This is a genomic window from Citrobacter sp. wls619, from assembly GCF_005281345.1.
In the GTDB taxonomy this organism is placed as follows: Bacteria; Pseudomonadota; Gammaproteobacteria; order Enterobacterales; family Enterobacteriaceae; genus Citrobacter.
On sequence record NZ_SZXJ01000044.1, the window covers coordinates 58008 to 173350 of the forward strand.

At 52.4% G+C, this 115343-nt stretch carries 108 protein-coding genes, 1 tRNA gene, 1 pseudogene and 1 riboswitch (2 of these 111 cut by a window edge); of the genes and pseudogenes, 62 read left to right on the forward strand and 48 right to left on the reverse strand.

Translation table 11 applies throughout. The annotated features are described in order from the left end of the window. On the forward strand, nt 1–965 hold the 3' portion of the coding sequence (locus FDX19_RS09550; RefSeq protein WP_048213331.1) for a PAS domain-containing methyl-accepting chemotaxis protein. The gene continues 556 nt to the left of window position 1, outside the view; 965 of the gene's 1521 nt are visible here — the last part of the coding sequence; its start codon lies beyond the left edge, outside the window; its stop codon occupies nt 963–965. A gap of 317 nt (nt 966–1282) precedes the next feature. After that, nucleotides 1283–2848 carry a methyl-accepting chemotaxis protein gene (locus FDX19_RS09555; RefSeq protein ID WP_137382519.1) on the forward strand — a complete coding sequence of 522 codons (1566 nt, stop codon included), beginning with the start codon at nt 1283–1285 and terminating at the stop codon, nt 2846–2848. Here FDX19_RS09555 and FDX19_RS09560 read toward each other — a convergent pair. Then, entirely contained in the window at nt 2845–3522 is a 678-nt protein-coding gene (locus tag FDX19_RS09560) for a PadR family transcriptional regulator (RefSeq protein ID WP_005131432.1), read from the reverse strand. The two genes, FDX19_RS09555 and FDX19_RS09560, sit on opposite strands and share 4 nt — an antisense overlap. A gap of 239 nt (nt 3523–3761) precedes the next feature. Here FDX19_RS09560 and FDX19_RS09565 point away from each other — a divergent pair, with 239 nt between their 5' ends. Continuing rightward, nucleotides 3762–4544 (forward strand): siderophore-interacting protein, encoded by a 783-nt coding sequence (locus FDX19_RS09565; protein WP_137382520.1) that lies wholly within the window; start codon nt 3762–3764, stop codon nt 4542–4544. Here FDX19_RS09565 and FDX19_RS09570 read toward each other — a convergent pair. Further along, a complete protein-coding gene (locus FDX19_RS09570) occupies nt 4541–5389 on the reverse strand; it encodes an AraC family transcriptional regulator (RefSeq protein WP_137382799.1) in 849 nt (282 codons plus the stop codon). The genes FDX19_RS09565 and FDX19_RS09570 overlap by 4 nt on opposite strands. Before the next feature lie 67 nt (nt 5390–5456). Between FDX19_RS09570 and cfa the strand changes: the two genes are divergently transcribed. Further along, the gene (cfa, locus tag FDX19_RS09575) at nt 5457–6611 is read left to right on the forward strand and encodes a cyclopropane fatty acyl phospholipid synthase (RefSeq protein ID WP_137382521.1); all 1155 of its coding nucleotides are present in this window, start codon (nt 5457–5459) and stop codon (nt 6609–6611) included. A 93-nt stretch (nt 6612–6704) separates the two neighbouring features. Here the strand turns inward: cfa and FDX19_RS09580 are convergent, their stop codons facing one another. Further along, nucleotides 6705–8363: a glycerone kinase gene (locus FDX19_RS09580; RefSeq protein WP_137382522.1), complete on the reverse strand. Its 1659-nt coding sequence runs from the start codon at nt 8361–8363 to the stop codon at nt 6705–6707. A gap of 562 nt (nt 8364–8925) precedes the next feature. Between FDX19_RS09580 and FDX19_RS09590 the strand changes: the two genes are divergently transcribed. Both FDX19_RS09590 and dhaR read left to right on the forward strand, forming a co-directional pair. Further along, nucleotides 8926–10023 carry a glycerol dehydrogenase gene (locus FDX19_RS09590; RefSeq protein ID WP_005131422.1) on the forward strand — a complete coding sequence of 366 codons (1098 nt, stop codon included), beginning with the start codon at nt 8926–8928 and terminating at the stop codon, nt 10021–10023. A 92-nt stretch (nt 10024–10115) separates the two neighbouring features. After that, entirely contained in the window at nt 10116–12041 is a 1926-nt protein-coding gene (gene dhaR, locus FDX19_RS09595) for a dihydroxyacetone kinase operon transcriptional regulator DhaR (protein WP_137382523.1), read from the forward strand. On the opposite strand, the gene FDX19_RS09600 is transcribed toward dhaR, so the two are convergent. From FDX19_RS09600 to FDX19_RS09615, 4 genes are read right to left on the reverse strand one after another with little or no spacing between them, the layout of a single operon-like run. Next, nucleotides 12019–12549 (reverse strand): cob(I)yrinic acid a,c-diamide adenosyltransferase, encoded by a 531-nt coding sequence (locus FDX19_RS09600; protein WP_137382524.1) that lies wholly within the window; start codon nt 12547–12549, stop codon nt 12019–12021. The two genes, dhaR and FDX19_RS09600, sit on opposite strands and share 23 nt — an antisense overlap. Next, the gene (locus FDX19_RS09605) at nt 12550–12903 is read right to left on the reverse strand and encodes a glycerol dehydratase reactivase beta/small subunit family protein (RefSeq protein WP_137382525.1); all 354 of its coding nucleotides are present in this window, start codon (nt 12901–12903) and stop codon (nt 12550–12552) included. Nucleotides 12904–12918: 15 nt separating this feature from the next. Next, on the reverse strand, nt 12919–14082 hold the full coding sequence (gene dhaT / locus FDX19_RS09610) for a 1,3-propanediol dehydrogenase (RefSeq protein WP_116360753.1): 1164 nt from the start codon (nt 14080–14082) through the stop codon (nt 12919–12921). A gap of 22 nt (nt 14083–14104) precedes the next feature. Then, on the reverse strand, nt 14105–14533 hold the full coding sequence (locus tag FDX19_RS09615) for a heme-binding protein (protein WP_137382526.1): 429 nt from the start codon (nt 14531–14533) through the stop codon (nt 14105–14107). A gap of 392 nt (nt 14534–14925) precedes the next feature. Here FDX19_RS09615 and FDX19_RS09620 point away from each other — a divergent pair, with 392 nt between their 5' ends. From FDX19_RS09620 to FDX19_RS09660, 9 genes are all read left to right on the forward strand, one after another. Next, complete coding sequence (locus tag FDX19_RS09620; protein WP_040230554.1) at nt 14926–16593, forward strand: propanediol/glycerol family dehydratase large subunit; 1668 nt, start codon at nt 14926–14928, stop codon at nt 16591–16593. Nucleotides 16594–16604: 11 nt separating this feature from the next. After that, nucleotides 16605–17189, forward strand: a complete 585-nt coding sequence (locus tag FDX19_RS09625) for a propanediol/glycerol family dehydratase medium subunit (protein ID WP_040230555.1) — start codon at nt 16605–16607, stop codon at nt 17187–17189. A gap of 2 nt (nt 17190–17191) precedes the next feature. Next, entirely contained in the window at nt 17192–17620 is a 429-nt protein-coding gene (locus tag FDX19_RS09630) for a glycerol dehydratase small subunit DhaB3 (RefSeq protein WP_005131409.1), read from the forward strand. A 10-nt stretch (nt 17621–17630) separates the two neighbouring features. Beyond that, on the forward strand, nt 17631–19445 hold the full coding sequence (locus tag FDX19_RS09635) for a diol dehydratase reactivase subunit alpha (RefSeq protein ID WP_137382527.1): 1815 nt from the start codon (nt 17631–17633) through the stop codon (nt 19443–19445). Between the two features lie 110 nt (nt 19446–19555). Further along, nucleotides 19556–19879 carry a DUF1889 family protein gene (locus FDX19_RS09640; RefSeq protein WP_071887391.1) on the forward strand — a complete coding sequence of 108 codons (324 nt, stop codon included), beginning with the start codon at nt 19556–19558 and terminating at the stop codon, nt 19877–19879. A 436-nt stretch (nt 19880–20315) separates the two neighbouring features. After that, on the forward strand, nt 20316–21737 hold the full coding sequence (leuC, locus tag FDX19_RS09645; RefSeq protein WP_137382528.1) for a 3-isopropylmalate dehydratase large subunit: 1422 nt from the start codon (nt 20316–20318) through the stop codon (nt 21735–21737). A gap of 1 nt (nt 21738) precedes the next feature. Next, nucleotides 21739–22365 (forward strand): 3-isopropylmalate dehydratase small subunit, encoded by a 627-nt coding sequence (leuD, locus tag FDX19_RS09650; protein WP_137382529.1) that lies wholly within the window; start codon nt 21739–21741, stop codon nt 22363–22365. A gap of 61 nt (nt 22366–22426) precedes the next feature. Then, complete coding sequence (locus FDX19_RS09655; RefSeq protein ID WP_137382801.1) at nt 22427–23341, forward strand: alpha/beta fold hydrolase; 915 nt, start codon at nt 22427–22429, stop codon at nt 23339–23341. Between the two features lie 33 nt (nt 23342–23374). After that, nucleotides 23375–24340 (forward strand): LysR family transcriptional regulator, encoded by a 966-nt coding sequence (locus tag FDX19_RS09660; RefSeq protein ID WP_137382530.1) that lies wholly within the window; start codon nt 23375–23377, stop codon nt 24338–24340. 568 nt (nt 24341–24908) lie between these two features. Here the strand turns inward: FDX19_RS09660 and FDX19_RS09665 are convergent. From FDX19_RS09665 to FDX19_RS09675, 3 genes and pseudogenes are all read right to left on the reverse strand, one after another. Next, entirely contained in the window at nt 24909–25385 is a 477-nt protein-coding gene (locus FDX19_RS09665) for a DUF2778 domain-containing protein (protein WP_137382531.1), read from the reverse strand. A 59-nt stretch (nt 25386–25444) separates the two neighbouring features. Beyond that, nucleotides 25445–25851 (reverse strand): annotated as a pseudogene (locus tag FDX19_RS09670) (Hcp family type VI secretion system effector); the annotation flags it as partial. Nucleotides 25852–26615: 764 nt separating this feature from the next. After that, nucleotides 26616–26691, reverse strand: a tRNA-Ile gene (locus tag FDX19_RS09675). Between the two features lie 124 nt (nt 26692–26815). On the opposite strand from FDX19_RS09675, the gene mug reads away from it, so the two are divergent. Continuing rightward, the gene (gene mug / locus FDX19_RS09680) at nt 26816–27322 is read left to right on the forward strand and encodes a G/U mismatch-specific DNA glycosylase (RefSeq protein WP_137382532.1); all 507 of its coding nucleotides are present in this window, start codon (nt 26816–26818) and stop codon (nt 27320–27322) included. A gap of 190 nt (nt 27323–27512) precedes the next feature. Here mug and rpoD read toward each other — a convergent pair whose 3' ends face one another. From rpoD to rpsU, 3 genes are all read right to left on the reverse strand, one after another. Further along, nucleotides 27513–29360 carry an RNA polymerase sigma factor RpoD gene (gene rpoD / locus FDX19_RS09685; protein ID WP_003024699.1) on the reverse strand — a complete coding sequence of 616 codons (1848 nt, stop codon included), beginning with the start codon at nt 29358–29360 and terminating at the stop codon, nt 27513–27515. A gap of 359 nt (nt 29361–29719) precedes the next feature. Then, entirely contained in the window at nt 29720–31465 is a 1746-nt protein-coding gene (gene dnaG, locus FDX19_RS09690) for a DNA primase (RefSeq protein ID WP_137382533.1), read from the reverse strand. Between the two features lie 237 nt (nt 31466–31702). After that, entirely contained in the window at nt 31703–31918 is a 216-nt protein-coding gene (gene rpsU / locus FDX19_RS09695; protein WP_001144069.1) for a 30S ribosomal protein S21, read from the reverse strand. Nucleotides 31919–32154: 236 nt separating this feature from the next. Between rpsU and tsaD the strand changes: the two genes are divergently transcribed. Next, nucleotides 32155–33168, forward strand: coding sequence for a tRNA (adenosine(37)-N6)-threonylcarbamoyltransferase complex transferase subunit TsaD (gene tsaD, locus FDX19_RS09700; protein ID WP_038633989.1), 1014 nt, complete (start codon nt 32155–32157; stop codon nt 33166–33168). Nucleotides 33169–33216: 48 nt separating this feature from the next. Here tsaD and ureG read toward each other — a convergent pair whose 3' ends face one another. The 10 genes from ureG to ttdA all read right to left on the reverse strand — a co-directional run bounded on the left by ureG (nt 33217) and on the right by ttdA (nt 41292). After that, on the reverse strand, nt 33217–33834 hold the full coding sequence (ureG, locus tag FDX19_RS09705) for an urease accessory protein UreG (protein ID WP_137382534.1): 618 nt from the start codon (nt 33832–33834) through the stop codon (nt 33217–33219). A 9-nt stretch (nt 33835–33843) separates the two neighbouring features. Further along, nucleotides 33844–34515, reverse strand: coding sequence for an urease accessory protein UreF (locus FDX19_RS09710; RefSeq protein WP_137382535.1), 672 nt, complete (start codon nt 34513–34515; stop codon nt 33844–33846). Then, nucleotides 34515–34973 (reverse strand): urease accessory protein UreE, encoded by a 459-nt coding sequence (gene ureE, locus FDX19_RS09715; RefSeq protein WP_137382802.1) that lies wholly within the window; start codon nt 34971–34973, stop codon nt 34515–34517. The genes FDX19_RS09710 and ureE overlap by 1 nt, the downstream gene beginning before the upstream one ends. Before the next feature lie 9 nt (nt 34974–34982). Next, nucleotides 34983–36686 (reverse strand): urease subunit alpha, encoded by a 1704-nt coding sequence (ureC, locus tag FDX19_RS09720; RefSeq protein ID WP_137382536.1) that lies wholly within the window; start codon nt 36684–36686, stop codon nt 34983–34985. Beyond that, the gene (locus FDX19_RS09725; RefSeq protein WP_137382537.1) at nt 36679–36999 is read right to left on the reverse strand and encodes an urease subunit beta; all 321 of its coding nucleotides are present in this window, start codon (nt 36997–36999) and stop codon (nt 36679–36681) included. The genes ureC and FDX19_RS09725 overlap by 8 nt, the downstream gene beginning before the upstream one ends. A gap of 9 nt (nt 37000–37008) precedes the next feature. Further along, a complete protein-coding gene (locus tag FDX19_RS09730; protein ID WP_137382538.1) occupies nt 37009–37311 on the reverse strand; it encodes an urease subunit gamma in 303 nt (100 codons plus the stop codon). A 10-nt stretch (nt 37312–37321) separates the two neighbouring features. Next, nucleotides 37322–38146, reverse strand: coding sequence for an urease accessory protein UreD (locus FDX19_RS09735; protein WP_212734709.1), 825 nt, complete (start codon nt 38144–38146; stop codon nt 37322–37324). 122 nt (nt 38147–38268) lie between these two features. Continuing rightward, nucleotides 38269–39732, reverse strand: a complete 1464-nt coding sequence (locus tag FDX19_RS09740) for an anion permease (protein ID WP_137382540.1) — start codon at nt 39730–39732, stop codon at nt 38269–38271. A 49-nt stretch (nt 39733–39781) separates the two neighbouring features. Next, nucleotides 39782–40387 (reverse strand): L(+)-tartrate dehydratase subunit beta, encoded by a 606-nt coding sequence (gene ttdB / locus FDX19_RS09745; protein WP_137382541.1) that lies wholly within the window; start codon nt 40385–40387, stop codon nt 39782–39784. Next, nucleotides 40384–41292: a L(+)-tartrate dehydratase subunit alpha gene (gene ttdA, locus FDX19_RS09750; RefSeq protein ID WP_005120899.1), complete on the reverse strand. Its 909-nt coding sequence runs from the start codon at nt 41290–41292 to the stop codon at nt 40384–40386. The genes ttdB and ttdA overlap by 4 nt, the downstream gene beginning before the upstream one ends. Before the next feature lie 213 nt (nt 41293–41505). Between ttdA and FDX19_RS09755 the strand changes: the two genes are divergently transcribed. After that, nucleotides 41506–42447 (forward strand): LysR family transcriptional regulator, encoded by a 942-nt coding sequence (locus tag FDX19_RS09755; protein ID WP_137382542.1) that lies wholly within the window; start codon nt 41506–41508, stop codon nt 42445–42447. Between the two features lie 31 nt (nt 42448–42478). Here the strand turns inward: FDX19_RS09755 and plsY are convergent, their stop codons facing one another. Next, complete coding sequence (gene plsY, locus FDX19_RS09760) at nt 42479–43096, reverse strand: glycerol-3-phosphate 1-O-acyltransferase PlsY (protein WP_137382543.1); 618 nt, start codon at nt 43094–43096, stop codon at nt 42479–42481. A gap of 106 nt (nt 43097–43202) precedes the next feature. Between plsY and folB the strand changes: the two genes are divergently transcribed. Further along, nucleotides 43203–43571, forward strand: coding sequence for a bifunctional dihydroneopterin aldolase/7,8-dihydroneopterin epimerase (gene folB, locus FDX19_RS09765; RefSeq protein WP_137382544.1), 369 nt, complete (start codon nt 43203–43205; stop codon nt 43569–43571). A 90-nt stretch (nt 43572–43661) separates the two neighbouring features. Further along, a complete protein-coding gene (gene bacA, locus FDX19_RS09770; RefSeq protein WP_137382545.1) occupies nt 43662–44480 on the forward strand; it encodes an undecaprenyl-diphosphate phosphatase in 819 nt (272 codons plus the stop codon). 109 nt (nt 44481–44589) lie between these two features. Here bacA and FDX19_RS09775 read toward each other — a convergent pair whose 3' ends face one another. Further along, nucleotides 44590–45825, reverse strand: a complete 1236-nt coding sequence (locus FDX19_RS09775) for a multifunctional CCA addition/repair protein (protein WP_137382546.1) — start codon at nt 45823–45825, stop codon at nt 44590–44592. A 62-nt stretch (nt 45826–45887) separates the two neighbouring features. Further along, nucleotides 45888–46508 carry a TIGR04211 family SH3 domain-containing protein gene (locus tag FDX19_RS09780; protein WP_137382547.1) on the reverse strand — a complete coding sequence of 207 codons (621 nt, stop codon included), beginning with the start codon at nt 46506–46508 and terminating at the stop codon, nt 45888–45890. 241 nt (nt 46509–46749) lie between these two features. Here FDX19_RS09780 and FDX19_RS09785 point away from each other — a divergent pair, with 241 nt between their 5' ends. The 3 genes from FDX19_RS09785 to hldE all read left to right on the forward strand — a co-directional run bounded on the left by FDX19_RS09785 (nt 46750) and on the right by hldE (nt 52511). Then, nucleotides 46750–48051, forward strand: a complete 1302-nt coding sequence (locus FDX19_RS09785) for an inorganic triphosphatase (protein ID WP_137382548.1) — start codon at nt 46750–46752, stop codon at nt 48049–48051. Nucleotides 48052–48177: 126 nt separating this feature from the next. Further along, a complete protein-coding gene (glnE, locus tag FDX19_RS09790) occupies nt 48178–51018 on the forward strand; it encodes a bifunctional [glutamate--ammonia ligase]-adenylyl-L-tyrosine phosphorylase/[glutamate--ammonia-ligase] adenylyltransferase (protein WP_137382549.1) in 2841 nt (946 codons plus the stop codon). Between the two features lie 59 nt (nt 51019–51077). Next, a complete protein-coding gene (hldE, locus tag FDX19_RS09795; RefSeq protein ID WP_137382550.1) occupies nt 51078–52511 on the forward strand; it encodes a bifunctional D-glycero-beta-D-manno-heptose-7-phosphate kinase/D-glycero-beta-D-manno-heptose 1-phosphate adenylyltransferase HldE in 1434 nt (477 codons plus the stop codon). A gap of 50 nt (nt 52512–52561) precedes the next feature. Here the strand turns inward: hldE and FDX19_RS09800 are convergent, their stop codons facing one another. Then, the gene (locus tag FDX19_RS09800; protein ID WP_137382551.1) at nt 52562–54223 is read right to left on the reverse strand and encodes a flotillin family protein; all 1662 of its coding nucleotides are present in this window, start codon (nt 54221–54223) and stop codon (nt 52562–52564) included. A gap of 23 nt (nt 54224–54246) precedes the next feature. After that, nucleotides 54247–54876, reverse strand: coding sequence for an OB-fold-containig protein (locus tag FDX19_RS09805; RefSeq protein WP_137382552.1), 630 nt, complete (start codon nt 54874–54876; stop codon nt 54247–54249). 260 nt (nt 54877–55136) lie between these two features. Between FDX19_RS09805 and glgS the strand changes: the two genes are divergently transcribed. Beyond that, entirely contained in the window at nt 55137–55343 is a 207-nt protein-coding gene (gene glgS / locus FDX19_RS09810) for a cell surface composition regulator GlgS (protein WP_137382553.1), read from the forward strand. A gap of 33 nt (nt 55344–55376) precedes the next feature. Here the strand turns inward: glgS and ubiK are convergent, their stop codons facing one another. Then, nucleotides 55377–55673, reverse strand: a complete 297-nt coding sequence (gene ubiK, locus FDX19_RS09815) for a ubiquinone biosynthesis accessory factor UbiK (RefSeq protein WP_003024618.1) — start codon at nt 55671–55673, stop codon at nt 55377–55379. A gap of 132 nt (nt 55674–55805) precedes the next feature. Further along, nucleotides 55806–55955, forward strand: a riboswitch (FMN riboswitch). A gap of 106 nt (nt 55956–56061) precedes the next feature. Here ubiK and ribB point away from each other — a divergent pair. Then, nucleotides 56062–56715: a 3,4-dihydroxy-2-butanone-4-phosphate synthase gene (gene ribB, locus FDX19_RS09820; RefSeq protein ID WP_137382554.1), complete on the forward strand. Its 654-nt coding sequence runs from the start codon at nt 56062–56064 to the stop codon at nt 56713–56715. 505 nt (nt 56716–57220) lie between these two features. Then, a complete protein-coding gene (locus FDX19_RS25635; protein WP_305764230.1) occupies nt 57221–57397 on the forward strand; it encodes a hypothetical protein in 177 nt (58 codons plus the stop codon). Between the two features lie 62 nt (nt 57398–57459). Here the strand turns inward: FDX19_RS25635 and zupT are convergent, their stop codons facing one another. Next, nucleotides 57460–58233 carry a zinc transporter ZupT gene (gene zupT, locus FDX19_RS09825; protein WP_003024600.1) on the reverse strand — a complete coding sequence of 258 codons (774 nt, stop codon included), beginning with the start codon at nt 58231–58233 and terminating at the stop codon, nt 57460–57462. Between the two features lie 147 nt (nt 58234–58380). Here zupT and ygiD point away from each other — a divergent pair, with 147 nt between their 5' ends. Next, nucleotides 58381–59169 (forward strand): 4,5-DOPA dioxygenase extradiol, encoded by a 789-nt coding sequence (gene ygiD / locus FDX19_RS09830; RefSeq protein WP_137382555.1) that lies wholly within the window; start codon nt 58381–58383, stop codon nt 59167–59169. 85 nt (nt 59170–59254) lie between these two features. Here ygiD and FDX19_RS09835 read toward each other — a convergent pair whose 3' ends face one another. The 3 genes from FDX19_RS09835 to tolC all read right to left on the reverse strand — a co-directional run bounded on the left by FDX19_RS09835 (nt 59255) and on the right by tolC (nt 62728). Next, on the reverse strand, nt 59255–60415 hold the full coding sequence (locus FDX19_RS09835) for a glutathionylspermidine synthase family protein (protein WP_137382556.1): 1161 nt from the start codon (nt 60413–60415) through the stop codon (nt 59255–59257). A gap of 5 nt (nt 60416–60420) precedes the next feature. After that, nucleotides 60421–61098, reverse strand: coding sequence for a DUF1190 family protein (locus tag FDX19_RS09840; RefSeq protein WP_016154521.1), 678 nt, complete (start codon nt 61096–61098; stop codon nt 60421–60423). Between the two features lie 148 nt (nt 61099–61246). After that, complete coding sequence (gene tolC / locus FDX19_RS09845; protein ID WP_137382557.1) at nt 61247–62728, reverse strand: outer membrane channel protein TolC; 1482 nt, start codon at nt 62726–62728, stop codon at nt 61247–61249. A gap of 199 nt (nt 62729–62927) precedes the next feature. On the opposite strand from tolC, the gene nudF reads away from it, so the two are divergent. From nudF to parE, 5 genes are read left to right on the forward strand one after another with little or no spacing between them, the layout of a single operon-like run. Next, a complete protein-coding gene (nudF, locus tag FDX19_RS09850; RefSeq protein WP_040233966.1) occupies nt 62928–63560 on the forward strand; it encodes an ADP-ribose diphosphatase in 633 nt (210 codons plus the stop codon). Then, entirely contained in the window at nt 63557–63979 is a 423-nt protein-coding gene (locus FDX19_RS09855; RefSeq protein WP_137382558.1) for a DUF1249 family protein, read from the forward strand. The genes nudF and FDX19_RS09855 overlap by 4 nt, the downstream gene beginning before the upstream one ends. Before the next feature lie 24 nt (nt 63980–64003). Continuing rightward, nucleotides 64004–64831 carry a 3',5'-cyclic-AMP phosphodiesterase gene (cpdA, locus tag FDX19_RS09860; protein WP_137382559.1) on the forward strand — a complete coding sequence of 276 codons (828 nt, stop codon included), beginning with the start codon at nt 64004–64006 and terminating at the stop codon, nt 64829–64831. Then, entirely contained in the window at nt 64831–65412 is a 582-nt protein-coding gene (yqiA, locus tag FDX19_RS09865; RefSeq protein ID WP_003024575.1) for an esterase YqiA, read from the forward strand. The genes cpdA and yqiA overlap by 1 nt, the downstream gene beginning before the upstream one ends. A gap of 28 nt (nt 65413–65440) precedes the next feature. Continuing rightward, nucleotides 65441–67333: a DNA topoisomerase IV subunit B gene (parE, locus tag FDX19_RS09870; RefSeq protein WP_137360701.1), complete on the forward strand. Its 1893-nt coding sequence runs from the start codon at nt 65441–65443 to the stop codon at nt 67331–67333. A 106-nt stretch (nt 67334–67439) separates the two neighbouring features. On the opposite strand, the gene FDX19_RS09875 is transcribed toward parE, so the two are convergent. The 4 genes from FDX19_RS09875 to qseB form a co-directional block, all read right to left on the reverse strand. Next, entirely contained in the window at nt 67440–67754 is a 315-nt protein-coding gene (locus tag FDX19_RS09875; RefSeq protein ID WP_003024557.1) for a putative quinol monooxygenase, read from the reverse strand. A 30-nt stretch (nt 67755–67784) separates the two neighbouring features. Next, the gene (locus tag FDX19_RS09880) at nt 67785–68366 is read right to left on the reverse strand and encodes an NAD(P)H-dependent oxidoreductase (RefSeq protein WP_137382560.1); all 582 of its coding nucleotides are present in this window, start codon (nt 68364–68366) and stop codon (nt 67785–67787) included. A 109-nt stretch (nt 68367–68475) separates the two neighbouring features. Then, nucleotides 68476–69825: a quorum sensing histidine kinase QseC gene (gene qseC, locus FDX19_RS09885; RefSeq protein ID WP_137382561.1), complete on the reverse strand. Its 1350-nt coding sequence runs from the start codon at nt 69823–69825 to the stop codon at nt 68476–68478. After that, nucleotides 69822–70481 carry a quorum sensing response regulator transcription factor QseB gene (gene qseB / locus FDX19_RS09890; protein WP_137382562.1) on the reverse strand — a complete coding sequence of 220 codons (660 nt, stop codon included), beginning with the start codon at nt 70479–70481 and terminating at the stop codon, nt 69822–69824. The genes qseC and qseB overlap by 4 nt, the downstream gene beginning before the upstream one ends. Before the next feature lie 152 nt (nt 70482–70633). Here qseB and FDX19_RS09895 point away from each other — a divergent pair, with 152 nt between their 5' ends. From FDX19_RS09895 to ftsP, 5 genes are all read left to right on the forward strand, one after another. Continuing rightward, nucleotides 70634–71029, forward strand: a complete 396-nt coding sequence (locus FDX19_RS09895; RefSeq protein WP_137382563.1) for a YgiW/YdeI family stress tolerance OB fold protein — start codon at nt 70634–70636, stop codon at nt 71027–71029. A 75-nt stretch (nt 71030–71104) separates the two neighbouring features. Further along, the gene (locus FDX19_RS09900; protein ID WP_137382564.1) at nt 71105–71971 is read left to right on the forward strand and encodes a GyrI-like domain-containing protein; all 867 of its coding nucleotides are present in this window, start codon (nt 71105–71107) and stop codon (nt 71969–71971) included. Nucleotides 71972–72118: 147 nt separating this feature from the next. Further along, nucleotides 72119–74377: a DNA topoisomerase IV subunit A gene (gene parC / locus FDX19_RS09905; RefSeq protein ID WP_137382565.1), complete on the forward strand. Its 2259-nt coding sequence runs from the start codon at nt 72119–72121 to the stop codon at nt 74375–74377. Nucleotides 74378–74573: 196 nt separating this feature from the next. Then, complete coding sequence (gene plsC, locus FDX19_RS09910) at nt 74574–75311, forward strand: 1-acylglycerol-3-phosphate O-acyltransferase (protein WP_040233973.1); 738 nt, start codon at nt 74574–74576, stop codon at nt 75309–75311. Between the two features lie 71 nt (nt 75312–75382). Further along, nucleotides 75383–76795: a cell division protein FtsP gene (ftsP, locus tag FDX19_RS09915; protein WP_005123112.1), complete on the forward strand. Its 1413-nt coding sequence runs from the start codon at nt 75383–75385 to the stop codon at nt 76793–76795. Nucleotides 76796–76811: 16 nt separating this feature from the next. Here the strand turns inward: ftsP and FDX19_RS09920 are convergent, their stop codons facing one another. After that, a complete protein-coding gene (locus tag FDX19_RS09920; protein WP_137382566.1) occupies nt 76812–78287 on the reverse strand; it encodes a TrkH family potassium uptake protein in 1476 nt (491 codons plus the stop codon). 201 nt (nt 78288–78488) lie between these two features. Here FDX19_RS09920 and FDX19_RS09925 point away from each other — a divergent pair, with 201 nt between their 5' ends. Further along, nucleotides 78489–80660 (forward strand): YgiQ family radical SAM protein, encoded by a 2172-nt coding sequence (locus tag FDX19_RS09925; protein WP_040233974.1) that lies wholly within the window; start codon nt 78489–78491, stop codon nt 80658–80660. A gap of 121 nt (nt 80661–80781) precedes the next feature. Here the strand turns inward: FDX19_RS09925 and FDX19_RS09930 are convergent, their stop codons facing one another. The 4 genes from FDX19_RS09930 to yqhD all read right to left on the reverse strand — a co-directional run bounded on the left by FDX19_RS09930 (nt 80782) and on the right by yqhD (nt 85138). Next, a complete protein-coding gene (locus FDX19_RS09930; protein ID WP_137382567.1) occupies nt 80782–81237 on the reverse strand; it encodes an HIT family protein in 456 nt (151 codons plus the stop codon). 44 nt (nt 81238–81281) lie between these two features. Further along, the gene (locus FDX19_RS09935) at nt 81282–82736 is read right to left on the reverse strand and encodes a DASS family sodium-coupled anion symporter (RefSeq protein WP_137382568.1); all 1455 of its coding nucleotides are present in this window, start codon (nt 82734–82736) and stop codon (nt 81282–81284) included. A 188-nt stretch (nt 82737–82924) separates the two neighbouring features. Continuing rightward, entirely contained in the window at nt 82925–83752 is an 828-nt protein-coding gene (gene dkgA, locus FDX19_RS09940) for a 2,5-didehydrogluconate reductase DkgA (RefSeq protein ID WP_137382569.1), read from the reverse strand. 222 nt (nt 83753–83974) lie between these two features. Further along, a complete protein-coding gene (yqhD, locus tag FDX19_RS09945; RefSeq protein ID WP_137382570.1) occupies nt 83975–85138 on the reverse strand; it encodes an alcohol dehydrogenase in 1164 nt (387 codons plus the stop codon). A gap of 193 nt (nt 85139–85331) precedes the next feature. Between yqhD and FDX19_RS09950 the strand changes: the two genes are divergently transcribed. Continuing rightward, a complete protein-coding gene (locus FDX19_RS09950) occupies nt 85332–86231 on the forward strand; it encodes an AraC family transcriptional regulator (RefSeq protein ID WP_137382571.1) in 900 nt (299 codons plus the stop codon). Between the two features lie 82 nt (nt 86232–86313). Here the strand turns inward: FDX19_RS09950 and yghB are convergent, their stop codons facing one another. Continuing rightward, the gene (gene yghB / locus FDX19_RS09955) at nt 86314–86973 is read right to left on the reverse strand and encodes a DedA family general envelope maintenance protein YghB (protein WP_137382572.1); all 660 of its coding nucleotides are present in this window, start codon (nt 86971–86973) and stop codon (nt 86314–86316) included. 131 nt (nt 86974–87104) lie between these two features. Beyond that, nucleotides 87105–88292 (reverse strand): cystathionine beta-lyase, encoded by a 1188-nt coding sequence (metC, locus tag FDX19_RS09960; protein WP_137382573.1) that lies wholly within the window; start codon nt 88290–88292, stop codon nt 87105–87107. A gap of 251 nt (nt 88293–88543) precedes the next feature. Between metC and exbB the strand changes: the two genes are divergently transcribed. Both exbB and exbD read left to right on the forward strand, forming a co-directional pair. Beyond that, the gene (gene exbB, locus FDX19_RS09965; RefSeq protein WP_137382574.1) at nt 88544–89278 is read left to right on the forward strand and encodes a tol-pal system-associated acyl-CoA thioesterase; all 735 of its coding nucleotides are present in this window, start codon (nt 88544–88546) and stop codon (nt 89276–89278) included. A 6-nt stretch (nt 89279–89284) separates the two neighbouring features. Beyond that, a complete protein-coding gene (gene exbD, locus FDX19_RS09970; RefSeq protein ID WP_048213224.1) occupies nt 89285–89710 on the forward strand; it encodes a TonB system transport protein ExbD in 426 nt (141 codons plus the stop codon). Between the two features lie 75 nt (nt 89711–89785). On the opposite strand, the gene FDX19_RS09975 is transcribed toward exbD, so the two are convergent. Continuing rightward, nucleotides 89786–90193: a hypothetical protein gene (locus FDX19_RS09975; protein ID WP_005123132.1), complete on the reverse strand. Its 408-nt coding sequence runs from the start codon at nt 90191–90193 to the stop codon at nt 89786–89788. A 1-nt stretch (nt 90194) separates the two neighbouring features. Beyond that, complete coding sequence (locus FDX19_RS09980) at nt 90195–90599, reverse strand: hypothetical protein (RefSeq protein ID WP_137382575.1); 405 nt, start codon at nt 90597–90599, stop codon at nt 90195–90197. Nucleotides 90600–90702: 103 nt separating this feature from the next. Between FDX19_RS09980 and FDX19_RS09985 the strand changes: the two genes are divergently transcribed. Continuing rightward, complete coding sequence (locus FDX19_RS09985) at nt 90703–91206, forward strand: ESA_00282 family adhesion-associated protein (protein ID WP_368666074.1); 504 nt, start codon at nt 90703–90705, stop codon at nt 91204–91206. A 77-nt stretch (nt 91207–91283) separates the two neighbouring features. Here the strand turns inward: FDX19_RS09985 and FDX19_RS09990 are convergent, their stop codons facing one another. Beyond that, nucleotides 91284–92324, reverse strand: a complete 1041-nt coding sequence (locus FDX19_RS09990; RefSeq protein WP_137382577.1) for an aldo/keto reductase — start codon at nt 92322–92324, stop codon at nt 91284–91286. A gap of 155 nt (nt 92325–92479) precedes the next feature. Here FDX19_RS09990 and yghX point away from each other — a divergent pair, with 155 nt between their 5' ends. The 11 genes from yghX (at nt 92480) to hybG (ending at nt 102348) form a co-directional block, all read left to right on the forward strand. After that, nucleotides 92480–93367, forward strand: a complete 888-nt coding sequence (yghX, locus tag FDX19_RS09995; protein WP_137382578.1) for a YghX family hydrolase — start codon at nt 92480–92482, stop codon at nt 93365–93367. Nucleotides 93368–93582: 215 nt separating this feature from the next. Continuing rightward, nucleotides 93583–95223 carry a methyl-accepting chemotaxis protein gene (locus tag FDX19_RS10000; protein ID WP_137382579.1) on the forward strand — a complete coding sequence of 547 codons (1641 nt, stop codon included), beginning with the start codon at nt 93583–93585 and terminating at the stop codon, nt 95221–95223. A gap of 85 nt (nt 95224–95308) precedes the next feature. Then, nucleotides 95309–95596: a DUF2623 family protein gene (locus FDX19_RS10005; RefSeq protein WP_048213218.1), complete on the forward strand. Its 288-nt coding sequence runs from the start codon at nt 95309–95311 to the stop codon at nt 95594–95596. Between the two features lie 188 nt (nt 95597–95784). Next, a complete protein-coding gene (hybO, locus tag FDX19_RS10010; protein WP_016154493.1) occupies nt 95785–96903 on the forward strand; it encodes a hydrogenase 2 small subunit in 1119 nt (372 codons plus the stop codon). A 2-nt stretch (nt 96904–96905) separates the two neighbouring features. Beyond that, the gene (gene hybA, locus FDX19_RS10015; protein ID WP_005123143.1) at nt 96906–97892 is read left to right on the forward strand and encodes a hydrogenase 2 operon protein HybA; all 987 of its coding nucleotides are present in this window, start codon (nt 96906–96908) and stop codon (nt 97890–97892) included. After that, on the forward strand, nt 97882–99060 hold the full coding sequence (gene hybB, locus FDX19_RS10020) for a Ni/Fe-hydrogenase cytochrome b subunit (protein WP_137382580.1): 1179 nt from the start codon (nt 97882–97884) through the stop codon (nt 99058–99060). The genes hybA and hybB overlap by 11 nt, the downstream gene beginning before the upstream one ends. Then, the gene (gene hybC, locus FDX19_RS10025; protein ID WP_137382581.1) at nt 99057–100760 is read left to right on the forward strand and encodes a hydrogenase 2 large subunit; all 1704 of its coding nucleotides are present in this window, start codon (nt 99057–99059) and stop codon (nt 100758–100760) included. Before hybB ends, hybC begins: the two co-directional genes overlap by 4 nt. Beyond that, the gene (locus tag FDX19_RS10030; protein WP_061068591.1) at nt 100760–101254 is read left to right on the forward strand and encodes a HyaD/HybD family hydrogenase maturation endopeptidase; all 495 of its coding nucleotides are present in this window, start codon (nt 100760–100762) and stop codon (nt 101252–101254) included. The genes hybC and FDX19_RS10030 overlap by 1 nt, the downstream gene beginning before the upstream one ends. Beyond that, nucleotides 101247–101735, forward strand: a complete 489-nt coding sequence (gene hybE, locus FDX19_RS10035) for a hydrogenase-2 assembly chaperone (protein WP_137382582.1) — start codon at nt 101247–101249, stop codon at nt 101733–101735. Before FDX19_RS10030 ends, hybE begins: the two co-directional genes overlap by 8 nt. Beyond that, nucleotides 101728–102069 (forward strand): hydrogenase maturation nickel metallochaperone HypA, encoded by a 342-nt coding sequence (hypA, locus tag FDX19_RS10040; protein WP_003828349.1) that lies wholly within the window; start codon nt 101728–101730, stop codon nt 102067–102069. Before hybE ends, hypA begins: the two co-directional genes overlap by 8 nt. Nucleotides 102070–102099: 30 nt before the next feature. Continuing rightward, complete coding sequence (gene hybG, locus FDX19_RS10045; RefSeq protein ID WP_048213216.1) at nt 102100–102348, forward strand: hydrogenase maturation factor HybG; 249 nt, start codon at nt 102100–102102, stop codon at nt 102346–102348. A 37-nt stretch (nt 102349–102385) separates the two neighbouring features. On the opposite strand, the gene yghU is transcribed toward hybG, so the two are convergent. Beyond that, entirely contained in the window at nt 102386–103252 is an 867-nt protein-coding gene (yghU, locus tag FDX19_RS10050) for a glutathione-dependent disulfide-bond oxidoreductase (RefSeq protein WP_137382583.1), read from the reverse strand. Nucleotides 103253–103470: 218 nt separating this feature from the next. Between yghU and FDX19_RS10055 the strand changes: the two genes are divergently transcribed. From FDX19_RS10055 to tssH, 9 genes are all read left to right on the forward strand, one after another. Next, nucleotides 103471–105759, forward strand: coding sequence for an FdhF/YdeP family oxidoreductase (locus FDX19_RS10055; protein WP_137382584.1), 2289 nt, complete (start codon nt 103471–103473; stop codon nt 105757–105759). Nucleotides 105760–105912: 153 nt separating this feature from the next. Continuing rightward, complete coding sequence (gene gss / locus FDX19_RS10060; protein WP_137382585.1) at nt 105913–107775, forward strand: bifunctional glutathionylspermidine amidase/synthase; 1863 nt, start codon at nt 105913–105915, stop codon at nt 107773–107775. A 468-nt stretch (nt 107776–108243) separates the two neighbouring features. Further along, nucleotides 108244–108741 carry a type VI secretion system contractile sheath small subunit gene (gene tssB, locus FDX19_RS10065; RefSeq protein ID WP_137382586.1) on the forward strand — a complete coding sequence of 166 codons (498 nt, stop codon included), beginning with the start codon at nt 108244–108246 and terminating at the stop codon, nt 108739–108741. 66 nt (nt 108742–108807) lie between these two features. Beyond that, the gene (gene tssC / locus FDX19_RS10070; protein WP_137382587.1) at nt 108808–110337 is read left to right on the forward strand and encodes a type VI secretion system contractile sheath large subunit; all 1530 of its coding nucleotides are present in this window, start codon (nt 108808–108810) and stop codon (nt 110335–110337) included. A 23-nt stretch (nt 110338–110360) separates the two neighbouring features. Next, nucleotides 110361–111698, forward strand: coding sequence for a type VI secretion system baseplate subunit TssK (gene tssK / locus FDX19_RS10075; RefSeq protein ID WP_137382588.1), 1338 nt, complete (start codon nt 110361–110363; stop codon nt 111696–111698). A 5-nt stretch (nt 111699–111703) separates the two neighbouring features. Beyond that, nucleotides 111704–112345 (forward strand): type VI secretion system protein TssL, short form, encoded by a 642-nt coding sequence (gene tssL / locus FDX19_RS10080; protein WP_137382589.1) that lies wholly within the window; start codon nt 111704–111706, stop codon nt 112343–112345. A 3-nt stretch (nt 112346–112348) separates the two neighbouring features. Beyond that, entirely contained in the window at nt 112349–114013 is a 1665-nt protein-coding gene (locus FDX19_RS10085; RefSeq protein ID WP_137382590.1) for an OmpA family protein, read from the forward strand. Between the two features lie 16 nt (nt 114014–114029). Then, nucleotides 114030–114521 (forward strand): type VI secretion system tube protein TssD, encoded by a 492-nt coding sequence (tssD, locus tag FDX19_RS10090; RefSeq protein WP_137382591.1) that lies wholly within the window; start codon nt 114030–114032, stop codon nt 114519–114521. Between the two features lie 162 nt (nt 114522–114683). Next, nucleotides 114684–115343: the 5' portion of a type VI secretion system ATPase TssH gene (gene tssH, locus FDX19_RS10095; protein WP_137382592.1), read on the forward strand. It continues 1965 nt past the right edge of the window; the window shows 660 of its 2625 coding nt (coding positions 1–660); the start codon lies at nt 114684–114686; its stop codon lies beyond the right edge, outside the window.

The following is a 115343-nucleotide window of genomic DNA, read 5'->3' on the forward strand; positions in this document are numbered from 1 at the left end:
AATGGCCGCAACTGTTGGTGAGCGCACTGGTGATGATGCTGGCGACGGTTATTTTCGAATGGCAGATTGTGCGTCCAATCGAGAATGTTGCTCAGCAGGCACTGAAAGTAGCGACTGGCGAGCGCAACAGCGTGACCCATCTTAACCGTAGCGATGAACTGGGTCTGATGCTACGGGCGGTGGGGCAGTTAGGGCTAATGTGCCGCTGGCTTATTCATGACGTGTCGAGTCAGGTCAGCTGTGTGCGTAACGACAGTGAAACGCTGGCGAAAGGCAGTGATGATTTAAACAAGCATACACAGCAGACGGTAGAGAATGTGCAGGAAACGGTCACCACCATGAATCAGATGGCGGCATCGGTGAAGCAAAACTCCGCGACAGCAGCGGCAGCTGACAAGCTGTCTATTGCCGCCAGCAGCGCGGCGACACAGGGCGGTGAGGCGATGGATACCGTCATTAAAACAATGGACGATATTGCCAACAGCACCCAACGGATCGGCACTATCACGACCCTGATTAACGATATCGCCTTCCAGACAAATATTCTGGCGCTGAATGCGGCGGTTGAAGCAGCCAGGGCCGGTGAACAAGGGAAAGGATTTGCGGTGGTGGCCGGAGAGGTACGCCATCTTGCCAGTCGTAGCGCAAGCGCAGCAAATGACATCCGTAAACTGATTGATGCCAGCGCCGACAAGGTGCAGTCCGGCTCCGATCAGGTTCATGCCGCAGGGCGGACAATGGATGATATTGTGGCGCAGGTCCAGAATGTGACGCAGTTGATTGCTCAAATCAGCCATTCAACGCTGGAGCAGTCAGATGGGCTTTCCAGCCTGACCCGTGCCGTAAATGAGTTGAGCAATATTACGCAGAAAAATGCCGAACTGGTCGAAGAGAGCGCGCAGATTTCAGCAATGGTAAAACATCGTGCCGGTCGCCTGGAAGATGCGGTGACCGTGCTGCATTAATTCTCACCCCATCCCATTTTCCCGCCAAACGCTTATCGTCCCCGGTAGGCGTTTTTGTAATAATTTTGTTAATTATATATTAAATAATACCACTTTGGTATTACGATTCTATTTTCATTATTCCGTTTTGACGGCGATCGCCCTGTTTTTAAATATTGTTAATTATCGCTTATATAACGATCGGTCTTGCTTGATTCATCGTTAAAAACTATTTAGTAACATCGGTGTAAATTAAAAAACGATCAATATCATAAAGTTAGGTGAGTACTGACCGATAAGGATATCTGTCTGAAGAAAACTGTCTCCAGGGAGAAAATATGTTCTTGCATAACGTAAAGATTCGCTCGAAATTATTTATCGCGTTTGGTTTGTTTATTGTACTGATGATGGTGAGTTCGGGCCTTTCGCTGTTGAGTCTGGATCGTAGTAACAGTGGGATGCAGAACATCATTACCAATGACTATCCGATTACGGTAAAAGCCAATCTGCTCATTGATAATTTTCAGGAGTTTGTCAGTACTCAACAATTGATGTTATTGGATGAGGAAGGTAAATGGACCCAGGCGTCCCAGAAAAAGCTCGATACCATCAGCCAGCAAATTTCTGCTCTGCTGGATGCGCTGAGTGCTGCGCCTCTGAATGATGCTTCCAAAAAAATTGTTGCGGATATCCGCGATGTGCGTGAGCAGTATCTGGCTTCCCGATTCCGCATTCTGCAGGCGCTGCAGAATCACGATCGCTCCGGCGCGATGCACGAGATGATGACCCGCACGGTGAATGTGCAGCAGGCGTATAAAGCAAAAGTGCAGGAATTGATCGCCATTGAAGATGCCCAGATGCAGAAGGCGGGCGCTCAGGTGGAATATGATTTCCACACCAATCGTGCGCTGTTGATTACTCTGGCGCTGAGCAGCATTGCCGCTGGTTGTGTGATGGGTTGGTATATTGTGCGCTCAATTACCCGACCCCTTAATGAAGCCGTGCAGTTTGCCGAGGCGATTGCGCAGGGCGACCTTACCCGCAACATCAGTATGGAACAGAAGGATGAGACCGGTGTGCTACTGCAAGCGCTGATGGCAATGAAAACCCGACTGCTAGAGATTGTCGAGGAAGTGCAAAACGGCTCCGAGAATATCTCTGCGGCGGCGGCGCAGATTGTCGCGGGTAATCAGGATTTGGCTGCGCGTACCGAAGAACAGGCAAGCTCGGTAGAACAGACCGCGGCGTCGATGGAACAAATTACCGCGACGGTCAAAACGACGGCAGACCATACCCATGAAGCGACGAAGCTGTCTACGGGAGCGGCGACGGTCGTGAAAAACAACGGTGAGATGATGAATCAGGTGACGCAGAAAATACGCGTGATTAATGAAACCTCTAACCGTATGTCAGAAATTATCAACCTGATCGATTCGATTGCTTTTCAAACCAATATTTTGGCGCTGAATGCGGCTGTCGAAGCGGCGCGCGCCGGTGAGCACGGGCGTGGTTTCGCGGTAGTTGCCGGAGAAGTGCGTCAACTGGCGCAAAAAAGCGCATCGTCTGCCAGTGAGATCCGTAATCTGATTGAAGACTCCACCAGTCAAACCCGGGAAGGACTGGCGCTGGTTGAAAAAGCCAACGCGTTGATCACTGGAATGGTCACTAACGTTGAAGAAATGGATGTGATATTGCGGGAAATCGGTCAGGCCAGCCGCGAGCAGACGGACGGTATTTCGCAGATTAACAGTGCGATTGGCCTGATCGACACCACCACGCAACAGAACTCCTGTCTGGTAGAGGAGTCCGTTGCGGCAGCGGCGTCATTAAACGAACAGGCATTACACTTAAAAGAGATGATTAAGGTGTTCCGCGTGCGTAAAGAGGACGCGCAGCCTGCTTAATCAAGCTGGGTGATATCCAGCGATGCGCGATCGATAATACCGATGATCTTCTTGATTTGCGCTTCGCTGGTGTCACCGTGATTGACCCGCAGATCCAGCACGGCTTTAAAATTCTCCAGTGCTCTTTTCATCTGTGGATTTTTGCGTAATTCAAAACCGACACAGCGTGCTTTAATACGTTCGTGGATATGTTCCAGGTGTTCCTGGTTCTCTTCCAGCCATTGCAGGCCTTGCTCCGTGATTGTGATTTGCTTACGTCCTCCTTCCTCGTCACGGATGGCGATAAGCGACTGATCCTGCAAGAAATCCAGTGTCGGGTAAATCACGCCCGGGCTTGGGGTGTAATTACCCTGAGTCAATGTTTCAATGGCTTTGATTAGTTCATAACCGTGACTGGCATCGCGGGTCAAAATATCCAGAATCACCAGACGTAATTCGCCGTGGCCGAAGAAACGCTGACGTCGACCGCCACCACCGCCGCGACCGTGGCGGTGTCCGCAGCCATGCTCATGGTGGTGTTCTTTGTTACAGCCTTCGTGATGACGCTCTTCACCTTTACAGCAACCTTCGTGGTGTTCACTGTGATGACCTTCGTGGCGATGTCCTTCACCCTTACAGCAGCCTTCGTGCTGGTGTTCTGCATGTTTGCAGCACCCTTCATGATGATCTTGCATCATTCATCTCCTGATGTTGTTTAGATATATCTAATTTATATCTAAACTTTTTCTATTTGCAAGTCCACGCAGAAATATTAATTTAATTTATTGATTTATATATACTTATTATTCATTGTAACGCTTGTGATGCGCTATCCGTACTCTATCAAAAAAGTTCTTGCAATCTTCTCAATTAGCAATCATTATCATTTAAAATCTATTTAGATATATCTAATCTCTGTCACGAAGGCGAAAAAATGACAAATAACACTTCACGCTATCCACAGCGCGTTCGCAATGAGCTGCGCTTCCGTGAACTGACCGTCCTGCGGGTTGAACGTATCAGCGCGGGTTTCCAGCGCATTGTACTGGGCGGTGACGCTCTGGATGGTTTTAGCTCACAGGGTTTTGACGACCACACCAAGGTCTTTTTCCCTGAGCCGGGCAGTCACTTTGTGCCACCCGTGGTGACGGATGAGGGGATTGTCTGGCCAGAGGGTGTACGCCCGGTATCCCGTGATTACACGCCGTTGTATGACCCGGCACGCCATGAACTGGCGCTGGATTTTTATATCCACGATGGCGGGGTGGCGAGTACGTGGGCGATGAATGCGCGTGAAGGTGACAAATTGACGATTGGCGGACCGCGTGGCTCGCTGGTGGTACCAGAAGACTATGCGTACCAGGTTTACGTGTGTGATGAATCTGGAATGCCAGCGCTACGTCGTCGGCTGGAGGCGATCGGTCGTTTAGCGGTACGTCCAAACGTGACGGCGCTGGTCAGCGTACACGATGCAGCGTATCAGGATTATTTCGCTCATCTCGACGGTTTTACGATTCAGTGGTTTGTCGGCCATGACGAACAGGCGGTGAATGAGCAGCTTTCACAGCTGACCGTGCCTGCACAGGATTATTTCATCTGGATAACTGGCGAAGGAAAAGTAGTGAAAAACCTGAGCGCCCGCTTTACTACTGAGGCTTTCGATCAGCAGTTGGTGCGTGCCGCGGCTTACTGGCATCAACGTCGGAACGTTAATTAATAATGTGACGGTGAAACGCCAAACGCCTGGCGGAATGCATAACTAAACGCTGCGGTGCTTGAATATCCTACATCGAGCGCCACGGCGGTTACGCTTTTATTTTTCTTCAGCATGAGTACAGACTCCAGAATTCGCATTTTTTGCTTCCAGACGCTGAAGGGTAATCCGGTTTCTTTTTTGAAATGACGCGAAAAGGTACGGGCAGACATACCCAAATGTTGTGCCCAATACTCTACTGAATGTTCCAGCGCCGGAGACGCTTGTATTGTTCGGCATACATTGGTTAATTCGCGATCCTGCGGCCAGGGTAATACAAAGGCGACCTCTGGTAATTGCAGAATAATGTCCACCAGCACACTGACCAGTTTGCCTTCTTTTGACTGGCTATCATAATGGCCTGAAATTGAATTCGTGGCGTAATGAATAAACTCTCTGGCGAAATCACTGATCGCCACGACTTTACACTCATGGATACTTTCTTCGAGAAAGCCCGGTTTAATATCCAGATTCTCTAAATGCACATCATCCAGCGCCCAAACGGCATGCTCAGTATTATTGGGGATCCAGATGCCGTAATGCGCGGGGATTATCCAGCACTTGCCGGCGACATCAATACGCATACTGCCTTTGCGGGCAAAATGAAACTGCATAAAAGCGTGCGAGTGCTGCGGAACATGGTGGTTGGCTTCAAGGACATAAGAGCGAAAGTAAACGTCCTGCGGCAGTTCTGCCATGGAATCGTCCGGGAAGGAATTCCAATGTTTATGTATGAGAGTTTCCATATTGAATTCGATTCTGCTTCCGGTGAGGTGGCCGCTGCTCGATAGATCTTGTCCGCAAATCATAATACATACATTCTTTTTTCCATAATAATCTTGCGTAATAATTAATAGCCCACTTTTGGTAAATACCATGAACACGCTTTGTTCAGACGCTGTCATCGTCAATGAAACAAATGATAACTGGACCCGAATGGGAAAAGAGCTGCTCCAGCAAGCAGATATTCAGATCAATGGTTCCCGCCCCTGGGACATTCAACTTCATCATGCCGGTTTCTTTAAACGGGTGCTGCAACAAGGTTCCCTGGGGCTTGGCGAAAGCTATATGGAAGGCTGGTGGGACTGTGAACGCCTCGATGTTCTGTTCTGCAAAATCCTGAAAGCAAAACTCGACCAGCAAATGCCGGGAAATCTGAAGGATATATTGCGTATTGCCAGCGCCCGCCTGTTTAATTTGCAGTCTCGCAGTCGTGCGTGGATTGTCGGTAAAGAACACTACGATATTGGCAACGATCTCTTTGCGCTCATGCTGGATCCCCACATGCAATATTCCTGTGGCTACTGGAAAGAGGCTACCACCTTAGAAGACGCGCAAAACGCCAAATTAAAAATGATTTGCGAGAAGCTGCAACTGAAACCGGGTATGCGTTTACTGGATATTGGTTGCGGTTGGGGTGGACTGGCCGAATATGCGGCGCGCCATTATGGCGTGGCGGTAGAAGGCGTCACTATCTCGAAAGAGCAGCAAAAAATGGCGCAGCAGCGCTGTGAAGGCCTGGATGTGACCATCCTGCTTCAGGATTATCGTGACCTCGACAAGCACTACGATCGTATTGTCTCCGTGGGGATGTTCGAGCATGTGGGGCCAAAAAATTACGATACCTATTTCAGTATTGCTGACCGCTGTTTGAAATCGGACGGATTGTTCCTGCTGCATACCATTGGTAGCAATAAAAAAGGGATGAGCGTTGATCCGTGGATCAATAAATATATTTTCCCGAATGGCTGCTTACCGGCGATTTCTCATATTGCTGAAGCGAGCGAGTCGCGATTCGTGATGGAAGACTGGCATAACTTTGGCAGTGACTATGATAAAACGCTGATGGCCTGGCATGCGCGGTTTAATCAGGCGTGGCCGGAGCTGTCATCGCGTTATTCCGCGACCTTCAGAAGGATGTTCAATTATTACCTGTGCGCTTGTGCCGGTGCGTTCCGCGCCAGAGATATTGAGCTGTGGCAAGTATTGTTTAGCCGGGGCGTAGAAGGCGGTATTCGCGTCTATCGCTAATATGCAGCCGGATGGCGGTGTAAACGCCTTATCCGGCCTACAAAGGTTTGCACTCGTAGGCCTGATAAGCGAAGCGCATCAGGCACTTATGGCTTAACCCAACTCACACTCTGCCAGTGCTTTAAATACCATGGCGACGGCGTGTGCGCCGGGGTCCATATTGCCCAGCAGGCTTTCACCGCTGAGATACGACGCACGACCCGCGTTGGCTTTGCTCGACAGACAGGTACGTTCTGCACCTGCCTGTGCGGCGTCAAAAGCGGCTTGCAGGTTTTGCGGTTGTGCCAGCAGAGACGTCAGCGCGGGTTGCAGCGCATCAATCATCGTACGGTCACCCTCGTCTGCACCACCGTAGAATTTCATCTGCGCCAGCCCAGTGTTCAGGGCTTCGGCAACATCAGCCCCTTGCTCCAGCTTCTGCCCGGCGGCGGTAAAGAAGATTGACATCAGTACGCCGCTGGACCCGCCCATCACCACGGTCAGGCGTTCGCCGATCAGGGCGAACAGCGTGGCGAGGTTATCCAGTGGAAGCTGCTGGCGATGCAGCAGGTCAGCGATTTCACGTGCACCAGCGGCAAAAGTTGAACCTGTATCACCATCGCCGACTTTGGCATCCAGCGCGTTGAGGTGTGTTTCCAGATCGGAAAGCGTTCCGGTGACCTGCTCAATAATCCCGGCGACCAGCGTGTTGGCTGAAGGCTGGAATTCGACGCGCGCGCTGCGCTGCGATGATGGCACACAGTTGATTTCGCGTGGTGGGACAGGCGTCGGCCAGCTGCTGGTTTCGACTTCGGTTAACAGTGCTTTTTCGATGCTCTCTTCCAGTACGATGGCGGTCAGCGAGAAACCTTTCATATCCAGGGCGGTGACCAGCGAGGCCGGGCCAATCAGCCAGTCGATACGCGGATGCAGTGGGCTGTTTGCCAGTTCACGAGTGATAATAGCCATTTCAGCAACGGACACGCCGCCCAGATTATTAATCATCACCGCCAGACGGCCGGTTTCCGGCAGTGCCGCCATCAGTTTATCGACCATCAGAGTCACCACCTGCGCACTGTTTTGGGTAGCGATAACCGAGGCGCCAGGCTCGCCGTGAATGCCCATGCCCAGTTCGGCATGGCCCGCATGATGGCGCGGTGCGGCGTCGGTTTCCTGCGGCAGGTGGCAACTGGAAATGGCGACGCCCAGGCTGAAGGTGTTACTTGCCGCATACTGCGCTTCACGCAGGACGGTCGCGAGGTTGTAACCGCGTTCAGCGAAATAGCCTGCCACTTTATGAACCAGGATAGTGCCCGCAATCCCGCGAGGGTGCTTGTTATCCGGCAGGGAGATATCGTCGCCGACAATCAGCATTTCGACGTTATAGCCAAGGCGGCGTGCTTTTTCGGCGGCGAGGCCGAAGTTAAGACGATCGCCGGTGTAATTTTTAACGATCAACAGACAGCCTGCCTCGCCAGTTACCGCCTGGATTGCGGTCAGCACTGCATCTACGCTCGGGGACGCAAACACGTCGCCACAGACTGCCGCGGTCAACATCCCTTTGCCGATAAAGCCAACGTGGGCGGGTTCGTGTCCTGAGCCGCCACCGGAGATCACCGCCACGTTATCTTTGTTGAGATCGCGACGAACCACGATGCGAATAGCCGGATCGCTTTCCAGACGCGCCAGATTGTTCCACGGACTGGTGATAATCGTACCGTCGATGACGTCGTTAACGAGTTGGGTACGCTGATTAAAAAAGAATTGAGACATAACGGCTCCTCGAGGTTGAGTGTAAGACAAACCCCCGAATGCATTGTCATGGTGCGGAGGCGATGGGGAGATTCTGGCGGAGTCAGCGTGGAAAAAAACAGCGGCAAAATGAGTTTCATTACGGAACGTAATTGTTATTTTTTGTTCCGTAATGGAACGTATTTGTGCGAGGAACGATCACAATGCGAGCCCGCTCGACTTTTTTATCGCCTTTTCAGTGTTGGCCACACTGCACAGTAAACGTTTTGTTACTGCTTTTAACGGCGTCAGAGAGGGGCAAAGGGAATTTGATTTTCGCGTTCTGTAAGGATTTGTCGGTAAATGAACGGATCGGGATCGCAAACCCCAGTATTTTTATGGTTAATCGTTTCAATATGGAACGCATGTTATTTTTATCTGTTTCATATCAGAACAAAAAGACGAATGATTTTTTTGTTCCCGCTTCGCCATACAGTTATTGCATCGCTCCGGTACCTCCCGTTTTCGCCGTTCGCAACAGGCTAAACAGGTTAACGCCAGGGCTCACCATGTAAAAACATGTACTTATTTGAGGATGAAAGGAATGCTAAAAGTTATTCAATCTCCAGCCAAATATCTCCAGGGTCCTGACGCTTCTACCTTATTTGGTCAATACGCTAAAAATCTGGCAGACAGCTTTTTCGTGATTGCAGATGACTTCGTCATGAAACTGGCGGGAGACAAAGTACTCAATGGCCTGCACAGCCACGGTATTAGCTGCCACGCGGAACGCTTCAATGGCGAATGCAGCCATGTTGAAATTAATCGCCTGATTGCCATTCTGAAGCAGCACGGTTGCCGTGGTGTGGTTGGGATTGGCGGTGGGAAAACGCTGGATACCGCCAAAGCGATTGGCTACTACCAGAAACTGCCGGTGGTGGTGATTCCAACTATCGCCTCAACGGATGCGCCAACCAGTGCGCTGTCTGTTATCTATACCGAAGCCGGTGAGTTCGAAGAATATCTGATCTACCCGAAAAACCCGGATATGGTTGTCATGGATACGGCAATTATCGCTAAAGCGCCGGTACGTCTGCTGGTGGCCGGAATGGGCGATGCGCTCTCGACCTGGTTTGAAGCAAAAGCGTGTTTTGATGCCAGAGCGACCAGCATGGCGGGGGGACAGTCCACGGCGGCAGCCCTGAGCCTGGCGCGCTTGTGCTATGATACGCTGCTGGCAGAAGGTGAAAAGGCGCGTCTGGCGGCGCAAGCTGGCGTGGTGACCGATGCCCTGGAACGTATCGTGGAAGCGAACACCTATCTCAGCGGCATTGGCTTTGAAAGCAGTGGTCTTGCGGGGGCACACGCCATCCATAATGGCTTCACCATTCTGGAAGAGTGCCACCATTTGTATCACGGTGAAAAAGTGGCGTTTGGTACGCTGGCGCAACTGGTACTGCAGAACAGCCCGATGGAAGAGATCGAAACGGTGCTGAATTTCTGCCAGAAAGTGGATCTGCCGGTAACGCTGGCGCAAATGGGCGTGAAAGACGGCATCGACGCTAAGATTATGGCCGTTGCGAAAGCCACCTGCGCGGAAGGTGAAACCATTCACAATATGCCGTTCCCGGTGACGCCTGAAAGCGTCCATGCCGCTATTCTGACGGCAGACCTGCTGGGACAGCAGTGGCTGGCGCGTTAATCAGACGTCGGTAAGTCCTTTATTCGGCATCTTCTCCCCCTCTGACAGTCTCTGCCGGAGGGGTTGTCTATGGTAAAACAGCGGAAATGGATATGACGGCGCACACTCATGGCATCGGGAAGGAAGTCTCTTCGGTCATTGCTCAGTCATGGCATCGTTGCAGCAAGTTTATGCAACGGGAAACCTGGCAGGCACCGCATCAGGCGCAGGGACTGACTTTTGCGTCGATTTGTCGTCGTAAGACTGCGCTGCTGACGATTGGACAGGCCGCGCTGGAAGATGCCTGGGAGTTTATGGATGGACGTTCGTGCGCGCTGCTGATTCTGGATGAATCGGCTTGTATTCTCAGCCGGTGCGGCGATCCGCAGACGGTGGAACAGCTGGCGGAACTTGGCTTTCGTGACGGTAGCTACTGTGCGGAAAGCATTATCGGCAGTTGTGCGCTATCGCTGGCAACGATGCCAGGGCAGCCGACAAAAACCTCTGGCGATCAGCATTTTAAGCAGGCGCTGCATCCGTGGTCGTTCTGCTCTACCCCGGTCTTTGATAACCATGGGCGGCTGTTTGGCTCCATTTCCCTGTGCTGCCTGGTGGAGCATGAGTGCGTTTCCGATCTCTCCCTGACGCTGGCGATTGCCAGAGAAGTCGGCAACTCTTTGCTGACCGACAGCCTGTTGGCCGAATCTAACCGCCATCTGAATCAGATGTATGGGCTGTTAGAGAGCATGGATGATGGCGTAATGGCGTGGAACGAGCAGGGCGTTCTGCAGTTTCTTAATGCCCGTGCCGCTTTGCTTTTACATCTGGACGCGCAGGCCAGCCAGGGTAAAAACATTAATGACCTGGTTAATCTGCCCACCTTGCTGCGCAGGGCGATCAAACATGCTCGCGGCCTGAATCACGTCGAAGTGACTTTCGAAAGCCAGCACCAGTTTGTTGATGCTGTTATTACTCTGAAACCCATCGTTGAAGAACAGGGCAACAGCTTTATTCTGCTGCTTCATCCCGTTGAACAAATGCGCCAGTTGATGACCAGCCAGCTCGGGAAAGTCAGCCACACCTTTGAACAGATGTCGACGGATGACCCGGAAACCCGTCGGCTGATCCATTTTGGTCGCCAGGCGGCGCGAGGGAGTTTCCCTATTCTGTTGTGTGGTGAAGAGGGGGTGGGTAAAGAGCTATTGAGCCAGGCTATTCACAATGAAAGTGAACGCGCCAGCGGGCCATATATCGCCGTTAACTGCCAACTGTATGCCAACAGCGTGCTGGGGCAGGATTTTATGGGCAGTGCGCCAACCGATGATGAAAACGGTCGGCTGAGCCGCCTTGAGCTGGCGAACGGCGGTACGCTGTTTCTGGAAAAAATTGAGTATCTGGCACCCGAGTTGCAATCCGCGTTGTTGCAGGTTATCAAGCAGGGCGTACTGACCCGGCTTGATGCCCGCCGCCTGATCCCGGTCGATGTGAAAGTGATTGCCACTACCACGGTTGATCTCGCCAACCTGGTGGAGCAAAACCGCTTTAGCCGCCAACTGTATTACGCGTTACACTCCTTTGAAATTGTTATTCCACCGCTGCGGGCACGGCGTAACAGCATTCCAGCGCTGATTCATACCCGCTTAAATAGCCTGAAAAAACGCTTTTCATCCAGTCTGAAGCTGGACGATGACGCGCTGGCACAATTGGTTGCCTACTCGTGGCCAGGCAATGATTTTGAGCTCAACAGCATTATCGAAAATATCGCCATCAGTAGCGACAATGGCCATATTCGCCTGAGCAATCTGCCGGATTATCTGTTTGCCGAACGTCCGGGCCTGGAGACTGCATCATCGCTGCTGCCAGCCAGCCTGACGTTTACCGCCATCGAAAAAGAGGCGATTATCCATGCCGCCCGCGTCACCAGCGGACGTGTGCAGGAAATGTCGCAACTGTTGAATATTGGCCGCACCACCTTGTGGCGCAAGATGAAACAGTACGACATCGATGCCAGCCAGTTTAAGCGCAAACATCTGGAGTAGTTTCTTCGATCCTCGCCATCGAGAAGAGGGCATCTGACAGACGATTGATGTAGCGCTTAAGCTCATCACGCAGCGTCAACGTTCTGTCCATGGCGATGAGGAGTCGCTCCAGCCGACGTGCCAGCGTGCGCGCAACATGCAACTGTGCCGATGCGAGGTTTTTCCCCGGAACAACAAACTCTTTTAGCGGACCGCTTTGCGCCATATTGCGGTCAATACGCTGCTCCAGCGCCTGAATATCCTCTTCGCCAATACGCTGTTTTAAGCGAGTAAGTCCTTTCTCATCGCTGGCAAGTTCCGCGCCGAGCACAAACAGCGTTTTCTGGATGGTATGTAAATCCTGGCGAAGCGCTGTCAGGCGCGTGCTGGCGTAGCAGACGCCAAGCTGGGAAATCAGTTCGTCCACGGTGCCATAGGCATTCACGCGGATATCGTCTTTGTCGATACGGCTGCCGCCAAACAGCGCGGTCGTGCCCTTATCGCCAGTGCGGGTATAGATACGGTACATTTATTTTATCTCGCTGAAAGGAAGCACTTTGACCAGTTGACCAGCATTGGCGCCAAGCGTGCGGATCTGCGCCATTCCGGCGGTGATATGACCACGGACCAGCGCCCGATCCTCGGGCAACTGGGCGTGGGTTAAAGCAATATCACCCGTGGCGTTGAGACCAAGACCGACACGTAGCGTTGAGCTTTTGGCCGCAAGTTTGCTCAACGCCAGCGCACAGTCATTCTCGTCGCAACAGACAGTCCGGCACGGGACGCCTTGCTCTTCCAGTCCCCAGCACAGTTCATCAAGCGCGCGGGTATCCTGCCAGCGTGGGTGATAAAACAGATGTACGCCCGGTGATGAAAGTGACATTGCGCCCCCTTTGGATTAGAAAGCCTGACGGAAGATTTCAGCGATCTCTTTCTCGTTCCCTTTACGCGGGTTCGAGAACGCGTTGCCGTCTTTCAGCGCCATTTCCGCCATGTAAGGGAAATCGGCTTCTTTGACGCCCAGCTCCTGCAAATGCTGTGGAATACCAATATCGGCGGAAAGACGGGCGATGGCGTGAATGGCCAGCTCTGCGGCATCCATGGTTGACAGCCCGTCGGTGTTCTCGCCCATAAACTCAGCGATATCGGCAAATTTCTCCGGGTTGGCGATCAGGTTATAACGGGCTACGTGTGGCAGCAGTACCGCATTGGCCACGCCGTGCGGCATGTCGTACAGACCACCGAGCTGGTGTGCCATCGCATGAACATAGCCGAGGTTGGCGTTGTTGAAAGCCATACCGGCCAGCAAAGAGGCATAGGCCATATTTTCACGGGCTTTCAGGTTGCTGCCCAGCGCGACGGCCTGGCGCAAGTTACGGGCGATCAGACGGATCGCTTGGATCGCGGCGGCATCGGTGACCGGGTTAGCATCTTTGGAAATGTAAGCTTCCACGGCGTGGGTCAGCGCGTCCATCCCGGTTGCGGCGGTAAGTGGTGCTGGTTTGCCGAGCATCAGCAGCGGGTCGTTAATGGAAACCGACGGCAGGTTACGCCAGCTGACAATCACAAACTTCACTTTGGTTTTGGTATTGGTCAGCACGCAGTGGCGGGTGACTTCGCTGGCGGTACCCGCGGTGGTATTGACCGCCACGATTGGCGGCAGCGGATTGGTCAGCGTTTCAATCCCGGCGTAGCTGTAGAGATCGCCTTCGTGCGTGGCTGCGATACCGATACCTTTACCGCAGTCATGCGGGCTACCGCCGCCGACGGTAACGATGATATCGCACTGCTCTTTACGAAATACCTCCAGACCGTCGCGCACGTTGGTGTCTTTAGGGTTCGGCTCTACGCCGTCAAAGACGACCACCTCAATCCCGGCTTCACGCAGATGCGCCAGCGTTTTATCTACCGCACCGTCTTTTATCGCCCGCAGACCTTTATCGGTGACCAGCAGCGCTTTTTTACCGCCTAACAGTTTGCAACGTTCGCCGACAACGGAAATAGCATTTGGGCCAAAAAAGTTAACATTCGGCACAAGGTAATCAAACATACGATAGCTCATAATATACCTTCTTAGATTTAAATTATAATTCAGAGAAACAATTCAGTGCGGTCTCAGCCAATAATCTATCTTGTTCCACAGTACCGCCACTAACGCCGACAGCACCGATTAATTGTCCGTTAAATATAACAGGTAAACCGCCGCCAAAAATAACAATCCGCTGTTGGTTGGTGAGCTGTAAACCATATAGAGAAGCACCAGGTTGTACTGCGTCGGTAATTTCATGGGTGCCCTGGCGCAGACAGCAGGCGGTCCAGGCTTTATTGAGAGAAATATCACAACTGGTGACAAACGCCTCGTCCATGCGCTGTATCAGTAGCGTGTTTCCGCCGCGGTCAACCACGGAAAAGACCACCGGAACGTTGATTTCAAGCGCTTTTGCCTCGACGGCAGTCGCCATTTTCTTTGCGGCCGCCAGCGTAATGGTGGCGATTTGTTGGCTCTTATTCACAGTATCTCCTGACAAGGTTGTAGGGCTGAGGTCGCAGAAAATATCGCGCTACAGCTATTTTTTCTCATTGGGTTTTCTGTATTTTCTCGCGACACGTTATTAAGTCAATAGTGTGTATTTTTCTAAAATATTAATTTTCTTCCTGCGTTTGGCATTTATTGATAATGATCATTTAAGCACGTCACAGTTCTTCGTGGATATTCCCGTGGACCGTTTCAATATGAAACGTTGACATTTAAATATGTATCAAATTGGAACGTAATTAATTTTATTTTTTTATCGGCCTGCTCATTTAAAGTTCGGCTATTGCTGATAAAGGCGATTGCTGGGGGGGTAGAGCACCAGCGATACAGCCTGGCGTCCCTATTCTTTATCTTTTGAGTCTATAAACTATGAGAAGATCAAAACGATTCGAAGTCCTGGCGAAGCGTCCTGTAAATCAGGATGGGCTTATTGGCGAATGGCCAGAAGAAGGTCTGATCGCTATGGAAAGTCCCTACGATCCGGCCTCTTCTGTGAAGGTGGAAAAAGGTCGTATTGTTGAGCTGGACGGCAAGAGCCGCGCACAGTTCGACATGATTGACCGCTTTATTGCCGACTACGCGATAAACGTCGCTGAAACCGAGCGCGCCATGCAGCTCGACGCACTGGAGATCGCCAGAATGCTGGTGGATATCCACGTCAGTCGCGAAGAGATCATTGCCATTACTACCGCTATTACCCCGGCGAAAGCGGTGGAGGTGATGGCGAAAATGAACGTGGTAGAGATGATGATGGCGCTGCAAAAAATGCGCGCCCGACGCACCCCTTCTAACCAGTGTCACGTGACCAACCTGAAAGATAATCCGGTACAGATTGCTGCCGATGCCGCTGAAGCGGGGATCCGTGGTTTTTCCGAACAGGAAACCACGGTCGGGATTGCCCGCTATGCGCCGTTTAACGCCCTGGCGCTGTTGGTCGGTTCTCAGTGCGGTCGTCCTGGCGTACTGACACAATGTTCCGTTGAAGAGGCTACTGAGCTGGAGCTGGGAATGCGCGGGTTAACCAGCTACGCCGAAACGGTGTCGGTCTACGGAACAGAATCGGTATTCACTGACGGCGACGATACGCCGTGGTCAAAAGCGTTTCTCGCCTCGGCCTATGCGTCCCGTGGGCTGAAGATGCGCTATACCTCCGGTACCGGTTCGGAAGCCTTGATGGGCTATTCCGAGAGTAAATCGATGTTGTACCTGGAATCCCGCTGCATTTTCATTACCAAGGGCGCGGGTGTGCAGGGGCTGCAAAACGGGGCGGTCAGTTGTATCGGGATGACGGGCGCAGTGCCGTCGGGTATTCGCGCAGTGCTGGCGGAAAACCTGATTGCGTCGATGCTCGACCTTGAAGTGGCCTCGGCCAATGACCAGACCTTCTCACACTCCGATATTCGCCGCACCGCCCGCACCCTGATGCAGATGCTGCCCGGCACCGACTTTATCTTCTCTGGCTATAGCGCCGTCCCCAACTACGACAACATGTTTGCCGGTTCTAACTTCGATGCTGAAGACTTCGATGATTACAACATACTGCAACGTGACCTGATGGTTGACGGCGGTCTGCGCCCGGTAACCGAAGAAGAAACCATCGCCATCCGTAACAAGGCGGCGCGGGCTATTCAGGCGGTATTCCGCGAACTGGGCCTGCCGACAATCAGTGATGAGGAAGTGGAGGCGGCCACCTATGCTCACGGCAGCAAAGACATGCCTGCGCGCAATGTGGTGGAAGATCTGGCGGCAGTGGAAGAGATGATGAAGCGCAACATTACCGGGCTGGATATCGTCGGGGCACTAAGCGGGAGCGGATTTGAAGATATCGCCAGCAATATTCTCAATATGTTGAGACAGCGCGTGACCGGTGATTACCTGCAAACATCGGCCATTCTGGATCGTCAGTTCGACGTGGTCAGCGCCGTGAACGACATCAATGATTATCAGGGACCCGGTACCGGCTATCGCATCAGTGCCGAACGCTGGGCGGAAATTAAAAATATTGCGGGTGTGGTTCAGCCCAGCTCGATTGAATAAGGCGGTACACCGTGGAATGCACAACTGAACGTAAGCCCGTTTTTACCTTGCAGGTCAGTGAAGGCGAGGCGGCAAAAGCAGACGATCGCGCTGACGAAGTGGTGATTGGCGTCGGACCGGCCTTTGGCAAGCACCAGCATAAAACCCTGATTGATATGCCGCACAACGCGATTCTGAAAGAGTTGGTGGCGGGGATTGAAGAAGAGGGACTGCATGCGCGAGTGGTGAGAATTCTGCGCACTTCGGATGTCTCTTTTATGGCGTGGGATGCGGCGAACCTGAGTGGCTCCGGCATCGGGATTGGTATTCAGTCAAAGGGAACCACAGTTATCCATCAGCGTGATTTGCTGCCCCTGAGTAACCTTGAACTCTTCTCTCAGGCCCCGCTGCTGACGCTGGAAACCTATCGCCAGATTGGAAAGAACGCTGCGCGCTATGCACGCAAAGAGTCGCCCTCGCCGGTTCCGGTGGTCAATGACCAGATGGTGCGACCCAAATTTATGGCCAAAGCCGCGCTGTTTCATATCAAAGAAACCAAACATGTGGTGCAGGATGCTGCGCCTGTCACGCTGCATATTGCATTAGTAAGGGAATGACCATGAACGACAACATCATGACCGCGCAGGATTATCCTTTAGCTACCCGCTGCCCGGAGAAAATCCTGACCCCCACCGGGAAACCGTTAACCGATATCACCCTTGAGAATGTGCTGGCGGGACATGTAGGGCCGCAGGATGTGCGTATTTCTCAGCAAACGCTGGAGTATCAGGCGCAGATTGCCGAACAGATGCAACGCCACGCCGTGGCGCGCAACTTCCGCCGGGCGGCGGAACTGATTGCCATCCCGGATACCCGCATTCTGGAAATTTACAACGCGCTACGTCCGTTTCGCTCTTCATTCGCGGAGCTACAGGCGATTGCTGATGAGCTGGAGCATACCTGGCACGCGACGGTGAACGCCGGATTTGTGCGTGAGTCGGCAGAGGTGTATCAGCAGAGAAACAAGCTGCGTAAAGGCAGCCAGTGACGGAGGGAATATGCCGTTAATTGCAGGGATTGATATCGGCAACGCCACCACGGAAGTGGCGTTGGCACAGCATGGCCGGTTTATCGCCAGCGGGATTGTCGCGACCACGGGCATGAAGGGAACGCGGGACAATATTGCCGGGGTGGTCGCTTCTCTGCAGCAGGCGCTGGAAAAAACGCCATGGTCGCTTAAAGATGTGGCGAAAATCTGTATCAATGAGGCCGCACCGGTGATTGGTGATGTGGCGATGGAAACGATCACGGAAACCATCATTACCGAATCGACGATGATTGGTCATAACCCACAAACGCCCGGCGGCGTTGGCGTGGGAATGGGAACCACCATTGCAGTGGAGAAGCTGGCGGCATTGAGTGAGGATCGGTTTGCCCAGGGCTGGATCCCATTGGTGGGTGAAGAAATGGATTTCCTCGAAGCCGTTTGGCTGATCAACGACGCGTTGGATCGCGGCGTGAACGTGGTGGCGGCGATCCTGAAAAAAGATGATGGCGTGCTGGTGAACAATCGTCTGCGGAGAACCATGCCGGTGGTTGATGAAGTCACGCTGCTGGAAAAAGTGCCGGAGGGGGTGTTGGCAGCGGTCGAAGTCGCGGCCGCGGGCCAGGTTGTTCGTGCGCTGTCTAACCCTTACGGCATCGCCACGTTCTTTGCCCTGACGCCGGAGGAAACGCAAACCATCGTCCCTATTGCCAGAGCGCTGATTGGTAACCGCTCCGCCGTGGTGCTGAAAACGCCGCAGGGTGATGTGCGCTCAAGGGTGATCCCAGCGGGTAAGATTTTTATCCGTGGAGAAAGGCGCGGCGGCGAAGCTGACGTGGCGCAAGGGGCGCAGGCTATTATGCAGACGATGAGCGCCTGTGCGCCAGTGTGTGACATTCGCGGTGAAGCGGGAACGCATGCAGGCGGTATGCTGGAACGCGTGCGTAAGGTGATGGCCTCACTGACCGGGCATGATATGAACGCGGTGCATATCCAGGATTTGCTGGCGGTTGATACGTTTATTCCGCGTAAGGTGCAGGGCGGCATCGCCGGGGAGTGTTCGATGGAAAATGCTGTCGGCATTGCGGCGATGGTGAAATCCGATCGTTTACAAATGCAGGCTATTGCCAGCGAGTTGAACGCGCGATTAAACACCGCTGTTGAAGTGGGTGGTGTAGAGGCCAATATGGCCGTGGCTGGCGCGTTAACGACGCCTGGATGTGCTGCGCCGCTGGCGATCCTCGATTTAGGTGCAGGTTCCACTGATGCAGCCATCATCAATAGCGAAGGTGCAGTAAAGGCGGTACATCTGGCCGGCGCGGGGAATATGGTCAGCCTGTTGATTCAGACGGAACTGGGTCTGAGCGATCCGTTTCTGGCCGAGGAAATAAAAAAATACCCGCTGGCGAAAGTAGAGAGCCTGTTCAGTATTCGTCATGAGAACGGTGCGGTGGAGTTTTTCCGCGAACCACTCAGCCCGTCGGTGTTTGCCAAAGTGGTGTATCTGAAAGACGGCGAGCTGATCCCCGTGGATAACCAGACTTCGCTGGAAAAAATTCGTCTGGTGCGACGTCAGGCTAAGGAGAAGGTCTTTGTGACTAACTGCCTGCGCGCATTGCGCCAGGTGTCGCCTGGCGGCTCCATTCGCGATATCACTTTTGTGGTGCTGGTGGGGGGCTCATCGCTGGATTTTGAAATTCCGCAGATGATCACCGACGCGTTGGCCCATTATGGTGTCGTCGCGGGACAGGGCAATATCCGGGGGACCGAAGGGCCGCGTAATGCGGTGGCAACCGGTCTGGTTTTAGCCGGGGAAGCAAAAAAATAGCGCAGAAAACAGTCGCCGCAAGCGTTTAGCTGCGGGGTAAATCAAATAAAGGCAACGTTCTCTTTGATATCCCGGCTGAGTTGGGTACATAGTATAAATGTGTCTCTCACGTGGTTAATTTTAAGGATAAGAGCATGCCAACAGCAATTGAGAAAGCATTGGATTTTATTGGTGGTATGAACACCTCAGTGTCAGTACCCCATTCAATGGACGAAAGTACCGCTAAGGGAATCTTAAAGTATTTGCATGACTTAGGTGTGCCAGCGAGTCCGGAAGTTGTGATGGCACGGGGTGAGCAGGAGGGATGGAATCCTGAGTTCACGAAAAAAGTGGCTGGATGGGCAGAAAAAGTTGCCTCCGGTAACCGTATCCTTATCAAAAATCCAGAGTATTTTTCGACCTATATGCAGGAGCAGCTCAAAGAACTCGTGTGAGCTGACTATCGAATAAAACGCTAACGGACGTTTCCATCCTCGGGATGGCAGCGTCCAAAAGCGCCGCCACAATTCTTATTAATCCCGATTACCATCCTGGTGCGTTTAAAACGCGTGGCTAACTCTGTATCTTAAAAATAACCACGTTTTTATTATCTGGTTAACCTCTGACGATCTCCATTTCATAAAATACGCCATTTCGTTTTGTCCCTCTGGGCACAATAAAAATATGAACATAATCAGGTCAGCGGTGCCTGCGGAATCGTTGTGATCGCAGCGCAACCTACTGTGGGCGGCGTCTGCTCAGCAACACGAAGTGTGTTTTTATACTTTCCCGACTGGAATCATCGTTTTTTCATGAATGTGTCACTATAGCTAAAAGCCTTAATGACGAATATCTCATTATTCAGCCATTCGTTACCCTAGGAATATATCTATGTCTGCTAAAACGCTGTATGAAAAATTAGTTGAATCGCATACCGTTCGGGAACTTGATAACGAAGGGCATGTTTTACTTTATATCGATCGTTCGATACTCAATGAATATACCAGTCCACAAGCATTTAGCGGGTTAAGGGAACAGGGACGGCCGGTGCGGCATCCGGAAGCCTTTCTGCTGAATGTTGATCATGTTAATCCCACCCGGCCGCAGCGCGATATGCTGATGACGGATCCCGGCGGTCAGTTACAGGTTGATTATTTTCGGGAAAATGCCGCTGATTTTGGTATCACGTTATTTGATGTGCTGGACCCACGGCAAGGGATAGAACATGTCGTTGCCCACGAGCAAGGGCTGGTCATGCCCGGAATGGTGATTGCGGCTGGCGACAGCCATACCACCACTTACGGTGCGTTTGGCGCTCTGGGATTTGGTATCGGTACGTCGGAAATCGAACACCTGCTGGCGACTCAGACGCTGGTGTATCGTAAGCTGAAAACCCTGCGTGTCAGCGTTAAGGGTGAATTGCCTTTTGGTTGTTCTGCAAAAGATATCGTTCTTGAATTACTCGAACGTACTGGCGCAGATGGTGCGACAGGATATGCCATCGAATTCGACGGTGAAACAATCAGTGCCCTGAGTGTTGAGGGGCGAATGACGCTTTGCAATATGGCCGTGGAGGCAGGAGCTCGCGGTGCGATTATTGCGCCGGATGAAAAGGTTTTTGACTATATCCACGGGAAGCCGCAAATGCCCGCAGGTGAACTCTGGCAACAGGCATTGCAGGAGTGGTCGCAGTTAAGTAGTGATGCCGATGCGGTTTTTGATAAGACCGTGACGATCGACTGTCTCGATCTTGAACCTAAAGTGACCTGGGGGATCAGCCCGGATCAAACCTGTGCGATCACCGGCCATGTCCCATCCCCGGAACACGAAACGCATCCACTTAAACGCCTCGCGCTTGAGAAAGCTCTCCAGTATATGGATCTGCTGCCCGGTACGCCGGTGAGCGACATTCGTATTTCGCACGCTTTTATTGGCTCATGCACGAATGGCCGTATTGAAGATCTGCGGGCCGTCGCGAAAGTCGTGGCAGGACGCAAAATTGCCAGCCATGTGCGCGGGATTATTGTGCCCGGTTCAACGCAGGTCCGGTGCCAGGCGGAAGACGAGGGGCTGGCGAAAATCTTTATTGATGCTGGTTTTGAATGGCGTCAGTCGGGTTGCTCAATGTGCCTTGCGATGAACGAGGACGTACTGGCAGCAGGCGATCGCTGTGCATCGGGTACGAACCGTAATTTCCCTGGGCGGCAAGGCGCAGGGGCAAGAACGCATTTAATGAGCCCGGCGATGGTCGCGGCAGCAGCGGTAGCAGGGCATCTGGTCGATGTTCGGACATTACTTCAGGCGGGGGAATGAGATGGATACGTTTAAGCAAATTAGCGGGCGAATTGCGCCAATGCTGGAACCGAATATCGACACCGATGTGATTATGCCTAAACAGTTCCTGAAAGGGATCGATCGTCAGGGGTTGAATAAAGGGGTATTTTTCGATCGCCGTTTCCTGGGCAATGGTCAGCCTAATCCCGATTTTATTCTCAATATGCCGGGCTGGCAGGACGCGACGTTTTTGCTGGTCGGCCCCAACTTTGGCTGCGGATCGAGCCGCGAACATGCCGTTTGGGGATTAAAACAGTTGGGCATCCGGGCGCTGTTAGGTTCCACTTTCGCCGGGATTTTTGATGACAACTGCCAGCGCAACGGGATCCTGACAATCTCTTTGGATGACGCGTCTCTGGCTCGTCTGGCACAGTTAGCTGCGAAGGCTGACAGCAATCTGATCACGGTTTCTCTTGAACGCTGCGAGATTGAGACTGCAGATGAAACACTTCCTTTTGTCATTAGTGAACTCAAACGAGAGATGTTGGCCGCTGGCGAAGATGCGATTGCCTGGACACTGCAATATCTGCCAGAGATCGAAAATTTTGAGGCGCAGCATTACGCGCGGCGCCCATGGTTAAAGTGTCCGGTATCCGCACGTGGCTAAGAAAAGAGCTGGCGATGAAACGGGGGCAATGTCGGGCAAGCAAAGAAGGCAGGAGACAGTGATGAGTACAGTTATTGAATACGGCGCTTCTCCGTTCATTCCTGGGTTTGCATTAAAGGATGTACGGCTGCCAAATGGTTTAACAATCCGGGTCGCCATCGGAGGAAACGGTTCACCGTTGGTGCTCTTACATGGCCATCCGCAGAACCACATCACATGGCGTAAAGTCGCGCCGGAATTGGCGAAAAGCCACACGGTGATTTTGCCGGATTTGCGGGGCTATGGAGACAGCGACAAGCCGGCGAGTGACCCGGCGCATCGTACCTATTCAAAGCGTATGATGGCGCAGGATATTGTCATGCTGATGGAGATTCTGGGTTATCCGCGGTTTGCTTTTGTCGGGCATGACCGTGGAGGACGGGTGGGACATCGGCTAGCCCTTGATTATCCTGACAGTGTGACGTGTTGCACGTTCATCGACATAGCCCCGACAGCCACAATGTACGCGTTAACCAATAAGGCGTTTGCCACGCGCTATTTTTGGTGGTTTTTCCTGATCCAACCTTTTCCATTACCGGAAACAATGATCGCGCACGATCCGGCATTTTTTCTGCGCAAGCATATTGCAGGTCAGTTAAAAACTGCAGGGGCGACATCAGAAGATGCGTTCAATGAATACCTGCGCTGTTACCAGAATCCTGAGATGATCCATGCGGTCTGCGAAGATTATCGTGCCGCGGCATCGATTGATCTTGAAGACGATGCTGCGGATGCGTCTGCGCGTATTGAGTGTCCGCTACTGTTGCTGTGGGGGGCTCAGGGCACGGTAGGGCAGTTATATGATGTGGTGGATACCTGGAGAGAAAAAGCGATGCGCGTGCAGGGAGAAGCATTGCCTTGCGGGCATTCTCCGCAAGAGGAGATCCCAGAGATCTTCACGCAGAAACTGCAGTCATTTTTGCGATCGGTGTTATAACATTGTCATTTTCCGTCATCTCGCTGCGATGTTATGAAAACGACGCCTGTAGGTAAAAAGCATCGCCAGCCCCTTGAGGGCTGGCCTTCTGTTGAAGATCTTTTCGTTTTTGTCACCGTTGCCCGCAACGGTGGATTTGCCCGGGCAGCGCTGGAGCTGGGGCTATCCCCCTCCTACATCAGCAAACGCATCGCTATCCTTGAAAAATGCCTCAACGTCCGGCTTTTTTTCCGTAATAACAGAGTGATGCGTCTCACACCGGAAGGCGAAAATGCGCTGGATGGGGCGATGCAGGTCGTCAGTGAAATGAATGGCTTTGTCAGTCGTTTGGATAATCAACGTGGCGTGTTGGCGGGTCATATCACCCTCAACTGCTCATTTGGTTTTGGGCAACAATATGTCGCAGAGGCGCTGTCGTCATTTATGATCGCCTATCCTGATATCACGGTAAAACTCACGCTAACGGATCGTGAAGTGGATCTTGTGGAGGAGGGCGTCGATATTGAGATTCGCGTTGGGGATGACATCAATGAATGGTATATCGCACGGCAGTTGGCCACTAATCGCCGGATCCTTTGTGCTTCCCCTGAGTACCTGGAACGCCACGGTAAACCAGAGTCTGTTAGTGCGCTTGTGCAACATGATTGCCTGATGATTCAGGAAAAAAACTCGGCATTTGGCAACTGGATATTAACGGATGGCAGGCAGCAGACACATTGCCGGCTAAACGGTTTTCATTCTTCCAACAGCGGCAGCGTGGTGCTTATTTGGGCACTAAAAGGTCATGGCATTACATTGCGGTCGGAATGGGATGTTGCGCAGTATATTGCACGCGGTGAGCTGGTTCACGTGTTGCCCCAGTGGTATCAGGAAGCGAATATCTGGGCCGTATATACCCGGCGTTCATCAAGCTCTGATCGTATCAAAACCTGCATCGATTTCCTCACTGAATATCTTGCACAATGCTTGCCGGGCGGTAAAGCACCGGACGTGTTGTGAGCAATAGGCGCTGGGTGAGGGGCTGTATTGGGTTTGTTTGGTATAAACGATTTTTTATCTCTAATAGCTCAACTTGACACTTTTGCGCAAAATATTGCGTTTTATAAATCAATTTTGTTGCTACTCAGTAGCTGTTCCCCGCGCGCAATCCAGGCATAAACGGTCTGGCGGCTGACACCCCCGGAATTTGGCGTATTCGGCTTTACCCATCATCATGTGTTGTGCTCTTGATTGTGTTGCTAATGATGCAAAGGCTGGATCTATTGTTGCTAACTACAGCGGGGAAGGTAAGAGGAACCCGGCTAGCATGACCGGGCTGGTACTTAATCGTGTTTTTTCTTCTGCCTGGCGATAACAAAAATCAACAGCGTGTTGATGAGTACTGACACACAAAGGACGGTTAGCATAAACAAATCATTCCAGTCCTGTTCGGTAATAAAACCAACCATATCGCTGAAACTCTCGAACAAATATACCTCAGGCAATAGCAGGTAACATGCTGAAAAAATAAGGATAAATGACAGAAACTGAATGAGCCATAACCCTGCTTGCTTCGCTGGTGTCATCGTTAATACACCTGAATTGTGCCATACGCTTTGAGTGACGCCGTTACCAATACGGTTGGGGTTCTCATGAGCGCTTCACGCAGCACAGCAAAATGAGATGGAGAAGGCAGTGTTATGCAGCCGTTACTGATCCCCTCATATCCTGCCGGGTGAAGCCTAAAGTTTCCCCTTTCTACCTGAGCGACGAAAGTGTGGTCGTCGATGTTGCTGTCCACTCTGTACAGGGCAAACCAAATTGAGTGATCCGATCCTGTGTATGCCGTAGCAAAGACATCTCTTACGCGAGTGCTCAGGCTGCGGGGGCGGTCGACAATATAATATTTTCCTGGCGGCAGCGGGCCAATATTCTTTACCGTGATTGAGTCCGAATTATTACGATGTTGCCCTGTATTACCGGAGTATGCGGGGAAGAAACCTATCCCAGGGCAGCTCAGGTTTGACAGCGCATTCCCGTTCAGCCGAAAGGTGCAATGGATCATCGCTCGTTCCACGTATCAGTGAACATGATATTCCCATCACAGTGCTTCCAGGTAATTTTCTCATAGCGCAGCGACACGGCCTCGAGATGATTATGTTTTTCGGTACCGGCATTTTTGCAGTTATGCATCAGTGGGCAGACCGAGACGACCTTTACACCTTCCAACAGCATGTTGAAGTATTCAACCTCTTGTCCTGCGTCATTGATGCGGTACCACTTAAATTCGGCGCTTTTCAGCGTCTGGCCTTTTGCCACAGCTTTGTAGAGGTAGGGGCTTCCTTTTCGAACGTTAACGCGCTATGAACGCGGGTACCTGTAATTTTACCCGTCATGTTGTCTGTGGGAAGATGCAACCCGTGCGCGAAACTATGAATCTCGATACTGCCTTCTCTATTCTGAACATCAACAGAACCTTTAATATCTGCATTGCCGTCATCTTTTAGCCAAAGATAAGCCGGTATAGCCATGTCAAAAACTCCACCTTTGAATTTTTCTAAATATTAATAACCCCCTTGAAGGTAAAAAATTATCACATAAAGTGCTATAAATTTTATTTATATAACATTGGTATTTATGAAATGAATTATTTTTCATAAAATATTATGGAAATATATCTTATGAACATATAGATTGAACTGATTATTTTAGAGGGAGGTCTCTATTTTATTACATTCGTAACCACAAAGTTCGGACTGATATGTTTGATAGTGATAAATTTTTTATAGTATTAGAATGGGTGGATATTTATAGATCATATCACAGATGTTACGCTATATATGTAATGAGTTTATATGTCATTAGCTCAGAAAATGGGAATACAAAATTTAAAAAAAGTTAAGAACACCGAAAATTATTTGGTGAAGTGAGAAGTTCCTGACTGCGGTTCTTGGGATTGTTGATCTGAAACTGTGATGCAAAAATAAATTGAGTTCTACGAAGGTAAATTGTTGCCCTATCTAGAATCAACTAATGTCTCAGATCTGAGTGGGAGTTTTACTTTTTTCTCTGTAGCTGAAGAGCTTGCGACTAGGCCAACAAGGAAGACGTACAGCAGCGTTGAGCAAGCACTGAATAGCGTTCTGGGCTAGTTTCTAGATTTTGTTCGCTTGAGTTAAGGCTGCATGGTACTCAATCGCCTTGAAATTTTCTCATTTACTTAACTTAGGATTACTTAGTTGCAGTACCCATGAAAAAACTAAGGGCTTACGTTTTCCCGCAAGCCCTTGAAATTTGGTGGCCCCTGCTGGACTTGAACCAGCGACCAAGCGATTATGAGTCGCCTGCTCTAACCACTGAGCTAAGGGGCCGTGGCGGTGGATTATAAAGTAACTCCGCGTTGCAATCCAGACATAAGCGTACGGATGCTGTTTTTATAAACAATGTATTTTCAGTCCGTTATACTTGTCCCTTGATGTATTGTTCGGAGTAATTATGGTTAAGGACATACTGGCGCCGGGGTTGCGGGTGGTGTTTTGCGGCATCAATCCGGGGCTGTCTTCCGCAGGAACAGGATTCCCCTTTGCACACCCCGCTAATCGCTTCTGGAAGGTCATCCATCAGGCGGGATTTACCGAACGCCAGCTAAAGCCGGAAGAGGCGCAACACCTACTGGATTTCCGCTGCGGCGTCACCAAATTCGTCGACAGGCCAACGGTGCAAGCCAATGAAGTGAAGCTACAGGAGATGCGTAGTGGTGGCCGTAAGCTCATCGAGAAGATAGAAGAGTTCCAACCAGCCGCGCTCGCTATCCTTGGTAAGCAGGCGTTTGAGCAGGGCCTCAGTCAACGTGGCGTGCAGTGGGGGAAACAGACGCTGACGATTGGTACGACGCAGATTTGGGTACTGCCGAATCCCAGTGGGTTAAGCCGGATCACGCTGGATAAACTGGTGGAGGCGTATCGGGAAGTGAATGTGGCGTTGAAGGCGCGCGGCCTGTAGGGCGGATAAATGAAGCGCCATCCGGAAGAATTTGTACAGATTGCCGGATGGCGGCGTAAACGCCTTATCCGGCCTACGGGTTACTCCGGCAGGTAGCCCGGCCAAGCGTAGCGCCGCCGGGGAATGCTTCGATTAACAGGCGAAAAAAAAGCTCCCATCAGGGAGCTTTTTCACGTTTAAAACCTTGAGATTAATCGTCGAGGAAGCTACGCAGTACTTCAGAACGGCTCGGGTGACGCAGTTTACGCAACGCCTTCGCTTCAATCTGACGGATACGTTCGCGGGTAACGTCGAACTGTTTGCCGACTTCTTCCAGCGTGTGGTCGGTGTTCATATCGATACCGAAACGCATACGCAGAACTTTCGCTTCACGTGCGGTCAGGCCAGCCAGCACGTCGTGCGTTGCGGCACGCAGGCTCTCGGTGGTGGCAGAGTCCAGCGGCAGCTCGAGGGTGGTATCCTCGATGAAATCACCCAGATGCGAATCTTCATCATCGCCGATCGGCGTTTCCATGGAGATAGGCTCTTTCGCGATCTTCAGCACTTTACGGATCTTGTCTTCCGGCATCAGCATACGTTCAGCCAGCTCTTCCGGCGTCGGCTCGCGACCCATCTCTTGCAGCATCTGGCGGGAGATACGGTTGAGCTTGTTGATGGTCTCAATCATATGTACCGGGATACGGATGGTACGCGCCTGATCCGCGATCGAACGGGTGATCGCCTGACGGATCCACCAGGTTGCATAGGTGGAGAACTTGTAACCACGACGGTATTCAAATTTATCAACCGCTTTCATCAGACCGATGTTGCCTTCCTGAATCAGATCCAGGAACTGCAGACCACGGTTGGTGTATTTCTTCGCGATGGAGATAACCAGACGTAAGTTCGCTTCAACCATCTCTTTTTTCGCACGGCGGGCTTTCGCTTCACCGATGGACATACGACGGTTGATGTCTTTTACCTGCTCGATGGTCAGGCCGGTTTCTTCTTCAATTTGCTGCAGTTTCTGCAGGCCGCGGTGAACATCATCTGCCACATCGTGCAGTTTTTCAGACCACGGTTTGTTCATCGCGATTGCCGCGTTGAACCAGGTTTCGCTGGTTTCGTTGCCGGTGAACAGAGTGATGAAGTTCTTCTTCGGCATTTTGCACTGCTCAACGCAGAGCTTCATGATCAGACGTTCCTGAGTACGCACGCGGTCCATCATGACGCGCATGCTGTTGACCAGGTAGTCGAACTGTTTTGGCACCAGGCGGAACTGCTTGAATACTTCAGACAGCTTCTGAATTTCTTCCTGCGCGGCTGCATGGCTGCGGCCTTTCGCTTTGATAGTGTCGCGGGTGATTTCGTACTGGGTACGCAGTTCACCGAATTTCTCGCGCGCTAATTCAGGGTCGATGCTGTTGTCGTCGTCGCTGCTGTCGTCGTCGCCGTCTTCTTCATCTTCGTCTTCGTCATCATCCATCTCTTCCTGAGAAAGTTCAGAGCCGACGTGGGTCGCGGTTGGCGCCATGTCTTCTTCTGCGTTCGGATCGACAAAGCCGGTGATCAGATCGGAAAGACGTGCTTCTTCAGCTTCTACGCGATCGTATTGCTCAAGCAGATAGGTGATGGCTTCCGGGTATTCGGCAACGGAGCATTGAACCTGGTTAATCCCGTCTTCAATGCGTTTAGCGATGTCGATTTCGCCTTCACGGGTTAACAGTTCAACGGTACCCATTTCACGCATGTACATGCGGACCGGGTCAGTTGTACGGCCGATTTCGGACTCAACGCTGGACAGAACCTGGGCAGCCGCTTCTTCCGCGTCTTCATCGGTGCTGTTGGAGGTTTCAGCAAGCAGCAGATCATCGGCATCCGGTGCTTCTTCCATCACCTGAATACCCATGTCATTGATCATTTGGATGATGTCTTCGATTTGATCTGAATCGACGATATCTTCCGGCAGATGGTCATTGACCTCGGCATAGGTCAGATAGCCTTGCTCCTTACCACGTTGGACAAGAAGCTTCAGCTGTGACTGCGGGTTTTGCTCCATAAGACGGTATCCACACTTAATTCGTTTGATTGGTGTTGGGCGGTAAAACCGCCAACGGCAAAACGAGGGCATACTTATATTTTGCCGCTGCCTCTCCGTGCGGCTGTCGGGGGCTTCCCGATCGATATTCGGCAGTTAAGCCGTTAAATACTTCATCCTTCACGTTGTCTCTGCGTTAGCTGCGTTCGTTACTCGGCTCATCCTGAGCCTCGCCCCTTACGGGGCCGCCGCAAGCAGCGTTCAAATCCGCTCCCGGCGGATTTGTCATCCTGGTCATGTATTTATGTACACTCCCAGGCGTTCGTTCACTGACTACCTTGATACAACGCGAATGATTTTGTCTTTGTTTTGTCTTTCGCTTATTTTTTTGCCAGTTCCTGGTTCAGCGTCCAGAGTTCCCGGCGTTCTTCGCTGCTTAAACCGTGTGTGCGCTCACGAGCTATCAACTCTTCCTGGCGCAGTTCAAGCATCGAATCAAACATATGGTTGAGTGAGTCGGTGAAGGTTTTTTCTGCGATATCTTTATCTGCTATATCGTCCCACATCGACAGTTTTTCAAGGGTCGCAGCATCATTTGTACCGCGATAGTGCTCTAAAAGTTGTCCGGTGGTCAGACCTGGCTGAGACAGACAAGTGTTGACCAGTTCTCTGAATAAGCCAAGTCCAGGCAGCTTATTTTGATCCAGTGCGCCTAACGGCGGAACCAGCGGGGCCAAATCCGGGTTTTGCACCAGTAACCCTATAAGTATACGCATGGTCGTACGTTTTAGCTGTGGAACAGGGCGGGAAGCCCCATTTTCTGCCAGTTTTGGCATTAAACGTTCAAGCTGGCTATCATCCAGGATGCCGAGCTTGTTCCCTAACTCCTGTCGCAGATAAATGCGCAACGTTTCGCCTGGTACCTGAGTAATCAGCGGCAATGCCAGCGTGCTGAGCTGTGCGCGTCCGTCCGGGGTACTCAAATCGACCTGCGGCAACAGGCTGTTAAATAAAAACGCGGAGAGCGGCAGCGCCTGCTCCATCCGGGCTTCAAAGGCCTCTTTCCCTTCTTTACGCACCAGCGTATCGGGGTCTTCACCGTCAGGTAAAAACATAAAACGTAGCTGGCGACCGTCTGTCATATAAGGCAGTGCGGTTTCCAGCGCACGCCATGCTGCGTCGCGCCCGGCGCGGTCGCCGTCGTAGCAGCAGATGACGTTGTTCGTTGCACGGAACAACAGCTGAATGTGATCGGCGGTGGTTGACGTCCCAAGGGATGCCACGGCGTAGTTAATGCCGTACTGTGCCAGGGCGACCACATCCATATAGCCTTCGACCACTAACAGACGCTGCGGATCGGCGTTATCCTGTTGGGCTTCATAAAGGCCATACAGCTGGCGGCCTTTATGGAAAATATCGGTTTCCGGGGAGTTCAGATATTTCGGCAGGGCATCGCCCAGCACGCGTCCACCAAAACCAATGACCCGACCACGTTTGTCGCGAATGGGGAACATCACCCGTTCGCGGAAGCGATCGTAACTGCGTCCCTGATCGTTGGTGACCAACATCCCCGCGTCGATCAGCGATTTGCGATTCTCGGGATTGCCGCCAAACCGTTTCAGGACGTTGTCCCAACCGGGGGGCGCAAAACCAATGGCAAAACGGGTGATCACGTCGCTACTTAATCCTCGCTTTTCCAGGTACTGGCGCGCAGGGGTAGCGGCGGGTTGCATCAAAGACTGTTGATAAAAAGTGTTCAGGCCGTCCATCAATTGATAAAGACTTTGCCGTTGATGGCGCTCTATCTGACTGGGGCCACTGCCTGCTTCATAGGGCACTTCTAAGTTGTGCATTGCGGCCAGTTCTTCGACGGTTTCCACGAACTCGAGCTTGTCGTAGTTCATGAGAAAGTCGACGGCGTTACCGTGTGCACCGCACCCAAAGCAGTGATAAAACTGTTTTTCACCGTTTACGGTGAAAGAGGGGGTTTTTTCGTTATGGAACGGACAGCACGCGTGATAATTTTTGCCCTGCTTTTTCAGCTTTACCCGCGCGTCGATGAGATCGACGATGTCGGTTCTTGCCAGCAGGTCATTGATAAAAACGCGAGGAATTCGTCCAGCCATAAGCCCCTGTTTTTTGATGACTCATATACACAAAATCATTCAGGATGCATCAAGGCGGCAAGGAAGCGAATCCTCAGGAGCGTACAGCAGTACGTGACTGGGGTGAGCGACTGCAGCCAACACTGAGGCAGCTTGAATGATGACGTGTATAAACGAAAATAAGCCGCGCATTCCTTCCGGAAGCACGGCCTTACAACTACAACTCAGTCTGAATTGAGAGCGTTGGCTCTCAATGGATTAGTACAGACGAGTACGGCGTGCGTTTTCGCGAGCCAGTTTCTTCGCGTGACGTTTCACAGCAGAAGCTTTAGCGCGCTTACGTTCGGTAGTCGGTTTTTCATAGAACTCACGACGACGAACTTCCGCCAGAACACCTGCTTTTTCGCATGAACGCTTGAAGCGACGCAGTGCTACGTCGAACGGCTCGTTTTCACGTACTTTAATTACCGGCATGTAACTCTCACCTTTAATAAATTCGGTTTGCCGCTGGCATCAACGCCAGCTTATTTCAAAATGGTGCGGAATTTTACTGCAATTGCTGCTGCTTTGTAAAGCACCGACGCGATTTTGAAAGGGACTTTTATAAGGACAAGGAGTATACACGAGCGAAACTCCTGGGGCGAACAAAGTTTTACATCAACCCGCATTGGTCCTACACTGCGCGGTAATAAAGCGAGGTAAAACAAGTCATGCGTGTACTGGGTATTGAAACATCCTGCGATGAAACCGGCATCGCCATTTACGACGATGAAAAAGGTCTTTTAGCCAACCAATTGTATAGTCAGGTGAAATTACACGCTGACTACGGCGGCGTAGTGCCAGAACTGGCCTCGCGCGATCACGTACGTAAAACCGTACCGTTGATCCAGGCCGCGCTGAAAGAAGCGGGACTGACGGCCAAAGAGATTGATGCGGTGGCGTATACCGCAGGTCCTGGTCTGGTTGGCGCGCTGCTGGTTGGCGCAACCGTAGGACGTTCGCTGGCGTTCGCCTGGGGCGTACCGGCAATTCCTGTGCACCACATGGAAGGGCATCTGCTGGCGCCGATGCTGGAAGAGAATCCCCCTGCGTTCCCGTTCGTCGCGCTGCTGGTTTCCGGCGGTCATACGCAGCTGATTAGCGTCACCGGAATTGGCCAGTATGAACTGCTGGGCGAATCGATTGATGATGCCGCTGGCGAAGCATTCGATAAAACGGCCAAGCTGCTGGGGCTGGATTATCCTGGCGGTCCAATGCTGTCAAAACTGGCTTCGCAAGGCGTTGAAAAGCGTTTTGTCTTCCCGCGCCCGATGACCGACCGTCCAGGGCTGGATTTCAGCTTCTCCGGTCTGAAAACCTTCGCCGCAAATACCATTCGTAATAACGAAAATGACGATCAGACCCGCGCAGACATCGCCCGAGCCTTTGAAGATGCGGTCGTCGATACGCTGATGATCAAGTGCAAGCGCGCACTGGATCAAACCGGTTTTAAACGTCTGGTGATGGCGGGAGGCGTCAGTGCGAACCGTACGCTGCGTGCAAAACTGGCCGAGATGATGCAAAAACGTCGTGGTGAAGTGTTCTATGCGCGTCCGGAATTTTGCACCGACAACGGGGCAATGATCGCCTATGCCGGCATGGTGCGTTTTAAAGCGGGCGCGACGGCCGATCTTGGCGTGACGGTACGTCCACGCTGGCCGCTGGCGGAATTACCGGCGGCATAAGCTCATAATATCGTAGGCCCGGGAAGCGCAGCGCCACCGGGCAATACGCTACATCCGCAGCATTCCCTTCTCTTCCAGGAACGCGATAATTGTTTCCAGACCCTCTCCGGATTTTAAATTACTAAACGTCCATGGCCGCTCGCCGCGCATGCGCAAGGTATCGCGCTCCATCACCTCCAGCGAGGCACCGACGTAGGGCGCCAGATCGGTTTTGTTGATCACCAGAAAATCAGACTTTGTGATCCCCGGACCACCTTTGCGCGGGATCTTTTCTCCCTCGGCAACGTCGATCACGTAGATCGTCAGATCGGCCAGTTCCGGACTAAAGGTAGCGCTCAGGTTATCGCCGCCGCTTTCCACAAAAATCAAATCCAGATTACCGAATTTGTCGCTCAGTGCTTCTACTGCCGCCAGGTTCATTGACGCATCTTCACGGATTGCGGTATGTGGACAGCCGCCGGTTTCCACGCCGACGATCCTGTCTGGCTCCAGTGCGCCAGCCTCGGTGAGAATGCGCTGATCTTCTTTGGTGTAGATATCGTTGGTCACCACCGCCAACTGATAGCTGCTGCGCATGGCTTTGCATAGTGCCTCCAGTAGCGCGGTTTTTCCGGAACCCACCGGGCCGCCTACGCCCACGCGCAGGGGATGTTTGTGTGTATTCATGTTTTCTCCTTAGGAGCGGAATAGTCGGGAATATTGCGTTTCGTGGCGGGCAGAGGCGATGGCGGCCAGTGGCGTTGCGGAGCCGAGACCAATGTCTGGGCAAGCCAGCGCCTGTGCCAGACCCTGCGCATAGCGATCGCAAAGCGAGATAATCAAGCGCTGCGCCGCCTGCTGACCAAAGGGGACCAGTTTGACGCCGGCCATCACCGCGCTTTCAATCCAGCTGTAGCCGAAGCTTAACGCCAGCTCTGTCAGCGGGATTTTCCAGCGTACGCCCAGCCAGGCCATGCCGCAGAGCTGGCTTTCACTAAAGAGCGCGCGCCATTGCGGGGAACAATCGGGCTCCCAGTCGGTGATCAGGCGCGTAAAAGCGGCGCCCCGGCTGCGTTCTTCATCCCGCAATTCACGGGTTTCCCGGCAGGCCAATAACCAGGCCGTCCAGCGATGTGCCGCCGTAAGATCGTCCTGCTCGCAGGCACGATAAAGTCTCGCCAGTAGCGGCAGGTCGACGGTAAAAAAGTTCTGTTCCATCTGCTGGATTTGCCAGCCAGAGAAGTCATCGACGCTTGTCACCCAGCCGATCTCGACCGCCCACTCCAGGCCCTGGGACCAGGTAAACGCTCCGACCGGTAAACTGCTGCTGGCAAGCTGCATCAGGCGCAGCTGTTGGGTGTTATGCATCAGTGCGCATGACCGTGATGATGGCCGTGTGACTCGCTGGCATAAGCGCCTGCCTCTGGTTCAAACGGCAACTGGGCGAACGTGACCTCGAGGTTGAACTGGCGCAGCATATCGTCCAGCACATGATCGTGGTGGTAGCGCAATTCAGCGGGCAGGATTTGCAGAGGAACGTGGCGGTTGCCGAGGTGATAACAGGCTTTAGCGAGCAGGAAAGGATCGGCGCAGCGCACAACAGAAACCGACTCCGGCGCGGCGATGACTTCGATGACTTCGCTGCCTTCGTCGTTGGTCAGCAGATCGCCGCCGCGCAACAGTAAGCCTCGCGGCAGCATCAGCCCGGCTTCGCGGCCATCGTTCAACGCGACTCTGGCGCGACTTTTTACCCGAATATCAATGGGCAGCGTGACGCTTGCAGTGACAGGATGGGCGTGGTTAAGGCGTTGGGTCAGGTAGATCATCATCACTCCTTAAAACAGGAAATAGCGTTGCGCCATCGGCAACACGTCTGCCGGTTCGCTGGTGATAAGTTCACCATCAATACGCACCTCGTAGGTTTGGGCATCGACGGTGATATTGGGCTGTAGGCTGTTGTGGATCATGTCGGCTTTTTTCACCGTCCGGCACCCCTTAACGACAGCGATGGCGCTTTGCAGATTGAGCTGTAGCGGGAGGTTTAGCGCATCAGCAGCCTGAGAGATAAATGTCAGACGACTGTGATGTCGCGCTGCGCCGAGCGCGCCAAACATCATGCGGTAATACACCGGCTGCGGAGTCGGGATCGAGGCGTTGATATCGCCCATTGGTGCGCAGGCAATCATCCCGCCCTTAACGATTGTTGCCGGTTTTACACCAAAGAATGCCGGTGACCACAGCACCAGGTCAGCCAGTTTGCCAGGCTCAATGGAACCGACTTCGTGGGCGATACCGTGGGTCAGCGCCGGGTTGATGGTGTATTTGGCGATATAGCGTTTAACGCGTTGGTTATCGTTATCGCCGGTTTCTTCCGCCAGCGGACCGCGCTGGACCTTCATGCGGTGCGCCACTTGCCAGGTACGCAGGATCACTTCGCCCACACGCCCCATGGCTTGAGAATCAGATGAGGTCAGGGAAAATGCGCCAATATCGTGCAGCACATCTTCGGCGGCGATCGTTTCCCGACGAATACGCGATTCGGCAAAAGCCACGTCCTCGGCGATATCCGGGTCGAGGTGGTGGCAGACCATTAACATATCGAGGTGCTCGTCGATGGTGTTGACGGTGTAAGGCAGCGTTGGGTTGGTAGAAGAGGGCAGGATATTCGCGTGTGCGCAGGCGGTGATGATGTCCGGCGCATGGCCGCCACCCGCCCCTTCGGTGTGAAAGGTATGAATCGTGCGATCGCCAATTGCCGCCAGCGTGTCTTCGACGAAGCCAGACTCATTCAACGTGTCGCTGTGCAGCGCGACCTGAATGTCCATTTCATCGGCGACGGTCAGTGCGCAGTCGATAGCCGCCGGGGTGGCACCCCAGTCTTCGTGGATCTTCAGGCCAATTGCCCCCGCGCTGATTTGCTCGCGCAGGGCGTCAGGATTTGAGCCGTTGCCTTTGCCCAGCAAACCGATGTTAACCGGCAGCGCATCAGCCGCCTGGAGCATACGGGCGATATACCATGGACCTGGCGTACAGGTGGTGGCATGGGTTCCTGCTGCCGGTCCCGTGCCGCCGCCGATCATTGTCGTCACGCCGGATACCAGTGCTTCTTGCGCCTGCTGCGGGCAGATCCAGTGAATATGGGTGTCCACACCGCCGGCGGTGACGATCTTACCTTCTCCGGCGATCGCTTCCGTGCCAACGCCGACAGGGATCGTGACGTCAGGTTGAATATCCGGGTTACCGGCTTTGCCAATGGCGAAGATCCTGCCGTTCTTGATGCCAATATCCGCTTTAACGATCCCCCAGTGATCGACGATCAGCGCGTTGGTTATCACCAGATCCACACACGCTTGCGCGCGCATTTGACCCTGACCCATACCGTCGCGGATCACTTTTCCGCCGCCGAATTTGACCTCTTCGCCGTAGGTGGTGAAGTCTTTTTCTACTTCGATCCACAGTTCCGTATCTGCCAGCCGTACTTTATCGCCGGTGGTCGGGCCAAACATATCAACGTAAGCCTGCCGGGACAGTTCACTCATTGTCTGCCTCCAGTGCACCCATGACTTCACCGCGAAAACCCACGATCCGCTGTGCACCGGCCACACGCACCAGTTCGACTTCCCGCTTTTGTCCGGGTTCGAAACGTACTGCGGTACCCGCAGCAATATTCAGGCGAAAACCGCGTGCGGACTGACGGTCAAAATGTAGCGCCGGATTGGCTTCGTAAAAGTGATAGTGCGATCCCACCTGGATGGGGCGGTCGCCATGATTTTCCACCACGATCGTGCGGGTTGTCCGGCCCGAATTGATCGCGATAGTTCCCGTTGAGATCTGATATTCACCAGGGATCATTGCTGCTCCTTAAACGATCGGGGTATGGACGGTGACCAGCTTAGAACCGTCCGGAAACGTGGCTTCTACCTGAATATCCGGGATCATCTCCGGAACGCCTTCCATCACTTGATCGCGGGTGAGAACGTGGCGGCCGTCTTCCATCAGTGAGGCAACAGTTTTGCCATCGCGCGCACCTTCCATAATAAAAGCGCTAATCAGCGCCACTGATTCCGGGTAGTTCAGCTTTAGCCCGCGGGCCAGGCGACGCTCTGCCACCAACGCAGCGGTAAACAGCAACAGCTTGTCTTTTTCTCGGGGGGTCAGTTCCATAAGGGTTCTCTTAGGTTTGCCAGATTCGCGGGAGTACGGGAGATTTCTGCGTAAGCAGTGGGCGTACAAATTGCCAGATATCGCGCATCACGCGCTGAACGACCAGGTTGTCATCTGCCAGAAAACGTAGCGTAAGCAATGCGTCGTTAAGCGTGGCTCCGGCGTAATTTCCCAGTGGAGTGAGCCGTTCACGTACTCCTTCCAGCATATTTTCGTTCGCCGGGTAGCACAGCAGTGTGCCAACCCAGGGATGCCGGGCAATGCTGCTCAAGTCTCCACCCTGCAACTTCAGGCGTTCTATCAGGAGCGGTTGTCCGTCCCGCCATACTTCCAGACGGTTCTGCAGCGTGCCGTGACTGAACGTTTCCTGCAGTACCGGTCGTCCGAGACACAAGAGATCCCAGGCAAACAGATGACTTTCATGTGTCAGGTGAAAGACTGACTGGAGAGTGGCATTGGCGCCGGGAAAGAGGATCGTGTCCTGCGGTAGCCACTCCAGCGTGGCGTGTGGGGCGAGGGTAAAATGCTGGCGTAGCTGCGCCTGCGGCCCAGGGCTACGATAGAACTTGCTCGCACCGGGCATGGTTATTAAGGCATGGCTGTGTTCGTTGAGTGAAACGGAAATATGCAACTCGTCACCGCCGACAATGCCGCCGGGAGGATGCAGTAAATAGAGATGACAGACGTCGTTTTCCGGGTAAAACGGGCGCTGGACCGTTAACGGGCCGTGATGACGCGACGAGGCAAGCACCGTTTTGTGTGTGGTGCGGGTAAACTGCAGATCCAGTTCGGCCTGCCAGCCCCGTGTATGTGTCTCGTGCGCAACGGTATCCAGAGCGTTTCCCTTATCGGCATGAGGGTATTTGCATACAAAAAAGTATGCCTCAGCGCAGTGGGAAAAGGGTCATATGAGAAGCTTATGGAAAAAGGGGCGACAATACGCCGCCCCAATGGGGTTTACAGTAAAACGAGGGGCATCCAGACCAGGCCGGTTATTACCAGCAGCACGAGGAAGATCAGGCCGAAAATGGCACCTAATCGCCAGTAATCTACCGTCGGTAAATAGCCGCTACCGTAGTAGATAGGGCTTGGGCCGGTTGCATAGGGGGTCAGAATGCTGCCCAAACCAATCGCCGCACCCACCATCAGGCAGAAGACGGGTAGTGGGATAGCGGGCATCGCCAGCGCGGCGGCAATCATCATCGGCGCCAGTGCCGAGGTATAGGCCGTGGCGCTGGCAAAGAAGTAGCGCAGCAGATAAAACACCACGATCAGTGCCACCATCACCATCATCGGCGAATAGCCGCTCAGCCCGTTTGCCAGCAGCTTGCCAAACCAGGTAATAAAACCGGTGTTATTGAGCCCGGTGGCGAGCGTTATCAGCGAGGCCAGCCAGAAAAAGACGTTCCACGCGGCTTTATTACTGACGATGTCATCCCAACTGATGATGCGCAGCACCAGCATCAGTGCTACCACGCTGTAACCGACCATCGCGGCATCGATATAGTCACCGCCGAAGATCCACAGCACCAGCGCGCCAACCATCAGCACCAGCATCTTTTTCTCACGTGCGCACAGCGGCCCCATTGCTTTTAGCTCGGTGTCTGCCCAGCGCGGTACCTGGTCGCCGGATTTTAGCACCGGCGGGTACAACACGTACGCCAGCCAGGGCACGATCAACACCAGCAAAATGCTCAGCGGCAGCATCCCTAAGAACCAGTCGCCCCAGCTTAGCGCCGTGTGAGATGCGCCTTTCATCAGACCGATTAGCAGCAGGTTTGGTGCCATCGCCGTTAAGAAAATAGCGCTGGTAACGCAATCAGCGACAATCCCCATCCACATAATGTAAGAGCCGATAGAGCGGGCGCTGGGATCATTGGGCTGTGAGTTATACAGCGGCGGCAGGTTGCGGATAATCGGGTAGATTATTCCGGCCCCGCGCGCGGAGTTGGAAGGTGTGACAGGAGCAAGGATCAGTTCAGAGAACATCACCGCGTAGCCGAGAAACAACGTACGGTGCCCCATCTTTTTCACCAGCATCAGCGCAATACGTCGACCAAGTCCGGTTTTCTCATAGCCGGTGCCAAACATAAAAGCAGCGAAAATCAGCCAGATAACCGAGTTAGAAAAACCCGATACCGCCCATGACAGCGATTTGGCGGTAAATTTAAAACCGTCCTGCGCGAGTTGCTCCGGGCTGAACAGGATCCACGGCGACAGTACCGCGATAATCGAAATACCTATCATCGCGACTACTGCACCCGGTACAGGTTCCAGAATGAGCCCGACAATCACACCGGTAAAGACGGCAAAATAGAGCCAGGTGTGGCTCTCAAGACCGGTGGGAACGGGCAGAACAGCAATAATGGCGATAACCACCAGCGGAGCCAGGTATCGCCACCAACCAGCTAAAGGTGCCATTGTTGTATCCCTGCGAAAGGGGGAGGAGCGCAGCGCCCCTCCGGAAGGGTTATTTGATGTAGTGCACGTGCTCGCAGATTTCTTCCACGATCGGGTCGCGGCGTTCAGCGAACAACTTTTTGTTTTCAGCGATCAGGTTATTGCCGTGGGTGTCGATGGAAACAATCAGCGGGCCGAACTCTTTTACCCGGCATACCCACAGGGATTCCGGCATGCCTAACTCCGTCCAGTGCACTTCTTCGATCTCTTCAACCTGGGTTGCCGCGACGACTGCGCAGCCAGCCGGGAAGATCACGTGCAGCGCTTTGAACTGCTTGCAGCCTTCTTCCGTCAACGGCCCCATACCGCCCTTACCGACCACCAGTTTCACACCTGTTTGCTCAATGAACTCTTTCTCAAAGGCTTCCATACGCATGCTGGTGGTTGGGCCAACGGAAACCATCTCCCATTTTTCACCGTTCTTACGTACGATTGGACCTGCGTGGAAAATGGCTTTGCCGCTCAGGTCATACGGTATCGGGCGCTTAAGTTCGATCAGGCGGCGGTGGCACACGTCGCGACAAGTCACCAGCGTACCGGTCAGGTAAATCACATCGCCAACGCGGATGTCTTCCAGATCTTCGGCTTTGATCGGGGTTGTCAGGATCTTTTTCATAACGCGCTCCGGGTGTGAGACAGATTTTCGAAGGAGAGGTCAGCATGAACCAGCAGCGTGCCGCGACGGTGCGCCCAGCAGCCAGTGGAGACGGCAACGCCGATAGTGGAGGGATGGCGCGCGGCAGATTCGATATGTACGCCCATGACGGAGCTATTCCCGGTCAACCCTTGTGGGCCAATGCCCAGGCGGTTAAGTCCCTCTTCCAGGCGCAGTTCCAGTTCTGCCGCTTTCGGGTTCGGGTGACGTGACCCGATAGGACGCAGTACCGCTTTTCGTGACAGCACGGCAGCGGTTTCGACGGAGGTCGCAATACCGACACCGACCAGCACCGGCGGGCAGGCGTTGACCGCCAGCGTGGAGATATTTTCGAAGACAAATTTCACTACGCCTTCGTAGCCTTCAGAAGGCATTAACACTTTGGAGCGTCCCGGTAGCGTGCAGCCGCCGCCCGCCATGTAGACTTCGATTTCTGCATCGTCGCCGTCAGGGATGATATCCCAGGTAACCCATGGAACACCGGTACCGGTATTTTTACCGGTATTCACTTCGTCAAAAATTTCTACTGCATTGTGACGCAGCGGCGCTTTGACGGTCGCGTCTTCAACGGCTTGTTTCAAAATGCTTTGCAGTTCGCCCAGTAGCGGAAAGCGGGAGCCGACTTTTACAAAGAACATGATTTCGCCGGTGTCCTGGCAGGCCGGGCGATTCAGGTCGATAGCCTTCTGCATGTTGTCAAACATGGTGTGGTAAATGATTTTACCCATCGGCGAGGTTTCTCCTTCACGCAGCTGTTTTAATTTATCCACGACGTCGTCAGGCATGCGGGTAGAAATCATGGCGGTAAAGTCCGCGACAATGTTCGTCAGCGTAGTTATCGCATTTTGGTTATTTTGCTTGCTCATCTTGTTAACTCCAGTTCTTTTATTTATCTGGAAATAAATTCTCCGGAACAAACTACCACTAAAAATGTGGTTTTATATTATTTGCCACTGTGAATATCCAATTAACAGTTCGTGAATGATGTCCTGCTAAGGCAATAAAAATTGCGCAAGGGCAGGGTTTAATTCGCATCGGAGAATTACACTGCGGTTAACAACATTACGGATATACCGATCATGCTGAACACGTATCCCCTGGCGAAAGACCTGCAGGTGCTGGTTGAGATTGTTCATAGTGGCAGCTTTAGCGCAGCCGCCGCGACGCTTGGACAAACGCCTGCGTTTGTGACAAAACGCATTCAGATCCTCGAATCTACGCTGAGCGCGACACTGCTTAGCCGCTCTGCGCGCGGCGTGGCACTCACGGAAAGCGGGCAACGCTGTTATGAACATGCGCTGGAGATCCTTGCCCGTTATCAGCATCTGGTGGATGACGTTACACAAATCAAAACGCGTCCGGCAGGGATGATTCGTATCGGCTGTAGTTTTGGATTTGGGCGTAGTTATATTGCCCCGGCAATTACCGAATTGATGCACAGCTATCCTGAATTACAGGTGCATTTTGAGCTTTACGATCGGCAAATTGATTTAGCTCAGGATAATATCGATCTGGATATTCGGATTAATGATGATATTCCTGATTATTATATTGCGCATTTGTTAACGAAAAATAAAAGAATATTGTGTGCCGCACCGATATATTTACAAAAATATGACCAGCCGATGGCGTTACAGGAATTAAGTCATCACGATTGCCTGGTAACGAAAGAGCGTGATATGACCCACGGAGTATGGGAGCTCGACAACGGTCAGGAGAAAAAAACGGTTAAGGTGGCCGGGCACCTTTCGTCCAACAGCGGTGAGATTGTGCTGCAATGGGCGCTGCAAGGAAAAGGGATTATGTTACGCTCCGAATGGGATGTGCAGCCGTTTCTGGCCAGTGGTGAGCTGGTTCGCGTACTGCCAGGCTACGCGCAGAGCGCCAACATTTGGGCGGTTTATAAGGAGCCGCTGTATCGCAGCGTGAAGTTGCGTGTGTGCGTGGAGTTTCTGGCCGCATGGTGTCAACACAGATTGGGTAAGCCAGTTGAGGGGTATCAGATCCCACAAGCCGGATAAGATGCGTTAGCGTCGCCATCCGGCAAGAAAATCACTCAGGGTCTTTTTCGCGCCTTTTCTTTAGCTTGGTCCAGATTTTTGTCTCCTGACGACGCCACAGACGCTGAATGTTGTCATGGTGACGTAGCAGAATTAAGCACGACAGCATGGACACCGGAAAGGTGAACTGAGGGTTGAACCACCAGACGTAGAACGGCGCAATCAGTGCGCTGACGATAGCGCCTAATGATGAATAGCCGCTCAGCAGGACGGTGAGCAGCCAGGTACCGGCCATTACGCCAGTAAGATCCCAACCAATCGGCGCAATCGCGCCAAAGGCGGTGGCGACGCCTTTTCCACCTTTAAAACCGAAAAATATCGGCCAAATATGCCCCAGGCAGGCCGCGATAGCGATCAATCCCAGCCAGAAGGGGCTGACGCCTAGCGCGTATGCCCCCCAGACGGGTAACATACCTTTCAGGACGTCGAAAATCAGCACGGCGACGGCGGCTCCTTTGCCTCCAATTCGCAGCACGTTTGTCGCGCCCGGATTCCCAGAGCCGCTTGTACGCGGGTCCGGCAATCCAGCGAGGCGGCATACCAGAATGGCACTGGAAATTGAGCCGCAGAGGTACGCGAAGATGATCATTCCAGGCGCGATTGCACTCATAAGCTGTTCCGTTTTGAAAATGTCGTGTAAAACGCTACTTCTGTGGATAATACGCATATTTCGCCGGAAGTGGTATCCGGGTTAGCCAAAAAGCAGGCAGGTCGTGATGGATATTGTATTTATAGAGCAACTTTCAGTAATCACCACTATCGGTGTTTATGACTGGGAACAAACTATCGAACAAAAACTGGTGTTCGATATCGAAATGGCATGGGATAACCGTAAATCTGCCAAAAGTGATGATGTCGCTGATTGCCTGAGCTATGCTGATATTGCTCAAACAGTTGTTAATCATGTGGAAGGTGGGCGTTTTGCGCTGGTAGAACGTGTGGCGGAAGAGGTGGCGGATCTCCTGCTCAGCCGCTTTAATTCTCCATGGGTGCGCATCAAGCTGAGCAAACCTGGTGCGGTGGCCCGTGCGGCAAACGTCGGGGTTATCATCGAACGTAGCAATAATCTGAAAGAAAATAATTAACTTAATAATATCTAAACCAAACAGGTATAAAAGAGTCCTGACGTCGGCTCTTTTTTGCCGTGCTTTTTCTCTTTCGTTAGGGGTTTATTGATGAGTGATATGCACTCGCTGCTGGTAGCGGCAATTTTGGGTGTGGTCGAAGGGCTGACGGAGTTCCTGCCCGTTTCCAGTACCGGCCATATGATAATTGTTGGCCACCTGTTAGGTTTTGAGGGCGATACCGCAAAAACGTTTGAAGTCGTGATCCAACTGGGTTCCATTCTGGCGGTAGTGGTAATGTTCTGGCGACGTCTGTTTGGTTTAATTGGCATTCACTTTGGCAAGACCCCGCATGAAGGTACTGGCAAAGGGCGACTGACCCTCGGGCATATCTTGTTGGGGATGGTTCCTGCTGTGGTTCTGGGGCTGGTCTTCCACGACACCATCAAGTCACTGTTTAACCCAATCAACGTGATGTACGCGCTGGTGGTGGGGGGCGTGCTGCTGATTGTCGCAGAGTGTCTCAAACCAAAAGAACCGCGCGCGCCGGGTCTGGATGATATGACTTACCGCCAGGCGTTTATGATTGGCTGTTTCCAGTGTCTGGCGCTATGGCCCGGTTTTTCCCGCTCTGGAGCGACTATCTCTGGCGGTATGCTGATGGGGGTGAGCCGTTATGCGGCATCTGAATTTTCATTCCTGCTGGCGGTACCGATGATGATGGGCGCGACGGCGCTGGATCTCTACAAAAGCTGGTCGTTCCTGACTGCGTCAGATATTCCGATGTTTGCTGTCGGCTTCGTGACGGCATTTGTTGTGGCGCTGGTGGCGATCAAAACCTTCCTGCAACTGATTAAACGGATCTCGTTTATTCCGTTTGCGATTTATCGTTTTGTGGTCGCCGCCGCCGTTTACGTGGTGTTCTTCTGATGACTTTCCGTGGTGCCGGATGGCGGCGTTCCGCCTTATCCGGCCTACGGGTTATATCCGTTTCGAAGCTGTAGGCCGGATAAGCGCAGCGCATCCGGCAATGCATTTCCTACGCTTTTGGGCAGCGCTGTTCCTTCCAGCTAGCCACCGCCGCAATGCGACGTCGGGTTAGCTCCTCGCGAATTTCCGGCCCTTTGAATCCCGCCTCAACGACGTCTTTCGTTGGCACCGCCTGTGCAACCTGCCAGGCTTCGCGCAGCAATCTGCCCTGCGGATAATCTGCTGCTTCAAAACCGGTTCGGCCACGCACGTCGGCCTCGCTGGTCAGGGCGATTTGTTCCACACGTTGCGGTTTACGCCAGGCGTCAATGGAATCAAACAGCTTCACGATGGTTTTGGGCTGCAGGATCGGGAAGGTATGAATCAGATCGTGAAATTCGGCTACCAGTTTGGCTAAATCGCGGATGTCATTGGGCACGCGCATGCGTTGGCACAGTTGTTCTACCAACTTAACGCCTGCCGGGCCGTGACCATGGTGGCGCGGCCAGAGTGCTTTGGGTGTCAATGCTTTACCGAGATCGTGACACAGCGTGGCGAAACGTACGTCGACCTCCGGGCTTAACATGGCCGCCATCGACAGCGTCATCAGCGTGTGAATGCCGGTGTCGATTTCCGGATGCCATTGTGCGGGGGCCGGAACGCCAAACAGGGCATCTACTTCCGGGAACAGCACGCGCAGGGCATCGCAATCGCGCAGGACCTGGAAAAATACCTGCGGATTACGGGTGGTTAAGGCGCTTTCTGTCTCTTTCCACACGCGTTCTGGCGTCAGGTGTTCCAGCTCGCCAGTAGCGGCCATGTTGCGCATCAGCGTCATGGTTTCATCAGCAACACGAAAGCCGAGGTGTGCATAGCGGGCAGCGAAACGCGCCACGCGCAGAACGCGCAGCGGATCTTCACTAAAAGCAGGGGATACATGGCGCAACAAACGATTTTCCAGATCGCCACGGCCGTTATACGGATCGATAATCTCTCCGTCGTCGTCACGGGCCAACGCGTTGATCGTCAGATCGCGGCGCTGAAGATCGGCTTCCAGCGAAACGTCCGGCGCGGCATAACAGGTGAATCCGGTGTAGCCTGAGCCCGATTTTCGTTCGGTGCGCGCCAGCGCATACTCTTCCCGGGTGCGTGGGTGGAGAAACACAGGGAAATCGCGACCTACCTGCTGATAGCCCGCGTCAAGCATCTCCTGCGGCGTGGCGCCGACAACGACCCAATCTTTATCTTTAATCGGTAGCCCTAATAACGCATCCCGAACAGCACCACCGACCAGATAAATCTTCACACCACATTCCTTTTGAAAAACAGTATTCCTTAATCATATGTCAGTGTGGCGGAGAAGGCGATTCAGTTCATCCAGCGATCTTTGCGCTTCCGGCTTGGGATCATGTGTGGCAGAACCAGACCGAGAAGCAGGCCGAGTCCGAGCACGCCGCCGCCATACATAAACCACTGCATGATGATGGTGCGCTGTTTGTCATCAAGCTGCAGGTTAGCGGCGCTGACTTTCTTTTGCGCCACGATAAGCTCATTCTTCAGCTTCTGGTTTTCTTCCTTCAACCCGTCGATCACGCTGTCGCTTTGCGCTACTTTTTGCTGCATATCGGCGGTGCGCTGGTTCCACGTGGTATCGATATTATTGAGCTTATCGGTCAGTGTCTTAACCTGGTTTTCCAGATCGGGTACACGGGTACGCAGGCTTGGCGTACTGTTCAGCTCTTTAAGTGGGATCCACGCGGTACGTCCAGTGCTGTCTTTCACCTGGGCGTAGTTGGTGTTGGCGTCAGTCTGTAAAAGCGTAACTTCCTCGCCGGCGTTAACCGTGCCCACGAGGCGATAATTATCGCCTGGACCGCTGCGGACCCAGGTGTTCAGTTCATCAGAGACATAGCGCTTCTCTTCGGCATGAGAGACTGCAGTGGCGCTAAGTGCGAGTAAAGTTAATCCAATCAGGCGTAATTTTGGCATCAGGCTGTCGTTATTGTCATAGAAAGTGGAACGATAGTAGTGGCATCAGTGTCTCTACGCAAAGCATTCGACATCAATCGGAATCATCTGTGTCCTTTTTGCCACCACCCGAAACTTTTACGCCCGTCAAATTGCACGTTGCATGGCAATTTGGCGCAAAATACTATCTACTGACAATAAAGAATGCACTTAGTTCGCAGTCTGTTTTCTCAACTGTGACATAACCCATAAGTACAAGACCATGGCCCAGGAAATCGAATTAAAGTTTATCGTCAATAGTGATGCTGTAGATGCGCTACGTGAACGTCTGAATACGTTGGGGGGAGAGCATCACGCCCCCAGTCAGTTGCTGAATATTTACTACGAAACCTCGGATGGCTGGTTGCGAGGCCATGATATGGGGCTGCGTATTCGTGGTGAGAATGGTCGTTATGAAATGACCATGAAAATTGCCGGACGGGTAACGGGCGGTCTGCATCAACGACCAGAATATAATGTCGCCTTGAGCGCGCCGGAACTGGATCTCACCCTGTTTCCTGCTGAGGTTTGGCCCAATGGTGAACTGCCGGCCGATCTTGCCTCTCAGGTGCAACCGTTGTTCAGCACCGACTTTTACCGCGAGAAATGGTTGGTTGATGCCGACGGCAGCCGGATTGAAATCGCTCTCGATCTGGGGGAAGTGAAGGCCGGCGAGTTTGCAGAACCCCTCTGCGAGCTTGAACTTGAGTTGTTGAGCGGCGATACCCGTGCGGTACTGCAGCTGGCAAGTCAGCTGGTGTCACAAACCGGTTTACGCCAGGGCAGTCTGAGTAAAGCGGCGCGCGGTTATCATCTGGCGCAGGGGAACGCGCCGCGTGAACTCAAACCGACGCGCATTTTGACCGTTCCGGCGAAGGCGAGCATTGAACAGGGGCTGGAAGCGGCGCTGGAGCTGGCATTATCACAGTGGCAGTATCATGAAGAGCTGTGGGTGCGCGGCGTCAAAGGCGCGAAAGCCGAGGTGCTGGCGGCAATGGGCCTGGTGCGTCACATTCTGATGCTGTTTGGCGGTCATGTTCCGCGAAAAGCGAGCGCTCACTTACGTGATTTGCTGACCCAGTCGGAAGCGATTATTGCATCGGACGTTTCTGCTATTTCGGCGGTTTACAGCACGCAAACGGCAATGGCTAAGCTGGCGCTGACAGAATGGCTGGTGACCAAAGGATGGCAGCCGTTCCTTGATGCAAAAGCGCAGGGAAAAATTGCCGACTCCTTTAAGCGTTTTTCTGACACCCATCTTTCACGTCATGCTGCTGAACTGAAAACCGCTTTTGCGCAACCGCTGGGCGATCAGTACGCCGATCAACTCCCTCGTCTGACGCGCAATATTGATAGCATGCTGATGCTGGCGGGTTACTACGATGAGAATGTTGCATCGGAATGGATTGCTAACTGGCAGGGGCTGCGTCATGCCATCGAAACCCGCCAACATATTGAAATCGAACACTTCCGCAACGAAGCGATCTCTCAGGAACCGTTCTGGCTACACAGCGGTAAACGATAACCAGGACCGAGGCCGGGATGCCTGATGGCGCTGCGCTTATCAGGCCTACGCGATGGATGTCAGTGTCATGTAGGCCGGATAAAGCGAAACGCCGCCATTCGGCACCATTCAAAGGATAACCCGTAAATGAAGCAGCTCTCTTCACCGTTACAGCAGTACTGGCCGACCGTTGTTGAGCGGCTGCCAGCAGCAATATCTGAGTCTTCACTGAGTGTGCAGGCGAAGTCAGTGCTTACATTCAGTGATTTTGTTCGCGACAGTGTGATTGCCCATCCTGAGTGGCTGGTGGAGCTGGAAAGCGCCGCGCCACAGGCTGATGAATGGCAACACTATGTCACCTGGTTACAGCAAGCGTTGTACGACGTCAGTGATGAAGCGACGTTGATGCGTGAACTGCGCCTGTTCCGCCGTCGCATCATGGTGCGCATTGCCTGGGCGCAGACGCTGTCGCTGGTGGCTGAAGAGAGTATTTTGCAACAGCTAAGTCACCTGGCGGAGACGCTGATCATTGCCGCACGTGATTGGCTGTATGACGCCTGTTGCCGTGAGTGGGGAACGCCCTGTAATCAGGAAGGCACCCCGCAACCGCTGCTGATTTTAGGGATGGGAAAACTCGGTGGCGGCGAGCTGAATTTTTCTTCCGATATCGATCTGATTTTCGCCTGGCCGGAACATGGCTCTACACAGGGTGGACGGCGTGAACTGGATAACGCGCAGTTCTTTACCCGTATGGGCCAGCGGCTCATCAAAGTGTTGGATCAGCCAACAATGGATGGGTTTGTTTATCGGGTAGACATGCGCTTACGTCCGTTTGGCGACAGCGGTCCGTTGGTGCTGAGCTTCTCCGCGCTGGAGGATTATTACCAGGAGCAAGGGCGCGACTGGGAACGCTATGCGATGGTCAAAGCACGTATTATGGGCGATACCGACGGTACTTATGTCAGCGAGCTTCGCGCCATGCTACGACCGTTTGTCTTCCGTCGCTACATCGATTTCAGTGTGATCCAGTCCCTGCGTAACATGAAAGGAATGATTGCCCGTGAAGTTCGCCGTCGTGGTCTGAAGGACAACATCAAGCTCGGCGCGGGCGGTATTCGTGAAATCGAATTTATCGTTCAGGTATTCCAGCTGATCCGCGGCGGGCGTGAGCCTTCTCTGCAATCCCGTTCGCTTTTACCCACACTGAGCGCCATCAATGCGCTGCACCTGCTGTCTGATACCGATGCGGAACAACTGCGAGCAGCCTATCTCTATTTACGCCGCCTCGAAAACCTGCTGCAAAGCATCAATGATGAACAGACCCAAACGCTTCCTGGCGATGAACTGAATCGCGCGCGGCTGGCGTGGGGGATGAACGTCGATGACTGGCAGCAGTTAACCGATGTTCTGGCAAATCATATGAACAACGTGCGCCGGGTATTTAACGAGCTGATTGGCGATGACGAAGCTGAAACCCAGGAAGAGTCGCTCTCAGAACAGTGGCGCGAGCTGTGGCAGGATGCGTTGCAGGAAGATGATACGACGCCAGTGCTGATGCATCTGGCGGATGACGATCGCCGCCGTGTGCTGACGCTGATCGCCGATTTCCGTAAAGAGCTGGATAAGCGCACGATAGGCCCGCGGGGGCGTCAGGTGCTGGATCATTTGATGCCGCATCTGCTGAGCGACGTCTGTTCCCGCGATGATGCTTCCGTACCGTTGTCGCGTATTACTCCGCTGCTGGTGGGCATTGTCACCCGCACGACTTATCTGGAACTGCTGAGCGAATTCCCAGGGGCGCTTAAACACCTGATTTCGCTGTGCGCTGCCTCACCCATGGTGGCCAGCCAACTGGCACGCTATCCGCTGTTGCTCGATGAACTGCTGGACCCCAACACGCTGTATCAACCCACGGCGACTGACGCCTATCGCGATGAGCTACGTCAGTATTTACTGCGCGTACCGGAAGATGACGAAGAGCAGCAGCTGGAAGCCCTGCGTCAGTTTAAGCAAACGCAGTTGCTGCGTATTGCAGCGGCTGATATCGCCGGGACGCTGCCGGTCATGAAGGTAAGCGATCACCTGACCTGGCTGGCGGAAGCCATTATTGATGCCGTAGTTCAGCAGGCGTGGACGCAAATGGTCGCCCGCTACGGGCAGCCAACGCATCTTGGCGATCGCGAAGGTCGCGGTTTTGCCGTTGTTGGCTACGGCAAACTGGGTGGTTGGGAGCTGGGCTATAGCTCCGATCTCGACTTGATCTTCCTGCATGACTGTCCGATGGACGTGATGACGGACGGCGAACGTGAGATTGACGGGCGGCAGTTCTATCTGCGCCTGTCGCAGCGCATTATGCATCTTTTCAGTACCCGCACCTCATCTGGCATTTTGTATGAAGTGGATGCACGACTGCGTCCGTCCGGTGCGGCGGGAATGCTGGTGACCTCAACAGATGCTTTTGCTGACTACCAGCGTAACGAAGCCTGGACGTGGGAGCATCAGGCGCTGGTGCGGGCTCGTGTGGTGTACGGCGACCCGCAACTGACCTCTCAGTTTGATGTGGTGCGGCGCGATATCATGACCCTCGCCCGTGATGGAAAAACATTGCAGACAGACGTGCGTGAAATGCGTGAGAAAATGCGTGCCCATCTGGGCAATAAGCATCGCGATCGTTTTGATATCAAAGCAGATGAAGGCGGTATCACCGATATTGAGTTTATTACGCAATATCTGGTGCTGCGCTATGCCCACGAAAAACCCAAGCTGACGCGTTGGTCGGATAACGTGCGCATTCTGGAATTACTGGCGCAAAACGACATTATGGACGAGCAGGAAGCGCTGGCGCTTACCCGCGCTTACACAACGCTGCGCGATGAACTTCACCATCTTGCCCTGCAGGAACTTCCGGGCCATGTCGCGCCGGAGAGCTTCAGTGCTGAACGTACGCTGGTGCGTGACAGCTGGCAGAAGTGGCTGGTTGCCGAGTGAAGTGTGTTATTATCGCGCGCAAATTTTAAGACCCTCAGAGAATCTCTCAGGAGACAGGAATGAAAGTAACGCTGCCAGAGTTTGAACGTGCAGGAGTCATGGTTGTCGGTGATGTGATGCTGGATCGCTACTGGTACGGCCCTACCAGCCGTATCTCCCCGGAAGCGCCGGTCCCGGTGGTAAAAGTGGATACCATTGAAGAACGTCCTGGTGGCGCAGCAAACGTGGCGATGAACATTGCCTCTCTGGGAGCGAATTCGCGTCTGGTGGGCCTGACCGGCATTGACGACGCGGCGCGTGCGCTGAGTAAAACGCTGGCGGACGTAAACGTAAAATGTGACTTCGTTTCCGTGCCGACGCATCCGACGATCACCAAGCTGCGCGTGCTTTCCCGCAACCAGCAGTTGATTCGCCTGGACTTCGAGGAAGGCTTTGAAGGTGTTGATCCGCAGCCACTGCATGAGCGTATCAATCAGGCGCTGGGATCTATCGGCGCGCTGGTGCTGTCGGACTACGCCAAAGGTGCGCTGGCAAGCGTTCAGCAAATGATTGCACTGGCACGTAAAGCAGGAGTTCCGGTACTTATCGATCCGAAAGGGACCGATTTTGAACGCTACCGCGGCGCAACGCTGCTGACGCCGAACCTGTCTGAGTTTGAAGCGGTCGCGGGTAAGTGCAAGAGCGAAGATGAACTGGTTGAACGCGGCATGAAGGTGATTGCGGATTTCGGCCTTTCTGCACTGTTAATCACGCGCTCCGAACAGGGCATGACGCTGTTGCAACCGGGCAAGGCGCCATTGCACATGCCGACGCAGGCGCAGGAAGTGTATGACGTGACCGGTGCGGGCGATACGGTTATCGGCGTGCTGGCGGCGACGCTGGCGGCAGGTAATTCGCTGGAAGAGGCGTGCTATTTTGCTAACGCGGCAGCAGGTGTTGTTGTCGGTAAGCTGGGGACCTCTACGGTTTCACCGATCGAGCTGGAGAATGCCGTGCGCGGTCGCGCTGATACCGGTTTTGGCGTGATGAGTGAAGATGAGCTGAAGCAGGCTGTCGCCAGCGCCCGCAAGCGCGGTGAAAAAGTGGTAATGACCAACGGTGTCTTTGACATCCTGCATGCGGGGCATGTCTCCTATCTGGCAAATGCGCGCAAGCTGGGGGACCGTCTGATCGTCGCGGTTAACAGCGATGCGTCCACCAAACGTCTGAAAGGCGAAACGCGCCCGGTCAACCCGCTTGAACAGCGTATGATCGTGCTGGGTGCGCTGGAGTCCGTCGACTGGGTCGTCTCTTTTGAGGAGGATACGCCGCAGCGTCTGATTGCCGGTGTTCTGCCGGATCTGCTGGTCAAAGGCGGCGATTACAAGCCGGACGAGATTGCCGGCAGCAAAGAGGTGTGGGCCAACGGCGGAGAAGTGTTGGTACTCAACTTCGAAGATGGTTGTTCGACGACCAATATCATCAAAAAGATCCAGAAAGACAGCGATAAGTGAACGCTGACCTGATTGCCGGATGGCGCGTCGCCATCCGGCATTTTTACGCTTTATTTTTCCGTCACAGCGCTACTTTCCACTGCTTTCATCGGTTCGGCAAGTGCCGACAGCGAACCACCGGACAAGCCAATTTCATTTAACAGCGAGTCGATCAGCGGCGCTTGTGTACGATAGGTAAGGGCTGCGGATAATGCCTGCTCTGCGAGATTCCCACCGTTTACGTTACCTGCGGTCACTTCACCGACTGCGCCGCCGCGATTGAGACCATCAACCTGAATAATCTTGATCCCATCGATAGACTTCATTGGCTCAACGGATTTCTCAATAACCGCTGGCAGGGACTGCAGCAGCGCCAGCTTAAATTTCAGGCTGGTCTGTTCATCGGAAAGCACGTTGATGGCATCGTTAAGTGCGCGTTGTGCTTCTGCTTCCGCGAGGCCTTTTTTCCGCGTTGCTTCGGCGAGTTCAACAATCGCTGCCGCCTGCAATTCTGCCGCTTCTTTCTCCGCTTTCGCGCGTACGGTCAGCTCAACAGCTTGGGTTTCCGCATCTTGGGCTGCGGCAATCAATGCCACCTGTTTGGCACGATCCGCTTCTGCGGTCTGGCGGGTGGTTTCTACGTTCTGCTGGGCGCGAACCGCATCGGCCAGGGCATCGTTAGCGCGTGCTTCAGCCTGAGACTGCTGTTCGGACTTGGCGGCAATGGCGATGGACTTGGTCTGGTTGGCTATCTCTGTTGCCTGCTGCTGTTCGATCTCTTTGATGCGAACTTCACGCTCGGCCTCGACTTTTCTTGAACGCACCGCCTGTTCGCGATCGATTTCTGTTTCCTGAATTTGGCGTTCGGCAAGGATACGCGTCTGTTCAGCTTCGCGATGACGCTCGGCTTCAAAGGCGGCAATTTTGGCGTTTTGCTCAGCTGTGCGGGTTTTCACCTGCTGCTCCTGCTCGAGCGTCATGAAGGCTTCCTGCTGCTCGATCTCCAGCTTGCGCGACAGCGCATCACGATTTTTCTCACGAACGGCAACTTCTACGTCCTGCTCGACTTCGTTACGTTCGCGACGACGACGTTCCGTTTCCTGGGTCAGTTTGGTCAGACCCTCGGCATCAAAGGCGTTGTTGGGGTTGAAATGGACTTTTTCGGTCTGGTTAAAGTTGGTGAGTGAAACGCTCTCCAGCTCCAGGCCGTTTTTGGACAGGTCTTCCGCGACGGTGTTTTGTACGCCCTGAACGAAGTTTTCACGCGTATCCTGCAGCTCGTGCATGGTCATCTGCGACGCAGTGGCACGCAGGGCATCGACAAACTTATCTTCGATAAGCACACGTAAATCCTCTGGTGACAGCGTCCGCTGTCCCAGCGTCTGTGCGGCGGTTGCAATCCCTTCAACAGACGGTTTTACACGCACGAAAAAGGCGACGACGACATCTACGCGCATACGGTCTTTGGTGATGAGACTGTCGACAGTAGAACGGCTCACCTCAAGTTTGAGGGTGTTCATGTTGATAGGAATGATTTCGTGGAAGATAGGCATGACAATTGCGCCGCCGCTCATCACCACTTTTTGCCCGCCAAGGCCGGTACGCACAAACGCTTGTTCAGCAGACGCACGACGATACAGGCGGGCAAAAATAATCCCGATAATTACTAAGACGACCACCGCGACAATGGCGGTAAACATCCATGAAGGTAACATGCCAAAAACATCATCCATTTATGAGATCCCTCTGTGTAAAATTATAAAACAGTCGGCCAGGGGTTTAACTCGGCCAGGTAACGCGTTGCGGAGAGTCGGCAGATAATCAGTACCTTGTCTCCTTTTTTGAATTCTTTGCCTGCTTCAGGCTCCAGCAGCACATAGTGGATCTGCCCGAACTTGTCGGTAAATTTGCCTTCGCAGGGCGTTCCGGCACTTGCAGAATGTCCGGTAATGATTGCCATGCTGCCGATAAATTCATCTTCAGCGAGGGCGGTGGTTTCATCCCGCGGTAGCCACGGGGCGATGATTTTTCCGCTGTAATGCACGGCAAAGACCGCAAGAATGAAGCTCACCGGCGCGAGCAGCAGGTTGCTGAGCGGAGCCTGCCACAGCGTGACCCAACCATGCTGAAGAAGGATACCGAAGAGCCCAAAGAAACCTGCGAGTAAGCACAGCACGATCAGCGCGGGGATTCGCCCAATATTGAGATAGTGAAGCGCCTGGCCGATATTGCCGGAGGTCAGGGCATCGTAGTGTTCAAGGTGAGCATCAAGCGCGCCTGAAAGGAAATGGCCGCAAATAAGAGAGATGATTTCCAGTAGGCCAATCAGCAGTACAAATGAAATAGCAAACAGGTAGGGGTCGTTATAATCCGCAAATAGAACCAAGTATTTTCCTCCTGTTACTGCGTTCCCTGTCCGTGTCAAAAGTAATAGTTTTACCTCTTACTTTTACATGACGTTACAATAACATGCGTTACCCTGGTCTTAAATCCGAAAAGGGGCTCATCTCCCTCTTAGATTTCGTAGGAAACTGTGAAGCAGGCGGTTTTTTTGCGCACAATATGTACAGAATAACTTCGTATCCAGGGAAATACTGAAATCAGAAAAAGCATATGGCCTTAACAGATATTCAATAACTGGAGGGTATGCTCATGAACAGCAATATGTATTCACTGAACAATTTCGATTTCCTGGCCCGGAGTTTTGCCAGAATGCAGGCTGAGGGCCGACCCGTTGATATCCAGGCTGTCACTGGAAATATGGATGAGGAACATCGCAGCTGGTTTTGCAAACGCTATGCACTTTACTGCCAGCAGGCAACAGAGGCGAAAAAATTAGAACTGGAACACTGACATATTAACGGGCCTTACGGCCCGTTGTCGTTTTTACTCTTGCGGATCGACTGACGGGATCGCGGGGGCAGGTTTAACTTCTGCCGTTTTTTCACGCGATTCCAGCTCCGTCAGACGTTGCTCAAGCAGCGCCAGTTTTTCACGGGTACGCAGTAAAACCTGGGTTTGTACGTCAAACTCTTCGCGGCTTACCAGATCCAGACGTGTCAGCTGCGACTGCAGCGTTTGGCGAATTTTCTTCTCAACGTCTTCGCCAAACTCCCGGATCCCTTTCGGCATCGACTCATGAACCTGACGAGCAATCTGCTCAATTTTTTTCGGGTCAATCATTATGGTTTCCCTGAACTGGTACGTGTTGCTGCCTATTGTAGTGCGAACTGCCCCAGGCATAAACCAGAATTGTGTGAAGCTAAGTCGAGTAAAGGCGTTGATGAAGGTAATCAATAGCGTTATAGTTAACCCGCTTATTCTCAGGGCGGGGCGAAATTCCCCACCGGCGGTAAATCAACGAATGTTGAAAGCCCGCGAGCGCTTTTTGTTACGGCAAAAAGGTCAGCAGATCCGGTGTAATTCCGGGGCCGACGGTTAGAGTCCGGATGGGAGAGAGTAACGATCCAGTCGGGCATGGACCCGCTCACGTTATTTTTTTGCCGCTTTGACGGCACTCCTAAGACTGCCCTGATTCTGGTAACCATAATTTTAGTGAGGTTTTTTTACCATGAATCAGACGCTACTTTCCTCTTTTGGTACGCCTTTCGAACGTGTTGAACATGCGCTTGCTGCGCTGCGTGAAGGACGCGGTGTGATGGTGCTTGACGATGAAGACCGTGAAAACGAAGGTGATATGATTTTCCCGGCAGAAACCATGACTGTTGAACAGATGGCGCTGACCATCCGTCACGGTAGCGGTATTGTTTGCCTGTGCATCACTGAAGACCGACGCAAACAGCTCGATCTGCCGATGATGGTGGAAAATAACACCAGCGCTTACGGTACGGGTTTTACCGTGACCATTGAAGCGGCAGAAGGTGTGACTACCGGTGTTTCCGCAGCAGACCGTGTCACGACCGTTCGCGCGGCGATTAAAGATGGCGCTAAACCTTCCGATCTGAACCGCCCGGGTCACGTTTTCCCGCTGCGTGCTCAGGCTGGTGGTGTGTTAACTCGCGGCGGCCATACCGAAGCCACTATCGATCTGGTGACGCTGGCTGGTTTTAAACCGGCTGGTGTGCTGTGCGAATTGACTAATGATGATGGCACCATGGCGCGTGCGCCGGAGTGCATTGCGTTTGCCGGCAAGCACAATATGGCTGTAGTCACTATCGAAGATTTAGTGGCTTACCGTCAGGCGCACGAGCGCAAAGCCAGCTAATTGCTGACTACCGCGACAACCGCGGTAGGGATAAAAAAACCGAAGTCAGTTTTCTGGCTTCGGTTTTTTGTTGTTATAGCCGGAGAATTTAGCTTTAGTCCGATGGGATGCTCTGGTACTACGTATCAACACTAAATAATAGTTATTAATATATTTTTCTTATGCTGATGCGTTGTCATAATTAAATGGTATAGCCCGTAAATGTTTAAATAAATATCCCGCTCCGCGAGAAATTTATTAATTATCAGTGGGTAACATTTTTATTATTCTTTGAATGACAATGAGGGACGTTGTTCTGGATAATGAATTTTTATTTAGTCGCGTAAATGTGATGATATTGTTTCCTTTTTAATGCAGGTTTTTCGATTAGCGTTATCCGTTACGTTATATGATCGAAATCATATATTTGTTTTCATGTTATGCCACTATAGAGGTAGGTCAGAATATAGTTATGTAAAATTTTAACGTTAAATGTTTAATGATGTTAAATTTTAAGGGTAAAAGAATGTTTATTGCCTGGTATTGGATTGTATTAATTGCACTCGTTGCTGTCGGTTATTATTGCCATATGAAACGTTATTGCAGAGCGTTCCGGCAAGACAGAGATGCATTACTCGAGGCGCGCAACAAACTGTTTCGCCATACGGGCGAAGGTGGTACCACCGTCAAGGACCACGAATAGCGGCCCTGCCACCATGAATGAGGCGGATGTTCTGAATCGCAGAGCCGCATCCGCCATCGGCTTCACCCGATTCCCATAGATTGCAGGATAACCAGGCTGAGGCCCATTACCGACATTCCACACAGTACCCCATAGCTGGGATTATTATTGGGGTCGATCTCTTTTGCCAGCGGCATCAGCTCATCAACGGATAATGCGACCATAATTCCGGCGACCGCGGCCATAATTGCCGCCATCACCACGGGCGAAATCAAACTGCCCAGAATTAACCATGCCAGTACCCCACCTAATATTTCCGCCATGCCCGAGATCCCTGCCCAGAATATAGCGGTACGTTTGGAGCCTGTGGCAGCATAAACGGGCCCGGCAACGGCTAAACCTTCAGGAATATTGTGCAATGCGACGGCCAGTGCAATACCAAAACCCAGCTCCAGGTTGCTGCTGGCAGTAACAAAAGTCGCGATCCCTTCCGGAAAGTTGTGCAGGCTGATACCCAGAGTTAATAAAATCGCGGTACGCTTAATGGAACCGGGCAACGGCTGTGTGGTTTTTTGGACTAAATCCTGAGGGTGAGCGTGCGGCAGTAAACGATCCAGGCCAAAGTAGCCCAGCAAACCAACGATAAACATCCCGTAACCCAGCACCGGCGACATTCCCTCTGCTGCCAGTGCCGCTGGCAACATTTCCATCAGGGAGATCAGCAACATGATGCCTGCGGCAAAACCCAGAGAAAACGCGAGAACGCGGTTAGAGGGTTTTTGTCCCAGCACGCCAAGAAATGCACCGATAAATGTAGCGGCGCCTGCCAGTAAGGTCAGAAGTAAAGGTACTGACATCGACAAATAAAACTCCTTATCAATCTGCTGTTCGGGGCGGATCGTCAAAATAACTGATGATCTTCATCATGGTTATCTGAGTTCTTCATCAACCGAAAAAGCGTATTGTGGTGATATCAAAATGGCTCCCTCAGTAAGGATATCATCATGTCTTCAACTCGTATGCCAGCATTGTTTTTGGGACACGGCAGCCCAATGAATGTTCTGGAAGATAACGTTTATACCCGCGCCTGGCAGCAACTGGGGGAAACGTTGCCGCGCCCGAAAGCGATTGTTGTGGTCTCGGCACACTGGTTCACTCGTGGGACAGGTGTGACGGCGATGGAAGCACCAAAAACGATCCACGATTTTGGTGGTTTCCCGCAAGCACTGTATGACACGCATTATCCGGCCCCGGGGTCTCCTGAACTGGCCCAGCATCTGGTGGATCTGCTTTCTCCAGTGCCAGTCACGTTAGATAAAGAGGCGTGGGGATTTGACCACGGCTCATGGGGCGTGCTGATCAAGATGTACCCGAACGCGGATATCCCGATGGTGCAGTTGAGTGTCGATAGCACTAAACCTGCGGCCTGGCATTTTGAAATAGGCCGTAAACTGGCAGCGTTGCGCGATGAAGGCATTATGCTGGTGGCCAGTGGCAACGTGGTGCATAACCTGCGTACAGCACGCTGGCACGGTGAGAATACACCATACCCGTGGGCGACTTCATTCAATGATTATGTGAAAGCCAACCTGACCTGGCAGGGACCGGTTGAACAGCATCCGCTGGTGAATTATCTCGAGCATGAAGGCGGATCGTTGTCGAACCCGACGCCGGATCACTTCCTGCCGCTGCTGTATGTACTCGGGGCATGGGATGGTAAAGAACCTGTAACAATCCCGGTCGATGGCATTGAGATGGGTAGCCTGAGTATGTTGTCGGTGCAGGTTGGATGATGAATGCCCGATGGCGCTGCGCTTATCGGGCATTAAATTCGTGTCGTAGGCCGGGTAAGGCGAAGCCGCCACCCGGCACTCTCAATTATTCGACAAAAATATGCGGATAGAAGCGTGAGAGATCCTGGGTGATCAACGCGCGGTCTTCACGAATGCCGATCCCGGCGGGTTGATCGTTGATCAGCCAGCTGCCGATCAGCATATAGCTGTCGCCAAACTTCGGTAGCTGATGGAACTGCTGCACGATCATACCCTCTTCACCGTACGGTCCTTCCACGGATTCGATGGTTTTACCGTTTTCGATAATGGAAACGTTAGCCCCTTCACGCGAGAAGATCGGTTTCACGACGAATTTTTCCATCTGCGGATAGTCGTCTTCGGCGAAATATGCCGGTAGCAGATTCGGATGATCCGGGAACATTTCCCACAGCAGCGGCAACAACGCTTTGTTGGAGATAATGCTCTTCCAGGCCGGTTCCAGCCAGCGAACGCCAGCGTCTTCCAGCTTGGTGGAGAACATTTCACGCAGCATAAACTCCCACGGATACAGCTTGAACAGGTTGGCGATCACCTGGTCCTGCATGTCCGTGAACTGACCTTTTTCACCGAGTCCGATATCTTCGACATAGAGAAATTCAGTGGCAATTTCAGCCTCAGCCGCGCAATCCTGCAAATACTGGATCGTTCCACGATCTTCGACCGTATCGCGACAGCAGGTCAGGTGTAGCAGTTGAAAACCGTACTGTTCACGCAGCTCAGTGAAACGTTCGATCAGTTTTTCCTGCAGGCTGTTGAACTGATCGCTGCCTTCCGGCAGGTTGCCCGCATTAAGCTGATCTTCCAGCCAGATCCACTGGAAAAAAGCCGCTTCATATAATGAGGTTGGCGTATCTGCGTTGTTTTCTAAAAGCTTAGGTTCACCCGCGCCATCCCACGCCAGATCGAGACGCGAGTAGAGCGACGGCTGCTGTGTCTGCCAGGACTGGCGGACGAAGCCCCAGGTATGTTTTGGAATGCGAAACTTGGTCATCAGCTCATCGCTGTTGATGACCCTTTCCACCACTTTGAGGCACATTTGATGCAGCTCTGCGGTGACCTCTTCCAGTTTTTCAACCTGGGCCAGCGTGAGCTTGTAGTAGGCATCTTCACACCAGTACGGCTCGCCGTACATGGTGTGAAAGTTGAAACCGTATTCGGTGGCTTTGTCGCGCCAGTCCGGGCGCTCAACAATACTGACTCTTTCCATAGGGATCAGCCACCCATCGAACGTGTCGTGGTGCCGCTGGCGCTACGTTGCATGGTGCTCTGTTTTGCCACCGACTCACCAAATCCGCCGCGCGTAACGGTAGACGTGGTGGCAGGTTTTGGTGCCATCGCGGTTTTCGGCACGGTCATGGTGCGGCCCGGTGTGGCGGCACCGTAGTTTTTACCGCCGGCATCGGTGTATTTGCCATATGCCGGGCTGGCCGGATTTTTCGAACTGAACAGCGGTTGTTGCGCGCCCATGCCGCCGCCCATCATCCGACCCATCATGTAACCCGCCATCAGCGGCATCCAGAAGCTACCACTGCTTTGATTCTGCGCTTGAGCCTGGCCTTCGCCCGTAGGCGCCATTCCTGCCTGGGCAGGTGCCTGCTGGCACTGACCTTCACCGAACTCGGCAATACAGTCTTCGCGCGTAGCGTATTTTGGCGCCGTGCGTTCAGCTTCTTTCAGTGCGTTGTTGAATGCGGTCGTACATTCAGCGCTTTTACCCGGATTCGCCGCAGAGCAGTCGTCCGCATTCTGATAAAGCGAAACCGTTTCGTCACTCTTTTCACAGCCTGCCAGCATAAAAACAGCGGTCACAGCCAGTGCGACAGGAGTCAGATGGCGTGCGCTCCAGCTTTTGCGGAACGACGCGTGATGTATAGATTTTGTCCGTTTCATTTATGTCTTCCAGGACCCAGTGGTAAATACTGCTCAGAATAGAGGATGGCTGGTCGAAATTGAAGCGGGAAGAGGCGAGAATGCGGGAGAAGGGGCGGATCTTTACGTTGTCTTACGTTCAGACGGGGCCGAAGCCCCGTCATCAACATCAATTACGGAACGGGTTGTTGCCGTTACTGCTGCTGGTTGTACGTGCAGCTGCCGGTTTGACCGCCGGTGCCGCACTGTTCGCGGTATAACCATCTGCCGCGGCGTCTTGCTGGGTATTTTCCGGCGCAACGGCGTCAGGCGCGGTGGAAATAGGTTTGCCCAGCGTATTGTTCAGCGCTACCAGATCCTGCTCGTTAAGCGTACCGAGCGCAGACTTGATGTTTAACTGGTTGATAAGATAAGTATAACGCGCATTTGCCAACTGCTGCTTAGCGTTGTACAGCGTGGTGGTGGCATCCAATACGTCCACGATGGTACGTGTACCGACAGAATAACCTGCTTCCATCGCGTCCAGTGAGCTTTGCGCAGAGACAACGGCTTGTTTGTACGCATTAATGCTACTGATAGACGCATTAATGTTGTTGAATGATGAACGAACGGTCTGTACTACGCTGCGGTGCGCGCTTTCCAGTTGCTCGCTGGCGCCCACAAAGTTGTACTGCGCTTGTTTAACCTGCGAGTTAACCATCCCGCCCTGGTACAGCGGCAGCGAGAAGTTCAGACCAATTTTGTTCTGGCCCTGGTTGCTGTCGTCATACTGAGAGGTGTTAGTTTTAGAACCACTGTAAGAGGTATCAGAAACACCAGTCGAGGCGGTTAAACCCAGCGTCGGCAGATGACCATCCTGCGCCAGACGAATTTGCTCACGCGCCAGATCCTGGCTTAAACGTGCCTGCAATAACGTCAGGTTGCGGTTTTCTGCTTCTTTCAGCAGCGAATTCACTGCCTGCGGTTTGTTGGTTTTAAAACCATCCACATTCAGCGAGGCCAGTTCCGGGTAGTAATTGCCGGTGACCTGACGCAGCTGTTCAACGGCGTTGTCCAGATTGTTACGCGCGGTAACTTCGTTCGCTAACACGGTATCGTACTGTGAACGGGCGTTCTGTACGTCAGTGATAGCAACCAGGCCAACGTTAAAACGCTGGGTCGTCTGATCTAACTGACGATAAACGGCGTCTTTTTGTGCCTGGGTATAAGAGAGCACGTCAATCGCGTTCAATACGTTAAAATAGGCCGTGGCGGTATTCAGGATCAGCGTTTGCTGATCGGTCTGATAGGTCACGTCCTGGATGCCTGCTGATTTTTCTTGCAGCGTCAGGGCACGCCATTTTGACATATCGAACAGAGTCTGAGTCAGGCTTAACGAAGCACTGGTCGCGTTGGAGTTGACGCCGTTGGCATCACGAAAGCCATTGCTGTAGGTGTAATCGGCACCTAAGCCCAGTTGCGGCAGTAAAGGACTACGCGCTTCGTTAATTTTTTCGAATGCAGCATCGCGATCGGCGGCGGATTTACGCAATTCCGGGTTGCTCAGGCGTGCTTGCTGATAAACCTGCATCAGGTTTTCTGCCTGGCTCAGAGTACTGAACCCCGACAGGCTCAGGCCGATAAGGATGGGGAGCAATTTCTTCATTTGCATTCCTTGTTGTGAAGCAGTATTTAGCGCTGATCAAATTGTAAAAATAATTGCTGATTCTAGCAGAATCCGCCACTTCAAAAAGTTGGCGTTACGTGCCATACGGCGTTAATTTGCATCAATTTAACACAAGGGCGCTCAAACAGCAGTCAAACGACCTTGAAATTCACACTTTAATCACTATTGGTACCAGGACAGCACAATGCGTAAACCAGACAACTTGCCAATGACATTCACTAAAAATGATGTAGAAATTATTGCACGAGAAACACTATACCGCGGTTTTTTTTCACTGGATCTTTATCGCTTCCGTCATCGCCTGTTTAACGGTGGTATGAGTGGTGAAGTGAAGCGTGAAATTTTTGAGCGCGGACACGCGGCAGTCTTGCTACCCTTTGACCCTGAGCGGGATGAAGTTGTGCTGGTCGAACAGATCCGTATCGCGGCCTATGACACCAGCGAAACGCCGTATCTGCTGGAAATGGTAGCCGGAATGATCGAAGAAGGTGAAACCGTTGAAGATGTGGCTCGCCGTGAAGCAATGGAAGAAGCCGGACTGGATGTGAAGCGGACTAAGCCCGTGCTGAGCTATCTGGCAAGTCCGGGGGGCACCAGTGAGCGCCTGTCTATTTTGGTAGGTGAAGTGGACGCTTCGACCGCAAATGGTATCCACGGTCTGGCGGATGAAAACGAAGATATTCGTGTTCATGTGGTGAGTCGGGAACAGGCTTATCAATGGGTAGAAGAGGGGATAATCGACAACGCGGCTTCTGTCATCGCCTTGCAATGGTTACAGCTGCACTATCAAGAGTTAAAAACTGAGTGGAAAAAATGAAGCGTTACACACCTGACTTCCCTGAAATGATGCGCCTGTGCGAAACCAATTTTTCGCAGTTGCGCCGCCTGTTGCCACGCAATGATGCAGCCGGTGAAACAGTGAGCTATCAGGTTGCAAACGCACAATATCGATTAACGATTATTGAATCGACCCGATACACTACGCTTGTCGCGATCGAACAGACGGCACCAGCGGTTACCTACTGGAGCCTGCCGTCGCTGACTGTGCGTCTGTATCATGATGCGAGGGTGGCTGAAGTGTGTTCAAGTCAGCAGATCTTTCGCTTCAAAGCGCGGTATGATTATCCAAATAAAAAGTTGCATCAACGCGACGAAAAGCATCAAATTAATCAGTTTTTGGCCGACTGGTTACGGTACTGTTTAGCACATGGAGCGATGGCGATTCCGGTTTATTAGCGTCGTGAAACCTAAGGACACCATTTGGAAAGCCTGTTAACCCTTCCTTTGGCTGGTGAGGCCAGAGTCAGGATCTTACAAATTACAGACACTCACCTGTTTGCCGAAAAGCATGAAACCTTACTGGGTGTGAACACCTGGGATAGCTACCAGTGCGTACTGGATGCAATACATGCAGAGTCGCCAGAGTACGATCTCATCGTCGCGACTGGGGATTTGGCGCAGGATCAATCCGCTGCGGCTTATCAGCATTTTGCTGAGGGCATCGCAAGTTTTCGTGCGCCCTGCGTTTGGTTACCCGGTAATCACGATTTTCAGCCAGCGATGTACAGCGCGCTTCAGGATGCGGGTATTTCCCCGGCCAAACGCGTTTTCATTGGCGAACAGTGGCAAATCTTGTTGCTGGACAGCCAGGTTTTTGGCGTTCCTCACGGTGAGTTAAGCGAATTTCAGCTTGAGTGGCTGGAGCGTAAACTTGCCGATGCGCCTGAACGTAATACGTTGCTGCTTCTGCATCATCATCCTTTGCCTGCGGGCTGCAGTTGGCTCGATCAACACAGTCTGCGTAATGCGGCGGAGCTCGACAACGTGCTGGCGAACTATCCGCGCGTGAAGTATCTGCTCTGCGGGCATATTCATCAGGAGCTGGATCTCGACTGGAACGGCCGCCGACTGCTGGCGACACCGTCGACCTGCGTGCAGTTTAAACCGCACTGTTCCAACTTCACATTGGATACCATCAGCCCCGGCTGGCGGACGCTGGAGCTTTTTGCCGACGGGACGTTGCAGACTCAGGTACGTCGTCTGCAGGGTAATCGGTTCCACCCTGACACCGCTTCAGAAGGCTACTGATGTCTACGCTTCTTTACCTTCACGGATTTAATAGTTCTCCTCGTTCGGCGAAGGCATGTCTGCTAAAAAACTGGCTGGCGGAGCACCATCCGCACGTTGAGATGATTGTACCGCAGTTACCGCCGTATCCAGCCCAGGCGGCAGAGATGCTGGAGTCAATTATCCTTGAACATGGCGGCGAGTCGCTGGGGATTGTCGGCTCCTCATTAGGCGGTTATTACGCCACCTGGCTGTCGCAATGTTTTATGCTGCCAGCGGTGGTGGTGAACCCTGCCGTACGGCCTTATGAACTGCTGGTCGACTATCTCGGTCAAAACGAGAACCCCTACACGGGGCAGCAATATGTGCTAGAGTCACGCCATATTTACGATCTTAAAGTCATGCAGATTGACCCGCTGGAAGCGCCGGATTTGATTTGGCTGCTTCAACAAACGGGCGATGAAGTGCTGGACTACCGCCAGGCGGTGGCGTATTACGCCTCCTGCCGTCAGACAGTTATTGAGGGCGGAAACCACGCATTCACGGGCTTCGAAGATTATTTCAACCCGATTGTCGATTTCCTTGGACTGCACAGTTTCTGACGATCAATTCGAATTGCTAATTTAAACCATGACGCAAACTTATAACGCTGATGCCATTGAGGTACTCACTGGGCTTGAGCCGGTACGCCGTCGCCCTGGGATGTACACTGACACGACCCGTCCTAACCATCTTGGGCAGGAAGTGATTGATAACAGTGTGGATGAAGCACTGGCTGGCCACGCGAAACGCGTGGATGTGATCTTACATGCCGATCAATCGCTGGAAGTCATTGACGACGGACGCGGCATGCCGGTGGATATTCACCCAGAAGAAGGCGTTCCTGCGGTCGAGCTGATCCTCTGTCGCCTGCATGCAGGCGGTAAGTTTTCCAATAAGAACTACCAGTTTTCAGGCGGTTTACACGGGGTGGGTATCTCCGTGGTCAACGCGCTTTCAAAACGTGTAGAAGTGAACGTGCGTCGCGATGGTCAGGTCTACAACATCGCGTTTGAAAACGGTGACAAAGTGCAGGATCTGCAGGTGGTCGGTACTTGCGGTAAACGCAATACCGGTACCAGCGTGCACTTCTGGCCGGATGAAACCTTCTTTGACAGCCCACGTTTCTCTGTTTCTCGCTTAACGCACGTACTGAAAGCCAAAGCGGTACTGTGCCCGGGCGTAGAAATTACCTTTAAAGATGAAGTTAACAACAGCGAGCAGCGCTGGTGCTACCAGGACGGTCTGAATGACTACCTGAGCGAAGCGGTGAATGGCCTGCCGACGCTGCCGGAAAAACCGTTTATCGGTAATTTTAGCGGTGAGACGGAAACTGTTGACTGGGCGCTGCTGTGGCTGCCGGAAGGCGGTGAGTTGCTGACTGAAAGTTATGTCAACCTGATCCCTACTATGCAGGGCGGTACGCATGTTAACGGCCTGCGTCAGGGACTGCTGGACGCGATGCGCGAGTTCTGCGAGTACCGCAATATTCTGCCGCGTGGCGTGAAGTTGTCGGCAGAAGATATCTGGGATCGTTGCGCCTATGTGCTGTCGGTAAAAATGCAGGATCCACAGTTTGCCGGACAGACCAAAGAGCGCCTCTCTTCGCGTCAGTGTGCGGCATTCGTTTCTGGCGTGGTGAAAGATGCCTTTAGCCTGTGGCTGAACCAGAATGTGCAGTCTGCCGAGCTGCTGGCAGAAATGGCGATTTCCAGCGCGCAACGTCGTTTGCGTGCGGCGAAAAAAGTGGTCCGCAAAAAGCTGACCAGCGGTCCGGCTCTACCAGGGAAACTGGCGGACTGTACCGCACAGGATCTCAATCGCACCGAACTGTTCCTCGTCGAAGGTGACTCGGCGGGCGGATCGGCCAAACAGGCACGCGATCGTGAATACCAGGCGATCATGCCGCTGAAAGGTAAGATCCTCAACACCTGGGAAGTCTCTTCTGATGAAGTGCTGGCCTCGCAGGAAGTGCACGATATTTCGGTGGCGATCGGTATCGATCCGGACAGCGATGATCTGAGCCAACTGCGCTATGGCAAGATCTGTATTCTGGCTGATGCGGACTCCGATGGTCTGCACATCGCGACGCTGCTGTGCGCGCTGTTTGTGAAACACTTCCGTACGCTGGTGAAACACGGTCACGTCTATGTGGCGCTGCCGCCGTTGTACCGTATCGATCTCGGCAAAGAGGTGTATTACGCGTTGACAGAAGAAGAAAAAGCGGGCGTGCTGGAGCAGTTAAAGCGCAAGAAAGGGAAACCGAACGTACAACGCTTTAAAGGTCTGGGTGAAATGAACCCGATGCAACTTCGTGAAACTACGCTGGATCCGAACACCCGTCGCCTGGTGCAGCTCATTATCGATGATGAAGACGATCAGCGTACCAACGCAATGATGGATATGCTGCTGGCCAAGAAGCGTTCTGAAGATCGTCGAAACTGGTTGCAGGAGAAAGGCGACCTGGCGGATCTCGAAGGGTAATTGCATGTAGAAAAGCCGGAGACGGGTATAAAATGCCTTATCCGGCTCTCATCTGACGAAGCGATTTATGCCGGATAGCTAAGCGTCACCCGGCAAATCGACAATCTTAAATACCCGACTCCAGAATACGAATATTCATGTCCAGCACGTCACCTTTCACGGCTTCGCTGTAGGCTTTCATATGCGGGGTCTGCAAATGCGCTTCAAGATGCGCGATGCTTTCCCACTGTTCAACCATCACGATTGAATCTGGTGCTGTGGTCTGAAAACTCACACCCGCAGCATGATCCACCATCGGCGCATAGCCGTGGCAGCCTTCTTCCTTCAGTACGGTCGGAACGATTTTAGCAAACTGATCCAGTACCGCCTGGCGGTGATGTTGACCTGGACGTGTACGGATTTCTGCAATAACGGTAAGCATGGTTAACTCCTTCTAATTCCAGGTGACTAGTTAACCAAAAATCTCGGTCAGATGCTTGCGATATTCTGCGATATAACGCGGAACATCTGGCATTTTAATCACGTCATTGGTGATAAAGGTCGGCAGCGCTTCCATTCCCAGGAACTGATTTGCTTTATGGAACGGCAGATACACGCCATCAACGCCAACGCCATGGAAGAACTGGTCTTTTTCAGTGAAGGCTTCCATTGGTGCGTTCCAGGTCAGAGACAACATGTATTTTTTGCCCTGAATCAGCCCGCCGGAACCGTATTTTTTAGAGGCATCTGAACGTGTACGGCCATCGCTGGCGTACAGCGTACCGTGACCTGCGGTAAACACGTCATCGATGTATTTTTTCACCGTCCACGGTGCACCCATCCACCAGCCAGGCATTTGCCAGATAACCGCATCGGCCCAGACGAAATTCTGCACTTCTGTTTGTACGTCATAATCGCTGTCTGCCCGTACGACTTTAACATCATGCCCGAGGTCGCGCAGGATACCGTCCGCGACCTCGGTCAGGGTGTCATTCAGTTGACCATTAGAATGGCCGAATTTTTTCGCACCATTGATAATCAGAATGTTGCTCATTTTGTGTCCTCAAGGAAATACGTTTGAGGATGAGTGTACTCCCACCAGTGGTGCGGTGAAATTAGCAAAATGTGCAAAGTCTTTTGCATTATTAGCAATAATGCGGTCTTTACCAGCTGATTTTGGCATCAAACCCGCCTTCCGGGGCATTACCAAACGAGGCAGACATCCCGTGTAAGGTCGCTATACGACGAACGATCGACAGGCCCAAACCACTGCCGGTAACGCTTTGTCCCGGCGGACGATAAAAGCGTTCACCAATGTGCGTCAGGACTTCCGGTGCCACGCCCGGGCCGTTATCTTTGACGCTAAAATAGCGGGCGTTGAGCGTCACTTCCACAATGCTACCCTGCGGGCTGTAGCGAATCGCATTATCCAGCAGATTCCGCACCATCAGGCTAAGTAACAGCGGTTGTCCCATACGCTTGATATCGTGGGCGTTAATCTGCAATCGTACGTCAATATGCGCCTGCCGGGCCGAATGGTAGATATCCATCACCGAAGATTGCAGCAACTCCTCCAGCGAGATTTCCGCTACATCCTGAAGGTTGTCGAGGGAGTCAAGGCGCGAAAGCGTCAGTAACTGATCGACCAGACGCGTGGCGCGATCGATCCCGGCCTGCATCTGCATTAAGGCTTTTTGCCTTGCCTGAGGATCATCGTCAGACAGTTGCGCCACTTCGGTTTGCACTTTCAGCGCCGTCAGCGGACTACGCAGCTCGTGAGCAGCATCTGAAGTAAAGCGCCGTTCACGCACCATGGTGGTATGAATACGAGTGAAAAGTTGATTGAGTGATTCAACCAACGGGCGGACCTCGCCAGGAATGCCTTTCAAACTGAGCGGTTCTTCTGATTCCGGGTCGCGTAAACGTAGCGCCTGCGCCAGTTTTTTCAGTGGTTTAAGTTCAAGACTTAACAACACAATCAGGATTAACAGCATCAGCGGCAAAGCGACCAACCACGGCACCAATTGTGCTGTCACAATCGCTAAAGCCATATCTTCACGATATTCCCATTCCTGGCCGACAACGATTCGATACTTTTTATCTGCGGAAGTCAGCCAGACAAAACGCCATTTATCGTTGTCGCCATTCAGATAGCCATCGTCAAAACCTTCCCGGCGATAGCTATAGGGAATGTACTGGCCATTGTCGCCATCGTGAAGAACCATTTTCCCTTCTGGCGTGTAGGCCGCAAAGGTCAGAACATCGTCGTCAATATGACCATGTTTGAATTTTTTCGGGGTATGCGCTATGCGTTCAGAGGCTTTTAGTTCATCGAGATCCAGCGTGATAAGGCGTTTGGCGAACAGCATCTGTTGCGTGTCAAACATCTCATTCACGTTATCGGTTGTTTGCTTCCAGGCGACAAAGCTGGAAATCAGCCAGGTCACTAAAACCAAAATCATGAATATAAGCGTTAGTCTGACGCGCAGGCTGAGGCGTTGTGTGAGTTTCATGCGTCACCCAGGGTGTAGCCAATACCATGTACAGTGCGGATAAAGTCGCTGCCGAGCTTACGGCGTAAGTGGTGGACGTGCACTTCAACGGCGTTGCTGGAGACGTTTTCGTCCCAGTTATACAGTTTTTCTTCGATCAGTTTGCGCGGCAGCACGCGGCCTTTATTACGCATCAGTAGTTCCAGCAGGGCGAACTCTTTGGGTTTGAGTGACAAAGGTTCACCTGCGACTGTCGCGACCAGCGCGCCGGGATCAAGCGAGACCTGACCATGACTCAGAATGTTGCTGGCCTGGCCGCTGGCTCGGCGTACCAATGCTTCCAGTCTGGCGGCAACCTCGATGAGTGCAAAGGGTTTGCACAGATAGTCATCCGCGCCCAAGCGCAGGCCTTCAACGCGTTCTGTCAGCGCGTCCCGAGCCGTCAGAATCAGCACAGGCTCTTGCTTACCTTTTGCCCGCCATTCGCGCAGGATATCGCGCCCGTCGATACCAGGCAGCGTCAGGTCGAGGATCACCGCATCATAAGGGGCGCTGTACAGTGCTTCTTTCCCCTGACGACCTTCGGTAAACCAGTCGATGCTGAAACCCATTTTACTCAGGCCTGTTTTAAGGCCATCGCCAATCAACGTGTCATCTTCGATCAGTAAAATACGCATATGTTCTTCCCTGCGATAACGCTCTTTGCCGACAGTAAACCTTGTGATAACGGTCTCTGTACAGCAAAAAAAGTATCTTTTTTTGCCTTAAGAACTTGTTAAGGATTAACTTATTAAATAGTCGTAAACCAACATGAAAGGGAGACATGAAGATGAAAAAATTAGCTGCAATGGTTGCCGTGATGGCATTGTGTTCCGCACCTGTTTTTGCCGCACAGCAGGGCGGTTTCTCTGGACCTACGACGACGACGCAAAGTCAAAATGGCGGGTTTACTGGCCCGAACGGCAGCAGCACCACTGTTGAAAGTGCAAAATCACTGCGTGATGACACCTGGGTCACGCTACGCGGGAACATCGTTGAACGTATTTCCGACGATCTGTACCTGTTTAAGGATGCCACTGGCACGGTTAATGTGGATATCGACCATAAACGCTGGAACGGCGTAACCGTCGGCCCGCAGGATACGGTTGAAATTCAGGGTGAAGTGGATAAAGACTGGAACTCCGTTGAAATCGACGTGAAACAAATCCGCAAAGTAAATCCGTAATCCTACGAAGAGTGCGCAAGATCGGTCAGGATTCAATGCGGCCAGGTGGACAGAATAAGCCACAAGGAGGCAGTGATGAATGACCGATTCAGCGCGGCTTATGCCAGACGATTGCGGTGTGTTTGTGAACACATTGAGCGTCATCTGGATGAGCCCCTTACACTTGAGGCGTTAAGCCGAATGGCGCACAGTTCGCCATTTCATTTTCATCGGCAGTTTACTGCCTGGAGTGGCCAACCGCTTTATCGCTATATCCAGTGGCTTCGTCTGCGCCGTGCTTCATGGCGACTGGCGTTTAACCCGCAGGATAAAGTCATTGATATTGCGCTGGATGCCGGGTTTCAGAATCCGGAGTCGTTCACACGTGCTTTCAAAACTGCGTTTGGTAAAAGCCCTCGCCAGTTCCGGCAAACCCCGGACTGGCTGGACTGGCACCAGCGTATTCCTAAGCAGGTATTTCAGGAGCAGCACGTAATGGACGTAAAAATTGTCGATGTCCCTCGTATTCAGGTGGCGATGTTAACGCATCGGGGCCATCCGGATTTGGTTAACGCCAGCGCCGCAAAGTTTATCGAATGGCGACGCACGACGGGCTTGTCACCGGTTGCTGGCAGCCAGACATTTGGCATTGCCTGGCATGACCCACAGAGCACGCCGCCGGCAGAGTTTCGTTTTGATATTTGCGGTAGCGTCAGCCAGGCGGTCCCCGAAAATGCGTTTGGCGTCGTGAACAGTGAGATTCCCGCCGGACGCTGTGCGGTAGTGCGCCACGAGGGGGCGTTGGACACGCTTTCTGACAGCGTGTGGTTTCTTTTCCGGGAATGGTTACCGGGTAGCGGTGAAACATTGCGTGATTTCCCGGTCTATTTCCAGTATCTCAATTTCGTGCATGAGGTTGCCGAACACGAGTTACTCACGGATATTTATTTGCCGTTGGTATAGCGTTGTTCACAATCAATTCCTGGCGATGCATTGTTATTTCTGCGTCGCCAAATCCACTGAACTTTGTGACTCAACACGCCAGATAGGGTAGTATCTGCGGCAATATTGCCCTTCAATAGACGGGTATAAGTTGAGGAACCACGATTAATGAGCGATATGGCAGAGCGCCTTGCGCTGCATGAATTCACGGAAAACGCCTATCTGAACTACTCCATGTACGTCATCATGGACAGGGCGTTACCGTTTATTGGTGATGGTCTGAAACCTGTTCAGCGTCGCATCGTTTACGCGATGTCCGAACTGGGGCTGAACGCCAGCGCCAAGTTTAAAAAATCCGCCCGTACCGTCGGTGACGTATTGGGTAAATACCATCCGCACGGCGACAGTGCCTGCTATGAAGCGATGGTGCTGATGGCCCAGCCGTTCTCTTACCGTTATCCGCTGGTTGACGGACAGGGGAACTGGGGGGCGCCAGACGATCCGAAATCCTTCGCCGCGATGCGTTACACGGAATCCCGCCTGTCGAAATATGCAGAAGTCCTGCTGGGTGAACTTGGTCAGGGAACGTCGGATTGGGTGCCAAACTTCGACGGCACCATGCAGGAGCCGAAAATGCTGCCTGCGCGTCTGCCGAATATCCTGCTGAACGGCACGACCGGGATTGCCGTGGGTATGGCGACGGATATTCCACCGCATAACCTGCGTGAAGTGGCCAAAGCGGCAATTACGCTGATTGAACAGCCGAAAACGACGCTGGATCAACTGCTGGATATCGTGCAGGGGCCGGATTATCCGACCGAAGCAGAGATCATTACCTCGCGTGCGGAGATTCGTAAGATTTACGAAAACGGACGCGGTTCCGTACGTATGCGTGCAGTATGGACGAAAGAAGATGGCGCAGTAGTGATTTCCGCACTGCCGCACCAGGTTTCCGGCGCCAAGGTGCTGGAGCAGATTGCGGCTCAAATGCGCAATAAAAAGCTGCCGATGGTCGACGACCTGCGCGATGAATCGGATCACGAAAACCCGACCCGTCTGGTGATTGTCCCGCGGTCGAATCGCGTGGATATGGAACAGGTGATGAACCATCTGTTTGCCACTACCGATCTGGAAAAAAGCTATCGCATTAACCTGAACATGATTGGCCTCGACGGGCGTCCGGCAGTGAAAAACCTGCTGGAGATCCTCACCGAGTGGCTGGCGTTCCGTCGCGATACCGTGCGCCGTCGCCTGAACTATCGCCTGGAGAAAGTACTCAAGCGCCTGCACATTCTTGAAGGTTTACTGATTGCGTTCCTCAACATTGACGAAGTCATTGAAATTATTCGTCATGAAGATGAACCTAAACCCGAGCTGATGTCGCGGTTTGGTATTTCAGAAACTCAGGCGGAAGCTATTCTGGAGCTGAAATTACGTCACCTTGCCAAACTGGAAGAGATGAAAATCCGCGGTGAGCAGGACGAACTGGCGAAAGAGCGCGATCAACTGCAGGGCATTCTGGCCTCTGAACGCAAAATGAGTAACCTGTTGAAGAAAGAACTGCAGGCGGATGCGGATGCCTATGGTGACGATCGCCGTTCTCCATTGCGGGAGCGTGAAGAAGCGAAGGCGATGAGCGAGCACGACATGTTGCCGTCTGAGCCGGTGACCATTGTGCTGTCCCAGAGTGGCTGGGTGCGAAGTGCGAAAGGCCACGATATCGATGCTCCTGGCTTAAGCTATAAAGCGGGTGATAGCTTTAAATCGGCGGTGAAAGGGAAGAGCAACCAGCCGGTCGTATTCGTTGACTCAACCGGGCGTAGCTATGCTATCGACCCAATTACGCTGCCGTCGGCACGGGGTCAGGGTGAACCGTTGACCGGTAAGCTCACGCTGCCACCGGGCGCGACGGTTGAGCATATGCTGATGGAAGGCGACGATCAGAAACTGCTGATGGCATCTGATGCCGGTTACGGTTTTGTCTGCACCTTTAATGACCTCGTCGCACGTAACCGTGCGGGCAAAGCATTGATTACGCTGCCGGAAAACGCGCATGTTATGCCGCCGGTGGTGATTGAAGATGAAACCGATATGCTGCTGGCTATTACCCATGCGGGTCGCATGTTGATGTTCCCGGTTAGCGATTTGCCGCAGTTGTCGAAAGGCAAAGGGAACAAGATAATCAATATTCCTTCTGCGGAAGCGGCGAAAGGCGAAGATGGTCTGGCACAACTCTACGTGCTGCCGCCGCAAAGCACGCTGACTATCCACGTCGGGAAACGCAAAATTAAACTGCGTCCTGAAGAGCTACAGAAGGTAACCGGCGAGCGTGGTCGTCGCGGTACGCTCATGCGCGGTCTGCAACGCATCGACCGTGTTGAGATTGACTCGCCTCGACGCGCCAGTCACGGCGACAGCGAAGAATAACGCCAGCGTCTGGCTCTCCCTGTTTTCGCACAGGGAGAGCTTGTTTTAAAAATTCCCGTGAAACCGTTGTTTATTCGTGCGTTGCGATTAACAATACGCTTTTCCAGAGAGCCGCTCTTAACAATGCCCTAACCTGATGCAGTATTCGCAATCAGGTGACGTAGAATGCCAGGCTCTTAGGCCTTTAGAGGTTGTTATGCTATATATTTTTCGTTTAATTATTACTGTTATTTACTGCATTTTGGTCTGTATTTTCGGTTGCATATACTGTCTGTTCAGCCCAAGAAATCCAAAACACGTTGCGACGTTCGGCCATATGTTTGGTCGCCTGGCTCCCCTGTATGGCCTGAAGGTCGAATGTCGCATGCCGCCTGACGCCAAGAACTATGGTAATGCTATCTATATTTGTAACCACCAGAATAACTATGACATGGTTACCGCAGCGAACATCGTTCAGCCACCGACAGTCACAGTAGGTAAAAAAAGCCTGTTGTGGATCCCTTTCTTCGGACAACTGTACTGGCTCACCGGTAATCTGTTGATCGACAGAAATAACCGCGCCAAAGCGCACAGCACCATTGCGGCGGTTGTGAACCACTTTAAAAAGCGTCGTATCTCTATCTGGATGTTCCCTGAAGGAACGCGTAGCCGCGGCCGTGGTCTGCTGCCGTTTAAAACAGGTGCGTTCCATGCGGCAATTGCTGCAGGTGTCCCGGTCATCCCTGTTTGCGTTTCAACGACTTCTAATAAGATCAAATTGAATCGACTCAATAATGGGCTGGCGATTGTAGAGATGCTGCCGCCAGTGGATATCAGTCATTTTGGTAAAGATCAGGTTCGTGAACTGGCAGCGCATTGCCGCACGCTGATGGAACAAAAAATCGCAGAACTCGATAAAGAAGTTGCTGAGCGGGAAGCTGCCGGTAAGGTTTAATTCGCTCATTTCGGGTTTGTTACAGGAAATGATTTCCTGCGTGTTAATCGCCAGTTTTTCATGGAGCTTATATGTCATTCAGTCGGCGTCAGTTCATTCAGGCATCGGGGATCGCACTGTGTGCAGGTGCTGTTCCGCTGAAGGCTAATGCTGCCGGTCAGCAACAACCGCTACCTGTCCCCCCCCTGCTGGAGTCCCGTCGGGGACAGCCGCTATTTATGACGCTGCAACGCGCGCACTGGTCGTTTACGCCTGGCACGCGCGCACCCGTCTGGGGTGTTAACGGGCGCTACCTGGGGCCGACAATCCGCGTCTGGAAAGGCGATGACGTCAAGCTTATCTATAGCAACCGTCTGACAGAAAATGTCTCAATGACCGTTGCCGGATTACAGGTTCCAGGTCCTCTTATGGGCGGGCCGGCGCGTATGATGTCGCCAAATGCGGACTGGGCGCCCGTGCTGCCGATCCGCCAGAGCGCTGCGACCTTGTGGTATCACGCCAATACGCCAAATCGCACTGCCCAGCAGGTCTATAACGGCCTTGCCGGGATGTGGCTGGTTGAAGATGAAGTGAGTAAATCACTGCCGATCCCTAACCACTATGGCGTGGATGATTTTCCTGTCATTATTCAGGATAAGCGCCTGGATAACTTTGGTACGCCAGAATATAGCGAACCGGGCAGCGGTGGTTTTGTGGGGGATACTCTTCTGGTCAACGGGGCGCAAAGTCCGTATGTCGAAGTGTCACGTGGCTGGGTGCGTTTGCGTTTGCTGAACGCGTCAAATTCGCGTCGTTATCTGCTGAAAATGAGCGATGGTCGTGCGCTGCATGTTATCTCAGGCGATCAGGGGTTTTTACCCGCGCCGGTTTCGGTGAAGCAGCTATCGCTGGCGCCAGGTGAGCGACGTGAGATTCTGGTTGATATGACCAACGGTGATGAGGTTTCGATTACCTGCGGCGAGGCGGCCAGTATTGTTGACAGGATCCGAGGTTTCTTTGAACCTTCCAGTATCCTGATCTCCACGCTGGTACTGACTCTGCGACCAACCGGCCTTCTGCCGCTGGTAACGGATAGCCTGCCAATGCGTCTGTTACCCACCGAAATTTTGAGCGGCTCGCCGATTCGCAGCCGTGATATTAGCCTTGATGACGATCCCGGAATCAATGGCCAGCTGTGGGATGTCAATCGCATGGATATCACTGCGCAGCAGGGCTCCTGGGAGCGCTGGACCGTGCGCGCAGATATGCCGCAGTCGTTCCATATTGAAGGCGTCTCTTTCCTGATCCGTAATGTGAATGGCGCGATGCCGTTCCCGGAAGATCGTGGCTGGAAAGATACCGTTTGGGTTGATGGGCAAGTGGAGTTGCTGGTCTATTATGGACAGCCTTCCTGGGCGCATTTCCCGTTCTACTTCAACAGCCAGACGCTGGAAATGGCAGACCGTGGTTCTATTGGCCAGATGTTGGTAAACCCGGCGCCGTAACGCGCCGGGGTTTGCGTTACGCCCGCCAGAACATGCGCGAGAACAGGATCAGAATGGGGTAAATCTCCAGACGCCCCATGATCATGGCCGCGCACATCAACAGCTTTGCCTCCTCATTTAAGGTGCCAAACGTCGTGGCGGTGACGCCAAATCCCAGCCCCATATTATTGATACAGGCGGCGACGGTGGCGAAAGAGGAGAAAAGATCGTAGCCCATCAGATTGAGCGCCCAGATAAAAAAGCTGGTGAACAAAACGTAGAGAAAGAAAAAGCTCCATACCGAACGCACCACCCGGTCACTTACCACGTTATTGCCCACTTTGATGTTCAGCAGGGCGCGGGGATGCGCGAGCTGGTGTAATTCCTGACGGCACTGCTTGAACATAATCAAAAAGCGCAGCACCTTGATTCCCCCACAGGTCGATCCCACACAACCGCCGAAAAAACTGGCGCTGAGCAGCATGAAGATCGTGTGCGAGGGCCATTGCGCGTAATCCGCCGTCGACAGGCCATTATCCGTCAGCATGGAGCTGGCCAGAAAAAAGGCATGCACCAGGCTGTCCGTTATCCCGTACATGCCCGCCCGCCAGACCTGCCAGGTGGCGATCAGGGTGACAACCAACGCAATAAGCAGAAAGAAACGCAGCTCGGCATTACGACGAAAGGGCTTGAAGGTACGTTTCACGATAGCCACGTACCAGAGGGTGAAGTTAAACGCCGACAGCAGCGAAAACAGCCCGGCGACGAGCTCAATAGCGTGGCTGTTATAAAAGCCGATGCTCTCGCTGCGGGTGGAAAATCCGCCGAGAGAGACCGTCGACAACCCGTGGCATAAGGCGTCGAAGAATGACATCCCGGCAGCCCAGTAGGCCAGAGTACAGATAAGGCCCAGAATGACGTAGGTCAGCCACAGCGTACGTGCAGTATCCGCAAGCCTTGGTGTGAGGCGTTCTTCTTTAAAGGGGCCCGGCATTTCAGACTGATACAGCTTCATGCCGCCAATACCCAGCAGCGGCAATACCGCCACGGCGAGGACAATAACGCCCAGGCCGCCAATAAAATTGAGCTGGGCCCGGTAGTACAGATACGATTTCGGCAAGGCGCTGACGTCGTCAATTACCGTTGCGCCAGTGGTGGTGATGCCGGAAACCCCTTCGAACAGGGCATCGGCAAAGGAAAGATTTAAGCCATCGTCCATCCACATCGGCATTGCGCTGATAAACGAAAACAACAACCAGAACAGAACAATAATGACGAAGCCATCCCGGGTTCGCAGTTGAATACCCGCATGTTTGGTGGCCAGCCATGCCCCGCCGCCGAGGGTAAAGAAAGTCATAAATGTGCTGAAAAAAGCGAAAAAGCTCCGCTCTTTATTTAACAGAGCGATGGTCATCGGCGGCAGCATGGAGAAGCTGTAGAGAAGAACCAGAAATCCGCACAGGTGAACAACAACCCGTAACTGGGAAATATGCAGTGAATCGTTGAGTCGCAATGAAAAATCCCCCGCCGAAAAAGAGTTATCTCAGCTGGCCGGCATGGTGTTAATTATGATTGATAAAAATGGGCGTCGTAAAATTTAACAATTTATATAACTTTCTACTGGTCTGGCTCAGACTCCACTTCATTTCTTGCCGACATACAGCGTATAATCCCCGGCCTTTGATTATTTTTTTACCATTTTTTTGGAAGCATTATGAGCGCAATATCCCTGATCCAACCGGACAGAGACCTTTTCTCCTGGCCGCAGTACTGGGCCGCCTGCTTTGGGCCGGCACCATTTTTGCCGATGTCACGCGACGAAATGGATCAACTTGGCTGGGATAGCTGCGACATCATTCTGGTTACCGGCGATGCATACGTCGATCACCCGAGCTTCGGCATGGCTATTTGCGGCCGTATGCTGGAAGCACAGGGCTTTCGCGTTGGGATTATCGCCCAGCCGGAGTGGAACAGCAAAGATGACTTTATGCGTCTGGGCAAACCGAATCTGTTCTTCGGCGTAACCGCCGGCAACATGGACTCGATGATCAACCGTTATACCGCCGATCGCCGACTGCGCCATGACGATGCCTATACGCCGGACAACGTAGCGGGTAAACGCCCGGACCGTGCGACGCTGGTTTATACCCAGCGCTGTAAAGAAGCCTGGAAAGATGTGCCGGTTATTCTCGGCGGTATTGAAGCCAGCCTGCGCCGTACTGCGCATTACGATTACTGGTCAGATACCGTGCGTCGTTCCGTGCTGGTGGATTCAAAAGCTGACATGCTGATGTTTGGTAACGGCGAACGCCCATTGGTGGAAGTCGCACACCGTCTGGCGATGGGTGAAACCATTGATCAGATCCGCGACGTGCGGAATACCGCGATTATGGTCAAAGAAGCGCTACCGGGCTGGAGCGGGGTGGATTCCACGCGTCTGGATATGCCAGGAAAAATTGACCCCATCCCCCATCCGTATGGCGAAGACTTGCCGTGTGCCGACAACAAACCGGTGGCACCGAAAAAACAAGAAGCGAAAGCGGTAACCGTACAGCCGCCGCGTCCGAAGCCGTGGGAAAAAACCTACGTATTGTTGCCGTCTTTCGAGAAAGTGAAGAGCGACAAAGTACTGTACGCCCATGCGTCGCGTATTCTGCACCACGAAACGAACCCAGGCTGCGCGCGTGCGCTGATGCAAAAGCATGGCGATCGTTATATTTGGGTTAACCCGCCAGCGATCCCGTTGTCGACTGAAGAAATGGACAGCGTCTTTGCACTGCCGTACAAGCGCGTACCGCATCCGGCATACGGTAACAGCCGTATTCCTGCCTATGAGATGATCCGTTTCTCGATCAATATCATGCGTGGCTGTTTTGGTGGTTGCTCGTTCTGTTCGATCACCGAGCACGAAGGGCGCATTATCCAGAGCCGTTCTGAAGATTCGATCATTAATGAGATCGAAGCCATTCGCGATACCGTTCCGGGCTTTACCGGCGTGATTTCCGATCTCGGCGGCCCAACGGCAAACATGTATATGCTGCGCTGTAAGTCTCCGCGTGCAGAACAGACCTGTCGTCGTCTGTCCTGTGTTTATCCGGATATTTGCCCGCATATGGATACTAACCACGAACCGACGATTAATCTTTACCGTCGCGCGCGTGATCTGAAAGGCATTAAAAAGATCCTTATCGCATCCGGGGTGCGTTATGACATCGCCGTTGAGGACCCGCGCTATATTAAAGAGTTGGCAACTCACCATGTGGGCGGCTACCTGAAAATTGCGCCGGAGCATACCGAAGAAGGCCCATTGTCGAAGATGATGAAGCCGGGGATGGGCAGCTACGACCGCTTTAAAGAGTTGTTCGATACCTACTCTAAACAGGCCGGTAAAGAGCAGTACCTGATCCCCTATTTTATCTCTGCGCACCCGGGTACGCGTGATGAGGATATGGTGAATCTGGCTCTGTGGCTGAAACAGCGTCGTTTCCGTTTGGATCAAGTGCAGAACTTCTACCCATCACCGCTGGCAAACTCTACAACCATGTATTACACCGGGAAAAATCCGTTGGGCAAAATTGGTTATAAGAGTGAAGATGTGGTGGTGCCAAGAGGTGATAAGCAGCGTCGTCTGCATAAAGCCCTGCTGCGTTACCATGATCCTGCTAACTGGCCGTTAATCCGTCAGGCGCTGGAAGATATGGGGAAAAAGCATCTGATTGGCGGTCGTCGCGAATGTCTGGTTCCGGCCCCGACGCTGGAAGAGATGCGTGAAGCACGTCGTCAGAACCGTCATACCCGTCCGGCACTGACCAAGCATACGCCGGTCGCGCACCAGCGTCAGACACCTGCGGCGAATAAAAAACGCGGTAAGGTTGCGGGACGTTAAACGGTCTTACCTGGTGGTGAAGAAATGCCTGATGGCGCACAGCTTATCAGGCCTACGAACTGCACAGTTTTGTAGGCCGGATAAGGTGCCTGCACCGCCATCCGGCAGACGTGCTCAGTATTTATGCTTCGCGAATTCTGGCCGCTAATGCGGCCAGTTTTTCATCGTCAGCCCGTTCGTGGTCATGTGACGACAGATACCCTTCATATTGCTCGAAAAATTTAGTCTGCCGGGACTCAATCGGTTTCCAGTGCGTCAAATCACCTGTGCCATGCATAGGGCTGAGCTTACTGTGCACATGATCCACGCCGAAACCTTCGAAGAACATCCCCGTACGACTGACGTCCGGGAAGGCGTTATCCAGTTTTTTCGCCACTTTTTGGGTCGCCAGCATCAGGTCTGCCAGCGCCTGCGGCGGCATATCAAATGCATAGCTGGGATAGTGCTTTTTCGGGATCACCACGGTAAAACCGTCGGTGTTCGGGAAAATCGACAGAAAGGCCAGGTGATGCTCGTCTTCCCAGACTTTATGGCAGGGCGCTTTACCTTCAACAATTTGACAGAAAATACAGGTCATTCCTTTTCTCCGTAGATAAGACGTTTCGTCAGGACGCAGTGAGTTTAGTACAGACCCAGCATCTTCCACCACATCAGCCCTACGGTGATAAAGACGGCTTGATTAAACAGGCTGATGATGAATCCTGTGCGCCACCAGACGCCCGTTGGAACGTACCCGGCACCAAACAGAATCGGGCCGCGAGCGTGGGTGTACTGAGTGAGGGAACAGTACAGGCTGCTGGTGAAGGCCAGCATCAACGCCGTAGGCGCTGCAGGAATATTTAAATGCAGGCCGACGCCAAGGAAAACGGCGTACAGCGCCGCAATCTGCGCATTACCGCTGGCAAAAAAGTAGTGAGTATAAAAGTACGCGGCGTTGAGCAGCAGCAGGACAACCACCCAACTGGTCCCATGCATGGTACTGCTCAGGCTATCGCCAATCAGGTTGCCAAACCAGGTGGTAAAGCCCAGTTTTTTCAACTGGTTCGCCATCATCAATAGTGCGGCAAACCAGATCAACGTATCCCACGCACCTTTCTCGCTTTTGACATCTTCCCAGCTTAGAACGCCACTGAGCAGCAAGATGGATAAACCAACAAATGAGGCGGTGGTGGCGTCGACGCCCAGCGTATCACCAAAAATCCACAGCACCAGCAGGACACCGACGGTAGCCAGCATCAGCCACTCACCGCGTGACATACGGCCCATTTCCGCCAGTTCTTTACGCGCCAGATTCGGGGCATCCGGCGTGTGTTTAATTTCCGGGCGCACAATCCAGTAGACCAGTAATGGAACCAGCAGTAAGGAAACCAGGCAAGGCAGCAGCGCCGCCATAAACCAACTGCCCCAGGTGAGCGTGACCCCCGCGTTGGCTGCCAGTTTCACTGCCAACAGGTTGCCGGTATAGCCGGTCATAAAGAGCGCGGCGGTGACGTCGTTGACGTTGCCAATACAGGTGATAAGAAAGGTGCCGATCTTACTGCGGGATTCATCTTCCGGGTTCGAATGGAAACTGCGCGCCAGAGAGTCGGCAATCGGATAGATGACGCCGCCGCAGCGTGCCGTATTGCTTGGCATTGCGGGGGAAAGTATCAGGTCCGCAAACGCCAGTCCGTAGGCGAGTCCCAGCGTGCGCTTGCCGAGCAGGCGGATCATCTGCAGCGCAATACGTCGACCGAGGCCGGTTTTGATAAACCCGCGGGCAATCATAAAGGCGACGACAATCAGCCAGATCAGCGAACTGTTCAGTTCGCTCAGTGCAGTGGTAATGGCACCGCTGGCGGTTTTATCCCCGGCAGCATAAGCGAGGGCAAAAACGGTAATACCGATAATGCCGACTGCGCCAATAGGCAGAACTTTTGCCACGATAGAAGCAATGGTAGCAACGAAGATAATGGCTGAATGCCAGGCTGGCGCACTTAGCCCACTGGGTGGGGTAAGCTGCCAGAGCCCGGCAGAAATAAATAGTATAAGAATCAATGGGAACCATTTGACGCCTTGCTGTGTTTTTCCCGCCATGGTCACGCACCTATAGATATTTGTGATGTATTCATGAGATCAATATTATTACTGAATAATTAGTAAGTTATATTGCGTAATGCTGCACGTGGATGTGCCATAAATACATCTATAGTTGTGCGTTTATTGTTTCTTAATATTTCGGCAAGGGAAAAGCCCGACGGGAATGCCGGGCTGGAGAGGAGAGATTAACCACCGAACTGATCCGGGTCAGGGCCCAGGCGTTTACCTTGATCGAGTTTTGCGATTTCACCGAGTTCATCTTTGTCCAGGCGGAAGTCCCAGACGTTGAAGTTCTCTGCAATGCGGGCAGGGGTGACGGATTTCGGGATCACCACCAGGCCGCTATCCAGATGCCAGCGAATGACGACCTGCGCCGGTGATTTGCCATATTTTTCAGCGAGGTCACGGATGATCTTTTGATCAAATACATCTTTACCGCCTTGCGCCAGCGGGCTCCAGGATTCGGTCTGGATTTTATGCGTTGCGTTCCAGGCGTGAAGCTGGCGTTGCTGCATAAGCGGGTGAAGTTCTATCTGGTTAATCACCGGAGGTACGCCGGTTTCATCCATCAGGCGCTGGAGATGATTGATCTGAAAGTTGCACACGCCGATGCTCTTAATCAGCCCCTCTTTTTGCAGGTCGATCATGTTTTCCCACGCTTCAACGTAGTGATCGATCGCCGGGACAGGCCAGTGCATCAGGTAGAGATCGAGGTAATCGAGCTGGAGTTTCTCCATGCTTTCGAGCAACGCTTCCCGCGGACGTTTCTGGTCATCATTCCACAGCTTGGTGGTAATGAATAACTCTTCGCGCGGTACGCCAGCATCGCGTATTGCTTTGCCGACTCCTTCTTCGTTTTTGTACGCCGCAGCGGTATCAATTGAGCGATACCCTACTTCCAGCGCTTTATGAATGGCGGTGATGACTTCTTCGTTGCTTGCCTTCCAGACCCCCAGGCCCAGTTGCGGCATGACGTTACCATCCTGTAGCTTGATAATGGTTGGACCGGTCATAATTCCCCCCACACTTAATCCTTCAGGCTGCCTCTTTGTTGGCTGCTTGCGTTTACCCCGGTCGCGGACTTATGTACGCTCCCGGGGATTCACTCAACTGCCGCCTCGAAGCATCTGAATGATTGGGTGTAAATTGAGTACACCGGAGCAAGCCCCGGTGAGGTTTATGTGACTTAAGCCTGGTATAAATAGCCAAAAACGAAAGTCAGAGGTCAAAAAACCTTAGCGGGCAGCTTCGTAAATCCGGCGGCTGACGTCCAGCGTAATGTCCTGATGTTCGCCCAGTTTCGTACCGCCATGCGCTTCCAGTTTTTCCAGCAGTGCCGGGATGGAGCTGCCATCCAGACCGTAGTCAGACAGGCGAGTCGGTACACCCATTTGTTCGAAGAACTGACGGGTGGCGGCAATCGCGGCATCAATGCGCTGGTCTTCGGAGCCTTCGGTGATATTCCAGATGCGCTCTGCGTATTGCAGCAGTTTGGCACGCTTGGTATCGCGTTTTTCATTCCACAATGCAGGCAGGACGATTGCCAGCGTCTGAGCGTGGTCAAGTCCGTGCATTGCCGTCAGTTCGTGACCCAGCATATGGGTTGCCCAGTCCTGCGGTACGCCTGCGCCGATCAGGCCGTTCAGTGCCTGAGTGGCTGCCCACATGACGTTCGCACGCACATTGTAGTTTTCCGGCTCCTGCAACGCTTTCGGACCGTCTTCTATCAGCGTCAGCAGAATGCCTTCGGCGAAGCGATCCTGAATTTTCCCGTCTACCGGATAAGTCACGTATTGTTCTACGGTATGAACAAAAGCATCTACCACGCCGTTGGCAACCTGACGCGGTGGCAGAGTATAGGTGTAAACCGGATCGAGTACAGCAAATACCGGCTGGACAAACGGGGTCATGAAGGCCAGTTTGTCGCCAGTCGTTTTACGCGAAATTACCGCGCCAGAGTTAGATTCAGAGCCAGTTGCTGGCAGGGTCAGTACCGAGCCCATTGGGACGGCGCTTTGTACGTCGTTACCGCGAGTTTCCAGAATGCGCCACGGGTCAACGCCGTCTGCATAATGTGCCGCTGCGGCGATGAATTTTGTGCCATCCAGTACAGAACCGCCGCCTACCGCCAGCAGGAATGTCACCTTCTCATCACGCACGATTTTTACCGCGTTCATCAGCGTTTCATAGGATGGGTTCGGCTCAATACCGCCAAACTCGAGCACATCCAGACCTTTCAGTACGTCCTGAACTTGTGCCAGAACGCCTGTTTTTTTCACGCTACCACCGCCGTAGGTAATCAGTACGCGAGCATCCTGCGGGATTTGGTCGCGCAGTTCTGCAATCGCGCCTTTACCAAACAGAATGCGGGTTGGGGTATGGAGATTAAAGTTGTTCATTGCTCGTTACCTTGTGTGGGTAAAAAAGAGGGTAGGCGAGTGTCTGCCTGATGGTGAACATTGTGGTCGTCAGACGCGTTCCTCTCAATGCTCATTTCTGCCGATGTCTTGCCCATTTCTACAGACTACTGGAGAAAATGGATAAAAGTGCGCACTATATCAAGGTTGCAAATCAATGATGAAGTGGTGCCCTATGAACCGTGATGAGATCTGTCTCCTGCTGACAGATAAAATTAAGCAGCTGAAAAATAATGAAAATAAATTGAATGATCTGCTGCCTGATATTCGCTTACTGTACGGCTCTGAACCCGGGGTGCGCACACCCGTGATGTATCAGCCTGGCATTATATTTCTCTTTTCAGGATATAAAATTGGTTATATCAACGAGCGTGTCTTTCGCTATGATGCCAACGAATACTTACTGCTCACAGTACCTTTACCCTTTGAATGTGAAACTTATGCGACACCGGACGTTCCGTTGGCTGGTATCCGCCTGAACGTCGATATCCTGCAGTTGCAGGAATTGCTGATGGATATTGGTGAGGATGAGTTGTTTCAACCCGCAATGGCGGCAAGCGGGATCAATTCGGCGACTCTATCCGATGAAATTCTCTGTGCGGCGGAACGCCTGCTGGATGTGATGGAGCGGCCATTGGATGCACGTATTTTGGGAAAACAGATCATTCGTGAGATCCTCTACCATGTGCTGACTGGGCCACGTGGCGGAGCCTTGCTGGCGCTGGTCAGTCGCCAGACTCATTTCAGTTTGATAAGCCGGGTGCTGAAGCGAATTGAAACCAAGTACACCGAAAATCTCAATGTTGAGCAACTGGCGGCAGAGGCCAATATGAGCGTGTCGGCGTTCCATCATAATTTTAAATCAGTGACCAGTACTTCACCGTTGCAGTATCTGAAGAGCTATCGATTGCATAAAGCGCGGATGATGATGATTCATGACGGGATGAAAGCCAGTGCGGCGGCCATGCGCGTAGGTTATGAGAGTGCATCGCAGTTTAGTCGGGAGTTCAAACGTTACTTTGGCGTCACGCCAGGGGAAGATGCCGCCAGAATTCGGATGATGCAGGGGAGTTGATCGGCCTGACAGTTACACCGTAGGCCTTAACGCTGCGCGCCATAAGGCGAATGCCGGGGTTTACCCGGCCTACGGACGTAGCTCAGGCGCTACAGTATTTTTTTTTAATCACCACAAACAGCGTTCCCAGCAGACCTGCGGTTAGCAGGGCGATAGGCAGGATCATTAAAAAGGTCATTACCTGATCTTCGTGGCGTTTAACGAACGGGATCATGCTGAGCGCATAGCCGAAACTGGTGACCACAGTGACCCACAGCAGACCGCTCAGCCAGTTAAAAAACTGGAAGCGACGGTTAGGCAGCCCTGAAATCCCCGCCATGGTTGGCAGCAAGGTACGTACAAACGCCAGGAAACGTCCGGCGAGTAGTGCCATCAACCCGTGTTGGTCAAACATACAGGTAGCACGCTGATGATATTTTTCAGGTAATTGTGCCAGCCAGCCTTTCACTGTTCGTGTATTGCCCAGCCAGCGCCCCTGAATGTAGCTCAGCCAGCAACCGAGGCTGGCAGCGGCAGTCAGAATCGCTATGGTAGGTAAAAAACTCATCACGTCCTGAGCGATCAGCGCTCCTGCCAGTAATAGCAGGCTGTCACCGGGCAAAAAGGAAGCGGGCAGTAGGCCATTTTCTAAAAACAACGTGGCGAACATCACAAAGTACACCACGCTCACGACGTGTGGGTCCGCCAGCGCGGCAAAATCGTGTTGCCAGAGCGCGGAAATAATATCTTGAATGACTACCATGGACTTTCCTGTGGAACAGCGTTTATAAGTGGATTGTACTCCTGAATTGTCCGGGATGCCTTGATCCCGGACGCAACAATTGCAGACTTTTCCACCAGAAGTGTCTGCATATATGTCCATCTGCGGCAATGTTACTCGATTCGGGTAAATCCTGCGGCTAAATCGGCAATCAGATCGTCAACATTTTCTAAACCGATGTGTAAACGGATGAGCGTTCCGCTGAAGTCCACTTTGCCTTCGGGACGGATTGCCGCGATATGTTCCGGTTGGTTAGCCAGAATCAGTGATTCAAAACCGCCCCAGGAATAGGCCATGCTGAACAGGCTGAAGTGATCCAGATACGCAGACAGCTCTTCATTATTTAGCTTCTTATTCAGAACAAATGAGAACAGACCGCTGCTACCGGTAAAGTCGCGTTTCCAGAACTCGTGTCCCTTACTGCCGGGAAGGGCCGGGTGATTCACGCGGGCAACCTGCGGATGGTCAGCCAGCCATTCGGCGACTTTTAAACTGCTTTCATGGTGTTGGCGCAGGCGAACGCTTAACGTCCGCAATCCGCGGCTGGTCATATAGGCGGTATCAGCATCCAGCATTTGTCCCATCAGATAGGCGTTTTCACGCAGTTGATCCCAGCAACGGGCATTGGATACCGCTGTCCCAACCATGCCGTCAGAATGACCAATCAGATATTTCGTTCCTGCCTGAATTGAGATATCGATACCGAAATCCAGCGCGTTGAACAACACGCCCGCAGCCCAGGTGTTATCAATCATGATGATCGCGTCAGGTACTACGCTTCTGACTGCGGCAACAATGGCTGGAACATCATGAACTTCCATGGTGACAGAACCTGGAGACTCAAGAAAAACGACTTTAGTGTTCGGCTGTATATGCTTCACAATATCCGCGCCAACCAGCGGATCGAACCAGCCGGTTGTCACGCCAAGTTTGCCCAGTACCTTAGTGCAGAAATCCTGGCTGGGTTCATAGGCGGTGTTGGTCATCAGCACATGATCGCCTTGTTCAACAAAGGCAAGGATGGTGTTGGCAACGGCTGCTGCACCGCAGGGGAACAGGGCGCAGCCCGCGCCGCCTTCCAGTTCACACATCGCTTCCTGCAGTGAGAAATGCGTCAGCGTGCCGCGGCGTCCATAGAAAAGGGCACCGTTTGCGCGGTTATGCGTCGCCTGTTTTTTCGCCTCAACGGTGTCGAATACCAGTGAAGACGCGCGCTGGATCACGCTATTTACCGAACCCAGCGTGTATTTTTTACTACGCCCGGCGTGAACGAGTTTGGTCTCAAGCTGCTTATCTGCCATGTTGTATTACCTGTTTTTATACGTCTGGATGTCTAAACTAGCATGAATCTCATCTGCCGCGTCCTGCAGAATAGCCATAAAGTACAAAATATTCTCAAATCGATTTCTGGTGACTTTTTTACTGCGTGAGCGCAAGGAAAAGAAACCAAAGGTGCGGCACTATGTAAATAGTAATGAGAACGACTATCAATTCGACGTCGTTTTGATATGATTACGCTCAGATTTTGTGATTTGCGTCCTGGAGATACAGAGTGGGTAATAATTTGATGCAGACGGACCTTTCCGTCTGGGGTATGTATCAGCACGCCGATATCGTGGTTAAGTGCGTGATGATTGGGCTTATTTTGGCGTCAGTGGTCACCTGGGCTATCTTCTTTAGTAAGAGCCTTGAGTTCTTTACGCAGAAGCGCCGTCTTAAGCGTGAACAGCAAATGCTGGCAGATGCCCGCTCTTTAGAAATGGCAAGTGAGATTGCCGCTGGATTCGATGCCAAAAGCCTGGGTTCTCTGCTGATTAATGAAGCGCAGAATGAACTGGAACTGTCAGCAGGCAGTGATGATAACGAAGGGATCAAAGAGCGTACCGGTTTCCGTCTGGAACGTCGCGTTGCCGCTGTTGGCCGTCAGATGGGTCGGGGTAATGGATACCTGGCAACCATCGGGGCTATCTCTCCATTTGTCGGGTTGTTTGGTACCGTATGGGGCATCATGAATAGCTTCATCGGTATCGCACAAACCCAAACCACCAACCTGGCTGTAGTTGCTCCAGGTATTGCAGAAGCCTTGTTAGCGACCGCGATCGGTCTGGTCGCGGCAATCCCTGCTGTTGTTATCTACAACATTTTTGCTCGTCAGATTGGCAGCTATAAAGCGATGCTGGGCGATGTCGCGGCGCAGGTGCTGTTGCTGCAAAGTCGTGACCTGGACCTGAGTGCAAGCGCGTCTGCACACCCGGTACGTGCTGCGCAGAAATTACGTGTAGGATAATGTTCCATGGCAATGAGCTTTAATGAAAACCTGGACGATAACGGTGAAATGCATGACATCAACGTGACGCCGTTTATCGACGTCATGCTGGTATTGTTGATCATCTTTATGGTGGCAGCGCCGCTGGCAACCGTGGATGTGAAGGTGAATCTCCCTGCATCCACCAGTACGCCGCAACCGCGTCCGGAAAAACCGGTTTACCTGTCAGTAAAAGCCGATAACACCATGTTTATTGGTAACGATCAGGTCACCGATGAGACGATGATTAACGAGCTAAACGCGTTAACGGAAGGCAAGAAAGACACCACTATCTTCTTCCGGGCAGATAAAACCGTCGACTACGAAACCATGATGAAGGTTATGGATACGTTGCATCAGGCGGGCTACCTGAAGATTGGTTTGGTCGGTGAAGAGACCGTGAAAGCCAAATAATCCTTGTTGCCGGGTACAGGTGCGACCTTGCCCGGCAAGCTTCTCCTGATATCACACCCCTGCAAGTCTTTTGCCTTATCTGTTCTCGTCCAACGCCACCGTCGTGATTTTTGTGGGCTCGTAATTCCCTTCGGATAGCTTACGGGTCAGGCGCAATGTGGCGGTTTCACGCGCAAGCAGATGCTGGTATGTGCTTTCCAGACGGGCCATGATTTTGTCCCGCAATTCTGGCTGCTGAGCGATGATGGCCTCGATAGTGGCACCGTAAATCTCTTCTTTGGCTTGCAGTGCGTAGATTTCATGACGATTTTGCCATTTCATTCGCACCAGCGCGGCGGGTATAGAAACCATCTCTTGAGCAAGGCTTTCCAGCGTCGCGTTTTTATTGGCTATCAACACAGACAGATTTTGTTTTAAGACAAACTCATCACTTTTATGGTTATCTAAAGCCAAATAAACATTATTATCTTCAACATCTTTCATTTTATTTCTCTTCCAGAGAATAAAAAATAGGATCGTTGGTTTCGCGAGTAATTAAATTAAGCCAAATTTTGTTGCCTTGTTCATTTATCATGGCTGTTTTTTGGGCCAAAATTTTACTTAATTCCTGGGCGTTAATGTCGCCTTCCGCCTGTAATGAATTGAGCAGGCGAGTAAATGACTCGATTTTTGCGGCGCGGAAAAGACGCTCTTTTAAATGACGATCGCACTCTTCAAATAACATATTCCGGGACTGGCCGGTAGCTGCGGAACTAATCAAAATTTCTGATTCGTAATCACTTAGCGTTATCTTTCCCTGAGTCAAATTTTCACTATTTTCTGTGGTGTTTGTATTGTTCGGGGTTGCGGATAAATGAAAACGAGAGGGAACAAGATGCTCGGGAAGCATGTTGAAATATCCTTTGCTGCCAATAATATGATGTTTTTAATAAGGTAGGCCGCGTTGACAATAGCATGGGGTAATTTTAAAATCAAAAAAAATGGAGCCTGCTATGAACAGTATATTTTATTCTGTTATTACCCTGCTATTGCTTACCTGCGGGGTACTTTTGCTAATGCGTAGTGCAAATAAAAACCGTTATGCCGAAGATGTTAACGCACAGCACCAGCCGGAACTGCTAAGTAAAGAAGAGGGAGAAGATCATTTTTCTGCCCTGATGAATTCGATTACTCCGGTATGGTATTGGCGAGTCAATCACGAATATATCGATTTTATCCACTCCACAGTCAAGCGGATGACGATGGTGGAGCTGAATGAAACGCACGGGCTCTTTGACGCGCAGCGGCGCTGTAGCGATCTTAACTCTGCGGTTTATAAGTATTACGACAATATCAAAAAGCGCTGCCTCAGCGGGGAGAAAGTCCCGCACGCCGATCTGGATGTGCTTAACTTGCGACAGTGCTTCAGGGAGTTCAGCCTGGAAGCCTATCCTGCGCTTGTCGCGCTGGTGTGGCCGGAATACCAGCGTCCGTTGATTAAAGAGGACGAGGTGTGAGGCGAGATTGACGTGTCCACTCTCATCAGCAGACCATGACGCCGGGCAGGACTGCACCCGGCGTAATAGTCAGATCATTATTTGTCTGATGAGGCCTGCCACAGATTGAGCTTGCCGTCCGCGACATGTTTATCGATCTGTGCCAGTTCTTCGGCGCTGAACGTCAGATTAGCCAGTGCCTGAACGTTCTCTTCCAACTGCTCAGGCCGGCTGGCGCCAATTAATACCGATGTGACCCGGTTATCTTTTAGTAACCAGCTTAACGCCATTTGCGCCATCGACTGCCCACGCTGTTGAGCCATCTCATTGAGCAAACGCAGACTGTTAAGATTGGCTTCCGTCAGCATATTTTCCGTCAGTCCACGGACTTTTTTCCCTTCACGCTGCATGCGGGAACCCTCAGGAATGCCGTTGAGGTATTTCCCCGTCAGCAACCCCTGCGCCAACGGGGTGAAAGCAATACAGCCCATCCCGTTGGATTCCAGTGTATCCAGCAAGCCGCTGCTGTCTACCCAGCGGTTAAGCAGGTTGTAGGATGGCTGGTGGATAAGCAGCGGAATTTTCCATTCCCGCAGCAGTTCGGCCATCTTCTGCGTGCGCTCTGGCGAATAAGATGAGATGCCGACATACAGCGCTTTGCCACTTTGCACGGCATGGGCCAGCGCCGAGGCGGTTTCTTCCATTGGGGTGTTTTCATCAACGCGGTGCGAATAGAAGATATCGACGTATTCGAGACCCATACGCTTAAGGCTCTGGTCGAGGCTGGCCAGCAGATACTTGCGTGAGCCGCCAGAACCGTACGGTCCCGGCCACATGTCGTAACCCGCTTTGGTCGAGATGATCAATTCATCACGATAGTGGGCAAAATCCTCGCGCAGTAATCGGCCAAAATTCTCTTCAGCACTGCCAGGAGGCGGTCCGTAGTTGTTGGCTAAATCAAAATGCGTGATCCCTAAATCAAATGCTTTTCGCAGCAGTGCTCGTTGTGAATCCAGAGCGTGAACGTGTCCAAAACTGTGCCATAACCCCAGCGACAGCGCGGGCAAGCGCAAACCGCTGCGACCACAGTAGCGATAGAGCATTTGCTCATAACGTTCAGGATTGGCAAACCAGGCCATGAGATCTCCTTAGTGCAGGTGAATTTCAAAACAACGTTTCTATTCTAGCGGGTTCGTGGTGAATATCCCGTTCACCAGGTCACATTGGGATGAAAAACTGGGCAAAAACAGACCACTGTGCTTTGCTTAAAAAAACATCATTCAGGAGTGCGACCATGCCGCGTTTGACTGCTAAAGACTTTCCGCAGGAGTTGCTCGATTACTATGACTATTACGCCCATGGCAAAATATCTAAACGAGCGTTTCTGAATCTGGCGGCGAAATATGCGGTAGGGGGCATGACGGCACTGGCGCTATTCAATTTGCTGAAACCGAATTATGCTCTGGCAACGCAGGTAGAATTTACCGATCCCGATATTCTGGCAGAATACATTACCTTTCCATCGCCTGATGGGCATGGTGATGTGCGAGGTTATCTGGTGAAACCCGCGAAGGTGAAGGGGAAGGTTCCGGCAGTGGTTGTGGTACATGAGAATCGCGGTTTGAATCCGTATATTGAGGATGTAGCACGGCGGGTGGCGAAGGCCGGTTATATTGCGCTGGCCCCCGATGGATTAAGTTCACTGGGCGGTTATCCCGGCAATGATGATAAAGGCCGGGAATTACAGCAGCAGGTTGATCCCGTTAAGCTGATGAATGATTTTTTTGCCGCTATTGAGTTTATGCAGCGTTATTCGATGACGACGGGAAAGGTGGGGATCACCGGATTTTGCTACGGCGGCGGGGTGGCGAATGCCGCGGCTGTTGCTTTCCCTGAACTGGCATGTGCGGTGCCCTTTTATGGGCGTCAGGTACCGGCTTCCGATGTCCCTAAAATTAATGCGCCTTTATTATTACACTATGCAGAACTAGACACTCGAATTAATGAAGGCTGGCCCGCTTATGAAGCTGCACTCAAAGCGAATAAGAAAATCTATCAAGCATATATCTATCCCGGTGTTAATCATGGCTTTCATAACGATTCGACACCCCGTTATGATAAAGCAGCTGCTGATTTAGCCTGGGAACGCACTCTTGCCTGGTTTGATAAATATTTGTTATGAAAAACAACGCATTATTTACAGCTTTAGGTTAATTATCTGAATAATAATGCTACCTAATTTCATTAACATTCATATTGATATGACCCGCAGGGATAATAGATAGACTTAAAAAAGTAAAAAAATAAAGAACGTATTATATCTTCTCCATTGCCTGCCGATAACAAGGGAAAGTATCGCCTGATGGCGAATTCCTCATCAATGGCAAGGAAATTATTATGTATTTGCTGAAAAACTTCACTATTCGTATTGTCATGCTGGCAATACTTGGACTTTTTTGCCTGCTCTGGTCGGGCGTGGGTTTATTCAGTCTTCATGCTTTATCAAAAATATCAGAAGGGAATGATATTGACCGCCATCTCGTCAAACAGATGACGGTGCTGAGCCAGGGGAACGATCAGTACTTTCGCTTTGTGACGCGCCTGAGCCGCGCAGTGGATGTCAAAATTGGTGGTGGAACGCCTGATTTCACACCTGCCCAGCAATCGCTGGATAATCTGAGCCAAAAGCTCCAGGAGATGAAAACATTGTCTCCCGGTCCGATGGACCCGGAAATTTCAGCAGCAGTGCTGGCTAAGTGGCAAGCTTTGCTGGATAAAGGCGTGATACCGCAAATGCAGCTGGCTCAGCAGGGCTCGCTGACGGCGTTTTCGGAACATGCCAGCACGATTACGCCCGCACTGAGCCGAGAATTTGGTGCCAGCGCTGAGCGGTTTAATGCCGCTGCCGGCATGCGACTGGACGCGACGCGTATTATGGTAGACGGTAAAACGTCGATCATTCGGACACTGATTATTACTGCCGTTATCCTCGGGATCGCCCTCCTTTTCTTCACCGATCGTTACCTCGTTACCATGATGGTGAAACCTCTCGGCCGTATTCGCCAGCAGTTCCGCCAGATTGCCCAGGGCGATCTCAGCCATCCGATTGAAGAATTCGGCCGGAACTGTGTCGGCCAGCTGGTCCCTTTATTGTGCGCAATGCAGGACAGCCTGCGTGAAGCCGTAAGTACGATTCGTTCAGGCAGTGACAACATCTGGCGAGGCGCTACGGAAATTTCTACCGGCAATAACGATCTCTCTTCCCGTACTGAAGAGCAGGCGGCGGCGCTGGAAGAGACAGCAGCCAGCATGGAAGAGTTGACCGCAACGGTAAAACTTAACGCCGAAAATGCACGTGAGGCCAGCCAGCTTGCCGATACCGCAACAGAAACGGCAGGTAAAGGAAGTAAGTTGGTTTCTGAAGTGGTCGACACCATGGACGGTATTGCTGCCAGTTCTAAACAGATAGCAGAGATTACCTCCGTCATTAATAGCATTGCTTTCCAGACCAACATTCTGGCGCTTAACGCCGCTGTTGAAGCGGCCAGGGCTGGTGAACAGGGACGTGGTTTTGCCGTGGTAGCGGGGGAAGTCCGTAATCTCGCCAGCCGTAGCGCCGGCGCGGCAAAAGAGATTGAGACATTAATCGGTGAATCGTCGCGTCGTGTCGATCAGGGGGCGCGACTGGTCAAAGAGACCGGGTTAACGATGGAAGCGATTCTGCGCGGCGCGACCGAAGTGACCGTTATCATGAAACAAATTGCCTCTGCTTCTGAAGAGCAGAATAAAGGTATCTCGCAGGTCAGCGTTGCGATCACTCAGATGGACAGCGTGACGCAACAGAATGCCGCGTTAGTAGAACAAGTCTCCGCTGCGGCAGTAGCGCTGGAACGGCAAACGGAAGAGCTGCAACGCTCTGTACAGCAATTCCGGCTTTCAGCCAACGATGTGCAATATGCATCGATAAATACCGCGTCCCCTTCCGCAGAAAGCAGAACCTCTGCAGCGCCTAAAACGGACGAGTGGGTGTCCTTTTAATCTGGCACAAAAAAGTGCGTGATACCTCTGGCCTTTGCTTAAAAAATCGCTATATAATTTGTTATATAGCGATTGGAGGTTATGCATGGACAACCATTTTGGTAAGGGCCTGATGGCCGGATTGAACGCCTCAAGTGCGGACAGTGCTCGTTCAGTGGCGAATTTTTGTTCAGATTATAAACGCGGTTTTGTTCTGGGTTTTTCACATCGAATGTTTGAAAAAACGGGTGACCGACAGCTCAGCGCGTGGGAAGCGGGGATCCTGACGCGCCGTTACGGGCTGGATAAAGAGATGGTGATGGATTTCTTCAAAGAGAACCAGTCGAGTACAACAATTCGGTTTTTCATGGCCGGCTATCGGCTCGAAGCTTGATCCAAAAGGGGTATTATCTTGCTTTAATTAATTACACTATTGACCTACGCCTTCGTTTTGTTGCTCCGCCGAAGTATTATAATGCACATAACCATATAAAAAGTGTGGTAATGGCGCGCCGATCGCAATAAGCAACATGCGAATGGTGCAAAATAAAAGCCAGGTCTTCGCAACGGAATAACAATAAAATGACTGGAGATAATTCTCTCATCAATTCGAACGGCATCAATCGCCGTGATTTCATGAAGCTTTGTGCAGCACTGGCCGCTACCATGGGGCTCAGTAGCAAAGCCGCCGCAGAAATGGCCGAATCAGTTTCTCGTCCTCAGCGCCCACCGGTTATCTGGATTGGTGCTCAGGAGTGTACGGGTTGTACTGAATCGCTGCTTCGTGCGACACACCCTACAGTGGAAAACCTCGTTCTGGAGACGATCTCTCTGGAATACCATGAGGTACTCTCTGCCGCCTTTGGCCACCAGGTCGAAGAGAACAAACATAACGCTCTGGAGAAGTACAAAGGGCAATATGTTCTGGTGGTAGATGGTTCTATACCACTAAAAGATAATGGTATTTACTGCATGGTTGCCGGTGAGCCAATTGTGGATCACATCCGCAGAGCGGCCGAAGGTGCAGCAGCTATCATCGCTATCGGCTCTTGTGCCGCATGGGGTGGTGTCGCTGCCGCTGGCGTGAACCCAACGGGTGCCGTCGGCTTGCAAGAAGTTCTGCCAGGCAAAACCATCATCAACATCCCAGGCTGTCCGCCTAACCCGCATAACTTCCTCGCCACGGTCGCGCATATCATCACTTACGGTAAGCCGCCGAAGCTGGATACCAAAAACCGTCCGACATTTGCCTACGGTCGTTTGATTCACGAACACTGCGAACGTCGCCCGCACTTTGATGCCGGTCGTTTTGCTAAAGAGTTCGGCGATGAAGGCCACCGTGAAGGTTGGTGCCTCTATCATCTGGGCTGTAAAGGGCCAGAAACGTACGGCAACTGCTCAACATTGCAATTCTGCGACGTTGGCGGCGTGTGGCCGGTGGCGATCGGTCACCCTTGCTACGGCTGTAACGAAGAAGGCGTCGGTTTCCATAAAGGCATTCACCAACTCGCCCATGTGGAAAACCAAACCCCGCGTTCAGAGAAGCCTGATGTCAACATGAAAGAAGGCGGCAACATTTCAGCTGGGGCTATTGGGCTGCTTGGCGGCGTAGTAGGACTGGTTGCCGGCGTCAGCGTGATGGCGGTACGTGAACTGGGGCGTCAGCAGAAGAAAGATAACGCTGACTCACGGGGAGAATAACCGTGAACAGACGTAACTTTATTAAAGCAGCCTCCAGCGGGGCATTGCTGTTGGGCGCTGCGCCGTCCATCAGTCATGCGGCTGCAGAAAACCGTCCGCCGATCCCAGGTTCACTTGGGATGCTCTATGATTCGACGCTGTGCGTAGGCTGCCAGGCCTGCGTCACCAAGTGTCAGGATATCAACTTCCCGGCGCGTAACCCGGAAGGCGAGCAGACCTGGTCGAACAACGACAAACTGTCGCCGTACACCAACAACATCATCCAGGTGTGGCGTAGCGGAACAGGTGTTAACAAAGACCAGGAAGAGAATGGCTACGCGTACATTAAGAAACAGTGTATGCACTGTGTCGATCCGAACTGCGTCTCCGTTTGCCCGGTTTCCGCGCTGAAGAAAGACCCGAAAACCGGCATCGTCCACTATGACAAAGATGTCTGTACTGGCTGCCGCTATTGCATGGTTGCCTGCCCGTACAACGTCCCTAAATACGACTACAACAACCCGTTTGGTGCGCTTCATAAATGTGAACTGTGTAACCAGAAAGGCGTTGAACGTCTGGACAAAGGCGGTTTACCGGGATGTGTTGAAGTGTGTCCTGCCGGTGCCGTGATTTTTGGTACGCGTGAAGAGCTGATGGCTGAGGCGAAAAAACGTCTCGCACTGAAGCCTGGCAGCGAATACCACTATCCGCGTCAGACAGTGAACGCTGGTGATACCTATTTGCATACGGTACCGAAGTACTATCCGCACCTGTACGGTGAAAAGGAAGGCGGTGGTACGCAGGTTATGGTGCTGACGGGTGTTCCTTACGAGGATTTGGATCTGCCAAAACTGGATGACCTTTCAACCGGTGCGCGTTCCGAACACGTTCAACATTCCCTGTATAAGGGCATGATTTTACCCCTGGCAGCGCTGGCGGGCTTAACCGTGCTGGTTCGTCGTAATACGAAAAACGACCATCACGATGGAGGAGACGATCATGAGTCATGATCCTAAACCGCTGGGCGGAAGAATAATCAGCAAGCCGGTCATTATTTTTGGGCCGTTAATCGTCCTGTGTATGCTCCTGATCGTTAAACGTCTGGTCTTCGGATTGGGGTCAGTTTCCGATCTGAACGGCGGTTTCCCGTGGGGCGTATGGATCGCGTTTGACCTGTTGATCGGTACCGGTTTCGCGTGTGGTGGTTGGGCGCTGGCGTGGGCGGTGTATGTTTTTAACAGAGGACAATACCATCCGCTGGTACGTCCGGCGCTGCTGGCGAGCCTGTTTGGTTACTCGCTGGGTGGTTTGTCGATCACCATTGACGTCGGTCGTTACTGGAACCTGCCGTATTTCTACATTCCGGGTCACTTCAACGTGAACTCGGTACTGTTTGAAACGGCGGTCTGTATGACCATCTATATCGGTATCATGGCGCTGGAATTTGCTCCGGCCTTGTTTGAACGTCTGGGCTGGAAAGTATCGCTCAAACGTTTGAATAAAGTGATGTTCTTTATTATCGCTCTCGGCGCGCTGCTGCCGACCATGCACCAGTCTTCAATGGGTTCATTGATGATTTCTGCGGGCTATAAGGTACATCCGCTATGGCAAGCTTATGAAATGTTGCCACTTTTCTCTGTATTAACCGCCTTTATAATGGGTTTCTCGATCGTCATTTTTGAAGGCTCACTGGTACAAGCGGGTCTGAAAGGTAACGGTCCGGACGAGAAAAGTCTGTTCATCAAGCTGACGAATACCATCAGCATATTGCTGGCGATTTTCGTGGTCCTGCGCTTTGGCGAGTTGATCTACCGCGACAAGCTGTCGTATGCGTTTGCAGGCGATCTTTACTCCGTGATGTTCTGGATTGAAGTCGTGCTGATGGTCTTCCCGCTGGTGGTGCTGCGTGTCACGAAGCTGCGCAATGACTCGCGTATGCTGTATCTGTCCGCGTTGAGCGCATTGCTGGGTTGTGCAACATGGCGTCTGTCCTATTCGCTGGTGGCATTCAATCCTGGTGGTGGCTACCACTACTTCCCGACCTGGGAAGAGCTGTTGATTTCTATTGGTTTTGTGGCTATTGAGATTTGTGCATACATCGTACTCATTCGTCTACTGCCGATACTTCCTCCTTTAAAACAAAACGATCAAAATCGTCATGAGGCGAGCAAAGCATGAGCCAGAGAATTACTATTGATCCGGTAACCCGTATTGAGGGTCATTTACGCATCGACTGCGAAATCGAAAATGGCGTGGTATCTAAAGCATGGGCTTCCGGTACCATGTGGCGCGGCATGGAAGAGATCGTGAAGAATCGCGATCCGCGCGATGCCTGGATGATTGTGCAGCGTATCTGTGGTGTTTGTACGACCACTCACGCTATCTCTTCTGTTCGTGCAGCTGAAAGCGCGCTGAATATTGATGTTCCGGTAAACGCACAGTATATCCGTAACATCATTCTGGCTGCGCACACCACGCATGACCATATCGTGCACTTCTACCAGCTCTCTGCGCTGGACTGGGTGGATATCACCTCTGCGCTGAAAGCCGATCCGGCGAAAGCCTCGGCGATGCTGAACGGCGTGTCTTCCTGGCATCTGAACAGCGCTGAAGAGTTCACCAAGGTACAGAACAAGATCAAAGACCTTGTTGCCAGCGGTCAGTTAGGTATTTTCGCCAACGGCTGCTGGGGTCACCCGGCAATGCAGTTGCCGCCGGAAGTGAACCTGATTGCGGTTGCACACTACCTGCAGGCGCTGGAATGCCAGCGCGATGCCAACCGAGTTGTGGCGCTGTTGGGCGGTAAAACACCGCACATCCAGAACCTGGCGGTAGGTGGGGTTGCTAACCCAATTAACCTTGACGGCCTCGGCGTACTGAACCTTGAACGTCTGATGTACATCAAGTCCTTCATCGATAAGCTGAGCGACTTTGTTGAGCAGGTTTACAAGGTGGATACCGCAGTTATTGCTGCGTTCTATCCTGAGTGGCTGGAACGTGGTCAGGGTGCGGTTAACTACCTGAGCGCGCCGGAATTCCCGACTGACGGTAAAAACGGTAGCTTCCTGTTCCCGGGCGGTTATATCACCGATGCTGATCTGTCGACCTATCGTCCGATCACTTCTCATTCAGATGAGTACCTGATTAAAGGGATTCAGGAGAGTGCGAAACACGCGTGGTACAAAGACGAAGCGCCGCAGGCACCGTGGGAAGGCACAACGGTTCCTGATTACACGGGCTGGTCAGATGATGGCAAATACTCCTGGGTTAAAGCACCGACCTTCTACGGTAAAACGGTTGAAGTGGGTCCGCTGGCCAACATGCTGTGTAAACTTGCAGCCAAACGCGAGTCAACTCATGCCAAGCTGAATGAAATCATCGCGATTTACACCAAGCTGACCGGTAAAACTATCGCAGTGTCGCAGCTGCACTCTACGCTGGGCCGTATCATTGGTCGTACCGTTCACTGCTGTGAACTGCAGAATGTTCTGCAGGATCAGTACAACGCGCTGATCGTGAACATCGGTAAAGGCGACCACACCACCTTCGTGAAACCGGATATCCCGGCAACAGGCGAATTCAAAGGTGTCGGTTTCCTTGAAGCGCCGCGCGGTATGCTTTCTCACTGGATGGTGATTAAAGACGGCATTATCAGCAACTACCAGGCGGTTGTTCCGTCAACCTGGAACTCCGGCCCACGTAACTTTAATGATGAAGTGGGTCCGTATGAGCGCTCGCTGGTCGGTACGCCGATTGCCGATCCAAACAAACCGCTGGAAGTGGTTCGTACCATTCACTCCTTCGACCCTTGTATGTCATGTGCGGTGCATGTGGTGGACGTTGACGGGAACGAAGTGGTCTCAGTTAAGGTTCTGTAATGCGGATATTAGTCTTAGGGGTCGGCAATATTTTGCTGACCGACGAAGCCATCGGGGTACGTATCGTTGAGGCATTAGAGCAACGGTACATCCTGCCAGACTTTGTTGATGTTCTGGACGGTGGTACGGCTGGGATGGAGCTTCTCGGCGATATGGCGAACAGAGATCATCTGATCATTGCTGACGCCATTGTGTCGAAGAAAAACACGCCAGGAACGATGATGGTCCTGCGGGATGAAGAGATCCCGGCGCTGTTTACCAACAAAATCTCACCGCACCAGCTTGGCCTGGCCGACGTATTGTCGGCCCTGCGTTTCACCGGCGAGTTTCCGAAAAAGCTGACTTTGGTCGGCGTTATTCCGGAATCGCTGGAACCGCATATCGGGCTGACACCGACGGTTGAAGCGATGATTGAACCTGCGCTTGAGCAGGTTCTTGCTGCGCTGCGCGAGTCTGGCGTTGAAGCTATTCCACGGGAGAAGGCACATGTCTGAGGAGTTCTTAGGCTTTCAGACAGCCCCGAAGCAGCAAATTCAGGCCGCGTTTGAAGAGGTTGCCCGACGTTCGATGCACGATCTTTCTTTTCTGCATCCGAACATGCCGGTGTATGTCTCTGATTTTACGCTGTTTGAAGGGCAGTGGACGGGATGCGTTATCACGCCCTGGATGCTCAGTGCACTGATTTTCCCCGGGCCGGATCAGATCTGGCCCGTGCGTAAAGTCAGCGAAAAAATTGGGTTGCGTCTGCCGTATGGCGAGATGACCTTTACCGTGGGTGAACTGGATGGTGTATCGCAATACCTCTCCTGCTCGCTGATGTCGCCGCTTTCGCATAGTCTGTCGGCACAGGAAGGCGTTCGCCTGACTGACGATTGCGCGCGGATGGTGTTATCGCTACCGGTAAGTGACCCGAATGCACCGCAGATGGGACGTCGTGCGCTGCTGTTGGGCCGGCGGAACTGCGAAAATGCATGAGCTGTCTCTTTGTCAGAGTGCGGTTGAGATTGTTCAACAGCAGGCAGAGCAGCACGGTGTTAAACGCGTAACCGGCGTTTGGCTGGAAATTGGCGCACTCTCCTGCGTTGAGGAGAGTGCCGTCCGTTTCAGTTTCGACATCGTCTGTCAGGGTACGCTGGCGCAGGGTTGTGAACTGCATATTGATTACAAACCCGCCCAGGCGTGGTGCTGGGATTGCAGTCAGGTCGTAGAGATCACCCAGCATGATGCACAGTGTCCTCTTTGTCAGGGCGATCGTCTGCGGGTGGATGCTGGCGATTCACTGAAAGTGAAAAGTATTGAAGTCGAATAGCCCATAGGTTGCTATGGGGCGGAGTCAGATATGTGTATTGGAGTCCCTGGTCAGGTTCTGGCCGTTGGTGAAGATATTCACCAGCTTGCGCAGGTTGAAGTGTGCGGCATCAAGCGTGATGTTAATATTGCCCTGATATGTGAAGGCGAGCCTGCCGAACTGGTCGGGCAATGGGTGCTGGTGCACGTAGGGTTCGCCATGAGCATCATTGATGAAGATGAAGCTAAATTCACGTTGGATGCACTTCGCCGCATGGAGTATGACGTTACCAGCGCGTGATTTTATGCCGGATGGCGTCGCCATCCGGCATTTTGCGTTAGCCCTGGCGCTTATCTTCGGTATTGGTATCGAAGTCGCTGGCATCATGGCGCTCATGAAGCTGCTCATTCAGCGGTCCGTTAGTGCGGTTTACAATGCGACCACGCTTAACTGCCGGACGTGCTGCAATCTCTTTTGCCCAACGTTGAACGTGCTTGTAGCTACCCGCATCAAGGAATTCTGCCGCATCATAGACATTCCCCAATACCACATTGCCAAACCACGGCCAGACCGCCATATCGGCAATGGTGTACTCATCTCCCGCCACAAACTGATGATGTGCAAGTTGCTTATCCAGCACGTCGAGTAAACGCTTGGCTTCCATGGTGAAGCGATTGATTGCGTACTCAATTTTAACCGGCGCATAGTTGTAGAAGTGGCCGAAACCACCACCGAGGAAGGGAGCCGCACCCTGTAGCCAGAACAACCAGTTCAGCGTTTCGGTGCGTTTCGCCAAATCCTGCGGCAGGAAGTAACCATATTTTTCCGCCAGATAGAGCAGGATCGAACCAGATTCAAATACACGTACCGGCGGGTTTTGTGAATGGTCGCGCAGCGCTGGGATCTTAGAGTTTGGATTCACTTCAACAAAGCCGCTGGAGAACTGATCGCCATCGCCAATACGAATGATCCAGGCATCGTATTCCGCACCCTTTACACCCTGCGCCAGCAACTCTTCCAGCATAATCGTCACTTTCTGACCGTTTGGCGTACCCAGCGAGTACAGCTGCAACGGATGCTTGCCGACCGGTAGCGTTTTCTCATGCGTTGCACCGGAAACCGGGCGGTTGATATTGGCGAATGCACCGCCGTTGGATTTTTCCCACGTCCAGACTTTCGCGGGCTGATAAGTGTTGTCTGACATGTTGACCTGCCTTCTGAGTGGTTGTGTTGAAGCAGTGTAGCAGCTAGGTAGAACTCAATTTAACAGATTGGGACTTTATGTCGCTTTGTGCTGAAAGGGGAAGATAAAACTAACCCGTTCATTGTACCCAGGCTGTACTCCATGAAGAGGAAATCAATATTGGACGGAAATTGCTACCGTACTCACCATCAATAATTGGCGGTCAGTAAGCAGTAACAATGAAAAATGGTGTTCCAGGAGTTAGCGGTTATCAGGGCCCGGCAGGTGGGTGGGGCGCGGTAAAAGCCGTCACTGCTTCGGTGTTTTCGCAAAAAGCTGTTGCTCGCGACATTATCGCGATGTTCAAAATGAACCAGGTGAAAGGGTTCGATTGTCCGGGCTGCGCGTGGCCGGACCCCGGGCATCGTGCGCCAATGGAGCTGTGCGAAAACGGCGTTAAGGCGGTCTCCTGGGAGACAACCCGCAAGAAAGCGTCACCGGAATTTTTCAGCCGTCACCCGGTTTCCACGCTCTGGCACTACAGCGACTATGAGCTGGAAAATATCGGTCGTCTGACGCATCCAATGAAATACGATGCCGCATCAGACACCTGGCAGGCGGTGGATTGGGATATCGCGTTTCAGGAAATCGGCGAGCGTCTGCGCAGCTATGATTCAGCACAACAGGTTGAGTTTTATACCTCAGGCAGAACGTCCAACGAGGCTGCGTTCCTGTACCAACTTTTTGCCCGTGAATACGGCAGCAGCAACTTCCCTGATTGCTCAAACATGTGTCACGGTCCTACCAGCGCAGGGTTAACACAGGCCATTGGCCTTGGGAAAGGAACCGTTGAGCTCAATGATTTTGACCATTGCGATCTGGTGATTTGTATTGGGCACAACCCTGGCACGAACCATCCGCGCATGCTCACCACGCTGCGCGATGTTGCCAGACGCGGGGCTAAGATTATCTCCATCAATCCGCTGACCGAACGAGGGCTTGAGCGCTTTAGCTTCCCGCAGAGTCCGAAAGAGATGTTCACCGGCCAGGCAACGGAACTCAGCAGCGACTACTACCAGGTCAAAATGGGCGGTGATGCCTCATTGCTTAAAGGCATCATGAAGGCGCTGATCGAAATGGATGAAGCGCGGATCTTGTTGAACAGACAACCTTGTCTCGATCATGCCTTTATCGATGAGCATACCGAAGGCTATTCGGCGCTGTATGACGATCTACGCCAGTGTAGCTGGGCGGCGCTGGAAGTGGACTCCGGCCTGACGCGCAGCCAGATGGAAGACCTGGCGCACAGTTACAGCAAGTCCCGCGCAACTATCATCTGCTACGGTCTGGGGATCACCCAGCATAAAAACGGTACTGAGAACGTTCAGCAATTGATCAATCTGCTGTTGCTGAAAGGCAATATCGGCAAGCAGGGCGCAGGGATCTGTCCGCTGCGCGGTCATTCTAATGTGCAGGGCGATCGTTCGGTGGGGATCAACGAGGCGGCATCAGAAGACTTCCTGCAACGTCTGGAAGCGCATTTCTCTATCACCGTTTCGCGTAAGCATGGTCGCTCCAGCGTGGAGAGTATTCGGGCAATTGAGCGGGGAGAGGCGAAAGCGCTTATCTGCATGGGGGGAAACCTGGCGGTGGCTATGCCGCAACCACAGCGTACCTTCGCCGCGATGAAAAAGCTGGATATGCAGGTCCATATCGCAACCAAGCTCAATCGATCGCATTTGCTGTTGGCTAAACATAACTATCTGCTACCCGCATTGGGCAGAACGGAACGCGATCTGCAAGCGACAGGCATTCAGTCGGTGACCGTCGAGGATTCAATGTCGATGGTCCACGCTTCCTGTGGTGGGCTGAAACCCGCTTCGCGATGGTTAAAGTCTGAACCGGCAATTGTGGCGGCAATGGCACGCGCCACGCTGCCGCTTTCGCCGGTAAACTGGGAAGCATTAACCGGGGACTACGCGTTGATCCGTGACGCCATTGAAGCCGTGATTCCGGCATTCCACAACTACAACGCGCGTATTGCCGAGCCAGGCGGATTTCGTATGGATACACCAGCCTCACGCCGTGAATGGCGCACGGCGAATGGCAAAGCCAACTTTATCGTCAGCCGCCAACGGGCCGTGGTGCGGGAAAACCAACCTGCGGATGCGCTGGTTCTGGCGACGTTGCGCAGTCACGATCAATACAACACCACTATCTATGGCATGAACGATCGCTATCGTGGCATTACCGGTCGTCGGGATGTGGTGTTTTTAAGCGCCGAAGAAGCGACGAGCCGCGGTCTGAGCCAGGGTGATGTGGTCAACGTTCAGGCGCTGGACGATAACGGTCAGCCTTGTGCGGATCGCATCATGTACGGCTTAACGGTGGTGATTTACAACATGGCGGCTGGCTCAATTGGCGCTTATCTGCCCGAAGCGAATGTCCTGCTTTCGCTGGATGCTGTAGATACACAAAGTTTGACCCCGGCGTATAAAAGCGTACCGGTTACCCTGACCAAAGCGTAGTTCCTGCTGTGAATTTTTCGCCTCTGAGCGCCAGCCGCTGCGTTGAGGTGTATGATGATGTCGACCTCTGTCCGGTTAGTGTCGCAGAGCAGGCAACCAGAGCGAAAAATTCACGCCAACCTGCTCAGGCTGTATTGTTTTGAGGTAAGGTGCATGAGCAAAGGAACGACCAGTCAGGATGCCCCATTCGGGACATTATTGGGCTACGCCCCAGGCGGCGTAGCAATCTACTCTTCAGATTACAGCTCCCTCGATCCACGGGACTACGACGATGATGCTGCTTTTCGTAGCTATATCGACGACGAATATATGGGTCACAAATGGCAGTGCGTAGAATTTGCACGCCGTTTTCTCTTCCTCAACTATGGCATGGTCTTCACTGATGTGGGCATGGCCTGGGAGATCTTCTCCTTGCGCTTCCTGCGTGAAGTGGTGAATGACAACATCCTGCCGTTACAGGCATTTCCGAATGGTTCGCCCCGTGCGCCGGTTGCAGGTGCTCTGCTTATCTGGCAGAAAGGCGGCGAATTTAAAGACACCGGGCATGTGGCGGTTGTCACCCAGTTGCTGGAAAACAAAATCCGTATTGCCGAGCAGAACGTGATCCATACGCCGCTGCCGCCAGGGCAGCAGTGGACACGCGAGCTGGAAATGGTCGTGGAAAATGGCTGCTACACGCTGCGTGACACTTTTGATGACACCACCATTCTTGGTTGGATGATCCAGACTGACGACACTCGTCACAGCCTGCCGCAGCCGGAGATCGCCAATGACTCACTGAAAATTGGCGGCGCACGACTGGAAGATAACGGGCAGTTTGACGGTAAGTGGCTCGATGAGCAGGATCCGCTGCAAAAAGCCTACGTGCTGGCGAACGGTCATGTGATTAATCAGGATCCGCATCAGTACTTCACCATTACCGAGAGTGCCGAGCAGGAACTGATTAAAGCGACCAACGAGCTGCACCTGATGTATCTGCACGCAACCGACAAAGTGCTGAAAGACGATAACCTGCTGGCGCTGTTTGATATCCCGAAAATCCTCTGGCCACGCCTGCGTCTTTCCTGGCAGCGGCGTCGGCATCACATGATTACCGGGCGTATGGATTTCTGTATGGATGAACGCGGACTGAAGGTGTATGAGTACAACGCCGATTCCGCATCCTGCCATACTGAAGCTGGTCTGATCCTCGAAAGATGGGCCGAGCGTGGCTACACAGGGCAGGGACACAACCCGGCTGAAGGGTTGATCAACGAACTGGCGGGGGCCTGGAAACACAGCCGTGCGCGTCCTTTCGTTCATATCATGCAGGATAAGGATATTGAGGAGAACTACCATGCGCAGTTTATGCAGCAGGCGCTGCGTCAGGCCGGGTTTGACAGCAAAATTCTGCGAGGTCTGGATGAACTGCGCTGGGATGACGCTGGTCAGTTGATTGACGGTGATGGTCGTCTGGTGAACTGTGTCTGGAAAACCTGGGCATGGGAAACCGCGATTGAGCAGGTGCGAGAGGTCAGCGAAACGGAGTACGCCGCGGTGCCGATTCGTACCGGACATACCCAGCAGGAAGTGCGCTTGATAGACGTGTTGCTGCGCCCGGAAGTATTGGTATTTGAACCACTGTGGACAGTGATTCCTGGGAACAAAGCGATTCTACCGATTCTGTGGCAGCTATTCCCTCATCATCGCTATCTGCTTGATACGGATTTCACAGTGAATGATGAGCTGGCGAAAACCGGTTATGCGGTGAAGCCTATTGCAGGACGTTGTGGCAGCAACATCGATCTGGTAAGTCATCAGGAAGAGTTGCTGGATAAAACCAGCGGTAAGTTTGCCGAGCAGAAGAATATTTATCAGCAACTTTGGTGTTTGCCAAAGGTTGCCGGTAAATATATTCAGGTCTGTACCTTCACCGTAGGTGGTAACTACGGCGGGACCTGCCTGCGCGGTGACGAGTCGCTGGTGATTAAAAAAGAGAGCGATATCGAGCCGTTGATTGTGGTGAAGGAAGCGTAATCTTTCTGCGTGCTCAGGAATGAGGTGCGAAAAGCCGAAGTATATCTTCGGCTTTTTTTTATTTATAATTAAATTGATTTCGATTATGTGTTAATAAGCAACGTGGTCTATATATGTAATGAAAAATATTTCTCATGGTAATATTTAATAATAAAAATATATTTGTTAAGTGAATGCATTTAACATTAATTAATTCCTGTTGTTTGTATTAGACAACGAGCTTCTCGATCTCTTTTTTAAATAAATAATACTGATATATTATTTGATTGATTGGTGATATCGATCATGTTTTCTATTGGATAATATATCGGATTACGTCGCCACACTAATTATAATCATTAATTGTCATTAACAGTCGTTGTTGACTGCCCACAGAAATGACGTTGTATGAAACTCGTTGAGCGATTGGAAAATGCTCCGTTAGGAAATGCAAAATATCGGCAGGAATCGCCGGTCTGAGAGGGATGTATGGGTGACAGTTTTCAGAATGAAGTGCCGACGGCACGCGTTAATATCAAGTTAGATTTACACACCGGAGGCGTTCAGAAAAAGGTTGAATTGCCGTTAAAACTTTTGACCGTGGGTGATTTCAGTAATGGTAGAGAACAACGACCGCTATCGGAACGCGAAAAGGTTGATATTAATAAGAATAATTTCAACGATGTGTTAGCTAAGTTCTCACCAGTCGTTAATCTGAGTGTTAAAAATACGTTAGCTGGTGATGGTAGAAAAGACGATATTAATCTTACCTTTAAAAATATCCGCGATTTTGAGCCCGAGCAGGTAGCCAGAAATATCCCACAATTACGCGCTCTGTTGGCTATGCGTAACTTACTTCGTGACCTGAAATCTAACTTACTTGATAACGCTGCTTTTCGTCGCGAGCTGGAAACCATCCTTAAGGATCCAGCCCTGAGTCAGGAACTGCGTGATGAACTGGCAACCATGATGCCAGAAGAGATTTAGCGCTATACAGGGTTTCCTCCGCTTAATTGGCAGGAATAGTAAAGGATCATAATAAGGAATATGTTGATGTCTGTTCAGGAACATACCTCTTCAGTCGCGGCCACTACGACCAGTGAACGTAGCGTTTATCAATCCCTCTTTGACAAAATTAATCTTTCCCCGGTTTCGGCATTAAAAAATGTAGATGCGTGGCAGAGCGATGAAGCGCTTTCTGATGCCGCTCCGGCTGAACGCGTGACCGCAGCTATTCAGGTTCTGGTTTCATGTCTGGCGGACGCCGCACAGCCAGTAGAGCGCCTGGATAAAACGCTGCTTGATGAACAAATTGCGCGCCTCGATAAGCAGATTAGCGATCAGGTAAATGAAGTCATGCATCATGCTGAGTTTCAGAAGCAAGAATCGCTCTGGCGCGGTTTACATTCGATGATCACCGGCATCGACTTCCGTCGAAATGTCCGGGTAGAAATGATGGATATCAGCAAGGATGCGTTACGTGATGATTTTGACGACGCGCCGGAGCTTATCCAGAGCGGGTTATACCGTCATGTTTATATTGAAGAATATGATCAGCCTGGCGGCGAACCCATTGCGGCAATGATTTCAGCGTACGAATTTGATAACAGCCCGCAGGATATTGCATTGCTGCGCAATATTTCTGGCGTGTCGGCAGCCTGTCATATGCCGTTCATTGGTTCCGTTGGCCCGACATTTTTCCTGAAAGAAAATATGGAAGAAGTTGCGGCCATAAAAGACATCAATGATTACTTCGAACGTGCTGAATACATTAAGTGGAAAGCATTTCGTGATAGCGACGATTCACGCTATATCGGGCTGACTATGCCGCGTGTACTGGGTCGTCTGCCGTATGGTCCCGATACCGTGCCGGTACGTAGCTTCAACTATGTTGAAGAGGTGAAGGGGCCGGATCACGAAAAATACCTGTGGACCAGCGCATCTTTCTCTTTCGCTGTGAACATGGTGAAAAGTTTTATCAAGAACGGCTGGTGCGTCCAGATCCGTGGGCCACAGGCGGGCGGCGCAGTTAAAGATTTGCCTATCCATTTGTACGATCTGGGTACGGGTAATCAGGTGAAGATTCCGTCTGAGGTGATGATTCCGGAAACCCGGGAGTTTGAATTCGCCAACCTTGGCTTTATTCCGCTTTCTTATTATAAGAATCGTGATTACGCCTGCTTCTTCTCTGCTAATTCGGCTCAGAAACCTGCGCAGTTTGATACCCCGGAAGCGACGGCTAACAGTCGGATTAACTCTCGTTTGCCGTATATCTTCCTGCTTTCTCGTATCGCTCATTACCTGAAAATACTGCAGCGAGAAAATATTGGGACGACCAAAGATCGCCGCTTGCTTGAGCTTGAACTTAATAACTGGTTGCGCAGTCTGGTAACCGAAATGACCGATCCTGGCGATGACTTGCAGGCATCACACCCGCTGCGTGATGGGCGTGTCGTGGTGGAGGATATTGAGGATAACCCCGGTTTCTTCCGTGTGCGCCTGTATGCCATTCCGCATTTCCAGGTTGAAGGTATGGACGTCAGCTTGTCGTTAGTTTCACAAATGCCTAAGTCGAAATCTTAACGACGCAGCGCACAGGAGGTGCGATGAAGATCTATCGTCCGTTATGGAGCGAGGGGGCCTTTCTGGCTCCCCAGCAGTTTCAGCAACAGGCACGTTGGGATGCCTATGTAGCTGACGTTGTTGCTCACATGTCACTTTCATCACCGTGGGGCGTCATCAGCGCGGAGTTTGATGAAAGTGCGCTAACGGTTTCCCGTTTGAACCCCGTTAATCTGGTTGTGCGCTTTCCTGACGGTACGTTAGTGGATACAGGAATTTCAGATAACCTGCCTCCGGCGTGTGATTTATCGCATCTTACTGGTTACAGCAGCGTTGATATCGTGCTGGCGTTACCGCTGCTTTCAGCTAATGGCGGCAATCTTTCATCAGGCAACGGCGTTAGCCGTCCGTGTCGCTGGCAGCAGGAATGGCTGCCAGTGCAGGATCTCGCAGGTCAGGAACGGACTGATATGGCAGTGCTGCGGCATGCTATCACCCTCCGCTATGCCCATGACGATAACAGCGCTTACCTGACTTGCCCGGTAGCTTGCCTTATTCGTAATGCTCAGGGGCAATGGGAGTTGGGACGTGATTTTTTACCCCCAGCGCTTTCACTCTCAGCCAGCCCCTCATTAATCCATTCGCTCAGTGATTTGGTGCATCGTATCCAGGCTCGTTGTCGCCGCCTGATGGCCTTGCGCCGGGAAAGTAACGAACGAATGGCGGATTTTGCGGTAGCAGATGTTTCGTTGTTTTGGCTGCTGAATGCGCTTAATAGCTCGGAGCCCGTTCTGAAAGAAATGCTGCAGAACCCAGGCCGTCACCCCGAACTTTTGTGGCGTGAGCTAGCGCGGTTAGCGGGCAGCCTGCTGACTTTTTCATTAGACAATGATGTCAGCGTTGTACCTCCATACCAGCACGCAAATCCGCAGCAGGTATTCCCACCCCTGTTTGCACTGCTGGTGGAACTGCTGGAAGCCAGCCTGCCATCTCGCGTTGTCGCTATTGAACTGACGCAAGAGCGACAGTTCTGGTACGGCGCGTTGTCGGATGCCCGACTGCGTGAAGGCGCTGATTTTTACCTTTCCGTTCGTTCGGATCTTCCTGCGCATGTCCTCCTTACACAATTCCCACAGCTCTGTAAAGCAGGGAGCCGGGCAGATGTCTCTGATGTCGTCAATGTGGCACTGAGCGGTATTCCATTAAAACCGCTGACGCATGTACCCGCAGCCATCCCGTTACGACTGGAAAATCAATACTTTGCTCTTGAGATTAATCATCCAGCAGCCCAGGCCATGCTGGATGCCGGTAATTGCGCTTTCTATGTGCCGGGAACGCTGGGAGAGATTCAACTTGAGCTTTTCGCTGTATTAAGGGATTGAAATAAATGAATAAGGATATCGATCAGGTGTTTTGGCCAACCTGGCTTGCTGTCAGCCAGTTACGTGGCGGGGCGGAAGTCGATGATGGGGCGGCTTTCTATCGCCGGGCCTGCCAATGGGTTGATTCTGCGCGTGAGACATTGCGTGACATGGGGTACAGCGAACACAGCGTTGAACACATACTCTACACGCAATGTGCGTTACTGGACGAAAGCGTGTTGAACCGCAACCGGCAGGATAGCGGTTACATTACCTGGCTTGCGACACCTTTACAGGCCCGCTTTTTCAACACCACCAATGCCGGGGAAGAACTCTGGGAGCGCATCCGTACCGTTCTGCGCGAGCCCGTTCCTGATACCGCCGTATTAACCTGCTTTTATCGCGCAATCACGCTCGGTTTTGTGGGGCGCTATCGTGAGCAAGGTGACGAACGTCGTGAAGATGTTCTTGAAGCGCTGGCGACTCAGGCGATGCCTTTTAAGTTAATGCACGATGCGCCAGTAATTATGCGGGCTTCCGGCTTTTCTGGCGGTAAGCGCCGCTGGTGGCTGGCATGGATTGTCGGCGCGGTGGCGTTGGGTGCTTTGTGGTTAACATTTTCTCATGTCTTACAGGGGCAGATTGCTCAGCTTATTGGGCAGGGTTAAGACATGACTCAGTTGCGAGGGAGCGTTAACTATGTGCTGGCAGCCGTGCTGGCTTTGTTGCTGGTCTGGGGATTTAGTCCGTTAAGTGCGGGTGTCCGGGGCGGCCTTACCGTCTTTATTTTACTGTTTTCCATTCCAGGGATCGTTTATGGCTGGCGCCAATACGGTCGGTTGAAGTCTGCTCATTCTGCTCATGAAGTTCCGCTCCCTCCGGAGGGTTTCAGCGGGCCTGTTGTGCTGGTGTGTGGCGATAATAACCCCTTGTTTGCCGGACGTGGCGATTCTTGCGAGAGTTCGCAGGGCTGGTATTTATCTGTCCAGTCCCCGGAGCATTATATTGCTCTGGTTCGTCAGATAGCAGTGCAACGTCCAGGGCTTCTTATGCGCGTTTCCGTGATGCTGGCATTGACTCCGGAACGGCATAATGATGAAGACGCGCTTAAGCACATGCTGCTCAGTTGGCGGCGTGTGGTGGCTCAGAGCCGGCGTTGGTTATCAGGTATACCGCCATTTTGGCTGTGCTGTTGGCTGAATTCTCCTCAATGCCATGAGAGTGTTCGTTGGTTTATCCGCACGCCTCAGGATGCGGAAGTGCAGTCGGCTACGGGATTGGACGACTTTGCGCCTTTCTCTTCGCAAGAGCGCCTGGCTCGCCATTCTCATCTTACACATGCAGTGTGGTTAGATAATTTACTGGGATGGCTGCAGAAGTTACAAGGCGACACCGAGCGCCATGCTCCGCCTCTTTTCTCTGCTTTACGGGTAGTGTGTTTCAGCTCATTAGCGGTCTGTGATAATAATCTGTGGCAACGGCATATCACGGCGCAAACAACACTTTCCCCTGCGGCGTCAGCAGTGTCCGAGCTGCTGCCTTTTCCTGATTTAGCGCTGCCTTTTTTATCTCGCCGCCGGGCGCTGACAGCATTTCAACGTACGGTGGGCGTAAGTAGTCTGTTATGCGGCATTTTTGTCGGACTGGCGATGACGTGCAGCTTTATCAACAACCAACATCTCATCAGGATCACCGACGATCATTTGACGGTATACCGCCAGCTTAGCGGTAATCCTGCCGCGCCAAAGATTCAGGCTCAGGATCAACTTCGTCGGGATGCGCAGCGGCTAGATCGCTGGTATCAGCGCGGTGAACCCCTTTCTCTTTCAATGGGATTGTATCAGGGGATGAGATTGATCCCGCCTCTGCTGGTCGCCCTCAGCGACTGGCTACCATCTGAAAAACCGAAAGTGACCTCCCCGCAAACCGTACGTCTGGACAGTATGTCGCTGTTTGATACGGGCAAATGGGCGTTAAAAGCAGGTTCAACAAAAGTACTCATTGGGGCTTTGGTCAATATCAAAGCTAAGCCCGGTTGGCTGATTGTCATCGCCGGACATACCGATGATGTGGGTGACGATAAATCTAATCAGCAGCTTTCTCTCAAACGTGCGGAATCTGTTCGCGACTGGATGCGCGATACCGGTGATGTTGCGGAGAGCTGTTTTGCCGTTCAGGGCTATGGCGAATTACGTCCCTACAAAACCAACGATACGCCGGAGGGCCGGGCTGCCAACCGCCGTGTAGAGATCAGTCTGGTACCGCAGGCTGATGCCTGTCGGGTGCCGGGCATGAAGGAACCGTCACCGGAAGGCGGTGACGCATTAGCGAAGTAAAAATGGAGAAAGAGTTATGGCAATTCCAGTCTACCTTTGGCTGAAAGACGACGGCGGTGCGGATATTAAAGGCTCTGTTGATGTGAAAGACCGTGTGGGCAGTATCGAAGTCGTGGCCCAGGAACATAACCTGTACATCCCTACCGATAACAACACCGGTAAGTTGACCGGGACGCGCATCCATACCCCGTTCCTTTTCACTAAGGAAATCGATGCTTCCAGCCCGTATCTGTACAAGGCTGTAACCACTGGTCAGACCCTGCGTCAGGCAGAGTTCAAATGGTATCGCATCAATGATGCGGGTCAGGAAGTGGAATACTTCAATACCACTCTGCACAACGTGAAAGTGGTGAAAGTAAACCCTGTGATGTACGACATCAAAGAACAATCTAAAGAGAAGCATAACCACCTGGAACGGATTGAACTGCGCTACGAGAAGGTCGTCTGGACGTATAAGGATGGCAACATTATCCATTCTGACGCCTGGAACGAGCGTACCACCGCGTAATGCACTAACGGATGAGGATTTCCTCATCCGTTTTTTTATGCCCTCTGCTGATCATCCGGGACGGGGGTTTAGCAGAGAGTTTCAACGTCATTTATTACCTTATGGGCATTGGATTACGGCTACGGGCGGTAGCGTGCCTGAATACAGGGAGTCAGGAAGCAAATGGAACACCAGTCAGCAGTGTTATTACGACGTCTCAACCCCTATTGTGCTCAGGCGCTTGAAGCAGCGGCATCGTTATGCCAGACGCGCGCGCATGCAGAAATCACGCCCGAACACTGGTTACTCAAGCTGCTGGAGCAGGGAGAGGGCGATATTACTGTCATTGCTCGTCGTTATGAATGGGATATCGATAATCTCTGGCAGTCGCTGCTGACGCATCTGGATGTTCAGCCTCGTTCCGTGAAAAGCCGCCCACAGTTGTCTGATGTGCTCCTTTCATTAATGCAACAAGCGTGGCTGTGTGCCGCAACGGATGAAAACTCACAGATACGTGGTGTACATCTGCTGATGGCGCTGGTAGGAAAGCCTTCACTATTGAAGTGTGACGGCCTGTGGCCTCTTTTGAGCGCCGGGCATACTCAACTGGAACGCCTCCTGCCGCTATTAAATGTCCAGTCGGATGAACGTCCTGAGAGACAGCAAGAAGCCGCTCTGGCGCAGATTTCTCCAGATGACGAAGTGCGTCCTGGCCTGGCTCAGTCGACGTTGTCGCCAGCGTTACAAGGCGTGCTCGATAAATTTACGCTGGACGTGACCGCGAAAGCGCGTGCTGGCGATATCGACCCGATATTTGGTCGCGATAATGAAATCCGGCAAATG

Coding starts and splice junctions, on each gene's coding strand:
- FDX19_RS09555 (WP_137382519.1), top strand. CDS start 1,283: ATGTTCTTGCATAACGTAAAGATTCGCTCGAAATTATTTATCGCGTTT.
- FDX19_RS09560 (WP_005131432.1), bottom strand. CDS start 3,522: ATGCAAGATCATCATGAAGGGTGCTGCAAACATGCAGAACACCAGCAC.
- FDX19_RS09565 (WP_137382520.1), top strand. CDS start 3,762: ATGACAAATAACACTTCACGCTATCCACAGCGCGTTCGCAATGAGCTG.
- FDX19_RS09570 (WP_137382799.1), bottom strand. CDS start 5,389: ATGATTTGCGGACAAGATCTATCGAGCAGCGGCCACCTCACCGGAAGC.
- cfa (WP_137382521.1), top strand. CDS start 5,457: ATGAACACGCTTTGTTCAGACGCTGTCATCGTCAATGAAACAAATGAT.
- FDX19_RS09580 (WP_137382522.1), bottom strand. CDS start 8,363: ATGTCTCAATTCTTTTTTAATCAGCGTACCCAACTCGTTAACGACGTC.
- FDX19_RS09590 (WP_005131422.1), top strand. CDS start 8,926: ATGCTAAAAGTTATTCAATCTCCAGCCAAATATCTCCAGGGTCCTGAC.
- dhaR (WP_137382523.1), top strand. CDS start 10,116: ATGACGGCGCACACTCATGGCATCGGGAAGGAAGTCTCTTCGGTCATT.
- FDX19_RS09600 (WP_137382524.1), bottom strand. CDS start 12,549: ATGTACCGTATCTATACCCGCACTGGCGATAAGGGCACGACCGCGCTG.
- FDX19_RS09605 (WP_137382525.1), bottom strand. CDS start 12,903: ATGTCACTTTCATCACCGGGCGTACATCTGTTTTATCACCCACGCTGG.
- dhaT (WP_116360753.1), bottom strand. CDS start 14,082: ATGAGCTATCGTATGTTTGATTACCTTGTGCCGAATGTTAACTTTTTT.
- FDX19_RS09620 (WP_040230554.1), top strand. CDS start 14,926: ATGAGAAGATCAAAACGATTCGAAGTCCTGGCGAAGCGTCCTGTAAAT.
- FDX19_RS09630 (WP_005131409.1), top strand. CDS start 17,192: ATGAACGACAACATCATGACCGCGCAGGATTATCCTTTAGCTACCCGC.
- FDX19_RS09635 (WP_137382527.1), top strand. CDS start 17,631: ATGCCGTTAATTGCAGGGATTGATATCGGCAACGCCACCACGGAAGTG.
- leuC (WP_137382528.1), top strand. CDS start 20,316: ATGTCTGCTAAAACGCTGTATGAAAAATTAGTTGAATCGCATACCGTT.
- leuD (WP_137382529.1), top strand. CDS start 21,739: ATGGATACGTTTAAGCAAATTAGCGGGCGAATTGCGCCAATGCTGGAA.
- FDX19_RS09655 (WP_137382801.1), top strand. CDS start 22,427: ATGAGTACAGTTATTGAATACGGCGCTTCTCCGTTCATTCCTGGGTTT.
- FDX19_RS09660 (WP_137382530.1), top strand. CDS start 23,375: ATGAAAACGACGCCTGTAGGTAAAAAGCATCGCCAGCCCCTTGAGGGC.
- FDX19_RS09665 (WP_137382531.1), bottom strand. CDS start 25,385: ATGATCCATTGCACCTTTCGGCTGAACGGGAATGCGCTGTCAAACCTG.
- mug (WP_137382532.1), top strand. CDS start 26,816: ATGGTTAAGGACATACTGGCGCCGGGGTTGCGGGTGGTGTTTTGCGGC.
- rpoD (WP_003024699.1), bottom strand. CDS start 29,360: ATGGAGCAAAACCCGCAGTCACAGCTGAAGCTTCTTGTCCAACGTGGT.
- dnaG (WP_137382533.1), bottom strand. CDS start 31,465: ATGGCTGGACGAATTCCTCGCGTTTTTATCAATGACCTGCTGGCAAGA.
- rpsU (WP_001144069.1), bottom strand. CDS start 31,918: ATGCCGGTAATTAAAGTACGTGAAAACGAGCCGTTCGACGTAGCACTG.
- tsaD (WP_038633989.1), top strand. CDS start 32,155: ATGCGTGTACTGGGTATTGAAACATCCTGCGATGAAACCGGCATCGCC.
- ureG (WP_137382534.1), bottom strand. CDS start 33,834: ATGAATACACACAAACATCCCCTGCGCGTGGGCGTAGGCGGCCCGGTG.
- FDX19_RS09710 (WP_137382535.1), bottom strand. CDS start 34,515: ATGCATAACACCCAACAGCTGCGCCTGATGCAGCTTGCCAGCAGCAGT.
- ureE (WP_137382802.1), bottom strand. CDS start 34,973: ATGATCTACCTGACCCAACGCCTTAACCACGCCCATCCTGTCACTGCA.
- ureC (WP_137382536.1), bottom strand. CDS start 36,686: ATGAGTGAACTGTCCCGGCAGGCTTACGTTGATATGTTTGGCCCGACC.
- FDX19_RS09725 (WP_137382537.1), bottom strand. CDS start 36,999: ATGATCCCTGGTGAATATCAGATCTCAACGGGAACTATCGCGATCAAT.
- FDX19_RS09730 (WP_137382538.1), bottom strand. CDS start 37,311: ATGGAACTGACCCCCCGAGAAAAAGACAAGCTGTTGCTGTTTACCGCT.
- FDX19_RS09740 (WP_137382540.1), bottom strand. CDS start 39,732: ATGGCACCTTTAGCTGGTTGGTGGCGATACCTGGCTCCGCTGGTGGTT.
- ttdB (WP_137382541.1), bottom strand. CDS start 40,387: ATGAAAAAGATCCTGACAACCCCGATCAAAGCCGAAGATCTGGAAGAC.
- ttdA (WP_005120899.1), bottom strand. CDS start 41,292: ATGAGCAAGCAAAATAACCAAAATGCGATAACTACGCTGACGAACATT.
- FDX19_RS09755 (WP_137382542.1), top strand. CDS start 41,506: ATGCTGAACACGTATCCCCTGGCGAAAGACCTGCAGGTGCTGGTTGAG.
- plsY (WP_137382543.1), bottom strand. CDS start 43,096: ATGAGTGCAATCGCGCCTGGAATGATCATCTTCGCGTACCTCTGCGGC.
- folB (WP_137382544.1), top strand. CDS start 43,203: ATGGATATTGTATTTATAGAGCAACTTTCAGTAATCACCACTATCGGT.
- bacA (WP_137382545.1), top strand. CDS start 43,662: ATGAGTGATATGCACTCGCTGCTGGTAGCGGCAATTTTGGGTGTGGTC.
- FDX19_RS09780 (WP_137382547.1), bottom strand. CDS start 46,508: ATGCCAAAATTACGCCTGATTGGATTAACTTTACTCGCACTTAGCGCC.
- FDX19_RS09785 (WP_137382548.1), top strand. CDS start 46,750: ATGGCCCAGGAAATCGAATTAAAGTTTATCGTCAATAGTGATGCTGTA.
- glnE (WP_137382549.1), top strand. CDS start 48,178: ATGAAGCAGCTCTCTTCACCGTTACAGCAGTACTGGCCGACCGTTGTT.
- hldE (WP_137382550.1), top strand. CDS start 51,078: ATGAAAGTAACGCTGCCAGAGTTTGAACGTGCAGGAGTCATGGTTGTC.
- FDX19_RS09800 (WP_137382551.1), bottom strand. CDS start 54,223: ATGGATGATGTTTTTGGCATGTTACCTTCATGGATGTTTACCGCCATT.
- glgS (WP_137382553.1), top strand. CDS start 55,137: ATGCTCATGAACAGCAATATGTATTCACTGAACAATTTCGATTTCCTG.
- ubiK (WP_003024618.1), bottom strand. CDS start 55,673: ATGATTGACCCGAAAAAAATTGAGCAGATTGCTCGTCAGGTTCATGAG.
- ribB (WP_137382554.1), top strand. CDS start 56,062: ATGAATCAGACGCTACTTTCCTCTTTTGGTACGCCTTTCGAACGTGTT.
- FDX19_RS25635 (WP_305764230.1), top strand. CDS start 57,221: ATGTTTATTGCCTGGTATTGGATTGTATTAATTGCACTCGTTGCTGTC.
- zupT (WP_003024600.1), bottom strand. CDS start 58,233: ATGTCAGTACCTTTACTTCTGACCTTACTGGCAGGCGCCGCTACATTT.
- ygiD (WP_137382555.1), top strand. CDS start 58,381: ATGTCTTCAACTCGTATGCCAGCATTGTTTTTGGGACACGGCAGCCCA.
- FDX19_RS09835 (WP_137382556.1), bottom strand. CDS start 60,415: ATGGAAAGAGTCAGTATTGTTGAGCGCCCGGACTGGCGCGACAAAGCC.
- FDX19_RS09840 (WP_016154521.1), bottom strand. CDS start 61,098: ATGAAACGGACAAAATCTATACATCACGCGTCGTTCCGCAAAAGCTGG.
- tolC (WP_137382557.1), bottom strand. CDS start 62,728: ATGCAAATGAAGAAATTGCTCCCCATCCTTATCGGCCTGAGCCTGTCG.
- nudF (WP_040233966.1), top strand. CDS start 62,928: ATGCGTAAACCAGACAACTTGCCAATGACATTCACTAAAAATGATGTA.
- FDX19_RS09855 (WP_137382558.1), top strand. CDS start 63,557: ATGAAGCGTTACACACCTGACTTCCCTGAAATGATGCGCCTGTGCGAA.
- yqiA (WP_003024575.1), top strand. CDS start 64,831: ATGTCTACGCTTCTTTACCTTCACGGATTTAATAGTTCTCCTCGTTCG.
- parE (WP_137360701.1), top strand. CDS start 65,441: ATGACGCAAACTTATAACGCTGATGCCATTGAGGTACTCACTGGGCTT.
- FDX19_RS09875 (WP_003024557.1), bottom strand. CDS start 67,754: ATGCTTACCGTTATTGCAGAAATCCGTACACGTCCAGGTCAACATCAC.
- FDX19_RS09880 (WP_137382560.1), bottom strand. CDS start 68,366: ATGAGCAACATTCTGATTATCAATGGTGCGAAAAAATTCGGCCATTCT.
- qseC (WP_137382561.1), bottom strand. CDS start 69,825: ATGAAACTCACACAACGCCTCAGCCTGCGCGTCAGACTAACGCTTATA.
- qseB (WP_137382562.1), bottom strand. CDS start 70,481: ATGCGTATTTTACTGATCGAAGATGACACGTTGATTGGCGATGGCCTT.
- FDX19_RS09895 (WP_137382563.1), top strand. CDS start 70,634: ATGAAAAAATTAGCTGCAATGGTTGCCGTGATGGCATTGTGTTCCGCA.
- FDX19_RS09900 (WP_137382564.1), top strand. CDS start 71,105: ATGAATGACCGATTCAGCGCGGCTTATGCCAGACGATTGCGGTGTGTT.
- parC (WP_137382565.1), top strand. CDS start 72,119: ATGAGCGATATGGCAGAGCGCCTTGCGCTGCATGAATTCACGGAAAAC.
- plsC (WP_040233973.1), top strand. CDS start 74,574: ATGCTATATATTTTTCGTTTAATTATTACTGTTATTTACTGCATTTTG.
- ftsP (WP_005123112.1), top strand. CDS start 75,383: ATGTCATTCAGTCGGCGTCAGTTCATTCAGGCATCGGGGATCGCACTG.
- FDX19_RS09925 (WP_040233974.1), top strand. CDS start 78,489: ATGAGCGCAATATCCCTGATCCAACCGGACAGAGACCTTTTCTCCTGG.
- FDX19_RS09930 (WP_137382567.1), bottom strand. CDS start 81,237: ATGACCTGTATTTTCTGTCAAATTGTTGAAGGTAAAGCGCCCTGCCAT.
- FDX19_RS09935 (WP_137382568.1), bottom strand. CDS start 82,736: ATGGCGGGAAAAACACAGCAAGGCGTCAAATGGTTCCCATTGATTCTT.
- dkgA (WP_137382569.1), bottom strand. CDS start 83,752: ATGACCGGTCCAACCATTATCAAGCTACAGGATGGTAACGTCATGCCG.
- yqhD (WP_137382570.1), bottom strand. CDS start 85,138: ATGAACAACTTTAATCTCCATACCCCAACCCGCATTCTGTTTGGTAAA.
- FDX19_RS09950 (WP_137382571.1), top strand. CDS start 85,332: ATGAACCGTGATGAGATCTGTCTCCTGCTGACAGATAAAATTAAGCAG.
- yghB (WP_137382572.1), bottom strand. CDS start 86,973: ATGGTAGTCATTCAAGATATTATTTCCGCGCTCTGGCAACACGATTTT.
- metC (WP_137382573.1), bottom strand. CDS start 88,292: ATGGCAGATAAGCAGCTTGAGACCAAACTCGTTCACGCCGGGCGTAGT.
- exbD (WP_048213224.1), top strand. CDS start 89,285: ATGGCAATGAGCTTTAATGAAAACCTGGACGATAACGGTGAAATGCAT.
- FDX19_RS09975 (WP_005123132.1), bottom strand. CDS start 90,193: ATGAAAGATGTTGAAGATAATAATGTTTATTTGGCTTTAGATAACCAT.
- FDX19_RS09980 (WP_137382575.1), bottom strand. CDS start 90,599: ATGCTTCCCGAGCATCTTGTTCCCTCTCGTTTTCATTTATCCGCAACC.
- FDX19_RS09985 (WP_368666074.1), top strand. CDS start 90,703: ATGAACAGTATATTTTATTCTGTTATTACCCTGCTATTGCTTACCTGC.
- FDX19_RS09990 (WP_137382577.1), bottom strand. CDS start 92,324: ATGGCCTGGTTTGCCAATCCTGAACGTTATGAGCAAATGCTCTATCGC.
- yghX (WP_137382578.1), top strand. CDS start 92,480: ATGCCGCGTTTGACTGCTAAAGACTTTCCGCAGGAGTTGCTCGATTAC.
- FDX19_RS10000 (WP_137382579.1), top strand. CDS start 93,583: ATGTATTTGCTGAAAAACTTCACTATTCGTATTGTCATGCTGGCAATA.
- FDX19_RS10005 (WP_048213218.1), top strand. CDS start 95,309: ATGGACAACCATTTTGGTAAGGGCCTGATGGCCGGATTGAACGCCTCA.
- hybO (WP_016154493.1), top strand. CDS start 95,785: ATGACTGGAGATAATTCTCTCATCAATTCGAACGGCATCAATCGCCGT.
- hybB (WP_137382580.1), top strand. CDS start 97,882: ATGAGTCATGATCCTAAACCGCTGGGCGGAAGAATAATCAGCAAGCCG.
- hybC (WP_137382581.1), top strand. CDS start 99,057: ATGAGCCAGAGAATTACTATTGATCCGGTAACCCGTATTGAGGGTCAT.
- FDX19_RS10030 (WP_061068591.1), top strand. CDS start 100,760: ATGCGGATATTAGTCTTAGGGGTCGGCAATATTTTGCTGACCGACGAA.
- hybE (WP_137382582.1), top strand. CDS start 101,247: ATGTCTGAGGAGTTCTTAGGCTTTCAGACAGCCCCGAAGCAGCAAATT.
- hypA (WP_003828349.1), top strand. CDS start 101,728: ATGCATGAGCTGTCTCTTTGTCAGAGTGCGGTTGAGATTGTTCAACAG.
- hybG (WP_048213216.1), top strand. CDS start 102,100: ATGTGTATTGGAGTCCCTGGTCAGGTTCTGGCCGTTGGTGAAGATATT.
- yghU (WP_137382583.1), bottom strand. CDS start 103,252: ATGTCAGACAACACTTATCAGCCCGCGAAAGTCTGGACGTGGGAAAAA.
- FDX19_RS10055 (WP_137382584.1), top strand. CDS start 103,471: ATGAAAAATGGTGTTCCAGGAGTTAGCGGTTATCAGGGCCCGGCAGGT.
- gss (WP_137382585.1), top strand. CDS start 105,913: ATGAGCAAAGGAACGACCAGTCAGGATGCCCCATTCGGGACATTATTG.
- tssB (WP_137382586.1), top strand. CDS start 108,244: ATGGGTGACAGTTTTCAGAATGAAGTGCCGACGGCACGCGTTAATATC.
- tssC (WP_137382587.1), top strand. CDS start 108,808: ATGTCTGTTCAGGAACATACCTCTTCAGTCGCGGCCACTACGACCAGT.
- tssK (WP_137382588.1), top strand. CDS start 110,361: ATGAAGATCTATCGTCCGTTATGGAGCGAGGGGGCCTTTCTGGCTCCC.
- tssL (WP_137382589.1), top strand. CDS start 111,704: ATGAATAAGGATATCGATCAGGTGTTTTGGCCAACCTGGCTTGCTGTC.
- FDX19_RS10085 (WP_137382590.1), top strand. CDS start 112,349: ATGACTCAGTTGCGAGGGAGCGTTAACTATGTGCTGGCAGCCGTGCTG.
- tssD (WP_137382591.1), top strand. CDS start 114,030: ATGGCAATTCCAGTCTACCTTTGGCTGAAAGACGACGGCGGTGCGGAT.